Genomic DNA, 112,760 nt, shown 5'->3' with positions numbered 1-112,760 from the left:
CGTCAGGCGGGCCCGGGTGGCGGCGTCGGCGGGGTCGAGCAGGCAGGTCACCAGCACCCCGGCGACCGAGTGTGCCCCGACGGCGGCCTCGAGCGCGAGCATCCCGCCCATGCTCGCGCCGAGCAGCAGCAGTGGCCGTCCGTCGTCCTCCGCGGCGACGAGGTCCTGGAGCAGGTGCACCCAGTCGTCGTAGCGGACCGCGCCGCGGTCCGGGCTCCGGGTGTCCCCGTACAGCGGCAGGTCCACGGCGGTGAGGTCGAGGCCCGCCTCGAGGGACTGCGCGGCGACCGGCCAGAGCGCCTCGCTGTAGCCGCCCGCGCCGTGGACCAGCAGCACCCGCGCCGGGGCTGCGGCATCCCGGTGCCGCAGCAGGCGCACCCGGTGGTCCCGCCAGGTCCAGTGCTCCGAGGTGGCCGGTCCCCGGGCGAGCGCGCGTCGTTCCGGCGGCAGGAAGCGGACGTAGTCCTCGGCGGTGGGCCGGTCCGGCCGGGATCGGGTCATGGTTCGAGCATGACGGGCAGGTGCGGCGGGGTCCAGGGAGTGTCCACGGGGGCCGCGCGGGGGACGGGCGCGGAGTGCTCCCTCCTGGCTCTCGGGGCGCCGGGCCGATGTCGGCGACCCGGCGCGCCCCGGGGGCCAGGGGTTCAGGCCTTCGGTGCGGTCATCGAGAGCACGTCGAGGGCGGCGTCGAGCTGCTCCTCGGTGAGCTCCCCGCGCTCCACGAAGCCCAGCGCGATCGTCGCCTCGCGGACGGAGACCTGCTCGGCCACGGCGTGCTTGGCGATCTTCGCGGCGCTCTCGTAGCCGATCAGCTTGTTCAGCGGGGTGACGATCGAGGGGCTGGCCTCCGCGTAGAAGCGGGCCTTGTCCTCGTTCGCCACCAGGCCGTCCACGGTCTTGTCGGCCAGCACGGTGGAGGCGTTGGCCAGCAGCCGGATCGATTCCAGCAGGCTCGTGCCCATCAGCGGGATCTGCACGTTCAGCTCGAAGGCGCCCTGCGCGCCACCCCAGGCCACGGCCGCGTCGTTGCCGATCACCTTCGCGCACACCTGCAGCACGGCCTCCGGGATCACCGGGTTGACCTTGCCGGGCATGATCGAGGAGCCGGGCTGCAGGTCGGGGATCGCGATCTCGCCGAGGCCGGTGTTGGGGCCGGAGCCCATCCAGCGCAGGTCGTTGCAGATCTTGGTGAGGGACACGGCGATGGTGCGCAGCGCCCCGGACATCTCCACCAGGCCGTCGCGGGCGGACTGCGCCTCGAAGTGGTTGCGGGCCTCGGTGATGGGCAGGGAGGTCTGCTCGGCGAGGTTCGCGATGACCTTCTGCGGGAAGCCCAGCGGGGTGTTGATGCCGGTGCCGACGGCGGTGCCGCCCTGGGGGACCTCGGCGGTGCGCGGCAGGGCCGCCTCGACGCGCTCGATGCCGTAGCGGACCGCGGCCGCGTAGCCGCCGAACTCCTGGCCGAGGGTCACGGGGGTGGCGTCCATCAGGTGGGTGCGGCCCGACTTCACGACGGTCTTCCAGGCCTCGGCCTTGGCCTCGAGGGACTCGGCGAGGTGGGCGAGGGCCGGCAGCAGCTGCTCGACGACGCCCGCGGTGACGGCGACGTGCACCGAGGTGGGGAACACGTCGTTGGAGGACTGCGAGGCGTTGACGTGGTCGTTGGGGTGCACGTCCACGCCCTCGGCGGCGTGGCGGGTGGCCAGCGTCGCCAGCACCTCGTTCATGTTCATGTTCGAGGAGGTGCCGGAGCCGGTCTGGTAGGTGTCCACGGGGAACTGGCCGTCGTGGTCCCCGGCGATGACCTCGTCGGCCGCCGCGATGATGGCCTCCGCGATCTGCGCGTCCAGCACGCCGAGCTCGAGGTTCGCGCGGGCCGCGGCCTTCTTCACCTGCGCCAGGGCGTGCACGTGGGCCGGTTCGAGGCCCTGCCCGGAGATCGGGAAGTTCTCCACGGCGCGCTGGGTCTGCGCGCGGTACAGGGCCGAGGCCGGGACACGCACCTCACCCATGGTGTCGTGCTCGATGCGGTAACCGTCCTGCTCGGCGACGTCGGCGGGCGTGGACTGGGACATGGGGGAGCCTCCCTGGCTTCGGGTCTGCGGGTGGTGGTGCGGAGGATGAGCGGGCGGTGCCGGATCCCGGGCCGGGCGGGCCCGGGCTCGGATCAGCCCAGCTCAGAGGTCCAGGGCGGGTTCGCCCCGGCCCGGGAGACGGTGACGGCGGCCAGGCGCGAGGCGCGCTTGAGGATCGCCGCGAGGTCGTCGGAGGGGGTGTGGCGCAGCGCCTCGCGGTTGCCGGCGCCCAGCAGGTCGCGGAAGGCGAGGGCGTCGAGGATGCCGGCGGAGAAGGTGTCCCCGGCGCCGACGCTGTCCACGGCGTCCACCGAGACGGGGGCGACCTGCACCCGGCCGCCCTCGGAGAAGCCCACGGAGCCCTCGCCGCCGCGGGTCAGCACGGTGATCGCGGGGCCCAGCTCTCGCCAGGACGCGACCACGTCCTCCACGTCGTCGGTGCCGTACAGCCAGGCGACGTCCTCGTCGGAGGTCTTCACGATGTCGCTGAGCGCGATGTTCTCCTCGACCGCGCCGCGCACCGCCTCGGGCGTGCCCATCAGGGTGGGGCGGGCGTTGGGGTCGTAGCTGATCAGGGACTGATCGCGGTAGCGGCGCAGCACGTCCGCGACGGTGGCGGCACCCTTGTCCATCACCGCGGCGATGGAGGAGGTGTGCACGGCGTCCACCGCGTCGGGCAGGCCGGAGTCGTCCGGGTCCCACACCAGGTCGAAGGTGTAGGTGGCGGCGCCCTCCGCGTTCAGGGTGGCCTCCGCGGTGGAGGTGGCCACGTCCATCACGCTGCCGGGGGTCAGGACCACGTGCGAGTGCTCCACGTGCTCGCGGATGGCGTCGCCGCGGGCGTCGCTGCCGATCCGGGTCAGGAGGTGGGACTCGTGGTCCAGGCGGCCCAGGGCGACCGCCACGTTCAGGGGGGAACCGCCGGGGTGCTCGGACCTGCTGCCGTCCTGCTCGACGACGATGTCGATCAGGGCCTCTCCGACGATGAGAAATTTCGCGCTCACCCGTCGATCATCGCAGGTTTCCCGGGAGGGGCCAACACGCGGGACAATGTTGTCCATGCCCACCCAGCACGAGCAGGCCGAGCCGCAGGCCGCGCCAGAGTCCTCCATCCCGTCGCCCCAGCCCGCTGTGGAGACCGCTGCGGAGCAGGCCCCCCGCTCGTCCTACGAGCTGCCCAACCGTCGCAACACCTCGGTGCGGAACATGGTGTGGGCGCTCGTGGTGATCATGGTCGGCGTCGCCGCGGCGGCCGTCGCCTTCTTCGGGGTGGGCACCGACCTGGGGCGGGAGGTGCCGGAGACCTCGCAGCTGAACGTCGCCGAGAGCGCCGAGCGCGCCCGCGACGCCGTGGACTTCCCGGTGGCCGATCCGGCGCTGGGGGCGGAGTGGACAGCCCGCGAGGCGCGACTGTCCGCGGCCGATCCCGCCTCCTGGGAGATCGAGTACACGGCGCCCTCCGGATCGCTGATCGCCCTGGAGGAGCAGGCCGAGGTGGGCGCCCCGATGCTCTCGGCGGCGCTGCCCGGCACCGTGGTCGAGATGGAGACGACGATCGACGGCGCCGACTGCCAGGTGCTCAGCTCCGAGACCGAGGGGCAGACCCGTCGCGGTATGTCCTGCCAGGGCGAGGGCTGGGGGATCCTCGTGCACGGCGACGTGGAGGACGCCGAACTGCGCGAGCTGATGGAGGCCGCGATCGCCTCGCTGGACTGAGCGCGGGACGCGGTCTGCCGGCGAGAACCGCGGAGGTGCGGGTGGCTCAGCCCTCCCCGTCCTCCCGGCGCGCGGCGACGGCCGCGTCCAGCCGCTCGCGGGCACCGTCGAGCCACTGCTGGCAGCGGCGGGCGAGCATCTCCCCGCGCTCCCACTGGGCGATCGAGTCCTCGAGCCCGCCCTGGCCGGACTCGAGCCGGCGCACGACCTCGACGAGCTGGTCGCGGGCGGCCTCGTAGCTGAGGGAGGCGATGTCGGCGGGCAGTTCGGTGCCGCCCTCGGCGGGCGTCACCGCGGGGGTCGTGGCGTCCTCGGCCGTCTCGGGGGTGTCCTGGGCGGCGGAACGGGGGCTCATACGGTCTCCTCGGGGTCGGTCGGCGGGATGTAGGGGTCGTGCTCGGTGCGGGTGACGCCGAAGCGGCCCCCGGCGACCCGCACCGAGAGCGCCTCGCCGGACGTGGTGGCCCTGGGCTCGCGGATGATGCCGCCCTCGGGGGTCTGCACCACGGCGTAGCCGCGCTCCAGCGTGGCCAGGGGGCTGAGCGCCCGCACCTGCCGGGCCAGGTGGTCGACCTGGTCGTGGGCGCGGTCCAGCCGCGAGCCGATCAGGGTGCGGGCCAGCGCGATGCGGGCGCGGACCTCCTCGGCGGGCGCGGCGAGGATGCTCTCGGGCTGATCCATCACGGGCCGCGAACGGATCGCGTCGAGGGTCGCCTGCTCCCGCTCCAGCCGGGTGCGGATCGCACTCCGCAGCCGGGTGCGGCCGAGCGTGAGCTGCTCCAGCTCGGCCTGGATGTCGGGCACCACCCGTTTGGCGGCGTCGGTGGGGGTGGAGGCGCGCACGTCGGCGGCGAGGTCGATCAGCGGGGTGTCGACCTCGTGCCCGATCGCGGAGACGATCGGGGTGCGTGCGGCGGCGACCAGGCGGGTGAGCTGCTCGTCGGAGAACGGCAGCAGGTCCTCGAGGGAGCCGCCGCCGCGGGAGATGATGATGACGTCGACCTCCGGGTCGGCGTCCAGCTCCTTCAGGGCGGCGGAGACCTCGCGGACGGCCTTGGTGCCCTGCACGGCGACCTCGCGGATCTCGAAGCGCACGGCGGGCCAGCGGCGACGGGCGTTGACGACCACGTCCCGCTCCGCGGCGGACTCGCGGCCGCAGATCAGGCCGACGGTGCGGGGCAGGAAGGGCAGCGGCTGCTTGCGGGAGGCCTCGAACAGTCCCTCGGCGGCCAGCACCCGTTTGAGCTGCTCCAGCCGCGCCAGCAGCTCCCCGAGCCCGACGGGGCGGAGGTCGTCGGCCTCGAGCTGCAGGCTGCCGCGCTTGGTCCAGAAGGTCGGCTTGGCGTGCACCACCACCCGGGCCCCGGCGACGGGTTCGACGGGCAGGCGCCGCAGCACGTGCTCGCGCACCGGCACGGAGAAGGACATGTCCACGTCGACGTCACGCAGGGTCATGAAGGACAGCCCCGAGCCGGGGCGGCGGTTGAGCTGCACGATCTCGCCCTCGACCCAGATCGGGGACATGCGCGCGACGTACTCGCCGACCTTCACCGAGAGCTGCCGCAGCGGCCAGGGGTTCTCCGGGGTGGTCTCCGCGGCGGTCGCCGCGAGCGCGGGGCGCGCGCCGGGGGCGCCGTTCGCGTCGGGGCCGTCGCCGGGCTGCTCGCCGGGGTTCTCGGGCGGGGTCATGGCTCCACTCTGGCACGGTCGCGGATCGGATCGGGACGCGGGTCCTCACGGGGCTGCCCGGACTGCTCAGCCGGCATGGCGACCCTCCTGCTCGCCGCGCGCGGCGGCATCCCCGGCGGCGAGGTCGGCGATCTCCTGCTCGACGGGCTCGGTCAGGGCCTGCTCGACCTCGTCCGGCCCGACCTGGCGCGGGTCGGCCTCGTCCGGTTCAGTCGCCCGGAGGGTGCGGGCCCGTCGGGTGAGCTGCTCGGGCTCGGGGAGCGGCGTGCCGGTGAGCCCCAGGTCCTCGAAGCGGCGCGCGGAGACCATCACCCGCGACTGCAGGGACCCGACCGCCTCGTTGTAGGCGGCGACCGAGGAGTCCAGGGAGCGGCCCACCTTGCCCAGGTGCCCGCCGAAGGTGCCCAGCCGGTGGTGCAGCTCCCGGCCGGCCTCGAGCACGGCGCGGGCGTCGCGGTTCAGGGCGTCGGTGCGCCAGGTGTGGGCGACGGTGCGCAGCAGCGCCATCAGCGTGGCGGGGGAGGCGATCACGACCTCCTTCGCGAAGGCGTGCTCGAGCAGGCCGGGATCGGATTCCAGGGCCGCGGCGAGCACCCCGTCGCTGGGCACGAACAGCACCGTGAACTCGGGGGAGTCGCCGAGGCCCTTCCAGTAGGCCTTCCCGGCGATGGTGTCCACGTGGCCGCGCAGGGCCTTGGCGTGGGCACGGCGGCGAGCGGCGGCGCGCTCGGGGTCGGTCTCCTCGGTGGCGTCGAGGTAGGCGTCCATCGGGGCCTTCGCATCCAGCACCACCCGGCGGTCCCCGGACAGGTGCACCACCAGGTCCGGGCGCTGGCCCTTCTCCCCGTCGGCGCGCGAGCCGGCGAGCTGCTCGGTGAAGTCGACGTGCTCGAGCATCCCGGCGGCCTCCACGATGCGGCGCAGCTGCACCTCGCCCCAGCGGCCGCGGGCGGTGGGGGAGCGCAGGGCCGCGGTGAGGGCGTGGGTGCCCTGGTCGAGGCGGTCGGTGCGTTCGGCGAGGTCCCCGAGGTGCTGGCGCAGCATCCCCTCGGAGCGGGCGCGCAGCTGCTCGGTGCGCGCCAGGGCCTGCTCCACCTGGCCGAGGGAGGCGCTGATCGGTGCGAGGGTGCGCTGCAGCTGCGCGTCCCGCGCCTGGTCGGTGGCCTCACGTCGGGAGGTGTCCCGCTCGAAGCGCTCGCCGGCGAGGTCCATCAGGGCTCGCGAGGACTCGGCCTGGCCGCCCTGCCGGGAGAGCTGCGTGCGGTGGCGCTCCCGCATCACCAGCACCCCGCCGGTCGCACCGAGGGCGGCACCGAGCAGCAGCCCGGTGAGGAGGATGAGGATGACGGTGAGGGCGTCCATGCGGGAAGCACATCACGGGGGTCCGACGAACGAGCCGCAGCGCGCCGCCGGGCAGCGATGGGGGAGTGATCAGGAAGCGAGGGTGCCCCGTGCGGCCCGCACCTCGTCCATGTGCTCCGTGGCCCAGCGGGTCAGGGCGCCCAGCGGCTCCAGCAGGCTGCGGCCGAGCGGGGAGAGTTCGTACTGCACCCGCGGCGGGATCTCCGCGAACACGGTGCGGGTGACCAGTCCGTCGGTCTCCAGGGAGCGCAGCGTCTGGGTGAGCATCTTCTGGGAGATGCCCTCCACCCGGCGGCGGAGCTCCGAGAAGCGCAGCGGGCCCTCTTCGAGGGAGCCGATGATCAGCACGGTCCAGCGGTCGCCGATGCGGTCCAGCAGCTGCCGGGAGGGGCAGTCGGAGGCGTACGGGCTGTACACGAGCACGGGGTCCATCGGGGCCTCCTGGGTGGATACCGGAAAGGATGGTTACCGGAAAGTGCCTACTTCCCATCGGTGACAAGGTTACCTACAGTGACTGTCGAGGTCCACGGCAGATCGTGGACAGTCATCGTCGGACGGCCCCGCCGTCCCGGAAGGAGACCCCATGTCCCGCATCGTCGTCCTCGGAGGAACCGGCTACGCCGGAGGCCACATCGTCCAGGAGGCCGCCGCCCGCGGCCACCAGGTGCTCGCCGCCTCTCGCACCGCCCCCGCATCCCTGCCCGACGGCGCCGAGCACCGCGTGCTCGACCTCGGCGGCGAGGACTATGCCGATGCGCTCGCCGCGCTTGTCGAGGGCGCCGACGTCGTCATCGCCACCAGCAGCCCCCGCGGCGATCTCGCCGGCCAGGGCGTGCTGCGCGCCCGCTACGCCGCACTTGCCGACGCCGCCCGGCAGGCCGGGGCACGCCTCGGCGTGATCGGTGGCGCCGGGTCCCTGCATGTCGCCGAGGGCGGCCCGAAGCTGGTGGACACCCCTGAGTTCCCCGAGGCCTTCGCCGACGAGGCCCGCGAGCTCGACGCCGTGCTCGACGACCTCCGCGACCGCGGGGACGAGCTGGACTGGTTCTTCCTCAGCCCCGCCGCCGGCTTCGGCGCCTTCGCCCCGGGCGAGCGCACCGGCGACTACCGGGTCGGCGACGACGTGCTGCTCGCCGACGAGGACGGCCAGTCCTTCATCTCCGGCGCCGACCTCGCGATCGCCGTCGTCGACGAGATCGAGCGGCCCGCCCACCACCGGGCCCGCTTCACCGTCGCCTCCTGAGCGGCCCCGGGCCCGGGCTGTGAGGCGCCGCATGCGCGGATCCCGCCCCGCCCGGGCCCGTCCGTCGGTCCCGGCCCGTAGAATCGCCCACCGTGGCTCTCACTATCGGAATCGTCGGACTGCCCAACGTCGGCAAGTCCACCCTGTTCAACGCCCTGACCCGCGCGGAGGTGCTCGCCGCGAACTATCCGTTCGCGACGATCGACCCCAACGTCGGCGTGGTCCCGCTGCCCGACCCGCGGCTCGGCACCCTCGCCGAGATGTTCCACAGCGAGAAGACGGTGCCCGCCACCGTGTCGTTCGTGGACATCGCCGGAATCGTCAAGGGCGCCAGCGAGGGCGAGGGCCTGGGTAACAAGTTCCTCGCCAACATCCGCGAGGCCGACGCGATCTGCCAGGTCACCCGCGCCTTCTCCGACCCGGACGTGACCCGCGTGCCCGGCTCCGAGACCCCCGCCGGGGACATGGAGACCATCTCCACCGAGCTGATCCTCGCCGACCTGCAGACCCTCGAGAACGCCCTGCCGCGGCTCGAGAAGGACGCCAAGCGCGGCCTGGTCGACTCCGCCGTCATCGAGAACGCCCAGAAGGCGCTCGAGCTGCTCGGCGAGGGCGTCACCCTCTACCAGGGCGCCACCAAGGCCGGGATCGACGTGGCCGCCCTGCGCGAGCTGCAGCTGATGACCGCCAAGCCCTTCATCTACGTCTTCAACACCGACGAGGACGGCCTCGCCGACACCGCCATGCAACAGCAGCTGCGCGAGCTGGTCGCCCCCGCCGAGGCGATCTTCCTGGACGCGAAGTTCGAGGCCGAGCTGATCGAGCTCGACGCCGAGGAGGCCGCCGAGATGCTCGAGTCCACCGGCCAGGAGGAGTCGGGCCTCGACCAGCTGGCCCGCGTCGGCTTCGACACCCTGGGCCTGCAGACCTACCTCACCGCCGGCCCGAAGGAGTCCCGCGCCTGGACCATCCCGCAGGGCGCCACCGCCCCGCAGGCCGCAGGCGTCATCCACACCGACTTCGAGCGCGGCTTCATCAAGGCCGAGATCGTCTCCTACGACCACCTCGTCGACGCCGGCACCATGGCCGAGGCCAAGTCCCGCGGCCAGGTGCGCATGGAGGGCAAGGACTACGTCATGCGCGACGGGGACGTCGTTGAATTCAGGTTCAATGTTTAAAAACCGGCGTCTGACCAGGGGTTTTACCTTCGTAGCTTGAGATCTGGCTCGGTGGACGAGTTCCGATCTACCATCAGTTGCTAAGCGTTTGCCCTGCTGACCCGGGACTTTGATCGGCCCCTGCGTAGCTTCCGCACAGGCCGATTCCCGTTTCCGCGGTGCGGGAGCGTCGCTGGGACGCAGCCTCGGCCGGCCAGTGCTGCGGAGGGTTCGAGTCGTTCGACGCGCGATCTCTCGGCAGGTGCGCTGACTCAATAAGCCGCTTGACTCAAAAGTCGGTCGCGTCAACGACGCCGCAGTTCACTGGGGCAGGTCTCGTTCCGCCAGAGTGCGAGTGATCTCGTCCCACTGGGAGCTCGCCACCAGTTGGTTGTGCCGGCGCAACGCGGTCTGCCATGACCCGAACTCTGCTGGGAGCTCGCGCCACGGGATGCCAGTGCGGGTCTTGTAGAGAGCCGCGTCGACGATCGTGCGTACGTAAGTGCGTGGCCGCCCGCGGCGAGAGCCCTCTTCCGTGTGAACGATGTGCTTGATCCAGCTCCATTGCTCATCTGTGAGTCGTTGATAGTCCGACTGGAGGCCCTCGATGTCTCTGCCGTCGTCGCCATCCTCCGTTTGGTCATCGATTCGCACGGCTTTGACTACGCCGCGGATCACAGCGCATTCGTCGCATGGGACAGTTGATTCAACGTAGCGAGGGGAATGTCCAGCCAAGGTCTCGACGTGCTGGCAGGTCAGTTCCACTCGCCAGGTGGCGCTGCGGTGGATGTGCAATGAGGGCGGGTATAGGAGCTGCCGGAGCTCATCGCGCTGAGCTGGCGAAAGTGGCGGAGTTGAGTCCCGCATAGTGGTGTAGCGCGGTGGCCGCAGTGATCGTCTCGGACGTGGGCGCGGCCACCGTGTGATCCTTCGAGTCAACCTTCCACAGAATCCTCGAACGGAGTCATCACGATGACCGCTCCTCACATTGTCGACCCTTCCGGCCTGCTCGGTGAAGCCCTGGCCGAGGCGTCACCGGATCTGATGCGCAGCCTGCTACAAGAGGTGATCAACACCCTGCTCTCCGCGGACGCTGATGCCGTTGCCGGCGCGGAGTACGGCCGGCCCAGCGCTGGACGTTCTGCGCAGCGCAACGGCTACCGCCACCGCGACCTCGACACCCGCGTCGGCACGATCGACGTCGCCGTTCCCAAGCTCCGCACCGGCACCTACTTCCCCGACTGGCTGCTCGAGCGGCGCAAGCGCGCCGAGTCCGCCCTGATCACCGTCGTCGCAGACTGCTACCTCGCCGGTGTCTCCACCCGCCGCATGGATAAGCTCGTGAAGACTCTCGGCATCAACTCGCTCTCGAAGTCGCAGGTCAGCCGCATGGCAGCGGGCCTCGACGAGCACGTCGAGCAGTTCCGCCACCGCCCCCTGGACGAGGCCGGGCCGTTCACCTTCGTCTCCGCCGACGCCCTAACCATGAAGGTCCGTGAAGGTGGCCGCGTGATCAACGCCGTCGTCCTGCTCGCCACCGGCGTCAACGGGGACGGGCACCGCGAAGTGCTCGGCATGCGGGTCGCCACCTCCGAGACGGGAGCAGCGTGGAATGGCTTCTTCGCTGACCTCGTCGCCCGCGGCCTCGCCGGGGTCCGCCTGGTGACCTCCGATGCGCATGCGGGGCTGGTCGAGGCGATCGCTGCGCACCTGCCCGGGGCGGCCTGGCAACGGTGCCGCACCCACTACGCCGCGAACCTCATGGCCGTGACGCCCAAGAGCATGTGGCCAGCGGTGAAAGCGATGCTGCACAGCGTCTATGACCAGCCCGACGCGGCAGCCGTGAACGCTCAGTTCGAGCGGCTGCTGGACTACGTCAGCGAGAAGCTCCCGGACGTGGCCGAGCACCTCGACGCCGCCCGGGCAGATCTGCTCGCGTTCACCGCGTTCCCCAAGGATGTGTGGGTGCAGATCTGGTCGAACAATCCCACCGAGCGGCTGAACAAGGAGATCCGTTGATGGCGCTCATCGATTTTCCCCAGAGTTGCTCGGTGAACTTCCCCGGGTCGCGGGGTTAGGTTAGCCGAGGTTCGTGCCGGTCGTGGCGCGGCGGATTTCTTCGGCGGCGGCGTGGTGGTTGCGGAGTCGGTAGGACGCGCCGTCGAGGGTGACCACGACGGAGCGGTGGAGGAGCCGGTCGAGCATGGCGGCGGCGACGGTGGTGTCGCCGAGGATCTCGCCCCAGGCGCCGACGGGTCTGTTCGTGGTGATCACGATCGAGGTCTTCAGGTAGCGCTGGTTGATGACTTGGAACAGGGCTGATGCTGCTTCGGCGGGCAGCGGCAGGTAGCCGAGCTCGTCGATGATCAGCAGGGTGGGGCCGGCGAAGAACCGCATCATGGTGGACCACTTGCCCTCGATCGCGGCGCGGTGGCAGCGGGCGGCGAGGTCCGCAGCTGAGGTGAAGTAGACCCGGTAGCCGGCGTTGACTGCGGCGTGGCCGAGGCCGGTGGCGATGTGGGTCTTGCCCACTCCGGGAGGGCCGATGAGCAGCACGTTCGTCGCGTTCTCGAGGAACCGGCAGGTCCCCAACTCCGTGAGCAGGCTGGGGTCGATGCCGGAAGCGGCGTCATGGTCGAAGTTCTCCAAAGTGGCGCCGTTGGGTAGGTTCGCGAACCGGAACCGGCCCGCGAGGCGCCGTTTCTCGGTGGCGGAGACCTCGATGGCCAGCAGGCGCTCCAGGGCGCCTGTGAGGGTCCAGTCCTCTGCCTGTGCCTGGTCAAGGATGCCGGGGAGAGCCTCGGCGGCGTCGGCCAGCTTCAGCTCGGTCAGGTGGCCGCGAAGCTGCTGATAGGCGCTCGCGGTAGTGGGTGTGGTGGTCATGTGAGGGTGTTCCTGTTCTTCGCGGCCTGCTCATAGGCGGCCAGGTCGATCACGGTCGCAGTCGGTGCGGGCGACCCGGTCAGGGCCTGTGCCGCGGCCAGGGACGCAGCCCCGGGTGGGATGCGTTCCTTGCGGCGGTGAGGCCGGCCCGGTGGGGCGGAGGCCAGAGCGATCGACTCGAGCGCGGTGACGTGCTGGTCGGTGCGCTGGGTGATCCCGAGGCCGGCCTCGGCCAGCTGGTGGCGGGCGAGCATGGCGCCGGAGGTGGTGGCGATCTCGATGTGGTCCGCGCCGAGGGGCTGGTGAACATTCACGGTGGCCATCGCCAGCTCGGGCGGGACGGAGTAGCGGTTGCCGCGCCAGTGGATCAACGCTTGCCGCGAGACGGTCCGCTGCTCGGTCACCACCACCGGGAACGCGATCGACGGCAGCGGTCGGAGCCGCTCTGTGGCCCGCATCTGGAGGGCCGTCGTAGTTCCGGTCGGGCTCTCGCGGCGGCGCCCGTCCTGCCGGGCGGCGAAGGTCTCGAGCGAGGCCTGGGCCTGCTCGGCGGTGGTCTCGTCGGGCAGGGTCCGCCACCAGCGTTGGGCGGCGGTGTGGTTGTTCTTCTCCACCACGCCCTTACGGTTCCCGGAGCGGGGCCGACAGACCACGGCCCGGACTCCGTAATGCTTCGCGAACGCGGAGAACATCGCGGTCAGGTCTCCGGTGGCAGGGTCCAGCACGGTCCGCATCCGATCGAACCGCCAGGTGCGTGTCAGCCCGCCCAGCAGGGCAAGGACGGTCGTCATCGCGGCCAGCAGATGGGGCAGGTCCATCGAGGGAGCGATCGCGGCCCGCCAGACACCGGAGTGGGCGAGCGAGCCGACCAGCACGAACGCTCTTTTGGTCGGATAGCCCCAGTGGCCGGGCGCATCGGGCAGCTCGAGCCAGTCGAACTGGGTCTCCTCCCCGGGTGGGTGCTCGATCACCGCGTTCGGCCGGCGGGTCACGTGGGCGCAGGCCTGGCAGGCCGGCCGCAATGACCGGTCACGAATGTGCCTGGTGAGCGTCTGATACGAGCCCTCGAAGCCCAGCGGGCGCAGCTCGTCCAGCAGGGTCACCGCCCAGAGGTGAGGGTCCTCGATCAGCCGCGCGGTGACGTAGTCAGTGAACGGCTCGAACACGTCCGGGACGGCGCGCCGGCGCACGCCCGGTTCGCGGTCGCCGCGGAGGTAGGAACGGATGGTCTTGCGGTCGTGGCCGGTGCGTCGGGCGATCTCACTGATCGTGAATCCCTGCCGGCGTAGAGCGTGGATATCCACGCTGCTCCTCTCTGAGAGCATGAGCGTAGGGCCTCCCTGGAAGGCTGGTGAGTGGTCAGAGACCACCAGCATCCAGGGCGGCCCGCCTCATGCGACGGAGCGACCCAGACTGGGGAAATTCGATGAGCAGAAGTGGGGAAGTTCAGCGAGCGTCATCACCGTCGCCGCACCGACTCCGTGGGGATCTTCCCCACCCGCGAGGCGATCGTCCGCCTCGTCGGCGCGGTCCTGGCCGAACAGACCGACGAATGGGCCGAAGGACGCCGCTATCTCGGCCTCGACGTCCTCGCCCGCTGCCGCCTCAACCTCGTCCCCAACACAAACACCGAGGAGGTCACCACCAGCTCCCTGCCCGCCCTGACCGCCTGACCCCCAAGCGAAGGATCGCTACACCACTTCCAGGGACTTGACCAGTGGCGGAAACGGGCAGCACAGGTGGCAGTGCCACCCTGTTGTTCTCGAGACGCCAAACGCCCATGTTGCATGCCGCGTGCTCGGCTCGGAACTCGGCATTGTCGGCGTCGATCCGCGCAAGGCTCTCTTCGTCCGTGCCCAGGGTCGGCTCGCCGAGCAGGGCGCGCCCACATGCGCGACAGGGTTCGCCGGCTGCATAGGCTTCGTTCGTCAGCTGAAGGTCGTCGCCCGCCCGCTCCATCCGCTTTGCCTCCTCTGCTTGGGCCCACGATTCCGAGAGCAGTGCCCTGCTGTGCGGTGTGTGTAGGACGCGGGGGAGAGCTGTCGAGCTCCAGTCGGGGATCTGCTGCGAGTCGGGCATGGCCATGCTCTCCTTCGGGGTCAGATGCGGCTCAGTTCGAGTCGCGAGCGACCCGCCTCGACCGCGACTGGAAGCGATAACTTCCTGGAAGTCATGACTACCAGGTATGACGCTTGATGTGTGACAGAACCGCTCAAGAAGGTGCTCGGAGCGCAGGTGCGCGATCTGCGCCTTGCGCGCCATCTGTCGCAGGAGGGTCTCGCCGAGGAGCTCGGTGTCTCGACTCGGTACCTCGCCGGCATCGAGCGCGGGGAGCGCAACCTCACCCTGGATTCCGTCGATGCCTTGGCGGAGCAACTCGGCGTCGAGGCGCACGCACTATTCGTTCGCCGGTGATGTCCGCTGCGTGAGCTGGTCCTTCATGGCGAACGGGATGGGCATCGTGGATGCCCGACCGGGCAGGCAAGACTTCGCGCGAGCTGAGAGAATGTCGGTGGTGCCGTCTACCGTCAGTGTTGGTTGGGCGGCATCACTAATACCAGTCTCGTCGCCCCGCCGCTCGGCAGGTTGTCTAGTCACAAGTGAAGGATCCTCGTGCCGCACAACTCCATCAACCACTCGCGAATCGTGGCGCTCATCTGGAATATCGCTGACGATGTCCTCCGCGACCTCTATGTCCGAGGCAAGTACCGGGACGTGATCCTTCCCTTCACGGTCCTGCGTCGCCTCGACAGCGTCCTTGGCCCGACGCGTGATGCAGTGATGGCGATGAAGAAGATGCTGGACGAAGCGGGCGTCGCTGACCAAGATGCACCGCTGCGCGATGCGGCCAAGCAGGACTTCTACAACACCTCTGGTTTCTCGCTGCAGGATCTGCGGCACATCTCGAACTCCACCCGACTGCGGCAGAACTTCGAGGCGTACCTCGATGGCTTCTCGCCCAACGTGCAGGAGATCATCGACAACTTCGAGTTCCGTAACCAGCTGGCGCGCCTGACGAAGGCGGATGCGCTCGGGGCCCTGGTCGAGAAGTTCCTCGCTCCAGACCTCGATCTCTCCCCAGCGGGGATGGACAACCACGGGATGGGTACCGTCTTCGAAGAGCTGGTGCGCCGCTTCAACGAGGAGAACAACGAAGAGGCGGGCGAGCACTGGACACCTCGTGATGCTGTCCGACTCATGACCCGGCTGATGTTCGAACCCATCGCGGATGCGATCCCGTCGGGTACCTACCGGCTCTACGACGGTGCGATGGGCACCGGTGGCATGCTGACCGTCGCCGAGGAGACCCTGAAGCAACTCACGGAGTTGTCTGGCAAGAATGTCTCCACGCACCTCTACGGGCAGGAGATCAACGCCGAGACATACGCGATCGCGAAGGCCGACCTGATCCTCAAAGGCGACGGCAAGGCAGCAGACAACGTCGTCGGCGGTCCAGAGTACTCGACGCTGTCTAACGATGCGTTCGCGGGCCAGGAGTTCGACTTCATGCTCTCGAACCCGCCGTATGGCAAGAGTTGGAAGTCCGACCAGGACCGCCTCGGTGGCGCGAAGAAGATCATCGACCCACGGTTTGTCGTTAGCCACGACAATGACAGCGAGTATTCGCTGGTGACGCGGAGCAGCGACGGGCAGTTGATGTTCCTCGCGAATCTGATCTCGAAGATGAAGCAGGGCACCGAGCTCGGCTCCCGCGTCGCATCGGTACACAACGGTTCCTCTCTGTTCACCGGTGACGCCGGACAGGGCGAGAGCAACATCCGACGATGGATCATCGAGAACGACTGGCTCGAGGCGATTGTCGCCTTGCCGCTGAAAATGTTCTACAACACCGGCATCGCCACGTACGTTTGGGTGCTCTCCAACCGCAAGGAAGGTCGCCGCCAGGGCAAGGTCCAGCTCATCGACGCCACGAGCTGGTTCACGCCGCTGCGCAAGAACCTGGGCGAGAAGGGCGTCGAGGTCAGCTCGACGGACGCCGACAAGGTTCTCGAGGCGTTCAAGGCCTTCGACGAGTACGAAGACACCGACCACTCGAAGGTGTTCGACGGTGTGGACTTCGGGTACCACAAGATCACTGTCGAGCGGCCGTTGCGCATCGCCGGTGTCGACCCGCACCGTGTCTATACGGCGAAGGAGATCAAGCAGCTGAAGGAGGACGGCGTGCGCGACGAGAGCGCCCCGCCTCTCATCCGCAAGGCCCTGCCGTACGCGGCAACACCCGATCCGCTGCATGGGAGGTACGAAGCTGTCGTCGACGGCCGCACCCGCGTCGTCGAGTACGAGCCTGACACCGAGTTGCGCGACACCGAACAGGTACCGCTCACCGAGCCCGCGAGTGGCTATGCCGATGGCATCGAAGCCTTCTTCCGGCGCGAAGTCGAGCCATACGCCGCTGATGCCTGGATTGATGACTCGAAGACGAAGATCGGCTACGCGATCTCTTTCACCCGCCACTTCTACAAGCCTGCGCCAATGCGCACCCTGGCCGAGATTCAGGCCGACATCCGCGCGCTGGAGGCGGAGACTGAAGACCTGATCGCTGAAATCGCAGGCGAAGCCTGATGTTCAGAGACCTGCCCAAGTACGCAGAGACGACCTCAAACTCATTCTGGTCGACTCGAACGCCGACTCACTGGGCGGTGCGCCCCGGTCTAGCTGTGTTGAAGGAGAACCGTCGTAGAAACACCGGATTGATCGAGACGCAAGTCCTTTCGCTGAGTTACGGCCAGGTCGTCGTCAAACCCTTTGAGAAGCAGCACGGGTTAGTTCCTGATTCTTACGAGGGATATCAGGTCCTCGAGCCCGGTGACATTGTGATACGCCCTACCGATCTACAGAATGACCAGACAAGTGTTCGAGTCGGGCACGCCAAGGACCATGGCATCATCACGTCGGCCTACATCGGTTTGCGCGCTGCCGGAGACTGGGACGGCGCGTACGCCTACCAGTACTTAACAGCCATTGACTCAACAAAGCGTATCTATGGGATGGGCAGCGGGCTACGCCAGCAGCTGGGGTGGGCAGATCTGAAGCGGATGCCTTGCCTGGTGCCGCCGATAGAGGAGCAGGCAGCGATTGTGAAGTACCTCGCCCATGCGAACGCCCGAATCGACAAGGCCATCGTGACCAAGCGCCGCCTCATCTCCTTACTTGATGAGCTTGATAGGTCGGTCGAGAATAGTCTTGCCGGTTCCCTTAGCTCGATGGCCTCGGGGGGTCGCGAGATTTCCTGGTTGGGTGGGCTGCCGCGTACGTGGTTATCTGCACCAGCCAAGCGGCTTTTTAAGGAGGTGGATCGGAGAAGTAAGAGTGGGCGAGAGGGTCTCCTCTCACTGCGGATGCGTGAAGGCTTGGTCGACGCCAACGAATTCACAGAGACCCCGATCCCGCCAGACGATCTTCTCGGCTACAAGATTGTTCAACCTGGTGAACTTGTGATGAATCGGATGCGCGCTGCTATCGGTCTTTTTGGGGTAGCTAAGACGACTGGATTAGTGAGTCCTGATTACTCAACGATGACCGTAGTGGAAGGAATCGATCCACACTTCTATCTGCACCTCTTCAAGACAGATGCGGCAATGGCGGAGTTTCGTCGGCGATCAAACGGCCTAGGAACTGGGTCATCGGGATTTATGCGATTGTATTACGAAGATTTTGGATCAATCGCGTTGCCGTTACCACCGTTAAAGGAGCAGCGGCGGGTTGTTCGTGACATTAATAGGCAGTACGCCGAGACGTTGCCGGTACGGTCGCGCACATCTCGTGAGATCGCGCTGCTCCAAGAGTTCCGTATGCGACTCATCGCGGACGTCGTCACCGGCCAGGTTGACGTTCGTAAGATTGCTGCGACGTTGCCGGACACAAGTGCATCGTCTGCCAGCGCGAGCTTGACGACCGATGTAGAGCTTGTCGAAGTACTAGGCGAAGGGGAGTTGTGAGCATGTGGCGTCTCAATGAAGAGAGCTTGGAAGCACTCATCGTCGACCAGATGGTCGACGGTGGGTGGGCCGAGGGTGCGCCGGCCGACTACGTCGCGTCCTACGCGCTCGATCTCGGCCAGTTCAGCGAGTTCATCGAGGCGACCCAGCCCGACCTCGTGGAGCCGCTTGGCATTACTTCGGACACGCCTGCACGTCACAAGTTCCTTGCGCGGCTTCAGGGGGAGATCACGCGCCGTGGCGTTGTGCATATGCTGCGCAACGGCATCGATCACCTCGGTCTGCATGTTGATCTCTACTATCCGAAGCCCGACGCGGCGAACCCGAAGGCTACCGCTCTCTTCGGGGCGAACCGATTTGTGGTCACACGACAGGTGCATCACAGCGTGAGCAACACGGGTGACGCTGCCGATCTCGTCGCGTTCGTGAACGGACTGCCGGTGTTCACGTTCGAATTGAAGAACAACATCACGAACCAGACGGTCGAGGACGCGGTACAGCAGTATCAGCGCGACCGAGACCCCCGCGAGCCGCTGTTCGCATTCGGTCGGACGATCGCGCACTTCGCCCTCGACGACCAGCGAGTCCGATTCTGCACCCAGCTCAAGGGCGCTTCCTCCTGGTTCCTCCCCTTCGACCGGGGCTTCAACGACGGGGCCGGCAACCCGCCGAACCCCGACGGCGTGATGACCGACTACCTCTGGCGGCAGGTACTTGCTCCGCTTAGCCTCGCGGGGATCATCGAGAACTACGCACAGATCGTCGTTGAAAAGAACCAGAAGACCGGCAAGAAAGTCTCGAAGGCGATCTTCCCGCGCTACCACCAGCTCGACGTCGTCCGAAAATTGCTCGCAGATGTCGAGGCGAACGGAGCCGGTCGCCGGTACTTGATCCAGCACTCGGCAGGTAGCGGCAAGTCGAACTCGATTGCCTGGCTGACCCACCAGCTGACCGAGACTACCCACGACGGTCGCATCGCATTCGACTCGATCATCGTCGTCACCGACCGCATCATCCTCGACAACCAGCTCACACAAACCATCAAGTCGTTCCTCCAGGTGGGCTCGACTGTCGTACACGCGGATCGGTCGGGGGACCTGCGCCGCGCGATTTCAGCCGGCAAGAAGATCATCGTCACAACAGTGCAGAAGTTCCCATACATCCTGGATGACATCGGAGCGGACCATCGGGACCGCACGTTCGCCATCGTGATCGACGAGGCGCACTCGTCGCAGGGGTCAAAGACGTCTGCAGCGGTCTCCCGAGCTCTCGCCGGTGTCGATGACATCGAAGACGACACCGTTGAGGACCAGATCAACCGGATCATCGAGGGCAAGAAGCTGCTACCGAACGCGAGCTACTTCGCGTTCACGGCGACTCCGAAGAACAAGACGCTCGAGATGTTCGGCGAGCCCGTAACGAACGCCGAGGGCGGCACGGGATTCCGTCCCTTCCACTCGTACACGATGAAGCAGGCGATCCAGGAGGGCTTCATCGTCGATGTCCTCGCGAACTACACCCCCGTCGGCAGCTACTACAAGCTGATGAAGACCGTCGAGGACGACCCCGAGTTCGACGCGAAGCGCGCATCGAAGAAGCTCCGCGCGTACGTCGAGGGCAACGAGCACGCCATTGCGCAGAAGTCCGCCATCACGGTCGAGCACTTCCTCGCGCAGGTGGTGGCGAAGCGCAAGATCGCTGGGCAGGCCCGCGCCATGGTGGTGACATCGTCGATTGCACGATGCATCGAGTACTTCCACGCGATCCGTGAGGTACTCGCCGCTCGCAAGAGCCCGTATCGAGCAGTCGTCGCCTTCTCCGGCGAGCACGAGTACAAGGGCATGAAGGTGACCGAGGCCAGCCTTAACGGCTTCCCCTCCAACGCCATCGCTGAGCAGGTGAAGACCGATCCATACCGGATCTTGGTCGTCGCCAACAAGTTCCAGACGGGATACGACGAACCGCTGCTGCACACGATGTACGTCGACAAGGCACTTTCCGGAGTGCTGGCGGTGCAGACGCTGTCGCGCCTCAACCGTGCCCATCCTGCGAAGCACGACACGTTCGTGCTCGATTTCGCCAACGATGCCGACGAGATCCAGCGCGCGTTCGAGCCGTACTACCGCACGACCGTGCTGGCCGAGGAGACCGACGCCAACAAGCTTCATGACCTGGTCAACGATCTCGACACCTTCGCGGTCTATACGATCGAACAGATCGACGAGTTCGTGAGTCGCTACCTGGCTGGGGAGAGCCGTGACCAGCTCGACTCGCTGCTTGATGTGAGTGTCGCGGAGTACATCGAGATGCCCGACGAGGACGATCAGGTGGCGTTCAAGGGCGGCGCAAAGGCGTTCCTGCGCACCTACAACTTCCTCTCGACTGTGCTGCCGTACGGGAGCAGCGAGTGGGAGAAGCGCTCAATCTTCCTCGACCACCTGGTGCCTAAGCTGCCCGCGCCGAAGGAGGAGGATCTTTCGGCCGGCATCCTGGAGAATATCGATCTGGAGTCGTACCGGGCCGAGAAGCTCAGCGCCATGAAGATCGTCCTTGACGATGAGGATGGCACTCTCGATCCGGTGCCAACCGCCGGTGGTGGGCACCGCTCAGACCCAGAGCTCGAGAGGCTCTCAGCGATTGTGCGCAGCTTCAACGATCACTTCGGCAACATCGAGTGGAATGACGCTGATCGTGTCCAGCGGTTCATCACCGAAGAGATCCCGAGGTTGGTGTCCGAGGACGAGGCCTACAAGAACGCGCAGGCCAACGACGATCCGGTAAACGCCCGCGTCGAGAGTGACCGCGCACTTAGCCAGGTAATGCTGCGCCTCATCTCAGATGACACTCAGCTCTTCAAGGAGTTCCAGGACAACAGCAGCTTCAAGCAGTGGCTTGCGAGCGCGGTATTCAACGCGACCTACAGAAAGAGCGCATGAGACTTTCATCCTCAGAAGGAGATGATGGGGCAATGACCGCTGACAACACGGACCATTCGAATAAGGTCATCCGCTGCGAGCACTGGTCTGAAGAGCTCGGTCGTTTCGGCGGGTGGCACCACCACGAGGGCCCGCACGCGTGCGACTGGACTAACCACGACGGTGAGTGTCCGTACTGGTCGAGCATAGGTCGGCGATCCGACGCCTGACCTCCGCCAGAAGAAGTTCCACCGAATTCAACAAGGAGAGTCGTGGCGAATGACCCTTTGAACCTCGACACGTCTGCCGAGTGGTCTGGTCTCTGGTGGCTGCCGGACGAGCCTGAACACCAAGTCCCCGGCGTGCTCCGGTACGAGCCTAAAGACGGCTTGGTGCTCTCGCTGATCGGAACGTTCGAGGACCGCATCATGTCGATTCCTTCGCCTGGCATGACTGTGTTCCATGAAGGGAACCGGAGCTGGGACGTGATCCACGGTGCGGCCGAGCAGCGCGAAGTCACCCTGCTCGGCTGTGTCCCGAACGGCGGGAAGCGGACCATGTTCGCGCGGGTGAAGAGCCCCGACAAGCAGACCGTGGTGGCGACGACCGCGATCATTGGTGCGCACATCAGCGGTGAGGACGACGCAGCGTTCTCCGCGGCCGAGGTCTCGGTTGAGGACCTTGGGCTTTGGGCCGCTTCGTCGGTTTTCGAGGGATTCCTTGGCGCATCGGATGGCAAAATCGACGGGACCGGGAGTATCTCCGTCAAGCCGGTCGAGGCTCAGTCGGTCGTCGTCGATGGGACCGAGTTCCGCCTTGATCACCGGCACACGCTGCCGTTTTTTGACCAGCGCAAGGGCGGCACAGTGGGACGCATGCGGGATTCGGCGTTTGTGCGAGCCGTTTCGGCGGAGACGAGTTCCGTGAGCGGTGCGCTGGCGACGGCGAGCCTGGTGCAGGACCTCATCTCGCTCGCAATGCACCGCGCCGCCGGCGTGATCTGGCTGCGCTTGGAGGTGGCTGAAAGCGGCTCTGTGGTGGCTAACGACGATGTTGTTATGCCGCCGCGGTACGCGGACGTGCTCTATTCGCCCGTTGCTCTCGGCAAGCACGACGCCAAGACCGTCGAACACCGCCGTGTCTTCTTCACCTGCGATTCGCTCCCATTCGAGGAGGTCTTACCCCGCTGGTGTGAGGCGCACGGTCGTCTGGAGGCGGCCACCAACATGATTCTGGGCCTCCGGTATGCGCCGGCCCGCTACGTCGAGAACAATCTCTTAACTGCCGTCGGCGCAGCCGAAGTACTGCACAGAGGCCTGGGCATTGACGAAAAGCCATTCCCTGCGGATGAGTTCACGACGATGCGCAACGCGATGCTCGACCTGGTGCCGCAAGAGCACCGCAGTAGGTTCAAGGAAGCCCTCCGCAACGACCCCACGCTGCGGGACCGGCTCCACGCACTGGCCGCGCGCCCCGATCAGGAGGCGATCGCACTTTTGATGCCGGACGTGGGCAGATGGGCGGGCCAGACCACGCGCGCACGGAATGACTTGGCGCACGAGGGCAGGACCCCTAATCACTCGATCGAAGAATTGATCGCCATCGTCGAAGTGACGACCGCGGTCGTGATCCTCAACGTGCTGCACGAGCTTGGGTTACCCGCTGAGCATCAGCGTAAGATCGTGCGGGAGCATCCGCAGCTCAGGGCGACAGCCCGCGCGGCGCGTGAGCGGCTAGACGTCATGGACGCGGGTGATTGAGAGCTCGCTTTCGGTTCAAATTTCGCTGGGTTCAGTGACGATCTGAACAGCGTCAGTCCGCCGTTGGCATCGCGCGCGGGGCTCAATACGAAAGATTCGTCGCGGGGTAGCGTTACGGCCACGGTTGCTGCAGCGGGGGCTGATGCGCGATCAGGTGTCAGCTGGGGTTAGGCCGCCAGGCTGACGATCGGGTTCATGATGGTCTCGTATTCGATGGGGGGTCAATCGGCCCAGTCGGGCTTGTCCGCGGCGGTGGTGGTAGTAGGTCCGCTACCAGGATTCGACCGCAGAGCGATGGGGTGCGAGGCAGGCGGAGACGCACATCGGCGAGATCCGGTCCGCCATCGAGCGCATCGCCGCCGATCCACGACGCGCCCGATCGCGGGACGACGTCCGCCGTGCCGTCATGCTCGGACAGTCCGCGCACCCCCTAGTCTGACCCGATGGACGCCGCAGCCCTGTTCGACGACGCCCGGCGGCGGCTCGACGGCACACCCCGGGAAGCCCTGGGGCGACGCGAGCTGCCGGGGCGGGTGCGGAGCGCCCTCGGGGCGCGCCCCCGCATCGTGCCCGCGGGGGAGGCCTGGCGGCTCGGCATCCTGCTCCTCGCCGACGACGCGGTGCTGGCCGCCGGTGAGATCCTGCGTGCTGCTGCCGAGCGTCGTCGCGGGTTCACCTCCGAGGCCTCCCGGCGGCGGGCGGAGCTGCAGGCGATGTGCGCCCGCGGCGGCTTCGCCGAGGGTGCCACGGTGAACATCGACTCGACTCCCCTGGATCTCGACCTCCTCGCTGCGGGCGGGCGGACGGGACCCCTCGAGATGCGGGGCACGCAGGTCCTGGTGCACTGGACCCCCGGTGCGGATCCGATGTCGCTGGAGGCCTATCTCGACGAGCGGATCCGCCTGCTCCCCGACCTGTGAGCGCGCAGCAGCGCGGCCGGCAGGGCGCTCCCGTCTCGCACGAGTCCAACGTTTCCGGCACGCCTTCCGAGACGGTCGCGCGGTCCCTATCCTCGAAGTGCTTGACGAGTGAACGACCATCGTCGGGACCGCCGCTCACCGCGACCACCAGGGGGCCACCGCCATGTCCGACCCGAGCCGGGAGCTGGACAGCCCCGATGACCGGATCGGGGACGACCTCGACGAAGCCGAGCAGGTGACGGGGGAGCAGGAGGAAGAAGCCGTCGCCTTCGCCACCCAGTTCCTCACCCGGGTGATCCGGCTCCGCGGCGTCCGCATCGACCGCGAGCCCTACCTGCGCCAGACCCTGCGCACCATGAAGGTGTCCGACGCCCTCATCGAGCAGTCCATCCAGGGCACGCCGCTGCAGGCCGGGATCCCGCTGAGCGACCTCGATGCCCTCGCCCGCACCGTGATCGCCTTCGAGACCAACAAGTCCGCCGCCCTCTCCTTCGCCTCCGGGCTGCCCGGCGGGCTGTACATGGCGGCGACCGTGCCCGCCGACGTCACCCAGTATTACGTGCACGCCTTCCGGGTGATGCAGAAGCTCGCCTACCTCTACGGCTGGCAGGACTTCATCACCGACCTCGACGAGGTGGACGACGAGACCCTCGCGAGGTCCGCCGTGTTCCTCGGGGTGATGATGGGCGTCGGCGGCGCCTCCAAGTCCCTGGCCGGTTTCGCCGCCCTCTTCGCCGAGCTCCTGCACAGGGCGGACCTGGTGGAGGAGTCGACGCCGGGCGGGCGCATCGCCGCCGCTCATGAGGGGGCTGGGCAGGCGGTCGGCGCCGCGGGTGCCGGGATCGTCGGCGCCGTCGGCAGCGCGTGGGAAGCGACCGGCGGAGCCCGTGACGGCGCCCGCTCGCGAGGTCGGTCGCTCGTGGACTCGGTCCGACGTCGTCGGCGGGCCGACGCCTCCGACGATCAGCCGGTGGACGACACGGACGCGACGGAGCGCGACCCCCGACCGTGAGCCGGGAGTCGCGCTCCGTGGAGATCGGGGAGGGTCAGGCCTGCGTGCCGCCCCCGCCGAGCAGGCGCTGCAGCGGGATGCTGCCGTCCTGCCAGGGCAGCAGCAGCCAGGCGACGAGGTAGGCGACGACGCCGAGCACGGGCAGCAGGAAGGAGGCGAGCACGAGCAGGCGCGCCAGCCACACGTTGATGCCGGTGGCCTCGGCGATGCCGCCGCCGATGCCGCCCAGCAGTCGACGGGGGCCACGACGGAAGGGCAGGCCGCGGATGGTCTCGAAGATGCTGCTCATGGTGACCAGGCTAGTCCGAGCCGTGCACGCAGGACAGGGGGATGGCCCCCGCATCAGGCGGAGGAATGCCCCTTGTCGACCGCGATGACGACACCTGATGTAGGTACATACCCACGAGGGGGGTCGTCATGTCGACGATGTCGGCGCGAGAGTTCAACCAGGACGTCAGCGATGCCAAGCGGAGGGCGGATTCCGGGCCCCTGATCATCACCGATCGGGGAGAGCCCGCCTACGTTCTGCTCACGATGGCGGACTACCGACGACTGGGCGAGAGCGGAGAGGATCTGCTGGACCGTCTGAGCATGGACGACGACGTGGACGAAGGATTCGAGCCGCCGCGGGTCGATCCAGGACTTCGTCGGGTGCCGGAGCTGTGAGCCACCTGCTCGACACGAACGTCATCAGTGAACTGCGCAAGCCTGCCGGGCGTGCATCGGACCAGGTGCGTGACTGGGTCCGTGGGCAGCTCGCCTCCACGCTGTTCCTCTCCGCGATCATGATCCTGGAGATCGATCTCGGGATCCGTCGACGTCGCCGACGTGATCCGGAGCAGGCGGATCTCCTGCAGCGCTGGCTCGAGGGCGGTGTGCTCGCGACCTTCGACGGCCGCATCCTTCGCGTCGATGTCGCGGTCACGCGTCGGGCGGCGGCCCTGCACGTCCCCGATCCACGGCCCGAACGCGACGCCCTGATCGGCGCCACGGCCCTCGTGCCCGATCTCACCGTCGTCACGCGGAACGTCTCGGACTTCTGCACCATCGGGGTCGAGATCCGCGACCCGTGGTCCTCGTCCTGACGAGGGCCCGAGGGACGGCGGCGGACTGGGTCACGAATTCCGGTGCCGGGACAGGCGCAGGTGGCACCCTCACCTACGCTGGCGACATGCCCCCTTCTTCCCCGAGCACCAGCGCGCCCGCCACCGTCGAACCCCTCGCCGACCTGCGGGTGCCGCATCATCCGCTGGAGGACGTGCTGGGCGTGCTCACCGGCACCTTCCTCGCCTCGCTCGGGCTGTACCTGCTGGAGACCGCCGGGGCCGTCACCGGCGGCACCGCGGGCCTCGCCCTGCTGCTCACCCACGCCACGTCGCTGCCGTTCGCGGTGCTGTTCCTTCTGGTGAACGCCCCGTTCTTCGGGCTCGCGATCTGGAAGAAGGGCTGGTCGTTCACGCTGCGCACGGCGCTGTGCGTCGCCATCGTCTCCGGCTTCAGCGTGCTGCACGAGCGCTGGCTGCACATCGCGCAGATCCATCCGCTGGAGGCCGTGATCGGCGGCAACCTGCTGGTCGGGGTCGGGCTACTGATCGTGTTCCGCCACGGGGCGAGCCTCGGCGGCTTCAACATCCTGGCTCTGATCCTGCAGGAGCGCGCGGGGCTGCGCGCCGGCTACGTGCAGATGGCCCTCGACGTCACCGTGATCCTGCTGGGTCTCCTCGTGATCCCCTGGCCCTGGGTGCTGCTGTCCGCCCTCGGCGGCGTGGTGCTGAACCTGGTGCTGGCCCTGAACCACCGGCCCGGCCGCTACCGCGCCTGAGCTGCCGGTCATAGGCTCGGACCGTGCCCACCATCGAGCTGGAGACCTGGATCCCGGCACCGCCGGAGCGCTGCTTCGCGCTCAGCCTCTCCCTGGACGCGCACCTGGCCACCATGCGGGAATCGGGGGAGCGGGCCGTCGCCGGGGTCACCTCCGGGAAGATGGGCCCCCGGGACACCGTCACCTGGAAGGCCCGACACCTCGGCCTGCCGGTCACCATGACCACCCTGCTGCAGCGCCGCAACGCGTGGCTGCGAGCAGAGCTCACCGGAGCGGACCGTCCGGGGTCCTGATCAGGTCGGCCCCGTGGTCACACCTGGCCCGGCACCTGGCCTCGCGCCCAGGCCTTCCACTCCAGCCCGCACCAGCACCAGCACCAGGGCGAGCGTCCGCAGCAGCATCCACCCGATCGTCAGCGCCATGAAGAGGATGTAATGGGGAGCGGGGAAGAGCCGGCGTCCGTCATGAGCCCGAAGACCATCGCGAACATCATCAGCGACCCCGCGGTCGAGGCGGCGTCGAGGCACAGGGCGGCCGTGGCCAGCCCGGAGGTCCCGGGCGTGGAAGGGTCCGACGGCGCGGCGCGGTGACCCGCGGCCGGAGCCGGCGCCTGCTGCGAAGCGGGCGCCGGAGCGGGTGCGCCCGGAGCCCGGGCCGCGGGTTCCGGGACGGGGGAACCGGAGGCGCCCGGGGAGCGGGAGGTGTCGGGGGAATCGGTCGTGTCGGCGACCGTAACAATGTCGGCCCCTGTTCTTCCCCGGGGGTGCACCGGCGAAACGGGGCAGTGCTGACAGCACGGGGGCGTCGGGGTCGGTGGGGACGCTTCTGCCGCTCGGGAATCGTCGGCCGCGTTCCGGACGAAGACGGCGAACCCGGACAAGCGGTGAACACGATGTGGTCACAGGCTGAAGGAATGCTGGGAAAATGCTTGTGACGTGGCACACTGGCGCGGTCAACGTTGAGATCTTCGACCGCAGGGGGACCAGTGGAACGCCAGGACGGCGGCACGGACGGCACCGATCCGAACGGCCAGCAGGACCCGTACGGCCAGCCGTACGGACAACAGGGTGAGCAGGGCGGACAGCCTTTCGGGCAGTCGAGCGGGGCCTGGGGGCAGGGCTACGGCGCGCAGCAGGGCGTCGGCGACGGCTCCCAGCCCTCCTGGGGCGGTGACGCCTCGGCGTCCTCCGGCTACCCGGCGTCCGACGGCGGCTACCCCGGGTCCGGCAGCCCCTCCTCCTACCCGTCCTCGGGCGGCTCCGCACCGCAGGCGCCCCAGTACGGCGATCCGCAGTACGGCACCCCGCAGGGTGGCGATCCGCAGTACGGCGCACCCCAGTACGGCTCCCCCTCCCCGCAGGGCCCCGAGTTCGGCACCGGCGGCTCCCAGGCCCCGGACTACGGCAGCGGCGCCTATCCCGCGGCCGGCAGCCCCTCCTCCGGGCAGGCCCCGATCGCGGGCGGCCCCGGTGACGGCGGCCCGAAGAAGTCCAAGCTCGGCTGGATCCTCGGTGGCGTCGGCGGCTGCCTGGTGCTGCTGCTGATCGTGGTGCTGATCATCGTGTTCGCGGTCCGCTCCGGCGGGGGCGGTGGCGAGGAGTCCGGTGGCGGCGGCGGGGGCGGCGACACCAGCACTGCCGCGGACCTCCCCCCGGAGGAGGCCATCCCGGCCGCTGCGACCGCCTACCTGCAGGCGATCGCCGACGCGGACGCCGAGACGGCCTTCAGCTACCTCGACCCCGACTACGGCACCACCCAGAGCATCCTGATGACAGACGACGCCCTCGCCGCCTCCGCGGAGCAGGCGCCGATCACGGGGATCGAGGCCACGCTGTCCGGTGACTCCGTGGGCGACGCCGGCTACGGCGATGCGAGCGTCAGCTACGTGATCGGTGAGACCGAGGTCAGCGAGACCTGGAGCTTCTTCGAGGCCGACGACGGCAGCTGGAAGCTGTACGGCGGGACCGGCTCGCTGTACCTGGACAGCCTCGCCGGCCTCGGCGCCACCGTGAACGGCGTCGCCATCGAGGACGAGACCGACATCGAGGTGTTCCCCGGCTCCTACACCGTCGCCATCGACCAGCAGTACCTCGACCTCGACGGCGAGGCCACGGCGCTGATCAGCGCGCCCTCCCAGAGCGGCGACTTCTACGAGCTGGAGGCCGTGCTCAACGACGAGGGCACCGAGTACGCCCGCGGGCTGGTGCAGGATGCCGTGAACGCCTGCCTCGAGGAGACCACCCGCGACTCCGGCTGCGGGCTCTCGATCCCCGAGACACTCTCCGACGGCACCGAGATCGCCGAGGACACGGTGGAGCGCTCGCTGCCCGACACCACCCAGGCCACCCTCGACGAGCTCGAGTTCACCACCGAGTACGACGAGCCGACCACCGTGACCAGCGAGTCCATCGGCTCCGTCGACATCACCGCCGAGTGCACGCAGGGTGACCAGAGCGGTCGCTGCGAGATCCTGATGGGCCCCTCGCTGGGAACCGCGACCATCGACCTGGCCGCGGAGGAGCCCGAGGTGCTGTGGGACTGACCTCGCACGACGCCGAGATGCCGGGGATGACGGCCGCCGAGGTGGCGGCCGTCATCCGCTGTCTGGAGGCCCGCCAGGTGACCTATCAGGTCAACGGCGGCTGGGCCGTCGACGCCCTGGTGGGCCGCCAGACCCGGCCCCACGGGGACCTCGACGTCTTCTGCGACGAGACGGAGGTCCCGCACCTGCTGGACTGGCTCTCGCGTCGCGGCTACACGATCACCGAGGACTGGCGGCCGGTGCGGGTCGAGCTCACCGCGGGAGACTCCCGGGTCGACGTGCACCCGATGCGGATCCTGCCCTCGGGGGACGGGATCCAGCAGGGCCTGGGCGGGGAGACCTTCACCCATCCCGCCGCCTCCCGCACGGTGGGCAGGATCGGCGATGAGCAGGTCCTGGTCGCGGACGCCGCGCGGCTGCGTGAGCTGCGCCAGGGCTACAAGCCCCGCCCCGAGGACCTCCACGACCTGCGCCTGCTCGACGCGATGCAGGACGGTTGCGCCTGACGGCGGTGGGGGCGGGTCCGCCCCGTCCACGCCGGGGCAGGGGACGGCGCCGGACACCGCCCGGGATCAGCCCGGCACCCGCCCGGGGGATCCCGCCGCGGTCGGATCAGCGGCGCCGCAGGAGCAGGCGCCCCTCGCGGACGTCACGGCGGAGCTGGTCGGGGAGGACGGCGAGGGGCCACCGGCTTCGACGTCGCGGTCAGCTACACCCTCGGCGAGGAGACGGTCGCGCAGACCCGGGCGGTCCGCGGACCCGCGGACGACGGGGAGCACGGGATCGAGTCGGGGACCGGCACGCTCTCCATGGCGGGCCTCGAGGGCATCGACGGCGTCGAGCTCAACGGCCTGGACGTCGCCACCGAAGGGGACTGCCCGGGTGCGGCTCCCGAGTACGAGGCCTTCCCCGGGGCATACGTGGTCTCGCTGCCCGGCGAGTACCTGACGATCGAGGGGGAGACGACGGCCGTCCTGGACGGGCCCGACGCGACCGCCGACTTCCAGGGCGCCTCCCTGAAGATGACCGAGGGCAGCATCGAGCGGAGCCTGACCGATGACGCCCGGTCGACGCCGAGGCGACGCGGGACGGCCGGACCGGACGCGGCCGGACCACCGGGGACAGCACCTCCCTGGGGGCGCCCTCGATCGACCTCGCGGCGGAGGACCCCGAGGTCGTCCGGGACCGACGCCGGCCCGGGCCCCGGTTCCGGCCGCCGTGCTGCTCGATCCCGCCGCGCACCGGTCGTCGCGCTCGGCCGAGAGGTCAGGCCCGGCCGTCCTCCTCGCGCAGCCGCGGCTCCACCCGACGCCCCGGGTGGAAGCCGGACTTGTCGGCGTAGAACGCGCGGATGCGGTCCATGTCCGCCGTGAGGTCGCCGCTCGGCTGCCAGGTGGGGCCGAGCCCCGTGGTCATGGTGGTGCGGTCGACGTAGCCGAGCGTGAGGGGCATGCCCGCGGCGACGGCGATGCGATGGAAGCCCGACTTCCAATGGGTGTTCCCGGAGCGGGTGCCGTCGGGGGTGACCACGAGGCCGAACACCTCGCCGCGTCGGGCCAGCTCCACCACGTCGTCCACCACGCGGGCCGGGTCCGCGCGGTCCACCGGGATCCCGCCCAGCGCCCGCATGATCGGGCCCCGCCAGCCGTGGAACAGGGTGTGCTTGCCGAGCCAGCGCAGCCGGACCCCGAGGCGCCAGGCGATGGCCAGCATGAACACGAAGTCCCAGTTCGAGGTGTGGGGCGCACCGATGATCACGGAGGGGCGCGACGGGGCCGGCTCCGAGGAGAGCGACCACGGGGAGCAGGCCCAGAACGCGCGGGCGAGGAGGCGGCGCAGCATGGGTACACGGTAGAGCAGGGCGGTTGGGAGCACCGGCGGCGACCACGAACGGCGGCCCGGCCCGCGGCTCCCGGGCGGCATGCCCTCCGACGCGGTGCCGTTCCCACCCGGCGGTGCTCCCGGCCACGAGGGGTCCCGACCGTCCGGTCCCGGACCCCACCGGGCCGGGTCGTCCGTCGGTGCGCTTCCCTAGACTGGCCGGGCCCGCCGGACGGCGACGCGCCCGCTGCCCGGGGTGCGGATCGCCGCTCCCCGCACCCCGCTCCCGGGGTGCCGACCCCCGAGGAGGCCCCCGTGGACGCCGACATCATCGTGATCGGAGCGGGCCTCGCCGGCCTGCAGGCCGCCCGGCGCCTGCAGCGCTCCGGCCGTCGGGTGAGGGTTCTCGAGGCCGAGGGGTCCGTCGGCGGGCGGGTCCGCACCGACCGGATCGACGGGTTCCTGTGCGACCGCGGATTCCAGGTGCTGAACCCCGCCTACCCGGCCGTGCGCGCCTGGGTCGACACCGACGCCCTGGACCTGCAGCGCTTCGGCGTCGGCGCGGCGATCCGCGACCGCGACGGGATCTCGGTCCTCGCCCACCCGCTCCGCCACCCCCGGCAGCTCCCTGGCACCCTGCGCAGCCCCCGCCTGGATCCGCGGGACGTGCTGGCCCTCTCCCGCTGGCTCGGCCCGACGCTGCTGCGCGCCACCGTCTCCTCGCGGTCCGCCGCGGACGCGCCCCTCGGCGCGGCCCTCGACCACGCGGGACTCACCGGGCCGCTGCGACGCCACCTGCTCGACCCCTTCCTGGCCGGGGTGCTCGCCGAGGATGCGCAGAGCACCTCCGCGAACTTCGTGCGGCTGCTGCTGCGGTCCTTCGCCCTCGGGGCCGTGGGACTGCCCGCCGCCGGCATGCAGGCGCTGCCCGAGGGGATGGCGGCGGACCTGCGCGATCCCGTCCGGCTCTCCCGCCCGGTGCGGTCCGTGGCGACCCGCGCCGACGGCGTCACGGTGGGCACCGACCACGGCCCGCTGCACGCCCGGGCCGCCGTCGTCGCCGTGGACCCGGGCGCCGTCCCCGGTCTCACCGCGCTCCCCGCGCCGCCGATGCACGGCCTGGTCACCTGGTGGTTCTCCGCCCCCGAGCCGCCCCGCCGGGGACGGTTCCTGCTGCTGGACGCCTCCGGGGCCGGGGGGCGCCCCGCCGGACCCGTGCAGGACACCGCGGTGGTCTCCGAGGTGGCCCCGAGCTACGCGCCCGCCGACCGGGCCCTGGTGCAGGCGACGACGCTGCGACCCGCCGCCGGCGAGCCCGCCGACGAGCAGGCCGTGCGCCAGCACCTCGAGCACCTCTACGGGGTGCCCACCCGCCGCTGGGAGCTCGTCGTCCGCCACGATGTCCCCCATGCCCTGCCCGCCCAGCCGTCCCCGCTCGTGGACCGACGCCCGCAGCGGATCGGCCCGCGCCTCTGGGTGGCGGGGGACCACCGGGACACCGCCTCGATCCAGGGGGCCCTGGTCTCTGGCGACCGCGCCGCCCTGGACGTCCACGCCGTGCTGGACGGCGCGGCGCCGGCCGACCGGGACGGCCCCCGTTCATGACGGGCGCCCCGCTGCGGCTGGTGCTCCCGCACCAGCTGTTCGCCGAGCACCTCGCGGCCGATCCCGGGACCGTGATGGTGCTGCTCGAGCACGACCTGCTGCTGCGGCAGTACGCGTTCCACGCCCACAAGCTCGTCCTGCACCGCGCCTCGCTGCTGCGCTTCGCCCGGCGGCTGCGCGGCGCCGGCTTCGAGGTGGTGCATCTGCGCAGCGAGGCCGCGACCTCCAGCCGGGAGCAGCTGCGCTCCCTGCTGCGCGAGCGGGATCCGGAACGGCTCACCTGGTTCGACCCGGTCGACGACTGGATGGAGCAGGACCTCGACGCCGCCGTCCAGGGCGCCGGACTGCCCGGGGAGCGGATCACGGTGCTCGAGAGCCCCGGGTTCCTCACCGACCGGGCGGACCTCGACGAGTGGTTCTCCGCCCACCGCGCCCGCATGCAGGACTTCTACACCTGGCAGCGCCGCCGCCTGGACGTCCTGCTGGAGGAGGACGGCGAGCCCGTCGGCGGGAAGTGGTCCTTCGACCCCGAGAACCGCAAGAAGCTGCCCCGTGACAACACCCCGCCCTTGGTGGGGATCTTCGCCGGGCACCCCGCGCAGCGCCAGGAGGGCACCCTCGACCTGCCGGGCGTGACCGTCCCCGCCGACCAGGACGCGGACGCCGAGGCCCCGGACGACGGGGGAGCGGCCGACGTCCGCGCGGCGATCGCCTGGGTGTCCGAGGAGTTCCCGGACGCCCCGGGGGACCCTCACGCGTTCGCCTGGCCCACCACCGCGCAGGAGGCCCGCGCGCACCTGGACGAGTTCGTCCGCGATCGCCTCGTGGACTTCGGTCCCTACGAGGACGCGATCTCCGCCGCCCACCCCTTCGTGCACCACTCCCTGCTGACCGCATCCCTGAACATCGGGCTGCTGGACCCCCGCCAGGTGCTGCGCGCCGTCCTCGAGGACGCGCTCGAGCAGACCCCGCTCGCCTCCCGGGAGGGCTTCGTGCGCCAGCTCATCGGCTGGCGCGAGTACATGCGAGCCCTCTACCGCACCCAGGGCCGGTCCCTCCGCACCCGCAACCACCTGGGGCACACGAACACCCTCGGCCCCGGCTGGTGGGACGCGAGCACCGGCCTCGCCCCGGTGGACCTCGCGATCTCCCGGGCGCTCGGCACCGGGTACGCCCACCACATCGAGCGGCTCATGGTGCTCGGCAACGCCATGTGCCTGCTGCGGGTCCACCCCGACGAGGTGCACCGGTGGTTCATGGAGCTGTTCATCGACGCCTACGACTGGGTGATGGTGCCGAACGTCCACGCGATGAGCCAGTTCGCCGCGGGGGACGTCGCCACCACCAAGCCCTACGTCTCCGGCAGCAACTACCTGCGCACCATGTCCGACCTGCCGCGCGGGGACTGGGAGGCCGACTGGGACGCCCTGTACTGGACCTTCGTGGACGACCACCGCGAGGTGATCGGCGCGAACCCCCGCTCCCGGATGATGCTGCGCGCCCTCGACGGCCAGGAGGGGTCCACCCGCCGCGGGCACCGCGAGCGGGCGGAGGAGATCCTGCGCGGGGAGCGGTACGCGCGGCTGCTGGGCAGGGGCCCCGGATCCGGGGACGACGGGTGAAACAGCTCTGGGCCGCGGTGGACCTCGCGGCGCGGCTCGACTCCGTGCTCTGCGCGCTCGTGGCCCGGGAGGTGGATCGGGGGAGGGCCCGACGGCCGGAGCCGGAGCCACGGGAGATCACGACGCGGGAAAGTCGGGTGCACCCGCCCGAAGCTCCGGCGATGCCGCCGACCGCCTGAGCCGCCCCGCCTCCCGACGACTTTCAGGCCAGCGACAGGAACAGCTTCTCCATCGTCTCCCGCTCAGAGGGCTCGCCGCCCTCGGCGAAGCACTGCTCCATGCCGGAGGCGATGATCGCGAAGCCCGCCCGGTCCAGGGCCTTCGAGGCGGCGGAGAGCTGCTGGACGACGAGCTTGCAGTCCTCGCCTTCCTCGAGCATCCGGGTGACGGCGGCGAGCTGCCCCTGCGCGCGACGCAGGCGGTTGATCACGGGCTTCATGTCCGCGGGGTCGAGTTCCATGGGGCTCCGATCAGGCAGGGGCGCCGAAGGCGCACAGCGGGGACGACGCCGCTCAGCATATACCCCACCCGGTATGTTGCATACCCCCAGGAGTATGTGTCATGGTGGGTCCACCTCGCCTGGCGAGGACCGACCGACCGGCCTTGCCGGCGACCACCCCGAGAAGGAGACCCCTCATGTGCCGACCGGCCACCTGTTCCACTTGCGGCAAGACCACCTGGGCCGGCTGCGGGAACCATGTCGACGCCGTCCGCGCGACCGTGCCCGACGCGCAGTGGTGCCGCTGCGACCGCTCCGAGCAGGCCGCGGCCCCGCGGACCGGAGGGTTCCTCTCCCGCCTGCTCGGGCGCTGAGCGCACCGACCTCTTCCCACCGACTCCCGAAGGAGCCCCCTTGCTGCTCGAACGCATCTACGACGAAGACCTCTCCCAGGCCAGCTACCTGATCGCCTGCCAGGCGTCCGGTGAGGCACTTGTGGTGGACCCCCGCCGCGACATCGAGGTCTACACGGGCCTCGCCGCCCGTCACGGACTGCGCATCGTCGCCGTCACCGAGACCCACATCCACGCCGACTACCTCTCGGGGACCCGCGAGCTCGCCGCCGCCGGCGCGACCCCCTACGTCTCCGGCGAGGGCGGCGAGGACTGGAGCTACGGCTTCGAGGCCGAGCGCCTGCACGACGGGGACACGATCACCCTGGGCAACATCACCGTCCAGGCGCGCCACACCCCAGGCCACACCCCCGAGCACCTCACGTTCCTGGTGACCGACGGGGCCTTCGCCGACGAGCCGGGCTACGCCCTCACCGGGGACTTCGTCTTCGCCGGGGACCTCGGCCGCCCCGACCTGCTGGACGAGGCCGCCGGTGGCGTCGACACCCGCTTCCAGGGGGCCGCGGACCTCTACGCGAGCCTGCAGCGGGTCTTCCTCGAGCTGCCGGACCACGTGCAGGTGTTCCCCGCGCACGGCGCGGGCAGCGCCTGCGGCAAGGCGCTCGGAGCCCTGCCCTCCACCACGGTCGGCTACGAGCGGCGCCACGCCTGGTGGGCCCGCCACCTCGCCGCGGACGATCAGCAGGCCTTCACCGACGAGCTGCTGGACGGCCAGCCCGACGCCCACGCGTACTTCTCCCGCATGAAGCGCGAGAACCGCGACGGCCCCGCCGTGCTCGGTGCCCTCCCGGTGCTCACCGAGACCTCCGTCGAGCGGCTGCGGGCCGGGCTCGAGGCCGAGGAGCTGCTGCTCGTCGACACCCGCCCCCAGGCGGAGGTGCGCGCCGGGTCCGTGCCGGGCGCCCTCAGCGTCCCCGGCCCGGCGACCGCCGCCCGGTTCGGCGCCTGGGTCCTGGACCCGGAGCGCGAGAGCCGACCGGTCGTCGTGCTCGCCGACTCCGCGGCACAGGCCGCGGAGATCCGCGACCATCTGATCCGGGTCGGCATCGACGGGGTCGACGGGTACACGACCACGCTGGACGGTCTGGAGCGCCGGGAGGTCCCGACCATCTCCCCGGCCGACCTCGAGGCGAGGTCCGACGTGTTCCTGCTGGACGTGCGCACCCGCACCGAGTACCAGGCCGGACACGTGCCCGGCGCCACCCACCTCAGCGCCGGCCGGGTCCTATGGCACCTCGAGGACCTGCCCGAGGACACGACCGTCGTCAGCTACTGCCAGTCGGGCGCCCGCAACACGGTGGCCGCCGCGGCCCTTCGTCGTGAGGGCTACGACGTCCTGGAGCTCGAGGGCAGCTACCTGGGATGGTCCGCCGCCCAGGGCGAGGCTGTCTGAGCACGCGAGCTCCGACCCGCCCGTGACCCCTCGGGGCCGGCCCCTCCCGGGGCCGGCCCCGAGCACCGCCCGCACCACCACCCCGGCACCTCGTGCCGCCCACCGCACCTCGAAGGACACCCCGATGACCCATCCCGCCCTCGCCGCCGCCGATCTCGCCGTCCGCCTGCGCGAGCCCGACGCGCCCCTCGTGATCGACGTGCGCTCCGCGGCCGAGTTCGCCGCCGCGCACCTGCGCGGCTCCTACAACGTCCCGCTCCCGCTCCTGGCCGAGCACGCCCAGGAGTTCGCCCAGCGGATGGGCGCCGTGGACGGCGCCACCCGACCCGCGCACAGCGGGGTGGTGCTCGTGTGCCAGTCCGGCCGCCGCGCCGGCCAGGCGCACGGCGTGCTCGATGCGGTGGGTCTGCAGGACGCCGCCGTCCTCGACGGGGGCATCGCCGCGGCCCCCGGCAGCGGGCTCGACGTGGTCCGCGGCAGCGGCCCTTGGGCGATGGACCGCCAGGTGCGGATGGCCGCCGGGACCCTCGTGCTGACCGGGCTGGCCGTCGGCCGTCTGCTCTCGCCCCGCGGGCGGCTGCTCTCCGCCGCCATCGGCACCGGTCTGACCTGGTCGGCCCTCTCGAACACCTGCGGTCTCGCGGCGATCCTCTCCCGGATGCCGTGGAACCGCTCCGTGTCCGAGCCCACCCGGGACAGCGTCGTGCGGTCCCTGCCCGTTCCGCGGACGGGGCGCTGAGACCGCGATGACCCTGCTCGGGATCGTGGTGGTCGTCCTCGCTGTCCTGGTCGGGCTCTCCCTGGGCCTGCTCGGCGGCGGCGGGGCGATCCTCACCCTGCCCCTGCTCACGACCGTGGCCGGCCTCGGCCCGCGCGAGGCCGTGGGGGGATCGCTCCTGGTCGTCGGCAGCTCCGCCCTGCTCGGTGTCCTGCTGCGGCGTCGAGGAGGGGGAATCCGGTGGCGGGCCGCCCTCGTGCTCGGCGGTGGCGGGGTGATCGGCGCGCAGCTCGGCCAGGTGTTCGGTCGCCAGGTGCCGCCCGCGGTCCTCATGGTCGTATTCGGTCTGGTCATGCTGGTCTCCGCCGCGCACATGATCCGGGGTCGCCGGCCGCGCGGACCCGCGGACGAGGGAGCCGGGTCACCGCCGGGATCCCACGACGCGGCGCCGCGCGTGTCCTGGGTGCGCACCGCACTCCTCGGTCTCGGCGTCGGGGTGCTGACCGGCTTCGTCGGCGCCGGGGGAGGGTTCCTGCTGGTTCCCGCCCTGGTGCTCGGCCTCGGGCTGCCGATGCCGGTGGCCGTCGGCACCTCCCTGGTGGTGATCGCGGCCAACTCCGTCTCCGGGCTCGCGGGCTACCTCGCCGCAGGCGGCTCCGTCGGCCCCATGGTCCTGGGGGTGACGGCGGCCGCGCTGCTCGGCACGGTGCTCGGCACCCGGCTCGCCGGTCGCGTGCCGGCCGCCGCGCTGCGCCGGGGCTTCGGGGTCCTGGTGCTCGTGGTCGGTCTCGGGGTGCTCGGCGGGGAGCTGCTGGGCGCGGTGCCGCCGGTCGGCGCCGCCGGCTGACACGACGCCGGTCGGCGCCCGGCACCGGGTCAGCCCATCCTCCCGAGAGTCCGCCGGTAGTCGTCGAGCACCCCGGGGGCCATCAGCGAGCGGGGAGCGAGGACCGCGGTCGCGAGGCCGATCGGCTCGACGTCCTCCATGACGGGCCGGGCCATCGAGTGCGCGGCATCGAACCAGGAGACGGTCAGGTGGTCCCCGAGCACCTCCCGGTACACCTGCTCCGTCTCCGCGACGTCGACGTTGCGGTCCTCCCGGCCCGCCATCAGGTGCCAGGGGATCCCCCGGGCGGAGGCCGCCTCCAGGTCGGCCGACGCGTCGGACCCGTGGTTCCGCAGCACGAAGCCCCAGCGGTCCGCGGTCATCGGGTCGGCGTCCGTGGTGACCGCGAGGTACTCCGCGTGGGTCGCCCGGCGGTCCAGCAGGTCCTGCACCCGCTCCCGTTCCGCCAGAGCGGAGGCGCGCTCCTCGGCATCGGCGCCCTCGTGCTCGAGCGTGGCCTCCAGGTGGTACCCGCCCTGTCGCTGCCAGTCGATTGCGGTGCCCACCGCGATCACGCCGTCCACGTCCTCCCGATCGGCGACCACCCGCGGCACCACCCAGCCGGCCTGGCTCGCACCCCACAGGACCACGGTGCCGGTGGGGAGGTCGGACCTCCGCGTCGCCCAGTCCAGGACCTCGTCGACCTCCCGCGCGCGGTCCGCCATGCTCTGGTCCAGCCAGTCGCCGGCGGACCCGGCCACGCCGGGCTTGGACCACGACAGGGTCGCGTAGCCGGCCTCGGCAGCGGCCTCGAACCAGGGCAGGTAGAGATCGTCCTGGGTCGCGTCCACCGGGCCGTCGCCGTGCACCATCACGACCAGCCCCCGTGCCGCTGCGTCCTCGGGGAACGCCAGCACCCCCTCCAGGTCCCCCTGGGAGGTCGGGATCGTCACCGCCTGCAGGGACAGGCGGAAGCTGTGGCCGAGCACCACCGCGCCTGCGACGACCACCAGCACGGCGAGCAGCCCTGCGGCGGCTCTGCGCAGGGGACGCGCTCGGCGTCGCGCCGGCCCATGATCTCTCGTCATGGACACGATCGTACAGTGCGAGATAGGTTGTGGGCATGGACAGTGGAGCCACGGCGTCCCCGGCCGTCCGGATCGGCCGCGGGATCGCACCGCACGAGCGGGAGGCGGTCTCCGCGCTGTACGTGCAGGCCTTCTCCCGCAAGCTCGGCGCGGGGATCCCGGACGCCGCAGCCCTGCGGGCCGTGGTCGCGGACCCGCTGCGGAGCGGGTCGGTCCTGGTCGCCCGGGATGCCGACAGCCGAGCCGTGCTCGGGATCTGCGGCGTCGTACTGGACGGCCGGCCGGCGGTCGATGTCACCTGGGCGGGGCTGAGGGAGCACCTCGGCATCCGTCGTTCCCTGCGCGCGCTCCTGCTGCTCGCGCCCTTGGTCCGGAGCGCGCCGCCCCGGGTCCTCCTGCTGGACGGCCTCGTCGTGGACAGGGCGGTCCGCGGGCGCGGGGTCGGCACGGCACTGCTCGACGCCGCCCTCGAGCTGGCCCGGGAGCAGTCGCAGGACGCCGTCCGTCTGAGCGTCGTGGACACCAACCCGCTCGCGGCGCGGCTCTACGTCCGCCGCGGCTTCCAGGTCGTCGAGGAGGGCGGCCGGGGTCCGCTCGCCCCGATCGTGCGCGGCATCTACGGGTTCTCCGGCTACCGCGTCCTCGAGCGGAGTGTGCGATGAGCCGCCCGGCGATCTCCCCCCGCAGCGTCGTCGAGCTCGCGCTCCGGCCCACGGGCAGCGCCCCCGCCGCCGAGGTCTACGCGTCCGCGAACGCCGTCGGCCTCGCCGACCAGACGCTGCGCCTCGCGCTGCGTCGCCTGCAGGCCGCGGGGGAGGTGGTCCAGGACGGCCGCGGCCGCGCGGCCACGCTGCAGCTGACCCGCGAGGGACGCGATCGGATCCGCGCGGACGACGAGGCCCTCGAGCTCGCCGCCGGGCAGGACGCCGGGTCGATCCGCTGGGACGGCCGATGGCACCTGTTCGCCGTCAGCACCCCCGAGGCGGCCCGGGCCCGGCGCGACCGGCTGCGCCGGGACCTGGCGGCCGCGGCGGCCGTCCCCGTCGCGACGAGCCTGTCCGTGAGCCCGCACGATCTCCGCTCGCAGCTGCGCCCGGGAGCCGCGTCGGACCTCGTCCACGCCGTGGCCGCGGAGCTCGACGTGCACGGGGAGACGGATCCCGCGGCGCTCGCCGCCCGGCTCTGGCCGGCGGCACCGATCCTCGACGGGTACGCACCGCTGCGTCGGGCGCTCGCGGCGGACGACGCCGACCAGCCAGCTCCGGTCCGTCGCCTGCTGCTCGCCGATGCCCTCGACCGTTCGGTGCGCGAGGACCCGCTGATCCCGCCGGAGCTGCGTCCGGGGCCGTGGGAGCCCTCGGTGCTGCGCCGTACCTGGTGGGAGCGCTGGATCGACGCCGGAGGGGACGTGGACCGCTGAACGGCGGCGCCTCAGCGCACCTCCTGCAGCTCCCCGAGCAGCCCCATGATCCGCTCGCCCATCTCCACCTGGGTGAGCACGAGGCAGATCGTGCCGTCCGGGTCGACGAACACGTCGGTGCCCTGCCCGCCGGACCAGCCGTAGCGCCCGGCGTGCGGTCCGGCGGTCAGCACGGACACCCCGTAGCCCCAGCCGGTGCCGTCCCAGAACCCCGGGAAGAAGCTGTCCTCCGCCTTCGCTGCTGCGGGCACCTGATCGGTGCGCAGCGCCTCGAGGTGCTCGGGGGACAGCAGCTCCCCGTCGTGGAGGGCGCGGAAGAACCGGTGCAGGTCCGCGAGGGTGGAGACGAGCTCCCCGTGGCTCTCGTCGAACGGCGCGGAGCCGACGTGGAAGCCGGAGCCGGCGGCCTCGGTCACCTCGAGCCCATCCTCCCCGTGGCGGAGCGCCGGCGGCAGCCGGTGCTCCTGGCCCTCGCGTACGCGGAAGCCGGTGTCGGGCATGCCGAGCGGGGCGAACAGTCGCTCGTGCAGCAGCTCCCCGGTCGGCCGCCCCGCGACCCGACCCAGCAGGATCCCGAGCAGGCCGAAGGAGTGGTGGTAGCGCCAGCCCTCGCCGGGCGGGACGATCAGCGGCAGCGCGGCGAGCGCATCCAGCCAGTCCTGAGCGCCCAGGACGGGCGGCTCCGCCCCCGCCGCGGTGCGGTTCTCCTGCATGGCCCGGGCGACGGGGGAGTCGGAGGTTGCCATGCCGTAGCCGCTGGTGTTGGTGAGCAGGTGGCGCAGGGTGATCGGACGCGGGGCGGGCACCGTGTCCGTGAGCTCGGCGTCCGGGGTGCGGAGCACGCGGCGGTCGGCGAGCTCCGGCATCCAGCGTTCGACGGGGTCGTCCAGGCCGAGAGCACCGTCCTCGACCAGATGCAGGGCGACGACCGCGGTGATCACCTTGGTCATCGACTGGATGCGCACGATCGCGTCCGCGTCGAGCGGTGCGCCGCCCGGGCCGGTGGTCCCGAGGACGATCGGGTCGAGGTCGCGGCCGAGGCTCGCGATCACCCCCGGCATGGTCCCGGCGTCGACGTGACGGGTGAGCAGATCCTGCAGCGGTGCGGACATGGCGTCAGCGTAGGGCGCGGCCCCGACGGACGACAGGGCTCCGGCGGGGTCGGGCAGGGTGCGGACGTCCGCGCGCCGCGCGCCCCGGCGCCCGACCACGGTGGTCAGCCGGGGACCGCGAGAGTCAGGAATCGGCTGTGCGGGTCCTCGACGTAGGCGCCGAACGGAGGGCAGGGAGTGAAGCCGTGCCGCCGGTACAGGCGGTGCGCGGGGGCGAAGAACTCCGCGGTCCCGGTCTCGAGCGACACGCGCTCCGCGCCCTGCGTCCGAGCCTGACCCAGGGCGTGCACCAGCAGGGCCGCCCCGATGCCCTCCCCACGGCGCGCGGGGTCCGTCCGCATCGACTTCAGCTCGAGGTGCCTCCCGCCCTCGGCCCCGGCGACCGGCGCGAGCGCCACGGTCCCCACCAGCTCTCCGTCGCTCTCCGCGGCCCAGAGCTGCACACCCGGTGCCGCGAGACCGGTGAGGTCGAGCGCATGCCGGCTCTCGGGCGGCGCCGTGGGCGCCATGTCCGCGAGGTGGTCGCGCAGCAGCGCGTGCAGACGCGGGTCGGTGAGGTCGGCGGGCGCTATCACGAGGGGCACGCCCGATCCTGACCCGGCCGGCTCGGGATCCGCCCCGCTCGGCGCCTCCCGTTGCGCATCCGTGACCGGCCGGGGCCTGAGCCGCCGGGCCCGCGTCCGGTCGCCGGATACGCTCGACGTGCCGAGCCCTCGCGCCCTGAAGGAGCAGACCATGGCCACGACCTCCGCCTCCGCGCCGCCTCGCCGCGGCGACCGGATCCGTCCCGTCGCCGTCCTGGTCAGCTCCCTGCTGGCGATCGTCGCCGCCTTCCTCGGCTCGGGGGCCGTGGTCGGGACCCCGATCACCGAGGCCGCCGGGGGCTACCTCGACGCGGACTCCACGCTCATCGCCCCGGGCCGCGGCGCCTTCCGGATCTGGAGCCTGATCTACACGGGCATGCTCGCCCTCGCGATCTATCAGGTGCTGCCCGGTCGGCGCGACGACGAACGGCTGCGCCGCCTGGGATGGTGGGTCGTCGCCTCCCTCGCGCTGAACGCGCTGTGGATCGGCGTGGTCCAGGCGGACCTGCTGCTCCTCAGCCTGCCGGTGATCGTCGTGCTGGTCGCGGTGCTCGCCCGCATCCTGCTGATCCTCGAGGAGCTCCCGCCGCGCGGGACCCTGGACCGGCTGCTCGTGGACGGACCGCTCGGGCTCTACCTGGGATGGGTGGTGGTCGCGACGGCCGCGAACGCGACCGCCGTGCTCGTCGCCGTCGGGTTCGACGGTCTCGGCCTGCCGCCGGAGCTGTGGGCGGGTGTGGTGCTCGCGGTGGCCGCCGCGGTGGGCGTCGGCCTCGCGGTCCGCACCCGCGGTCGGATCGCCCCGATGCTGTCGCTGGTCTGGGGCCTCGCCTGGGTGGCGATCGCGCGCAGCACCGACCTCCCGCAGTCCACCGCGACCGCGGTGATGGCGGGGGTCGCCGCGGCCGTCGTGCTGGGAGCGACGATCGTGCTGCGCGTTCGGCGCGGGCGTGCCGCGTGACCTGCACCGACGGTCCTGATCCGGGAAAAGGGTCCCTCCCTCGCCGCCGCGATGTCACATCCGCCCTGCGGCCGGTGTCCTCCTCGTGACCGCGCATCCCGCCGGTCCCGACGAAGGAGAGCCATGAGCATCCGAGCCCTGACCGAGCTGCCCGCCGCCCCGCGCCGCGCCCGCGTGCCCCTGGGCCCCACCGGCCCGCTCGAGTCCACCCTCGGGGCCATCGCCCGTCGCCTGTACGGCGGGAAGGTCCCGGACCCGTTGCGCGCCGCCTTCCACCACCGCCGGGTCCTGGCCGGCTGGCTGGGCCTGGAGTCCGCGGCGATGACCTGGAAGCGCCTGCCGCCGCGCCTGCACGCCCTCGCGGTGCTCGCCGTCTCCCAGGAGATCGGCTGCTCCTGGTGCATCGACTTCGGCGAGTGGGAGTTCCGCCACCGGGGCATCGACCCGCGGGCGGTCCGCGAGATCGACCGCTGGACCACGAGCGACGCCTACTCGGACCTCGACCGCGCCGTCCTCCGCTACGCCGTGGCCGCGAGCGCCACCCCGTCCGCCGCGACCGATGCGATGGTCGAGGACCTGCGCCCCGCGCTCGACGACCGGCAGATCGTCGAGCTCGCCGCTCTGGTGGCGCTCGAGAACTACCGCTCCCGGTTCAACGCGGGGCTCGGGCTGCGCAGCCAGGGCTACCGGGACGACTGCGCGGTGCCGGAGGTGGTTTGAGGTGGCGGACGAGGGACGGAGGACCGGCCCGGCCGACGCGGCCGGCGCGGATCCCCACGCGGCACCGTTCCTCGACCATCGGCGGGACCTGCTCGGCGCGGCCTACCGCGTGCTCGGCACCGCGCAGGACGCGGAGGACGCGGTCCAGGAGACCTGGCTGCGGTGGCGGGCGGTGGACGTCGCGACGGTGCGCGACGCCCGGGCCTACCTGCTCGGTGCCGTCACCCACCAGGCACTGAACCAGATCCGGTCCCGCTCGCGCCGCCGCGAGGAGTATCCCGGGCCCTGGCTGCCCGAACCCGTCCTCACCGGCGCGGACCGCACCGATCAGGACCCCGCGCACGTCGCCGAGGTGGCCGCAGAGGTCTCCCTCGCGCTGCTGGTCGTGCTGCAGACCCTCTCGCCGCTCGAGCGCGCCGCCTTCGTGCTGCGGGAGGTGTTCGCGGTGCCGTACGCGGAGATCGCGCAGGCCCTCGGGCGGCGGGAACCGGCGGTGCGGCAGCTGGTCCGGCGGGCCCGGGTCCACGTCGCGGCGGGGGAGGACCGCCACGAGGTCGACGCGGACCTCTCGCGGGAGCTGACCGGGGCGTTCCTGGCCGCCGCCCGCGGGGAGGTGCCGCTCGCGGACCTGGTCGGCGTGCTCGCCCCCGACGTGGTGCTCACCAGCGACGGCGGCGGGATCGCGAGGGCCGCGCGCCGCCCGATCCTCGGCGCGGACCGCACGATGCGGTTCGTCCTCGGCCTGTTCGAGAAGGCCGACGTGCGCGCCCTCACCTGGACCGTGCGCGAGGTCAACGGGCACCCGGCCCTGGTCGCGACCGGACCCGGGGGCGTGGACAGCGTGACCTGGATCGAGAGCGACGGGCGCCGCGTCACCGGGATCGCCCTCCAGCGGAACCCCGAGAAGCTCGCCCGGCTGGAGCGCTGAAGGACGCCGGACGACGCCCGTCCGCTCCGCGGCGCTCAGTCGACCGTGAGCTCACCCATCGGGCCCCAGCCGTCGCCGTCCACCTGATGGGAGACGATCTGCGGGGTCTCGCGCAGGTACTGCGGGAACTCCGCCTGCATGGTGCGGAAGTGGTCGGAGTCCACGTGCGCCCCGGCGGCGTCGTCCTCGAAGGCCTCGAGCAGCACGTACACCGTCGGGTCCTCGACGTCCCGCGACCAGGTGAACCACTTGTTGCCCGGCTCGGCGCGGGTCGCCTCCGTGAAGGGGCGAGCGATCTCCGGCCAGCGGTCGGCGACCTCGGGGCGGACGGGGAAACGGACGTTGATGAGGATCATGGGGGCCTCCGGGGTGTCGAGTCGGTGAACGGTCCGCGGTGGACCGCGTCCCCACCAGCGCGGCCGACGGTGGAGCCGACCTAGGTCCTGTGGCAGGGCGCCCGGACGAGCCTACGCTGGCCGCATGATCGTGAACTCGAAGCTGACCGTTGTCGGAGCAGGCGCCGTCGGGGCGAGCGTCGCCTATGCCTCCCTGATCCGCGGATCCGCCCGCCACGTGGCCCTGTACGACATCGCGACCGAGCGCACCGAGGCGGAGGTGCTCGACCTCGCACACGGCTCGGCGTTCCTCGGCAGCAGCGACATCGTCGGCGGGTCCGACATCGGCGTCGCGGAGGGTTCGCACGTCGTCGTCATCACCGCCGGGGCCAAGCAGAAGCCGGGGCAGACCCGCCTGGAGCTGGCCGCGACGAACGCCGGGATCCTCCGCTCGCTCATGCCGCAGCTGCTGGAGGTCGCCCCCGACGCCGTCTACGTGATCGTCACCAATCCCTGCGACGTGCTCACGATGCTCGCCCAGGAGACCTCGGGGCTGCCCGAGAACCGCATCTTCGCCTCCGGCACCGTGCTGGACTCCTCGCGGCTGCGCTGGGAGATCGCCCGTCGCGCCGAGGTCGCCGAGGCCAGCGTCCACGCGCAGATCGTCGGCGAGCACGGGGACAGCGAGTTCCCGCTGTGGTCCGGCGCGCGGATCGGCACCGTCCCGATCGAGCAGTGGGAGCAGGACGGCGCGCCGCTGTTCTCCCGCGAGGACCTCGACCGGATCGCCGTGGACGTCCGCGACGCCGCCTACAAGGTCATCCAGGGCAAGGGCGCCACCAACCACGCCATCGGCCTCTCCAGCGCCCGCATCGTCGAGGCGATCCTCGGCGACGAGCAGGCCATCCTGCCAGTCGCCCCCGTCCTGCAGGGCGAGCACGGCATCTCCGACGCCGCCCTCTCGGTGCCCTGCATCGTCGGCGCCGAGGGCGCCCGCCCGATCCCCGAGACCCCGTTCAGCGAGGACGAGCTGTCCCGCCTGCAGGCCTCGGCCGATGCGCTGAAGAAGGTCGCCGCCGACCTGCGCGGCTGACCCCAGGCCTCGCAGAGACCACTCGTCAGGGACGACGGGGCGGAACCCGGCACACCCCGGGAGCCGCCCCGTTCTCTCTGCCCCCGAAAGACCAGATCCGACCGCGGTGCCCCTTCCGACGGCACTGCCCGCAGCGTCTCCCGATCCGGTGCCGCGACCCCGTCCCGGCACCCCGACGTGAGGTTCTCCCCGCCATGTGGATTCAGACCATCGACCCCCTCGGCAGCCTGCCGCTCTCGGCGCTCGTCGCCGCCCTGCCCATCCTCGTGTTCCTGCTGTGCATGGTGGTCCTCAAGCTCACCGGCATCGTCTCCGCCGTGATCGCCCTGGCCGTCGAGGTGGTCGTCGCGCTCGCCGTCTTCGGCATGCCGCTCGGCTCGATCGCCGGCTCCGCCGGGTACGGCCTGCTCACCGCGATCTGGCCGATCGCCTACATCATCGTGATGGCCGTGTGGCTGTACCGGATCAGCGTCGCCTCCGGCCGCTTCGACATCATCCGCGCCTCGATCTCCGCGGTCTCCCCGGACCAGCGGATCCAGGTGCTGCTGATCAGCTTCGCCTTCGGCGCCTTCCTGGAGGGGGCCGCCGGCTTCGGCGTGCCCATCGCGATCTGCGCCGCCCTGCTCGTCCAGCTCGGCTTCCAGCCCGTCCGCGCCGCCATGATCTCCCTGGTCGCCAACGCCGCCGCCGGGGCCTACGGCGCCATCGGCGTGCCCGTCATCGTCGGCGCCCAGGTCACCGGCATGGACGTGCTGGACCTCTCCCGCGCCCTGGTGATCGTGCTGCAGCCGCTGACCCTGCTGATCCCCTTCCTGCTGGTGATGATCCTCGACGGCGTGCGCGGCCTGCGCGAGACCTGGCCCGCCACCCTCGTGGTCACCCTCGTCTTCTCCGGCGTGCAGGCCGGCGTGCTGTGGTTCCTCGGCCCCGAGCTGGCCGACCTCGGCGCGGGCCTCGCCGCGCTCGTCGCGATCTTCCTGCTCAGCCGGGTGTGGAGGCCGAAGCGGATCTTCCGCGAGGGCGGCGCCGAGATCCCCGAGGTGGAGCGGCACAGCGCCCGCGAGGTCATCGTGGCCTGGAGCCCCTTCTACATCCTCACCGGCACCATCCTGCTGTGGTCGATCCCGGCCGTGAAGGCACTGTTCGCCGAGGGCGCGCTGGCCGCCACCACCATCTCGGTGCCGATCCAGGGGCTGACGAACGCGATCACCACCGCCTCCGGCGCCCTGGTCGAGACCACCTGGTCCCTCGCGATCCTCGGCGCCACCGGCACCGCGATCCTGCTGGCCGTGCTGATCACGGTGGCCACCACCCCGCAGATCAGCATCGGTGGGGCGCTCACGGAGCTGCGCGCCACCATCGGTGAGCTCGGCAAGGCCATCATCCTGATCGCCCTGATCCTCATGCTCGCCAACATCGCCAACTACTCGGGCGGCTCCACCGCGATGGGTTCGGCGCTGGCCGCGGCAGGCCCCGTGTTCCCGCTGATCGCCCCGATCATCGGCTGGATCGGTGTGTTCCTCACCGGCTCGGTGGTCAACAACAACACCCTGTTCGCCCCGCTGCAGGTGGCCACCGCCGAGGGCATCGGCGCGGCCCCCGCCCAGCTGGTGGGCGCGAACACCGCCGGCGGCACCACCGCCAAGGTGATCTCGCCGCAGTCCATCGCGATCGCGGCCGGCGCCGTGGGCCTCTCGGGCCGCGAGAGCGAGATCATGCGCGCCTCGATCCTCTACAGCCTCGGCATGCTCGCCGTGATCTGCGTGTGGACCCTGGTGCTCACCCTGCTGTGACGGCCGCGCCCGCCGCGGCGACGTCCTCGCACAGCACCTCCGGCCAGCGCGCCACCTGATCGGGCCGCGCGGCGATCTGCAGGCGGGCCCGGGGGAGCGTCGCCGCCAGGGCCTCGGCGCTGGAGACGGGGTGGCCGGGGTCGTCCACCCAGGCCAGGATCGTCACCGGCAGGTCCAGCGCCGCCAGGTCCTCCCGCGACGGCAGGTCGCTGAGTGCGGCGCCGCGGTAGGCCGAGGGCAGCAGCTCCCCGGAGATGTCCGGCACCGTGGTGGGGGTGCCGACCGTCGCCGGCGGGCGGTACATGTCCTGGCTGGCGCCGAGGAAGCGCTCCATGCCGTGGGCGTCGATGAACTCCGCCAGCCGGCGGTAGTCCTCGATCTGCGCGGCCCTGGTCTCCCAGGCCGTCGGCGGCAGCAGCAGCGTCAGCGAGCTGAAGCGCTCCGGCTCCCGCAGCGCCGCGTGCAGCAGGGTGCCGCAGCCCATCGAGGGCCCCACCCCGTGCACCGTCTCGCCGGGGAAGGTCGCCTCCAGCAGCGCCAGCAGGTCGTCCGCGAGGCTCGTCCAGCGGTAGTCCTCCGGCTCCGCCCGCCCCGTGGAGGCCCCGTGGGCGCGGGCGTCGTAGCGCAGCAGCCGGGTGCCCGACAGCCCCCGCCCGAGGTCGAGGTCCAGCACCCGGTCCCGTGCCCGGCTGGAGGTGAGGCCGTGCAGCTGCACCACCGGATGTCCGCCCTCGTCGCTGAGCTCCCAGGCCAGCTCGGCCCCGGGGACACGGAAGGATGACATCGGGACCTCCGGGGCGGGAGCAGGGACGTTGGCGGCTACTGTACCCAGCATGCGGCTCACCCACGTCGCCCACCTGCGGCTCCCCTTCGGTCCCCTCCGCAGCTACGCGGTCACCGTCTCCCCGGCCGGGGAGGCGCTCCCGGTCTCCTTCGACCAGCGGCGCCACGTCGGCGCCGGCGACCGGCCCGGCTCCTGGATGGCGATCTCCATCCGGTTGCGCGAGCGCGTGGACGAGGAGGCGCTCGCCGCCGCCTGGCTCGCGGTGATCGCCCGGCACGGCACCCTGCGCACCGTGTTCTCCGAGCAGGACGGGCTGGTGGTGCTCCGCCCCGTCGACGTCGGCCCCGGCGCCTGGGTCGAGCACGAGGTCGCCCCCGGGCAGGCGATGAACGGGGCCCTGCAGGAGGTGCTGGATGCCCACTGCTCCTCCCATTCGCGGCCCGCGCACCGGCTGTGCGTGGTCGAGACCGCCGAGGGCCCCACCGTGGTGATCGGCGCCGACCACGCCCACGTGGACATGTGGTCGATGCTGGTGATCGCCCGGGACCTGCTGGCGGCACTCACCGACCTCGAGGCCGGCCGCGAACCCGCCCAGGGCTGGGTGCCCGCCTTCGCCGAGCACACCGCGCTGCTGCGCGACCGGGGCAGCGCCCCCGAGGAGATCCACCGCCGCTGGCACGAGATCCTCGCCGCCGGCGGCGACGTGATGCCCCGCTTCCCACTGCCGCTCGGCGACCCCTCCCCGCAGCCCGAACGGGTGGAGATCCGCGACGTGCTCGACGTGGACGACACCGGCGCCCTGTCCGCCCAGGCCCGCGCCGACGGCGTCTCCACCCTGGCGCTGACCACCTCCCTGATGGCCGAGGTGACGCGGGAGCTCTCCGGTGCCCCGCTGCGCGCCGTGTTCCCCGTGCACAGCCGTTACGACACCACCTGGCACGACTCCGTCGGCTGGTTCATCACCAATGCGGTCCTGGAGGTGGAGCGGCCCGGCCCGACGGCGGCCGCCGCGGCCGTCAAGGAGGCGATCCGCCTGGGCTCCTGGCCGCTGGCGGACATCCTCGCCCCCTACGGCGGGATGCCGGAGGCCCCCGGCATGTTCGCGATCTCCTGGCTGGACCTGCGTCGCCTGCCGGTGCGCATCGACGACATCGGGCTGGAGGCGCAGTACGTGAGCGCTTCGATCCGCACCGACGGGGTGATGCTCTGGTTCATCCTCGACCAGGCCGGGGTGCACCTGCGCTGCCGCTACCCCGACACCTCCGAGGCCCGCGCGAACGTCGGCGCCTGGCTGGATGCGCTGGTGGCCCGGATGCGGGAGGCGGCCGGTGCCGGGGCGGGTCGTCTGCTCACGCCGGGGGAACGCTCCTACCGGGTGCGGCGCGCCCGCCGCGCCGACGTGCCCGCGATCGCGACGCTGCTGGCCGACGACGAGATCGCCCGCTCCCGGGAGGTCGCCGAGCTCGCCGAGTACGAGGCCGCCCACGAGGTGCTCTCCCGCGACGGCGCCCACTACCTCGCCGTCGTCACCGACGAGGCCGAGCAGGTGGTGGGCACCATGCAGCTCACGATCATCCCCGGCCTCTCCCGGGCCGGTTCCACCCGGCTGCAGATCGAGGGCGTGCGCATCGCCGCCTCCGCGCGCGGCCAGGGGCTCGGCACCGCGATGCTGGAGTGGGCGCATGCGCACGGCCGCGCCCGCGGGGCCCGGCTCGCGCAGCTCACCACCGACGGCACCCGCCAGCAGGCCCGCGCCTTCTACGCCCGGCTCGGCTACGAGGAGAGCCACGTCGGGCTCAAGCGTCCGCTCTGACGTTTCGGGTCCCTGGCCAGCAGGTCTGCTGACGCACGACCGCCCGGGCCGCGCGGCGGTCGGAGGACCACCGGGCGATCCCGGGCGGTGGGGGAGGGCGATGCCCGCGCGCGGGGCGGGGAGCGCGGCTCAGTACAGGTTCAGGAAGGCCTGCAGCACCTGGGTGCTCTGGCCGTCGAGCTCGTCGCCGCCGTCCTGGTGGGCGCCGACCTCGTGCTGGATGCCGGCCACGGTCTCCGGGCCCATCACGCCGTCCTGCTCGGCACCGGTCCAGGCCTGGATGGCCTTCACGGTCTCCTCGTCCAGCTCACCGGTCTGCTCGATGTCGAGCCAGTCCTGGAGGGCGGAGATGGTGTTCGGGCCGAGCTTGCCGTCGACCTCCAGGGTGCCGGCCACGGCCATGCCGTCGGCGGACCCGGTGGAGCCCGAGCCGCTGCCCTGCTCCGTGGACTCGGTGCTCTGCTCGGTGGACTCCTGGCTGGACTCGTCCGACTCGTCGGAGGAGGTGGTCTCCTTGGTGAAGCCGTTCTCGTCGCAGTTGTCGGCGATGCCGTCGCCGTCGCAGCTCCAGTCGCCCTGGGGTTCGGAGGTGCGCTCCTCGGAGCGGCTGGACTCGCCGGAGTCCTCGCGGGCCTCGCTGCTCTCGGAGGACCCGCTGGACTCCGAGGACTCGCTGGACTCGGAGCTCGAGCTGCCGGAGGACTCGCTGGAGCTGTCGGAGCTCTCCTCGGAGGAGGAGTCGTCGGAGGACTCGGTGCCGCCGGAGGTGTCGGCGTCGCCGGAGAGGGCGGTGCCGCAGGTGGGCCAGGCGCCCGCGCCCTGGCCGGCCAGGACCTTCTCGGCGATCGCGATCTGCTCGCTCTTGGAGGCGAGGTCGGCACGCTCGGCGTACTGGGTGCCGCCGTAGCCCTCCCAGGTGGACTGCGAGAACTGCAGGCCGCCGTAGTAGCCGTTGCCGGTGTTGATGGACCAGTCGCCGCCGGACTCGCAGGCGGCCACCTCGTCCCAGCCGGTCGCGGCCTGGGCCTGGGTGGGGGCGGCGGCCATCATGCCGGTGGCGACGACGGCGCCGCCGGCGAGGGTGAGGGCGGTGCGGCCGATGATGGATCGGGTGGTGCTGCGGAAGGTCGTGGTCACGGGTAGCTCCTTCGGGGCTGACGGGTCGTGATGCGTCGGCAACCGTAGGAGGCGGAATGGGGGAGCGGGCAAGCCCTGACGGCATTTATGGCGGCGGGTTGACGCAATTTTGACCCGGCATGATCCGTGGGTCACTCCGGGGCGTCGAGTCTGCGACGAGCCTGGGGATCCCGGGTGAAGGTGCTGATCAGCGCCCCAAGAGAGGGTAGGGGTGCAGGTCGCGAGCTGTGCGGCCGCACAGGCTGGCACCGCGCTGAATATCCGCTGGAATGTGGCCGTGATCGTTCTGTGATAGCGCTGGACGGGCGCGGCCACGGTATTCCCCCGCGTATTCCGCCCGGTGCTCGCCGCGATGCCGGGGCGTACCCTGCGGGCATGTGTGCCACCGCTGCTGCGCCGGGCCGCCTCGAGGTGATCGCCGGGCCGATGTTCGCCGGGAAGTCCGAGGAGCTGCTGCGCCGGGTGCGCCGGGCCGCGCTCGCCGGGATCGACACGCTCGTGCTCACCCACGCCTTCGACGACCGCTACGCCGAGGGCATCGCCACCCACACCGGCGACGTGATGGCCGCCCCGGCCGCCTCCGACGTGGAGGGGCTGCGGGCCCTGCTGGCCGAGCACCCCGACGCGCGGGTGATCGCCCTCGACGAGGCGCAGTTCTTCGGCGCCGGCCTGCTGCCGGTGGTGGCCGAACTGCTCGACCGCGGCGCGACCGTGATCGTCGCCGGGCTCGCGGTCACCTTCGACGCCGAACCCTTCCCGCCGCTGCCGGAGCTGATGGCGCTGGCGGACGAGGTGCTGCGGCTGAGCGCGGTCTGCGCCGTCTGCGGGCGGGACGCCCCGCTGCACCAGCGGCTTGGCGCGGGCGAGGCGGCCTCGGGTGCGGGGGAGGGGCTCGCCCTCACCGTCGACGCAGTCGGCGGGACCGAGAGCTACCAGGCCCGCTGTCGCCTGCACCACGGCCGCTGAGCCGCGCGGGCGGCTCCCGGGGCGCGACGGCCGTTGTGCCGGGGGTCAGTCCGATCCGGCCGCGGCCTCCAGCCGGGCCACGTCGAGCTTGACCTGGGTGAGCATCTCCGCCGTCACCGCTGCCGCGTGCGGGCCCTCCAGCAGCTCGTAGAGCCGGGCGGGGACGATCTGCCAGGACAGCCCCCAGCGGTCGCGGCACCAGCCGCACTGCGAGGGCTCGCCGCCGTTCTCCAGGATGGCCGACCACAGCCGGTCCACCTCGGCCTGGGAGTCCACCACCACCTCGATCGAGACGGCCTCCGAGAGCGTGAAGTAGGGGCCGCCGTTCAGCAGGGTGTAGCGCGTGCCGGCCAGCTCGATGTCCACGGTGAGGGACTCGCCCGCGGGCGGCCCGTCCCCGGGCGCGTTGTCGGTGGGGACGTAGGGCAGGCGGCCGAGGATCCGTGACCCCGGCAGCAGGGAGACGTAGAAGGCAGCGGCCTCGTCCACGCCGCCGTCGAACCAGAGGGAGGTCTGCACGCGCGTCATGCCGCCATCCTGCGCCCGCGGGCTGTCGACGTCCACCCTCATCGACGGCCAGGCTTCAATGGGGGCCGAATCGTCGCCTGATCTCCGCGATCCGGTGCGCCCGGTGATCGGGGCGCATCCTCCCTGCGCGTTCGAGGAGGCCTAATCCGTGCAGAGTGCTCCAGAGGACCTCGGTCTCGGTGCCGTCCCCGGTGTCCCCGAGTGCCTGGGCGAGGACGTCGAAGGCATCCCGCAGGGGGGTTTCGACGTCGTCCTGGGCGAAGCGCGCGTCGATGGGCTGGTGGAACATCGCCTCGTAGACCGCGGGGTGCCGGCCGCCGAAGTCGAGGTAGGCCTCGGCCACCGCCTCCAGGGGCCGGTCAGGGGAGGACGCCATGGCGGCTCGGCAGTCTCGCGCGAGGTCGGTGAAGCCCTCCAGGGCGACCGCGTGGATGATCTCGGCCTTGCCGCGGGGGAAGTGCCCGTAGAGGACGGGTTGTGTGAAGCCGATGGCGCCGGCGAGGTGCCGGGTGGTCACAGCGTCCCAGCCCTCGGCGTCCGCCCGCGCTCGTGCCGCGTCGAGGATCCGTCGTCGTCGGTCCGCGGGGTCTGTGGTCCGTGCCATCCGCCCGTGTCCGTCCTTTCTTGTTGTGCTTCCCGGGATCACTCCATAGTCTAGCGGCGCTAACTGACCTAGCAGTGCTAGATAGGAGACGTCATGGTTGCCCTTCTTCTCTCCCTTGCCCTCACGGTGACCGGCATCCTGGTGGGCGTCGAGCTCGCCGTCGCGGTCGTCGTCAACCCGATCCTCCGGGCGTTGCCCTTCGAGGCGTCGATCGCCGGCCGTGCGCACGGTGCCCGCATACTCGGCCGCGCGATGCCGTTCTGGTACATCGCCTCCCTGATACTGGTCCTGGTCGCCACGGTGATCGTCGACGGGGCCAGCGCGACCGGGGCCTCCCTGGTGGCGGCGGTGTTTCTCGTCCTGAGCTGCGTGCTATCCGTCCTCCTGCTGGTCCCGATCAACCGAAGGGCACGCACCTGGACCGCGGAGGAACACCCCGCGGACTGGGCGGATCAGCAGCGGCGCTGGGACCGGCTGCATCTCGCGCGCGTGGGCCTGCTGGTCCTGGCGATGCCTCTCTTGACGATGAGCGCCGTGATCGGCTGAGGCACTGCTCGGTGGGGGGCGTCGTCGGCCGCGGCATGCTGTGGCAAGAGCGCTGACCTGGGTACACGGAGATGGTGGAAACACGCTGGTGGCCGTGGTCGATCTGCCAGGATGACAGCACAGGCCCCCGACCAGGAGGAACCCATGCGAAGCCGCAGCCTTGCCGTGGTGAACGAGTGCGACGTAGTCCGGCGGGGCTGAGGCCATGACCGTGCTCCGTCATCGGCTCGCCGTCCCGATCGCGATCAGCGGGACCCTGGCGGCCGTGCACCTGGGGGCGCAGGCCGTCGGCGCGGAGCGGGTGGCGGACCTCAGTCAGATGACGCTGATGCCGGCCCTGGCCGGGGTGCTGCTGCGGGCGACCGAGCGGCCGCGGACCCCGGTGGTGCGCTGGACGCTCGCGGCGCTGGGCTGCTCCTGGCTCGGGGACACCGTCCCCCGTTACCTCCCGCAGGACAGCGCGGCCCAGCTCGGCGCGATGCTCGGCAGCTTCGCCCTCGCCCAGATCGCCTACCTCGCCGCCTTCCGTCCCTGGCGGCTCCGCTCGGTGCTCGCCCGGCCCTGGGGAGCCGCCCCCTACGTGCTGCTGGCCGTCGCGGTGGTGGCGCTGTGCGCCCCCGGTGCCGGGCCGCTGCTGCCCGCGGTCGTTCTCTACGCGGGGCTGCTGGCCGCGATGGCCGCGCTCGCCACCGGGCTCGGGCCTCTCGGCACCATCGGCGGGGCGAGCTTCCTGGTCTCCGATGCGCTGATCGCGCTGCGCGTGTTCGGGGTGCTCGACCGGCCCGGGCAGGACGTGGCGTTCATGGCCACCTACCTGGCCGCGCAGGCACTGCTGGTCGCGGCGGTGATCCGGGCGGAGGATCCTCCCGACTGAGCCCGCCTCCACGGGCCCGGATGCACGGACGCCCCCCGAGCAGGCTCGAGGGGGGTCCGGGACGCGGGGGTCAGCGGCCGGGCTTGGCCACCCGCGACTCCTGGGTGGTGATGCCGCCCTCGGCCTGGTCCTCCTGGCCGATCAGCACCAGCTTGTTGCTGCCGTCCACGGAGACGGTGCCGTCCTCGCGCACCACGCGCAGACCCTCGGGCTGCTCGTCCGAGCGCTCGCCGCGCTCGTTGTGGGCCAGGCGCACCTCATGGATGGCGTGGGCGTCGGCCAGCAGCTCGCGCAGGCCGCGCTCGTCGTCCACGTGATTCTGGAACGTCGAGGGGAGGTTCTCGATGATCTGCTCGTGCTCGATCATGCGCTGGTAGATGGCGTCGCGCCGGGCCTCGAAGGCCTGGTAGCTCATCTCGATGTAGTGCTCGGCCTCCCAGCGGGCGTCGGAGACGGCCGCCTGCGCCTTGCCGCGCTTGGAGAACAGGGAGGCGATCACGGTGATGGTGAGGACGCCGACGATGACGGCCAGCGACACCGGGGTCGAGACCTCGGGGACCGGCACCGGCTGGCCGCCGTTGATGATGCCCAGCTCGTTCTCGTGCAGGGCGTGCAGCACCAGCTTCACGCCGATGAAGGCCAGGATGATCGACAGGCCCCAGGAGAGGTAGACCAGGCGGTCCAGCAGGCCGTCGATGAGGAAGTAGAGCTGACGCAGACCCAGCAGCGAGAACACGGTGGCCGTGAACACGATGTAGGTCGACTGGGTGAGGCCGAAGATGGCGGGCACCGAGTCGAGCGCGAACAGCACGTCGGTGCCGCCGATCGCGATCATCACCAGCAGCATCGGGGTGAGCATCCGCCGCCCGTCGACGACCGTGAAGAACCTGTCGCCGTCGTACTCGCCGCTGGTCGGGAAGATCCGCTTGACGATGCGGACGACGATGTTGTCCTTCTCCTCCTCCTCCCCGGACTCGTCCTTGAGCTCGCCGCGCAGCATGTTGACCGCGGTGAACAGGAGGATCGCGCCGAAGAAGTAGAAGGCCCAGGCGAAGTGCTCGATCGCGGCGGCACCCACCAGGATCAGGGCGGTGCGGGAGATGATCGCGAAGGTGATACCGAACAGCAGCACCTTCTGCTGGTCCTCGCGCGGCACCTTGAAGGACGCCATGATCACGAGGAACACGAAGAGGTTGTCGACCGAGAGGGCCTTCTCGGTGATCCAGCCGGAGTAGTACTCCACGCCGGCGTGGCCGCCGCCGAGCAGGATGACGACGATGCCGAACAGCAGCGCGATGCCCACGTAGATCGAGGACCAGACGGCGGCCTCGCGCAGGGTGGGGATGTGCGCCTTGCGCACATGGAAGACGTAGTCGAAGACCAGCAGGCCGACGATGGCGATGATCGTGATGATCCAGACCAGGGGGGAGACTGTCACGGGAGCTCTTTCCGGGGTCGAGGAGTGGACCCGGGTCTCTCCACCTCGCCCACCGGTCCCGATGGTGCTGAGGCCTCTGCGCCCGGGGGACCATCGGCGGTCCCCGTGATGACGTGCGCAGAGCGACGGATACTCCCCCGCTGCCGCCGAGCAGTCTAGCGTGCGGCCCCGCGGGCCCGAAGAGTCCGGGAAGGGGGCGCGAGCAGGCTCACGCCGCCGGGGTCGGGATCCCGGCCTCCGCGGCGACCTCCCGCCAATCCTCCGCGAGGGTGGCGACGGTGGCGTGGGCGTTCAGGCCGCTGGGCTGCGGCACCACCCACAGGGCGGTCCCCGTCGGCCACCCCGGCACGGTCTCCGGGTCCTGGCGTCCGAGGCGCGCCGCGGGCAGCGTGAAGGCGCTGCGGAAGGCGGTGATCCCGGCGATCGCGACCACCCGGGGAGCGAGCGCGGGCACCCGCTCGACCAGGCCGCGACCGCCCGCCTGCAGCTCGGCCCGGCTCAGCTCGTCCGCGCGGGCGGTGGCACGGCCCACCAGGTTCGTCACCCCGATGCCGCGCTCGACGAGGTCGCTGGCGTCGGAGTCCTCGAGTCCCCGGGCGGCATCCACGGCCCGCCCGGTGAGCCCGGCACGGTGCAGCGAGGGCCAGAAGCGGTTGCCGGGCCGGGCGAAGGGCGCGTTGACGGCGGCGGTCCACAGCCCCGGGTTGATGCCGACGATGAGCAGGCGCAGCGGCAGGCCCTCGCGGGGGAGGACATCGTCGATGGCGTCGGGATCGTCGCTCGCGAAGCGCGCCAGGTCGTCGCGGCGGGGCTTGGCGCCGGCCAGCGGGGAGGGACGGCGGGGGCGGAAGGCGGCAGAGGACATCGGGGCTCCCGGGGACGGCTCCGGGGCCGCGCCGTCCGAACGGACGTCACGGCCCCGGAGGGATGCGGGCGGATCAGGCGGCGGCCAGGGACCGCCGGTGCTGGGCCTTCAGCAGGGTGACCAGCGTGGCCGAGATCAGCGTGCCGACCACGATCGCGAGGATGAAGCCCCAGACCGGGCTGATCGCGAAGAACACGAAGATACCGCCGTGCGGCGCCTGCGAGCCCACCGAGAAGGCCATCGTCAGCGCGCCGGTGACGGCACCGCCGGCCATCATCGAGGGGATCACGCGCAGCGGGTCGCCGGCGGCGAAGGGGATCGCGCCCTCGGAGATGAAGGCCGCGCCCAGCAGCCAGGCGGTCGCGCCGTTCTCGCGCTCCACCGGGGAGTAGAGCCTGCGGGCCACCGCGGTCGACAGGGCCATCGCCAGCGGCGGCACCATGCCGGCCGCCATCACGGTCGCCATGATCTGGAAGGACGCCTCGGTGCCCTGGGAGAGCCCGGCGGTCGCGAAGAGGTAGGCCGCCTTGTTCACGGGGCCGCCGAGGTCGAAGCACATCATCAGACCCAGGATCACGCCCAGCAGGATCGCGGAGCTGCCGCTCATGCCGGTCAGGCCGTCCTGCAGGGTGGTCATCAGCCAGGCCAGGGGGCGGCCCAGGAACAGCAGCATCGCGCCGCCCACCACGGTGGAGGTGACCAGCGGGATGATCACCACCGGCATCAGGCCGGCCAGCCAGCGCGGCGGGTTGAAGGTGGTCAGCCACAGGGCGATCAGGCCCGCCAGCAGACCGGTGACCAGGCCGCCGAGGAAGCCGGCGCCCACCAGCACGGAGACGGCGCCGCCGATGAAACCGGGGGCGATGCCGGGGCGTCCGGCCAGGCCGTAGGCGATGTAGCCGGACAGGGCGGCCACCAGGAAGCCCATGCCCAGGTTGCCGACGGTGAACATGACCGAGCCGAGGTACAGCAGCAGCCCGGAGCGCTCCGTGAGCATGGTGCCCGCGGCGCCCTCGTACTCGAGCTGGCCGGGCAGGTTGCCCAGCGAGTAGGTGGTGGCGACGTCCTGCGCCACGAAGGCCACGTCGAAGCCCGCCAGCAGGAAGCCGATGGCCAGCATGAGGCCGCCCGCGGCGACGAAGGGGATCATGTAGGAGACGCCGGTCATCACGGCGGCCTGGATCCGCTTGGGCCAGGACTGCTTCGCCTCCGAGGAGGAATCGCCCTCCTGCTTCGCCGCGCCGCCCGAGGGCACGCGCCGCGCCGAGGGATCGGAGGAGGCCGCCACGGCCTCGTCGATCATCTGCGGGCCGTGGGAGATGGCCCGCTTCACCGGGTGCTCCACGATCGGTTTGCCGGCGAAGCGCTCACGGCCGGAGATGTTCACGTCCGCCGCGACGATCAGGGCGGTGGCGCGTGCGATCTGCTCCTCGGTGAAGGGGGTGATGCCGCCGGAGCCCTGGGTCTCCACGTGCAGCTCCACGCCCTTGTCCTTCGCCGCGTTCTCGAGCGACTCGGCGGCCATGTAGGTGTGGGCGATCCCGGTGGGGCAGGAGGTGATGGCCAGCAGCACCGGCTCCCCCTCCTCGGCGGCCACGGGGGCGACGGCCGCGGAATCGACGGTGGAGTCGGCGCCGTCCTCGGAGCCTGCATCCGGGGCGAGCCCGATCTCGACCGGGTCCAGCACCTCCATCACCAGGCGCGCCGCCTCCTCCTGGGTCTCCGCGGCGCGCAGGGCCGCCAGGAACTCGGGGCGGATCAGGGCACGGGAGAGCTGGGCCAGCAGCTTCAGGTGCTGGTCGTCGGTGCCCGCGGGGGCGGAGATCCCGATGACCAGGTCCGCCGGGCCGTCGGCGGAGCCGAAGTCCACCGGCTCGCTGAGGCGCAGCAGACCGAGCCCGGCCTCGTGCACGGCCTCGGTGCGGCAATGGGGGATCGCGAAGCCGCCGGGCATGCCGGTGGCGAAGGACTCCTCGCGGGCCACCAGGCCCGCCTCGAGGCCGTCGCGCTCGGCGCGCCCGGTGGAGGCGATGAGGTCGGCCATCTGGCCGATCACGGCGAACTTGTCGCCGGCCGGCGCGACGTCCAGGCGGACGAGGTCGGCGGTGATGAGTGCGGACATGCCAGCTCCTTCACTGGGGTGCCCGGGGGGACCGGGCGGGGTGGGACGACACCGGGGACGGTGCCGGGGATCGGGGGATTCGGCGTCGGGGGATTCAGAGCGGACGGACGGACTCGGGATGCACCCGGGCCTGCTCGGGTCGGGGGATGGTGGTGCCGGGCAGGCCCACCGCGGCGGTGCCGTAGGCGACGGCGCGGGCGAGCTGCCCGGCCTCGTCCTGGCCGCTCTCGCGGGCGATCAGGAAGCCCGCGGTCGCGGAGTCCCCGGCGCCGACCGTGGAGACCACCGGGCCGCGGACGGTGGGGGAGTACCAGCAGCCGTCGGCGGTGGCGAGCACCGCGCCCGCCCCGCCGAGCGTGACCAGCACGGCGCCGACGCCCTGGGCCTGCAGAGTCAGGGCGGCCTCGCGGACCGGCCCGAGCTCGCCCTGCTCGGCGGACGACTCCAGGGCGAGGCCGTCCTGGCCGGTGAGCTGGCCGAGCTCCTCGGCGTTGGGCTTCAGCAGGTCCGGGGCGCAGGCCGGGTCCTCCGCCCAGGCGGCGGCGAGCGCGGTCAGCGGGGCGTCGGAGGTGTCCACGCCCGCCCAGAGGCCGCGCTCGTGCAGCAGGCGCACCATCCGCGCGTACCAGTCGACGGGGAAGCCCGGCGCCAGCGAGCCGGAGAGCATCACGGCGTCGCCCTCTCCCGCGGCGTCCAGCAGGGCCGCCTCCACGGCGGCGACCTCCTGGGCGGTCACCGGGGAGCCGGGCTCGTTGATCTTGGTGGTGACGTTCGGGGCCGAGAGCACCGTGAGGTTCGTGCGCACGGCCCCGGCGACCTCGCTGGCGCGGTGGGGGAGCCCCGCCTCGTCCAGCAGCTGCAGGTACGGGTCGTGGGCGCCGACCGGGACCAGGGCCAGGGTGTCCACCCCGGCGCGGGCGAGCCCGAGGGCGACATTGACGCCCTTGCCACCCACCTGGGTGCGGTCGGCGCCGATGCGGTGGACCCCGCCCACCTGCAGGGGGGCCTGCAGGTCGATCGTCCGGTCCAGGGAGGGATTGGCGGTGAGGGTGAGGATCATGCGAGCACCACGTCGATTCCCGCGTCCGCGAGGGCGGAACGCATTGAGGGCGGCAGCCCGTCGTCCGTGACGAGCGTGTCGATGTCGGACATCGCCGCGACCGCGACGAGATGAGTGGTCGAGGCCTTCGACGAGTCTGCCACGAGGACCCGACGCGCGGCCCGCTGCACGATGGCGCTCTTGACGGCACCTTCGGAGGGGTCGGGGGTGTACAGCGCCTCGGCGTCGAAGCCGTTGCAGGCCAGCACGGCCAGCTCGGGGCGCAGGCGGTGGATCGCCTCCACGGTCGCCGCGCCCACCGCGGCGCCGGTGCCGGGGCGCAGCCGCCCGGGCAGGAGGTGGACGGCCGGGCCGTCCAGGGCGAGGGCCGCCTGCGCCACGTCGAGGGCGTGGGTGACGACCGATCCCGTGCGTCCCCGCAGATGGGGGACCAGGGCGAGGGTGGTGGTGCCGGCGTCCAGCTGCACGGCGGCGGCCGGATCGGTGGGCAGCAGCTCCGCGGCGGCCGCGGCGATGCGGTCCTTGATCGCGGTGTTGGTGCTGCGGCGGGCGTCGAGGTCCGGCTCCAGCACGGTGGTGCGGCGGGCGACGGCCCCGCCGTGCACGCGCAGCAGCAGACCGCGCCGGTCCAGCTCGTCGAGGTCGCGGCGGATGGTCTCGGTGGCGACGCCGAACTGCTCGGCGAGGTCGGAGACGGCCACGCGGCCGTCGTGCTCGAGGGCATCGAGGATCTGTCGGTGCCGCTGGGGGGCGTACATGTCGTCACCTTCCTCGCCATCGGGGGGCCGGAGGCGGGACGTGCGTCCCCCGTCGCCTCCGATAGCCACACACTACCCCGCGAAGCCACACGAAACAACACCCCGGGATGTGAATGCATGTGGGGAAGGGGCTCAGGGGGGTCACGGATCCTCGGCCAGGTGGTCGAAGCGGCAGGTCCGGGCGCCGGGCTCGCTACGGTGGGCCCACCCCGATCAGTCCCCGACCCGATCCGAGGCCCCGCATGAACTCCTCCTCCGAGCCGCCCCAGCATCCCGAGGGCGAGGAGCGCCGCCGCAGCAGCATCCGCCGCCGGCGCCGCACCGCCCCCGCCACCACCACCGGGACCGACCTCGATCCCGGCGCCGTCGAGCAGCTGCGGGTGATGTCCCAGCGCGGACAGCGCGCCCGTGCCTTCCTGCGGGAGGTGAACTACCCCCACGCGATCCATCCCGCACTGGTGCCCGGCGTCTCCGTCGAGGACCAGAAGATCCGCTACGGCGTGGACAAGGGCATCGTCACCGTCGTCGGCGCCGCGATCATCGCCTTCGTCGCCTGGGGCCTGATCAATCCGGAGTCCGTCTTCGAGGTCTCCGGCGTGGCGCTCGGATGGGTGATGGCGAACCTCGGCTGGGTGTTCAACCTGCTCGCCATCTGCCTGGTGATCCTGCTGGTCATCATCGCCTTCACCCGCTACGGCCGGATCCCGCTGGGCCTGGACGGGGAGAAGCCCGAGTACTCCACCGGCTCCTGGGCCGCGATGCTCTTCGCCGCCGGCATCGGCATCGGCATCATCTTCTTCGGCCCCTACGAGCCGCTGACCTACTACCTCTCCCCGCGGCCCGGCGCCCCCTACGACGCAGGCTCCGTCGCCGCGATCAAGGGTGCGATGGCGCAGTCCGCCCTGCACTGGGGCGTGAACGCCTGGGCGATCTACGCGATCGTCGGCCTCTCCGTCGCCTACATCTCCTACCGCCGCGGCCAGGTGCCGCTGATGAGCGCCGTGGTCGCCTCCCTGTGGAGCGGCCGCACCGACTCGATCGGCGCCCGCATCATCGACGGCCTCGCCATCACCGCCACCCTCTTCGGCACCGCCGCCTCCCTCGGCATCGGCGCCCTGCAGATCGGCAGCGGCGTCGAGATCGTCGCCGGACTCGGCGACACCGGCAACGCGATGGCGCTCGGCATCATCTGCGTGCTGAGCATCGGCACCGTCATCTCTGCCGTGTCCGGCATCGCCCGTGGCATCCGCTGGCTCTCGAACATCAACATGGTGCTCTCGGTGGGACTGGCGCTGTTCTTCTTCGTGGTCGGCCCCACCGTGTTCCTGATGAACATGATCCCCGGCGCCGTGCTCGAGTACTTCGGCACCATGACCGACATGCTCAGCGCCAACATGGCCGAGGGCGCGGACATGCAGGCCTTCCTCTCCAGCTGGACCACCTTCTACTGGGCCTGGTGGGTGAGCTGGGCGCCCTTCGTCGGCGTCTTCGTCGCCAAGATCTCCCGCGGACGCACCATCCGCCAGTTCGTGCTCGGCGTGCTGCTGATCCCCTCCTCGATCATCGTGATGGCCTTCGCCGTGCTCGGCGGCACCAGCATCTGGCTGCAGCGCCGCGCCAGCGAGCTCGACGCCGCCGGGAACACCGTCGGCGTATCCGACCCGGACGCGGCGATCGCCGCCGACGGCACCACGGCCACCCTGCCGCTGCCCGAGCAGATCTTCTTCGCCGCCGTGGACCAGCTGCCCGGCGGCTGGATCGTCGCGGCACTGGTGATCGTGGTGCTGGCGATCTTCTTCATCACCACCGCGGACTCCGCCTCCGTGGTGAACTCGCAGCTCTCCCAGAAGGGCAACCCGGAGCCCCGCCGCGGCGTCACCGTGTTCTGGGCGCTGTGCATGGCCGGCATCGCCGTGGTGATCCTGCTGTTCGGCGGGCAGAACGCCCTGCAGGGCCTGCAGAACCTCATCGTGGTCACCGCCCTGCCCTTCGCGGTGATCCTGGTGCTGATGGCGATCGCCCTGGTCAAGCTGCTGCGCAGCGACCCGTACACGATCCGATCCCGCTACGAGGAGGTGGCCGTCGAGCAGGCGGTGCGCTACGGCGTCAGCGAGTACGGCGACCACTTCGCGCTGTCCGTCGAACCGACCGACACCGACGACGACCGCGCCACCGGCAGCGACTTCGACTCCACCGCCCCCGAGGTCACCGAGTGGTACGCCCGGACCGACGAGGACGGCAACCCCGTGGAGTACGACTACTCGACCGGCACCTACACCGGCGAGATCCAGACCGTCGCCGACTCCGACGCCGATGTCGCCCCCGACGCCGAGCGCGAGACCGGCACGGACGTCCCCGAGGAGCACCGATGAGCCCCGCCTACCACGCCGACTCGGCCGAGCTGGTCACCAAGGAGGTCCTGACCTGGGACCTCTTCGGCACCGCCAGCCGGGAGCTGGCCCAGCAGATCGCCGACTCCGACTTCGAGCCGGAGATCATCATCGCCGTGGCCCGCGGCGGTCTGCTGCCGGCCGGGGCGCTCTCCTACGCCTGCGGGGTGAAGCTCTCCGACGCGATCAACGTCGAGTTCTACACCGACGTGCACGAGACCCTCCCGGACCCGGTGCTGCTGGCCCCGCTGCTGGACACCGAGTCGATCCACGGGCGGCGCCTGCTGGTGGTGGACGACGTGGCCGACTCCGGCCGCACCCTGGCCCTCGTGCTGGACCTGCTGCGGGAGCAGGGCGCGGACGTGCGCAGCGCCGTGGTCTACGCGAAGCCCGTCTCCGTGGTGGACCCGGACTTCGTGTGGAAGCGCACCGATGAGTGGATCGTCTTCCCCTGGTCGGCCGAGCCGCCCGTGGAGCCCTCCGCCTGAGCCTGCCGGCGGATACCGGGGCCGCCGGGCGGGCCGGGCGCATTCCCGGTTCCGCCGGCGGCCGAATCCGGCCCCCGGCCTCGACACCGCGGCGGGGCGGTGACAGGGTGAGGCGCATGAAGATCACACTCATCGGAGGACATGGCAAGGTCGCGCTGCTCGCGGAGCCGCTGCTGGTGCAGGCGGGCCACGAGGTGCGCGCGGTGATCCGCAACCCGGAGCACGTCGCCGAGGTCGAGGCCACCGGCGCGAGCGCCGAGGTCGCCGACATCCAGACCCTGGACCAGGCCGGCTGGGAGGAGCTGCTGCGCGGCTCCGACGCCGTGGTCTGGTCCGCCGGGGCCGGCGGCGGCAGCCCCGAGCGCACCTACGCGGTGGACCGGGACGGCGCGATCGCCTCGATGCGCGCTGCCGAGCAGGTGGGCGCCACCCGCTACGTGATGGTCAGCTACTTCGGTGCGGGCCCGGACCACGGCATCGATCCCAGCGAGGGATTCTTCGCCTACGCCGAGTCCAAGGCGCAGGCCGACGCCTTCCTGCAGGAGTCGGGCCTGGACTGGACCATCCTCGGACCCAGCGGGCTCACCCTGGAGCCCGGCACCGGCACCATCGACGCCGCCGCGAGTGAGGCCGGGCAGGTCTCCCGCGCCGACGTCGCCGCCGTGATCGCCGAGGTGGTGGGCCGCGAGGACACCCGCGGCCGCTTCATCGCCTTCAACGACGGCGACACCCCCATCGCCGAGGCGGTCACCCCCGCCTGATCCGCCGCGGATGCACGACGGCCGCCGCCCCTCGGGGCGGCGGCCGTTCTCGTGTGTCGGACGTCAGGCGTGGGCGCCGGGTGCGGGCTTCGCGTCGCCCGCCTCGGCTGCCTCGTCGGCGTGACCGTCCTCGTCGTGATCGTCCTTGCCGAAGGGCAGCAGGTGCATCACCACCACGATGATCGCGCCCCAGATCAGGCCCAGCAGGAAGCTGAAGAAGGTGTTGACCAGCCAGGCCAGCGCCCCGCCGATGCCGGGCACCACGGCCACGACCTCCTCGAGGTGGTGGATCCAGCCGTAGGGCTGCTCGGCGCCGAACTCGTGGATGCCCACCAGGATGATGTGGCCGCCCACCCAGAGCATCGCCACCATGCCCACGTAGCTGATCACCGTCATCACCACGGGCATCGCCTTGACCAGGCCGGTACCGATGCGGCGGGAGGTCTCCGACTCGCGCTGGGCCATCTGCAGGCCGATGTCGTCCATCTTCACCAGCAGCGCCACCGCGCCGTAGACCACCACGGTCATCGCGATGCCGACCACCACGAGGATCGCGGCCTGCATCCAGATCGACTGGTCCGTGACGGTGTTCAGGGAGATCACCATGATCTCCGCGGAGAGGATGAGGTCGGTGCGCACGGCGCCGCCCACGATCGACTTCTCGGCGTCGGTGCCCTTGGCGGCGGCCGGCTTCTTCTCGTGCTTCTGCCCGGAGACCAGCTCCCAGACCTTCTCCGCCCCCTCGTAGCAGAGGTAGGTGCCGCCCAGCATGAGGATCGGTGTCAGCAGCCACGGGGCGAAGTAGGACAGCAGCAGCGCCACCGGCAGGATGAAGACCAGCTTGTTGATGATGGAGCCGCGCGCGATGCGCCACACGATGGGCAGCTCGCGCTTCGGCTCGATGCCCCGCACGTACTGCGGGGTGACGGCGGCGTCGTCGATGACCACGCCCGTGGCCTTCGCGCCCGCCTTCGCACTGGCGGCGGCCACGTCATCGGCACTCGCAGCGGCCAGGCGAGCGATCGCGGCGACATCGTCGAGCAGGGCGGCAAGGCCTCCGGCCATGAGGGTCTCCTGGGGTGAGGGCGGTGCGGGCGGGACGGGACGACGGGGACACAGTAGCGGGAAGCGGACGCCCGGCACCCCTCCGCGCCGCCCGGAACGCGTAGGGTCACCCGGGGCGCCCGCCATCCCGGCGGGCCGCGACGGACCACCGGGAGGCGCTGTGCAGACGGGCGGTATCCGGGGCTGGGCGGCCGTGACCGCGCTCGCCGTGGGCATCTTCGTGCTGATCACCATCGAGGAGCTGCCCATCGGGGTGCTCAGCGTGATGGCGCCGGACCTCGGGGTCAGCGAGGGTGTGGGAGGCCTCGCCGTGACCGTGCCCGGCGTGCTTGCGGCGCTGGTGGCGATGGCGACCCCCGTGATCGTGCGCGGCCTGGACCGGCGCCTGGTGCTCGTCATCGCCCTGGTCTGTGTGGCCCTGTCCTGCCTGCTCAGCGTGCTCGCCCCGAGCTTCGCGGTGCTGCTGCTGGCGCGGCTGTTCGCGGGCGTCGCGATCGGTCTGTACTGGGCGGTGCTGCCGCTGGTGGCGCTCGGCCAGGTCGACGCCCGGCACAGCGCCCGGGCCCTGACCCTCGCCTTCTCCGGCACCGGCGGCGCGCTCGTGCTCGGGGTGCCGCTGGCGACCTGGATCGGCACCCACCTGGGCTGGCGAGAGGCCTTCGCCGTCGTCGGCGGCGCCGCCCTGCTGCTCGCCGTGGTGATCGCCGTGCTGGTGCGGCCCGTGCGCACCGAGGTGCCCGTGACGGCGTCGATGATGCTCGGCGCCGCCCGCTCCCGCGGCGTCCGCTTCGCCATCGGGCTGACGGCGCTGCTGGTCACCGCGCAGTTCATCACCTACAGCTTTGTCAGCCCGATCCTGCAGCAGCGGGCCGGGGTGCCGCTGGAGCGGATCAGCATGATGCTGCTCGTGTTCGGCATCGCCGGCCTGGCCGGGAACTTCGCCATCGCCGCCGTGATCCGCCACTCCGCCCCCGCCGCCGTCACCCTGATCGCGGCCGGTCTGCTGCTGTCCCTGCTGGCCGTGCTGCTGGTGGTGCAGGGCCCCGTCAGCGCGCTGGCCGTGATGCCCGTCTGGGGCGCCTTCGCCGGGGCCGCCTCGGTCTCCATCCAGTCCTTCGTGAACTCCGAGGCACACGGCGCGGTGCAGGAGGGCACGGCCCTGAACAGTGCCGCCTTCAACGTCTCCATCGCCCTCGGCGCGGCCCTCGGCGGGCTGCTGCTGGACGGGGTCGGGATGACCGCGATGATGCTCGTCTCGGTGCTGCTCGCCGCGAGCGGCCTCGCCCTGGTGCTGCGATACCGGGCCACGGTGCCCGAGCCGGAGCCGGCCCCCGCCCTCTGAGGCCTCCGCAGAGGCGGGGTCGACCCACCGGCCGTGGGGTCAGTCGGCGATGCGGAAGGTCTTCTCGCCCCGGGGGGTCTCCTCGCGCTCGGTGATGCCGTCCACCCGGGCGGTGCGCGGACCCTCGCGCAGCCAGTCGAGCATCGCCTCCACGGCCTCGGGGCTGCCCTCGATCACGGCCTCCACGCTGCCGTCCAGCAGATTCCGCACCGTGCCCCGCACACCGAGGCGCTCGGCCTGGCCGGCGGTGGCCCAGCGGAAGCCCACGCCCTGCACGCGACCGCGCACCCGCACCAGGCGGCGGACCGGATCGGGGGAGGGGCTCGGGGTCATCGATGGTCTCCTTCGCAGGCGGTGCCGGGGGTGGCGCCCCCATGACGGGGCGGGCGGGGCCAGTATGCCCCGCCCGCCCTCGCCGGTCACGCGCTCAGCGGCGCATCCGGATCACTCGTTGTCGCCGCCCGTGTCGGCGAGCGCCCCGGCGCCCTCGGCCGAGTCGTCCCAGGCCCAGTCCACGATCTCGGGCAGGTCTTCGCCGTGCTGGTAGGCGAAGGCGCGGGCACGGATGCGGGTGTCCTCCATCCGCTGGCGCAGCCCCGCGTAGCGGCTGCCCAGGCCCTCGACCCGGTCGATCACGTCCATCACCAGGTGGAAGCGGTCGGTGTCGTTGCGCATCAGCATGTCGAAGGGCGTGGTGGTGGTGCCCTCCTCCTTGTAGCCGCGCACGTGGATGCGGCCGCTGCGGTCGTGGCGGTAGGCGATGCGATGGATCAGCCACGGGTAGCCGTGGTAGGCGAACACCACGGGCGTCTCGGCGCCGAAGATGCCGTCGAAGTCCTTGCGGGACAGACCGTGCGGGTGCTCGGTGTCGTCCTGCAGGCGCATCAGGTCCACCACGTTGACCACCCGGACCTTCAGCCCGGGCACCTCCTCGCGCAGGATCTTCGCGGCGGCCAGGGTCTCGACGGTGGGGATGTCCCCGGCGCAGGCGAGCACCACGTCGGGGTCCTCGCCGTCGACCTCGGTGCCGGCCCACTCCCAGATGCCCAGGCCCCGGGTGCAGTGCACGATCGCCTCGTCCATCGTCAGCCAGGAGGGCCCGGGCTGCTTCCCGGCCACGACCACGTTCACGTACTGACGAGAGCGCAGGCAGTGGTCGTAGGTCGACAGCAGGGTGTTCGCGTCCGGCGGCAGGTACACCCGCACGATCTCGGCCTTCTTGTTGACCATGTGGTCGATGAAGCCGGGGTCCTGGTGGGAGAAGCCGTTGTGGTCCTGCCGCCACACGTGGGAGCTCAGCAGGTAGTTCAGGGAGGCCAGCGGCCGCCGCCACTCGATCTCATTGGTGACCTTCAGCCACTTGGCGTGCTGGTTCACCATCGAGTCGACGATGTGGATGAACGCCTCGTAGGAGGAAAACATGCCGTGGCGCCCGGTGAGCAGGTAGCCCTCCAGCCAGCCCTGGCACTGGTGCTCGCTGAGCATCTCCATCACCTGGCCGCTGCGGGCCAGGTGCTCATCGAGGTCCGAGGGCACGTAGTCCGCGTTCCACTGCTTGTCGGTGACCTCGTAGACGGCCTGCAGCCGGTTCGAGGCGGTCTCGTCGGGGCCGAAGATGCGGAAGGAGCCGGGGTTGTTCGCCGCGACGTCCCGCAGCCAGGTGCCCAGCACCTTCGTGGCCTCCGCGGTGGAGCCGCCGGGCCGGGGCACGGGCACCGCGTACTCGCGGAAGTCGGGCAGGCGCAGCGCCTGCAGCACCGCGCCACCGTTGGTGATGGGGTTGGCGGACATGCGCTTCGCGCCCGTCGGGGCCGCGGCGGCGATGTCCTCGCGCAGGTGGCCGTCCTCGTCGAACAGCTCGCCCGGGCGGTAGGAGCGCAGCCAGGAGTCGAGGTCCCCGAGGTGCTCATCGGTGTCGCGGGCGTTGGCCAGCGGCACCTGGTGGGAGCGCCACGAGCCCTCGGTCTGCTTGCCGTCGATCTCCTTCGGGCCGGTCCAGCCCTTGGGGGTGCGCAGCACGATCATCGGCCAGGTCGGGCGCTCGACCTCCTCGCCGCGGGCGGCGGCGGAGCGGGCGGCGTCCTTGATCTCGGCGATGCGGTCCAGCACCTCGTCCAGCAGGGCGGCGAAGCGGCGGTGGATCTCGATCGGGTCCTCGTCGTCGCCCCCGCCCTCGAAGACGAAGGGCTCGTGGCCGTAGCCGCGCATCAGGGAGGCCAGCTCCTCGTCGCCGATGCGGGCCAGCACGGTGGGGTTGGCGATCTTGTAGCCGTTCAGGTGGAGGATCGGCAGCACCACCCCGTCGGTGGCGGGGTTGACGAACTTGTTGGAGTGCCAGGAGGTCGCCAGGGGGCCGGTCTCGGCCTCGCCGTCGCCGACCACCGTGAAGGCGATCTGGTCGGGGTTGTCGAACATGGCGCCGTAGGCGTGGGAGAGGGCGTAGCCCAGCTCGCCGCCCTCGTGGATCGAGCCGGGGGTCTCCGGGGCCACGTGCGAGGGGATCCCGCCGGGGAAGGAGAACTGGGTGAACAGGCGCTTGAGCCCGGCGTCGTCCCCGGTCACCTCCGGGTAGGTCTCGGTGTAGGTGCCCTCCAGGTAGGAGGCGGCCACCAGGCCGGGGCCGCCGTGCCCGGGGCCGGTCACGAAGATGGCGTTGAGGTCGCGCTGGGCGATGGCCCGGTTGGCGTGGGCGTACAGGAAGGTCAGACCCGGGGTGGTGCCCCAGTGGCCGAGCAGGCGGGGTTTGACGTGCTCCCGCGCCAGCGGCGTGCGCAGCAGCGGGTTGTCCATCAGGTAGATCTGCCCGACGGAAAGGTAGTTCGCGGCGCGCCACCAGGCGTGCAGGAGATCGAGCTCCTCGTCGGTGGGCTCGTGGGCGGGGCTGTTCGGCCAGGCGGGGACGGTGGTCATGGTGCCTTCCTGAAGCGGGGAGAGACGTGCTGTCCGCCGGGACCGGATGCCCGCGGAGGACACCTCCACCGTAGGGCGGGGGCCGCGGTACGGGAAGGGACCTCCGGCGGGCGGTGAGACGCCGGTGAGACCCCGATGAGAGGGTTCTCAGGAATGTCCGCCTCCCGCGGTGTCCTGCTCAGGCTGAGGGCGGCGAGACCGCCCCCGTCCGAGAAGGACCCCATGACCCGCACCGCCCGGCCCCGTCCCGCCCGGCTGCGCGCCGCCGCCCGCTCCGCCGTCCTCGGCGGCGCCGTGCTCGCGCTCGCCGTGGGCTGCGGCGGCGGCTCCGGCGACGACGCCGCGACCGCCGAGGAGTCCACCGCCGCGAGCGCCGAGGCGAGCGGGGAGGACACCTCCGGCGCCGACGACGCCCAGGCGCCCGCCGCCGACGCCGACCTCGCCGGCACCGCCCTGCCGGTGCCCGCCGAGGCGGCCCTGGCCGAGCGGAACGGCCGGGTCAGCGGCTGGGAGCTGGACTCCGAGGACGGCACCGTGCGCTACACCGTCGAGATCGAGACCGGGGATGACGACGTCGAGGTCGCCGTGGACGTCGAGACCGGCGCCGCCACCGTCGGGGACTGATCGGCCCGCGGGCGGGCGCCGCCGCGTCTAGGGTGGCGCCATGAGCGACGACGCCCGCCCCGAGACCCCCGCCGTGCCCTCCGCGGACGCGCCCCGCGGCTACCTGATCCCGCCGGGATGGACCGGCTCGGTGGCGACGATCGACCCCCGCGCCACCCCCGGCTTCGAGGGCGGCAAGAAAGAGGGCAAGAAGCGCCTCGCGACGACGGACGAGCCGCTGGACGAGCTGCAGGAGCGCCTGTTCGCCGCCAGCCGCCCCACCGGCGAGGGCGCGAGCGTGCTGCTGGTCGTGCAGGGCATGGACACCTCCGGCAAGGGCGGGATCATGCGCCACGTGGTCGGGGCCGTGGATCCGCAGGGCGTGGAGATCACCGCCTTCAAGGCCCCCACCGAGGAGGAGAGGGCCCACGACTTCCTCTGGCGCATCCGCCCCCACGCCCCCGCCCCCGGCATGATCGGCGTCTTCGATCGCTCGCACTACGAGGACGTGCTGATCCACCGGGTGCACGGCTGGGCCGACGCCGCCGAGATCGAGCGCCGCTACGCCGCCATCCGGGACTTCGAGGCGGAGCTGACCGCGGCCGGCACCACGGTGATCAAGGTGATGCTGCACATCTCCCGCGCCGAGCAGGGGGAGCGGCTGTTGGAGCGCCTGGAGCGGCCCGACAAGCACTGGAAGTTCGACCCCGGTGACGTCGACGAGCGCCAGCACTGGGACGCCTACCGCGAGGCCTACGACGCCGCGCTCGCCGCCACCTCCACCGAGCAGGCGCCCTGGCACGTGGTCCCCGCGGACCGCAAGTGGTACTCCCGCATCGCCGTGCAGCAGCTGCTCACCGACGCCCTGCACGGCATCGACCCGCAGTGGCCCCGCGCCGACTTCGACGTGGCTGAGCAGACCGCGCGGCTGCTCGCCACCATGGACTGACCCGCGCCCGCGCGCCCGGGCGAACGCGGTGCCGGGGCATCGGAGGGGAGTCCGCTTGTCCTGCGCCCGGTGCCGCGCGAGGATGGGGCCATGGCTTCCATCACCTTCAAGAACGCGCCCGTCACCACCGTCGGCGAGCTGCCCGCGGTCGGCTCCACCCTCCCGGCCTTCGACCTGGTCGGGCAGGACCTCGGCCCCGTCTCCTCCGCCGACCTGGCCGGCAAGCGCATCGTGCTGAACATCTTCCCCTCGCTGGACACCGACACCTGTGCCCTCTCCGTGCGCCAGTTCAACCAGATCGCCGCCGGCCTCGAGGACACCGTCGTGGTCTGCGCCTCCCAGGACCTCCCCTTCGCGCAGGCCCGATTCTGCGGCGCCGAGGGCATCGAGAATGTCGTCACCGGCTCCGCCTTCCGCTCCACCTTCGGCGAGGACCTCGGCGTGACCATGCAGGACGGCCCGCTGGCCGGGCTGCTCTCCCGCGCCGTGGTGATCGCCGACGCCGACGGCACCGTCACCTACACCGAGCAGGTCCCCGAGGTCTCCGAGGAACCCGACTACGAGGCCGCCCGCGCCGCCCTGGCCTGACCGCCCCCGTGAACGAGCACCGGCCGGTCCTCGCGGTGGCTAGGGTTCGGGAGCTGCTGGACGACGGCGGCCCCGCCCCCGGCACCCTCCGGGTGCTCGTGGACCGGCTCTGGCCCCGCGGCATCGCCAGGACCCGCCTGGTCCTGGACGAGTGGGCGAAGGACCTCGCCCCGAGCACCGAGCTGCGCCGCGACTTCCACCACGGCGAGCTCGGCTTCGAGGCCTTCGCCGAGCGCTACCGGGCGGAGCTGGCCGCCTCCCCGGCGCCCGCGGCCTTCCTGGAGCGAGCTGCCGAGGCGGGAGCCGACCGGATCGAGCTGGTCTACGCCGCCCGTGACGCCGAGCACAACCACGCCCTCGTGCTCCGTGATCACCTGCTCACGCTGACGAGCTGAGCTCCCGCGGGGACATGCGCCCTTCCCGGCCCCCGAGGACGATCGTCCCCGGGGGCCGGTCCGCGCCTGCGTAGCGTGCCGGGCGTACCCGGCGAACCACCCGCCGGGCCCCGTCGATGAAGGAGCACGCCGCCGTGACCAGCGACCCCACCGCCACCCTCGAGATCCACGAGCGCCTGGACCCGGCGCACGAGGAGACCGTCCGCGCCACCCTGCCGCTGGTCGGTGCGCACATCGAGCAGATCGCCCCCACCTTCTACGACCGCATGTTCGCCGCCCACCCGGAGCTGCTCCGCGACACCTTCAACCGCGGCAACCAGGCCCAGGGCGCCCAGCAGAAGGCCCTCGCCGCGAGCGTCGCCACCTACGCCACCCTGCTGGTGGACCCGGACGGGCCGAGCCCGCGGGAGATGCTGGGCCGCATCGGCCACAAGCACGCCTCCCTCGGCATCACCGAGGACCAGTACGGCATCGTCCACGAGCACCTGATGGCCGCGATCGTGGAGGTGCTCGGCGCGGACGTCGTCACCACGGACGTCGCCGCCGCCTGGGACGCCGTCTACTGGCACATGGCCCGCACTCTCATCGAGTTCGAGCACGAGCTGTACCGCGGCGCCGAGGTGGCCCCCGGGGACGTGTTCCGCACCGTCCGCGTCGCCGAGCGCGTCGACGAGTCCCGCACCGTCGCCAGCTTCGTGCTGGAGGCCCGGGAGGGCGATCCCGAGCTGGGCGGCTTCGTGCCCGGCCAGTACGTCTCCGTCGGCGTGCACCTGCCCGACGGGGCCCGCCAGCTGCGCCAGTACTCCCTCTCCGACGCGCCCGGCGACGGCCGCTGGCGGATCTCCGTCAAGCGCATCGACGGGGTGGACGGCACCCCCGACGGGGAGGTCAGCTCCTTCCTCCACGAGACCCTGGAGGCCGGGGACGAGCTGCAGGTGACCCTGCCCTTCGGCGACCTCACCCTGGACACCGCCTCGAAGGCCCCCGTGGTGCTGGTCTCCGCCGGCATCGGTGCCACCCCGATCCTCGGCATGGCGAGGCACCTCGCCGCCCACCAGCCCGGCCGCACCGCCGTGGTGGCTCACGCCGACGTCTCCGCCGAGCAGGCCGCCCTGGTCGAGGAGCTCGCGGGCGCCGTGGAGGTGCTGGCCCGCGAGACCCCCTCCGCCCTGCACCTGTGGTTCGAGCGCGGCACCGAGCACACCGAGGCCGTGCCCGGGAGCCCGCAGGTGCGGGCCGGCCGGATGGACCTGACCGGCCTGGAGCTGCCCGCGGACGCCGAGATCTACCTCTGCGGCGGCAGCGGGTTCCTGCAGGCGGTGCGCGGGCAGCTCCGCGAGGCCGGCGCCGACGAGGCCCGCGTGCACTACGAGCTGTTCTCCCCGAACGACTGGCTGCTGCCCGGCGCCTGATCCGACGGGCGCCCTCCCGGGCCGCCGGGGACCTCCGCGTCCCCGCGGCCGGGCCCGGGAGGGCTAGGGTCGATCCCCGTGGATCCCCTCTCCCTGTTCCTGCTCCTGGTCATGGGCACCCTGGCCGGGGCGATCAACGCCGCCGTCGGCTCCGGCTCCCTGCTGACCCTGCCGGTGCTGCTCGCCCTCGGCATCCCGCCGGGGACCGCCGTGCGCACCAACACCCTCGGCATCCTGTTCTCCACCATCGGCTCCGTCGCCGGGTACCGGCGGGAGATCGCCGCCGAGGCTCGCGCCCTGCGGCCCCTGGTGATCACGACCGCGGTGATGGCCTCGGCCGGTTCGATCCTGCTGCTGCTGTCCCCGCCCTCGGCGCTGTCGGTCCTGGTGCCGGTGCTGATCGTGGTGGCACTGGCGATGGTGGTGTTCCAGAAGCCGCTGACCGCGGCCGTGCAGCGCGGCGCGGTCCGACGCCGCGAGCGTCGCGGCGGGACGGACGGCGCCGCGGCTTCCGACCCCACCTCGTACCCCGCCTCTTTGCCTGCCGCTGGGCGCAGCCCCTACCGCTCCCCGGCGCTGATCGGGGCGATGGGTGCCGCCAGCGTCTACGGCGGCTACTTCACCGCGGCCCAGGGCATCCTCTACCTGGGCGTGCTGGGCTCCCTCACCGGCAAGCCGATGGGGCAGGTGAACCACGTGAAGAACCTGGCCAGCCTGGTGGTGAACCTCGCCGCCGCGATCGTGTACCTCCTCGCCCACGTGATCCGGGGGGTCGAGATCGTGTGGATCGCGGCCGCCGCCATCGCCGCCGGCGCGCTGCTGGGCGGCTACTTCGGCGCGCACCTGGCCAAGCGCCTGCCCGAGAACGCGCTGCGCGGCGTCATCGTGGTGGTCGCGCTGGTGGCGCTGGTGCGTCAGCTGACCTGAGGCTCCGGTCGACGGGCCGCATCCGAGGGGCAGGCCTCAGATGCGGCGCAGGGTGAAGGTCCCGCCGTCCGTTCAAGCGATGTCGAGCGTCTGCTCCATGCCGAGGGATCCCTCGTCGGTGACGGCGAGCAGGTTCTCGTGGACGGGGTCCGTGCCCTGCATCGTCTGCGCGGCCTCCTCCCGTGAGGCCTCGTCGAGGCCCGCCGGGACCAGGTGGGCCTCGGCCCCGGCATCCCCCGCCGAGACCCGCAGCCCGAGCCCGTGGGCGTCGATCTCCGCGGGGGATCCGCAGGTCGAGCCGAAGCCGCCGTCGGCCGCTCGCTATGAGAGGGCGCCACGGTGTGACGCATTCGGGCGCACCGCTGAGAACAGGACTCACGGCCTTGCCAGCGGGAATATCGATCGTCAACTATTGCATCACACTGAGGGTTGACGACGTGATCCACATCATGTTTCGGGTGGATTGCCCGACGCGGTCAGTATGTGTCGGGGAGGGTTTCAACGGAGGTCAATCATGACGGCAACTCGACGAGATCTTCTGCTGCGCATTGCACCGGCCGTCGCGATCGGAGGAGTCGTGGCCGCGGGCACCGGCGTCGCCGCGGCGGCACCGCCGGCGGGGGCTGGCGATGAGGATTGTGTGACGTGCGAGGGCGGAGGTGAAGAGATCCAGAGCGTCGAAGACCTCGAGGCGGCCTTCGCCGAACTCGGCGCCCTGTCGGACGACGAGGTTGTCGCCGCGACGATACAGGTTCAGGAATCCCGTGGTGAATCCGTCCCCGAGGGGTGGTCGGCGAAACCTGCCGTCATTCCAATTGCCGCGATCGGGGTGAAGACGCTCATCTCCTGTGCACTTTCCGCGGCCTGGGTTTTTCGGGACGGAGATCTGAATTCGGGGAATGCCGCGATGCGCGTCGCGGAAGTCATCGTCGGTTGCGTCGGTATTCCCGGTGCCACCTGGGCCGTCACAAAGCTGGCTGTGCTCGTGTGGAAGTACCGCAAGAAGATCGCCGCTGCCCTGTCGGCCGCGGGGCTGACCGCGGCTCAGCTCGCGCCCCTTCGGAACGCGCGGCATCCGTGAGCTGAGCGCTATCTGACGTCGCACCTACCCCAGGAGACACCATGTAGGACCGGCTGAAGTACCTCGCTCTGGTGCTGTCCCTGTATGCCCTGGCGATCGTGCTGCTGCTCGCCGCGATCGCGTGGGTCTTCGATCGACAGTTCATGGCCGTGGCCTACGACCTCTGGCCTGCAGTGGTCGTGTGTCTCGTGGCCACGATCGCGCATGGATGTCGTCACGACCTCAGCTCCTCTGACGATTAGGCGCGAGTCCAACGGTGGCCGAAGGGGCCGCGCCGTGGCGGCAGCCGCCGGAGTCCTTCGTCACGGACTCCGGCGGCCGTCCCGTGTGAGGGGCCCTCGGGTCGTCCATACGGGCGGTACCGCTCACGCGCCGGCCGAGCGTCCCTCCACCTCCCGCAGGAAGCCCGTCACCTGCTCCAGCACCGGCTCGGCAGGCCAGAGGGTGCCGCCGTGGTCGCGGCCGGGCAGCTCCGCGAAGCGGGCCCGCGGCATGGTCGCGGCGGCGGCGCGGGAGTCCTCGAGACGGGGACGGTCCTCGCTGCCGGCCATCCACAGCGCCGGCACCGCACAGGCCGCCAGCTCCGCCTCCGGCACGGCGGGGGTGGCGTCGGTGGCGGTGAACAGGGCGGCCATCGCGGCGGCATCGGCGGCGAGGAACGCCTCCCGGGTGGAGCGGCCGCGCCGGTCGCTGCGGTCCGCGGTGAGGCCCTGCCCGTCGGCGAAGGCGGCCATGCCCTCCTCCCGCACGGTGTCGATCACGCCGGGGAAGAACACCGAGTCCAGGGCGCCGTGCTGCGCGGCCGCGGAGCCGCCGAGGCTGATCAGCGCCGTGACCCCTTCCGGGTGGGCGAGGGCGGTGGACAGCGCCACCCGCGCCCCCAGCGAGTAGCCCATCAACGCGGCCCGCTCGATGCCCTCGGCGTCCAGCACCCCCAGCAGGTCGGCGACGAAGCGGTCCTGGGTGTAGGCGGAGGGCTCGTGCGGGGTGCCGGAGCGGCCGTGGCCGCGCAGGTCCAGGCGGATCACCCGGTGCTCGGCGGACAGCGGACCGAGGTAGCCCAGGCCCCGCCAGATCGCGCGGGAGAGCACGGAGCCGTGCAGCAGCACCAGCGCGGGCGCCGCGGGGTCGCCGTCGGCGGTTCCGGTCAGGTCGTAGCGCAGCGGCACCCCGTCGGCGGGGGAGGCGATCACGGGCACGGGCGGCTCCGGGGGAATGAGACAGACGAGGCGGGCGGGTCTGCTGGGAACGGGTCGGGCCGGAAAGAGAGCGCCGGCCCCTCCACGGGGGGAGGGGCCGGCGCCGCAGGGGATCAGGCGGTCACAGGGCCGCGGAGATCTCCTCCAGGATGCGGTTGAAGGTGGCCGAGGGGCGCATCACGGCGGCGACCTTGGCCGGATCGGGACGGTAGTAGCCGCCGATGTCGGCCGGGGAGCCCTGCACGCCGATCAGCTCGGTGGCGATGGTCTCCTCGCCCTCGGTCAGCTCCCGCGCGATCGGCCCGAAGGCCTCCGCCAGCTCGGCGTCCTCGGTCTGCGCGGCCAGCTCCTGCGCCCAGTACATCGCGAGGTAGAAGTGGCTGCCGCGGTTGTCGATGGTGCCGAGCTTGCGCTGCGGGGACTTGCCGTTCTCCAGCAGGGTGGCGGTGGCGCGGTCCAGGGCGTCCGCCAGCACGGCGGCGCGCGGGTTGTCGGCGCTGCGGGAGAGGTGACGCAGCGACTCCGCGAGGGCCAGGAACTCGCCCAGGGAGTCCCAGCGCAGGTAGTTCTCCTCGATGAGCTGCTGGACGTGCTTGGGGGCGGAGCCGCCCGCACCGGTCTCGAACAGGCCGCCGCCGGCCATCAGCGGCACCACCGACAGCATCTTGGCGCTGGTGCCCAGCTCCATGATGGGGAACAGGTCGGTGAGGTAGTCGCGCAGCACGTTGCCGGTCACCGAGATGGTGTCCTCGCCGCGGCGCACCCGCTCCAGGGTGTGGGTGGTGGCCTCGGCGGGGGCAAGGATCCGCAGGTCCAGGCCCTCGGTGCTCTCCCCGTCGACGCCCTCGGCGAGGTACTGCTCCACCTTGGCGATGAGGTTGCGGTCGTGCGCGCGGGTCTCGTCCAGCCAGAACACGGCGGGCATGCCGGACAGGCGGGAGCGGCGCACCGCGAGCTGCACCCAGTCGCGGATCGGGGCGTCCTTGGCCTGGCAGGCGCGGACGATGTCGCCGGGGGCGACCTCGTGGCTCATCAGCACGGCGCCGTCGGCGTCGCGGACCTCCACGCGACCGGCGGCCTCGACCTCGAAGGTCTTGTCGTGGGAGCCGTACTCCTCGGCCTTCTGCGCCATCAGGCCGACGTTGGGGACGGTGCCCATCGTGGTCGGGTCGAAGGCGCCGTGCTCCTGGCAGTCCTCGATCGTGGCCTGGTAGACCCCGGCGTAGGAGGAGTCGGGGATGACGGCGAGGGTGTCCTGCTCGGCGTCGTCGGCGTTCCACATGTGCCCGGAGGTGCGGATCATCGCGGGCATGGAGGCGTCGATGATGACGTCAGAGGGCACGTGCAGGTTGGTGATGCCCTTGTGGGAGTTCACCATCGCCAGCGCAGGGCCGTCCTCGAGGTCCTGCGCGATGGCCGTCTCGATGCCCTCGCGCACGGAGTCCTCGAGCTCGGCGACGCCGGCGAGGATGCCGCCCAGGCCGTTGTTGGGGGACAGGCCCGCGGCGGCGAGCACATCCCCGTACTGCCCGAAGACGGTGGGGAAGAAGGCGCGCACGGCGTGGCCGAAGAGGATCGGGTCGGAGACCTTCATCATCGTGGCCTTGAGGTGCACGGAGAACAGCACGCCCTCGGCCTTGGCGGCGGCGACCTGCTCGCGCAGGAAGGCGTCCAGCGCGGCGGCGCGCATCACGGTGGAGTCGACGACCTCACCGTCCAGCACCGGGATCGAGGCCTTCAGCACGGTCTCGGTGCCGTCCTCGGCCACGTGCACCATCGACAGGGTGTTCTCGCCGTCGATGATCACCGACTGCTCGTTGGAGCGGAAGTCGTCCTGGCCCATGGTGGCCACGCGGGTGCGGGAGTCCGCGGACCACTCGCCCATGCGGTGCGGGTGCGAGCGGGCGAAGCTCTTCACGGACTCGGGGGCGCGGCGGTCGGAGTTGCCCTCGCGGAGCACCGGGTTCACGGCAGAGCCCTTGACCGCGTCGTAGCGGGCGCGGATGTCCTTCTCCTCGGCGGTCTCGGGGGCCTCCGGGTAGTCGGGCAGCTCGACGCCCTGCGCCTGCAGCTCGGTGATGGCGGCCTTGAGCTGCGGCACCGAGGCGGAGATGTTGGGCAGCTTGATGATGTTGGCCTCGGGCGTGGTGGCCAGGGCCCCCAGCTCGGCGAGGGCGTCGTCCACCTGCTGCTCGGCGGGCAGGCGGTCCGCGAAGGCGGCGATGATGCGTCCGGCCAGCGAGATGTCCCGCGTGGTCACGTCGATCCCGGCGGTGTCGGAGAAGGCGTCGAGGATCGGCAGGAACGAGGCGGTGGCCAGCGCCGGTGCCTCGTCGGTGTGGGTGTAGATGATGCGCGCCATGTTTCGCGGGACTCCCTGGGGTCGGTGCGGCAGATGTCTTGAGGTCAAGATTATCCGAGGTGGTGCGTCACCCGCGACGGGGGCACCACCGCTCCCGGACGCCCCCACGGTACGGGACGGCCCTGACAGGGGTGTCGAGGATGATGTGGATCAGGGAGTTCCGGTGCATCGGGCGAGTGCCCGGAGTTCAGAGCACCAGCAGGGTCGCGGCCATCAGCGCCATGCCGCCGATCAGGGAGTAGATCACCGTGTGGTGCTCTCCGGTCTCCTCGGCGGCGGGCAGCAGCTCGTCCAGGCTCACGAAGACCATCACCCCGGCCACGCCCGCCAGCACCGCGCCCATGCCGGGGCCGTCCAGCAGGGGGCCCAGCAGCAGGAAGCCGATCACGGCCCCGACCGGCTCGGCGAGGCCCGAGAGGGTGGCCCACCAGAAGGCCTGCCGCCGCGAGCCGGTGGCGCGGCGCACCGGGATCGCCACGGCCAGGCCCTCGGGGATGTTGTGCAGGGTGATCGCGGCGACCACGGGGATCGCGATGGCGGGGTCCTGCAGGGCGACCACGAAGGTCGCGAAGCCCTCGGGCACGTTGTGCAGGGCCAGGGCCGCGGCGGTGACGGCACCGGTGCGCAGCAGGCGTGCCCGCAGCGCGGCGTCGGCGGCGTCCTGGGCGCTCTGCTCGATCCCGGCGGCCAGCGCCCCGCCGTGACGGTGCACGCCGCGGCCGGGCCGGGAGCCCATGCGGCCGGAGAACTCGTGGGGGTTCACCGGCTGCGGCACCAGGCGGTCCAGGATCGCGATCAGGGCGATGCCGCCGAAGAACGCCCCGACCGCGGCGGCGGTGCCCGCGGCGGTGGCCTCCTCGCCCCCGGAGAGGATGCGGATGCCCTCGGGCAGCAGCTCCACGAAGGAGACGTAGAGCATCACCCCGGCCGAGAGGCCCAGCCCGCCCGCGAGGAAGCGGCCGCCGGTGCCGCGGCCGAGCAGGCCGAGGGCCGCCCCCACGGAGGTGGCGGCGCCGGCGATCAGGGTGAGGCAGAAGGCGAGGAGCACCCCGACACCCTAGGGGCGCCGAGGCCCCGCAGCAGGGACCCCCGGCGACCGCCCAGCGGGCCCGGCGCGTCGCGTCGCGCGCGCCCTCCTAGACTGGTGCCATGGCCCTCTCCGTTTCGCCCCTTTCCATCATCGACCTGCGCGGACGCACCCTCGGCGCCGCCGCCCTGCAGGCCGTGCTGCCGCGTCCCGAGATCGACGTGGAGGCCGCCGCGCGGGCCGTCGCCCCGGTGGTCGAGGACGTCGCCGCCCGCGGCGCCGCGGCGGTGCTGGACGCCTCCGAGCGCTTCGACGGGATCCGCCCGGAGCACCTGCGGGTGCCGCCCGCGGAGCTGGAGCGGGCGCTGGCGGAGCTGGACCCCGCCATCCGTGCCGCCCTGGAGGCCTCCATCGATCGGGTGCGGGCCGTGGACACCGCGCAGCGCCGCCCCGCCGAGGCGGTGCAGGTGATGCCCGGCGGCACGGTCACCCAGCGCTGGGTGCCGGTGCGCCGGGTGGGCCTGTACGTGCCGGGCGGGCGGGCCGTGCTGCCCAGCTCCGTGGTGATGAACGTGGTCCCGGCCCAGGTGGCCGGCGTCGAGCAGATCGTGCTGGCCTCCCCGCCGCAGCCGGAGTTCGGCGGGCTGCCGCACCCCACCATCCTCGCGGCCTGCGCGCTGCTGGGCGTGGACGAAGTCCTGGCCGTCGGCGGCGCCCAGGCCGTGGCGCTGCTCGCCCACGGCGCGGAGGACCTCGGCGACGGGGTGGCGCTGGAACCGGTGGACATGATCACCGGCCCCGGCAACGTGTACGTCGCCGCCGCCAAGCGCCTGGTGCGCGGCCGGGTGGGGATCGACGCCGAGGCCGGCCCCACCGAGATCGCGATCCTCGCCGACGCGGAGGCACACCCCGCCTACCTCGCCGCGGACCTCATCTCCCAGGCCGAGCACGACCCGATGGCCGCCGCCGTGCTGGTCACCGACGCCCCGGCGCTGGTCGAGGCCGTGCAGGCCGAGCTCGACGCGCAGGTGCCCGAGGCCCAGCACGCCGAGCGCATCGCCACCGCGCTCGCCGGGCCGCAGAGCGGGGTGGTGCTGGTGGACGACCTCGAGCAGGGCCTGGCCGTGGTGGACGCCTACGGCGCCGAGCACCTGGAGATCCAGACCGCGGACGCCGCCGAGGTCGCCGCCCGGGTCACCAACGCCGGGGCCGTCTTCGTGGGCGCCCACGCCCCCGTGAGCCTCGGCGACTACGCGGCCGGCTCCAACCACGTGCTGCCCACCGGCGGTACCGCCCGCTTCTCCGGCGGTCTCGGCGTGCACACCTTCCTGCGCGGCATCCACGTCGTCGACTACGACAAGGCCGCCCTGGAGCAGGCCCGCGAGGCCGCCACCGTGCTGGCCGCGGCCGAGGGCCTGCCGGGCCACGGGCGCGCCATCGACATCCGCTTCGAGCGCTGAGAGCGGACGGCGCGGGGAGCATCTGCCCCGGCGACTCCCTCGCCTCTCCACCGGGCGCCTGTCCGGCCGACCGTGTGTCCGACCTTCCGGACGAACGGGTCACATCGCCGCGTCGATGACGGCCGCTCGGCGACACTCGGAATGTGAGCGCTTGCACGCCCCCTCCGGCCGGGCTAGGCTCTCCGTGTTGATGTAAGCGCTTCCATCGCCGGAGGCGCCCGCGAGGTTCCCGGACAGAGGAGTCACCATGAACCGCATCACCCGCCGCTCGTTCACCGCCCTCGGCACCGCCGGGGCCACCGCCGCGCTCGCCGCCTGCGGCCGCTCCGAGAGCGATGGCGCCGGCACCACCGCCGAGGAGGTCGCCGAGGGACCCGCCACCGGCACCGTCACCGTCTGGGCGATGGGCGCCGAGGGGGAGGCCCTGCCCGAGCTGATCACCGGCTTCGAGGAGGAGAACCCCGACGTCACCGTCGAGGTGACCCCCGTGCCCTGGGACAGCGCTCACGACAAGTTCACCTCCGCGATCGCCGCTGGCACCGCCCCCGACCTCGCCCAGGTCGGCTCCACCTGGATGGCCGAGTTCGTCGGCCTGGACGCCCTGGAGCCCACCCCCGAGTCCTTCGCGATGGACGACTACTTCGAGGGAGCCGCCCAGGCGGTCACCGTCGACGGCACCGCCTACGGCCTGCCCTGGTACGTCGAGACCCGCCTGCTCTACTACCGCACCGACCTCGCCGAGCAGGCCGGCTACTCCGAGCCCCCCACCGACTGGGACGGGCTGATGGCGATGGGCCAGGCCCTGCAGGAGAAGGCCGACGCCGAATGGGGCATCGCCCTCCAGCCCGGCGGCCAGGGCTCCTGGCAGACCGTGCTGCCGCTGATGTGGTCCGCCGGCGGCGCCGTGGTCGACGAGGCCGACGGCTCCTTCACCTTCGAGTCCGCCCCCAACGAGGAGGCCCTGGCCTACTACCAGTCCTTCTTCACCGAGGGCGTCTCTGACCCCGCCCCCGCCGAGGGCACCACCGAGCAGGACTTCGTCTCCGGCCGGGTGCCGATGTTCATCTCCGGCCCCTGGATGATGGCCGCCGTCGAGGCGCTCGGCGAGGAGGGCTTCGCCGACCAGTACTCCGTCGCCGTGATGCCCGCGAAGGAGACCAGCTCCAGCTTCCTCGGCGGCGCCAACATCGGTGTCTTCCAGGGCAGCGAGAACCGCGACGCCGCCTGGAAGCTCGCCGAGTACCTCTCCCGCCCCGAGGTGCAGGTGCAGTGGTTCGAGCTGGTCACCGCCCTGCCCAGCCTGCAGACCGCCTGGGAGGACGAGACCGTCGCCTCCAACGCCAAGTTCGAGGCCTTCCACACCCAGCTGGAGACGGCCTACGCGCCGCCGCTCATCGCCACCTGGGAGCAGGTCGCCTCCCGCTTCGACGCCCAGATCGAGGAGGTCTGCAAGAACGACCTCGCCCCCGCCGACGCGCTGGCCACCACCCAGTCCGAAGCCGAGGGCATCGGCACCGGGGCCTGAGATGACGGCCTCCCCCGACACCCGCGCGGAGCCCCAGATCCCGCGCGGCGCCGGCTCCCCGCCGCGCGGCCGCTCCCGCCGCGCCGCGGGGGAGGCCCGCGCCGGGCTCCTGCTCTCCCTGCCCTTCCTGGTGCTGTTCCTCGTCTTCATCGCCTGGCCGGTGCTGCAGTCGATGATCATGTCCTTCACCGACATGCGCATCAGCGACATCCGCACCCCCTTCGCGGTGGAGTTCGTGGGCCTGGAGAACTACCGCACGGCGTTCTCCGACCCCGTCTTCCGTCGCGCCGCCGCCAACACCGCGATCTTCGTGCTGCTGGGCGTGCCGCTGACCATCACCGCGGGCCTCGCCGCGGCGCTGGCCCTGGACCGGGGCGTGAGCCGCCTGCGCAGCGTCTTCCGGATCGGCTTCTACACCCCCGTGATCACCTCGATCGTGGCGGTCGCCGTGGTCTGGCGCTTCCTGCTGCAGCCCGAGAACGGCCTGGTGAACACCGTGCTGGGCTGGGTCGGCATCGACGGCCCGAACTGGCTGGGCGACGAGCGCACCGCGCTGCTGTCCCTGGTCGCGATGGCCGTGTGGCGCAACTTCGGCACCTCGATGGTGATCTTCCTGGCGGGCCTGCAGGCCGTGGACCGCCAGCTGCACGAGGCCGCCGCCCTCGACGGCGCCGGCCGCTGGCAGCGGTTCCGGCACATCACCCTGCCCTCGATCCGGCCGACGATGCTGTTCGTGCTGGTCACCACCTCCATCGGCTACCTGCAGTTCTTCGAGGAGCCCTTCGTGATGACCTCGGGCGGACCACTGAACGCCACCATCTCCGCCTCCATGTACACCTACAACCAGTTCGGCTTCGGCAACTACGGGGTGGCAGGCGCGATGGCCTACCTGACCTTCCTGGTGATCGCGCTGGTTACCCTGCTGCAGTTCCGACTGATGAGGGAGAAGTGATGATCGAGCGTCGCCGCCCCGTGATCACCTACCTCGTCCTCACCGCCTTCCTGCTGCTGGTGATCACCCCCTTCATCTGGATGGTGCTGGGCAGCCTGAAATCCCAGGGCGAGCTGCTGCAGGTGCCGCCCACCTGGCTGCCCGAGCAGCCCACACTGGACAACTTCCAGCGGCTCTTCGAGCGGCCCTTCGGACGCTACTTCTGGAACTCCACCGTCGTGGCCGTCGCCGTGACCGTCGGGAACCTCGTGTTCAGCTCGATGTTCGGCTACGCCCTGGCGCACCTGAGCTTCCCCGGCAAGAAGATCCTCTTCGCCCTGGTGCTGGCCTGCCTGATGATCCCCGGCCTGGTCACCTTCATCCCCCAGTACGTGCTGGTGGTGAACATGGGCATCGCCGGGACCCTGCCCGCGCTGATCCTGCCCTTCCTGGTGCAGCCCTTCAGCGTGTTCCTCATGCGCCAGTTCTTCCTGGGCCTGCCCCGGGAGCTGCTCGAGGCCGGGCGCATCGACGGCGTCGGCGAGATCGCGATCTTCTTCCGCATCTACCTGCCGCTGGCCGGCCCCGCCTTCGCCACGCTCGGCATCCTCACCTTCCTCGGCTCCTGGAACAACTTCCTGTGGCCCCTGGTGGTGGCGTCCTCCGAGCGCACCTACACCCTGCCGGTGGCCCTCGCGCTGATCTCCACCGGCCAGAACCAGACCGACTACGGCCTGCTGCTGGCCGGGGCCACCCTGATCGTGCTGCCCATCCTGGTGGTGTTCCTGTTCTTCCAGCGCCACTTCATCCAGGGCATCGCCACCACCGGCATCAAGTGACCCCCGCAGGGGAGGATCCGCCACCCCCGCACCCTCCCCATGACCGATGACCGTTCGCAAGGAGACCCCCATGGCTGATCCGACCTCGCACGCGCGCACCCAGCGCCCCAGCGACCGCTGCGCCACCCGCCCGCGCCCCACCGACCTGCGCCGCCGCACCCTCTTCGGTGCCCTGCCGCTCACCGCGGGCCTCGCCGCCAGCGGCACCGCCACCGCCGCGCCCGCCCCCACCAAGGGCGGCGAGGGCAAGGGCAGGGGAAAGGGCTCCGGCGACGAGGAGCTGCTCCGTCGCTGGGCCCGGGACACCTGGCGCTCCCTGGACGCGATGACCGACGAGCCCACCGGCCTCATCGCCGACAACATCGACGCGGACCTCACCACCCGCTCCGGCTACACCTCGCCCACCAACATCGGCGGCCTGCTGTGGTCCACCCTCGTCGCCCGCGAGCTCGGCATCCTCACCCCCGGCCACGCCCGGCAGCGGATCGCCCGCACCCTCGGCACCCTCGAGTCGATGGAGCGCCACGAGCACTCCGGCATGTACGTGAACTGGTACGACGAGGCCGACGGCTCGATCCTGCGCTCCTGGCCCGGCTCCGGCGACGTCGTCGTCCCCTTCGTCTCCAGCGTCGACATGGGCTGGCTCGGCGCCGCCCTGCACCTGGTCGCCCAGGCCGACCCCAGCAACCGCAAGCGCGCCCGCGCCCTGTTCGAGTCGATGCGCTGGGACGTGTTCTGGGACGACGCCGTGGATCCGCAGCCAGGGCAGATCGTCGGCGGCTTCTGGCTCGAGGACCCCTCCCGTGAGGGCGTCACCGCCGGCCCCGTCTGGCACGACCTCGGCGGCGAGGACGTCTGGTACCACGCCACCCACCACTACGACACCGCCGTCTCCGAGGCCCGCATGGTCACCTACCTCGGCATCGTCACCGGGCAGATCCCCGCGGGCGTCTACTACACGACCTACCGCACCTTCCCGCCCGAGTGGACCTGGGCCGAGATGCCGCCGGTGGGGGAGTGGCACACCTACGAGGGCGTGGACGTCTACGAGGGCGCCCACACCTACCGCGACATGCACGTCGTGCCCGGCTGGGGCGGCTCCATGTTCGAGGAGCTGATGCCCGACCTGTTCGTGCCCGAGGCCGACTGGGCCCCCGACGCCTGGGGCCGCAACCACCCCCTGCACGTGCGCGCCCAGCGCGAGCACGGCCTGCAGGAGGCCGGCTACGGCTACTGGGGCTTCTCCCCGAGCTCCGACCCGCACGCCGGTTACCGCGAGTACGGCGTGGACGCGCTCGGCCTGAACCCCACCGGCTACTTCTCCGACGCCGAGGAGACCGACTGGGTGCACGACCAGCCGACCCCCGAGTACGGCGACGGCGTGGTCACCCCGCACGCCGCCTTCCTCGCCATGCAGTACGAGCGCGAGGAGGCCGTCGCCAACCTCGTGAAGATCGAGGAGGAGCTCGGCGCCTACGGCGAGGGCGGCTTCCACGACGCCGTGGCCGTCGGCTCCGGCGTCGTCGCCCGACGCCACCTCTCCCTGGATCAGGCCATGATCATGGGTGCGCTCGGCAACGTCCTGCTGGACGGGCAGCTGCACGACTGGTTCGCCACCGAGCAGGCCGAGCAGACCCTCCGCCCCGTCATCTCCCAGGAGGTCTTCGGTGCCGACGAGTGACGGCTCCCTGCCCGTCCTCGCCACCGCCGAGGACGGCACCCGCTATCGGGACCTGAACGGCAACGGCCGCATGGACCCCTACGAGGACCCGCGGCTCGGTCCCGAGGAGCGCACCGAGGACCTGCTGGGGCGGCTCTCCCTCGCCGAGGCCGCCGGGCTCCTGTTCCACACCGTGATAGAGACCGGCCCCGGCGGCGCCCTGCTGGAGGGGCCCGGGCAGATCGCGAAGTCCGGCACCGAGCAGGTGGTGCTCGGCAAGCATCTCAGCCATTTCAACGTGCACGGACTGGAGAGCGCCGAGGCCGCCGCCACCTGGAGCAACCGGCTCCAGCAGCTCGCCGAGCGGACCCCGCACGGGGTGCCCGTCACCATCTCCACCGATCCCCGCCACGGCGCCACCCAGAACGCCGGCGCCTCCTGGGAGACGGGCTTCTTCTCCCTGTGGCCCGAGCCGCTGGGCCTCGGCGCCATCGGCGACGAGGAGCTGGTGGAGCGCTGGGCGGACACGGTGCGCCGCGAGTACGCCGCCGTCGGTATCCGCGCCGGACTGCACCCGGTGGCGGACCTCGCCACCGAGCCGCGCTGGGCCCGGCAGCGCGAGTGCCTCGGCCAGGACGCCGCCTGGGTCTCCCGCGCCGTGCGCCGCGCCCTGCGCGGCCTCGCCGGGGACGGTTCCGGCCCGGCCGTGGCCAGCACCATCAAGCACTTCCCCGGGGCCGGCCCGCAGAAGGACGGGGAGGACGCCCACTTCCCCTACGGCCGCGACCAGGTCTACCCCGGCGGCCGCTTCGCCGAGCACCTGGCGCCCTTCGAGGCCGCCGTCGCCGAGGGCACCGACGCGATCATGCCGTACTACGGGCGTCCCCTCGGCCTGAGCATCGACGGCGAGGACATCGAGGAGGTCGGCTTCGGCTTCAACCGCCAGGTGCTCACCGGCCTGCTGCGCGAGCGCCTCGGCTACGACGGGGTGATCGTCAGCGACTGGGAGCTGGTCAATGACAACCACGTCGGCGAGCAGGTGCTGCCCGCCCGTGCCTGGGGCGTCGAGCACCTGAGCCCGGCCGAGCGGATGGCCCGGATCCTCGAGGCCGGCGCCGACCAGTTCGGCGGCGAGGAGTGCACCGAGCTGCTGCTGGACCTGGTCGCCGAGGGCACGGTCAGCGAGGAGCGGGTGCGGGAGTCCGCGCGCCGCCTGCTGCGGGTCAAGTTCCGCCTCGGCCTGTTCGACGATCCCTACGTGGACGAGCAGGCCGCCCCCGCCGCCGTGGGCCGCGAGGCCGACCGCCGCGCGGGGCACGCCGCCCAGGCCACCAGCGTGGTCGTGCTCCACGACGACGGCGGCCGGCTCGCCGCCCTCGCCGCCGGCGCGGGGGAGCGGCGGATCTACGTGGAGGGCCTGCACGCCGAGGCCGCCGCCCGCCTCGGCACCGTGGTCGAGCGGCCCGAGGACGCCGACCTCGCGCTGCTCCGGATCGGGGCGCCCTTCCAGCCGCGCGACGACCTCTTCCTGGAGGCCTGGTTCCACCAGGGCGACCTGGCCTTCACCCCGGGCCTCGCCCACCGCCTGGCCCGGATCCGGGCGCATTGCCCGCTGGTGCTGGACGTGGACCTCGACCGGGCGGCCGTGCTCACGGACATCGCCCCCGTCACCGACACCCTCACCGGCACCTTCGGGGTCAGCGACCTGGCCTGGGTGGACGCCCTGACCGGCACGATCCCGCCGCGCGGGCGCCTGCCCATCGAGATGCCCCGATCGATGCAGGCCGTGCGCGACGCACCGGAGGACGTGCCCGGCGGCACCGCCGACCCGCTCTACCCCCGCGGCCACGGCCTCACGGCCGACTGACCCCGGGGTCTGCTCACCGGCACGACGGTCAGGGGCGGCTCCCGCGCCGGGCCAGCAGCTGCTCGCGCAGGATGTCGGCGTGGCCGCAATGCTGGGCGAGCTCCCGCAGCACGTGGAGGAGCACCCACCGCAACGGCAGAGGGCCACGGCGGTTGCCCGGCAGCACCGTGTCCGGGCCCATGTCCCGCACGGCTCGTCGCGATGCCTCCACGGCCTCCGCATAGCGGCGCGTGGCCGATCGGATCGTCTCCTCGTCGCGGAGGTGGAAGGACTCCTCCGGGCCGACGACGATGCCCAGGTCCGCGCGCGACCGTGCGGTGACGGCCTCGCCGAACCACACCTGCTCGACGAAGGTCGCATGGGTGATGAGTCCCAGGATCGTGGTGGAGGAGGGCACGAGGGAGGTGCGCGCCTCCTCCTCGGTGAGCCCGTCAGCGCAGTGCAGCAGCATGTCGCGGTGCTGGTCGACGAAGGCGTGGAGCTGCGCCAGCAGCGGGGCCGCATGGAGCTCGGGGGAGTCCGGCGCCGGTGCCTCCGCGGGGTCGTGCCGATCAGTCACGGGCGGCCGGATCGGAGACGCTCTTGGACTCCTTCTCCGAGTCCTTCTCCTGGGTCTTCTTCTCCGGGGACTGCCGGGATGTGGTGACCGCGCGGCGCTCGCCGCGGGTGGCCAGCAGGGCCAGCGACCGCCAGCCCAGCATCAGCACGGCCAGGGTGATCGCGGTGACGATCACGAAGGACACCTCGGTGCCCGCCTGGAACAGGGTGCGAATCGCCATTGCCGTGACCAGGGTGATCGCCCACACGAACACCCCGTGCGGCCAGATCCGGAAGGGGAAGCGCCAGGCGCGGATCGCCAGGTGCCCCAGCAGCAGGCCGGTCGCGAACGGCCAGGCCACGATGACGATGTTCGTCGTGCTCAGGGCGTCCCCGTGCTGGTACAGGCCGATCGCGACGAAGATCAGCACGGCCAGGACGTCGGCCACCAGGGCCCCCAGGGATCGGAACATGGCCCCAGGGTAGCCAGCGCGCCTGCACGGTCGAGGCGGAGACCTGCCCCGCGCCGTCAGGTCACGGCGTGATCCTCACCGCGGCCCCTCCGCCTCGGCCCGTAGCATGGACCCATGCCCGCCGACAGCTCCCTGCAGACCGCCGCGCCCACGCGGCTGCCCGCCCGCCGCGACGACCTCCTCGGGGTCGAGCCCTACGGAGCCCCGCAGATCGACGTGCCCCATCCGCTGAACGTCAACGAGAACCCCTTCGGGCCCTCCGCGGCGCTCGCCGCGGACCTCGCCCGGGCCGTGCAGCAGGCCGCCGCGGGCCTGAACCGCTACCCCGACCGGGAGTTCACCGCCCTGCGCGCGGACCTCGCGAGCTACCTCGCCGAGGAGTCCGGCATCCCCGCCCCGCCCGTGGAGGCCGTGTGGGCCGCCAACGGCTCCAACGAGGTCATGCACCAGCTGCTGCTGGCCTACGGCGGCCCCGGTCGCACCGCGCTCGGCTTCACCCCGCACTACTCGATGTACCCCGAGTACGCCCGCGACACCTTCACCCGCTGGGTCACCGTCCCCCGCGGCGCCGCGCCCGAGTTCGCCCTCACCCCGGAGCAGGTGACCGCCGCGATCGCGGAGCATGAGCCCGACATCGTCGTGCTCACCAGCCCCAACAACCCCACCGGCACCGCGCTGGACCCCGCCGTCATCCGCGCCGCCGCCGAGGCCCTGGCCCCCCGCGCCGGGATGCTCGTGGTCGACGAGGCCTACGGCGAGTTCCGCCGCGAGGGCGTGCCCAGCGCCCTGGAGCTTCTGTCCGAGACCCCGCACCTGGTCGTCACCCGCACCATGTCCAAGGCCTTCGCCCTGGCCGGCGGCCGCATCGGCTACCTGGTGGCCGACCCCGGGATCGTCGACGGGCTGCGCGTGGTGCGCCTGCCCTACCACCTCTCCGCCGTCACCCAGGCCGTGGCCCGCACCGCCCTCGCCCACCGCGGCGAGCTGCTCGCGCAGGTCGCCGTGCTCCGCGCCGAGCGCGACGCCCTGGTCGCCTGGCTCGCCGCGCGGGGCCACGTGGTCGCGCCCTCCGATGCGAACTTCGTCTACTTCCAGCCGCTGGACGGCGCCGACCGCCACCGCACCTGGCAGGGTCTGCTCGACCGGGGCGTGCTGATCCGCGAGGTCGGCGAGGCGCCCTGGATGCGCGTCTCCGTCGGCACCCCCGACGACAACGCCGCCTTCCGCTCCGCCCTCGAGGAGGTCGACCCCCGATGACCGACACCGCCCGCCCCCGCACCGCGAGCATCTCCCGCACCACCCGGGAGTCCAGCGTCGAGGTCACCCTCGACGTGGACGGCACCGGCCAGGTCGACATCTCCACCACGGTGCCCTTCTACGACCACATGCTCACGGCGCTGGGCACCCACGCCCGCTTCGACCTGACCGTTCGCGCCACCGGTGATACCGACATCGACGCCCACCACACCGTCGAGGACACCGCGATCGTGCTCGGCCAGGCCCTGCGCGAGGCCCTCGGCGACAAGCGCGGCATCACCCGCTTCGGCGACGCCCTGGTGCCGCTGGACGAGGCCCTCGCCCAGGCCGTCGTGGACCTCTCCGGCCGCCCCTACTGCGTGCACACCGGGGAGAGCGAGGCCCAGGCCCTGCACCTGATCGGCGGGCACTTCACCGGCTCGCTGACCCGCCACGTCTTCGAGTCGATCGCCCACCACGCCGCGATCTGCCTGCACATCCGCGTGCTCGAGGGCCGCGACCCCCACCACATCGTCGAGGCCCAGTTCAAGGCCCTCGCCCGTGCGCTGCGGCTCGCCTGCGAGCCCGACCCGCGTGTGCTCGACGTCCCCTCCACGAAGGGAGCCCTGTGACCACCCCCGAGCAGCCCGAGGGCGGGGCCGAGCAGCCCCGCGACGACATCGACGCCGAATTCGCCCGCCTCACCGCGGACCTCGGCCTCGGCGACGCCCCGCTGACCGTCGACGACGTCCTCGCCGACGCCTCCGCCGAGGACGGCGAGGAAGAGGTGCCCGTCATCGCCGTCGTCGCCACCACTGTCGCGACCGCGCAGGCGCTCGCCGGCGCGGTCCGCCTGGGCCGCGAGGCCCGCACCGACGGCATCGACATCCCCGGCGGCACCCGCACCGTGGACACCGCCACCGGCGCGATCGCCGTCGGCGCCCTCAGCGAGACCCTCGCCCACGACCTCGCGGCGATCGCCTCCACCGCCCTGCAGCGCACCGGCATCGTCCTGTTCTGGCGCCGCGGCGACCGCATGACCGCCACCCGCTACGCCGGCGGGGAGCGCGGCGAGGACGTCTCGCCCGCCATCGTGCTGGGCGCCGTGGACGACGTCGTCGAGCAGCTCCTGCTCGGCACGACCTCGCTCGACGAGCTGGGGGAGGGCATCGACCCCTCCGCCGTCTCCCGCAGCGAGGCCCTGCGCTGGATCACCGGCAAGGACGGCAAGGGCCGTCGCGGCCGCCGCGGCGGGGACGCATGAGCGCCGACCCCGCGGCGGGCACCGGACCCTCCGTCGTCGTCCTCGACCACGGCTCCGGCAACGTCCGCTCCGTGGTCCGCGCCCTCGAGGCCGCCGGCGCCGCCGTCCAGCTGACCGCCGACCGGGAGGCGGCCCTCACCGCCGACGGCCTCGTCGTGCCCGGCGTCGGCGCCTACGAGACCACCATCCGCCAGGTCCTCGCCGTCGGCGGCGACCGCATCATCGAGCGCCGCCTCGCCGGGGGCCGCCCCGTGCTGGGCATCTGCGTGGGCCTGCAGATCATGTTCGAGGGCGGCACCGAGCACGGCGTCCACAGCACGGGACTGGCCCAGTGGCCCGGGGAGGTCTCCCGCCTGCAGGCAGAGATCGTCCCCCACATGGGCTGGAACACCCTCGAGGCCGCGGAGGGCACCCGCCTGTTCGCCGGCATCGAGGAGGAGCGCTTCTACTTCGTGCACTCCTACGGCGCCCGCAACTTCGACATGGACCACATCGGCCCGATGGCCCCGCCGCAGGTCACCTGGGCCGAGCACGGCGGCGACCGCTTCGTGGCGGCCGTCGAGAACGGGGCACTGTCCGCGACCCAGTTCCACCCCGAGAAGTCCGGGGAGGCCGGGGCGCGGCTGCTGCGCAACTGGCTGGACACCCTGCCGCGCGAGCGGGGCGAGCGCTGATGCTGCTGGCCTTCCTGATGCTCTTCGCCGGCGGCATGCTCGTCGGCGGCGCCTGGTCCTTCGCCCGCTCGAAGAAGCCCTGGTGGTCCGTGGTGGTGCTGGCCGTGCTCGGTCTGGTGTGCCTGGGCGTCTCCCTGTGGCGCATCCAGACCGGCTGAGCGCCCCGCTCCCTCGTCCCGGCCCTCCTCCCGCCCCTGCTCTCGCTGCGGCGCCCCGCGTGCGCCGCGCCCTCCACACCCCGTCATCCGTCCGTCCGCATCGGAGAACCCCATGACCAGCCCCATCCTCGAGCTGCTGCCCGCCGTCGACGTCCAGGACGGCCAGGCCGTGCGCCTGGTCCAGGGCGAGGCCGGCTCCGAGACCGCCTACGGCGCACCCCTGGAGGCCGCGCTGACCTTCCAGTCCGGCGGCGCCCGCTGGCTGCACCTGGTGGACCTCGACGCCGCCTTCGGCCGCGGCTCCAACGCCTCCCTGCTGGCCGAGGTCGTCGCCGCCGTGGACATGAACGTCGAGCTCTCCGGCGGCATCCGCGACGACGAGTCCCTCACCGCGGCGCTGGCCACCGGCTGCCGCCGCGTGAACCTCGGCACCGCCGCCCTCGAGAACCCCGACTGGACCGCCGACGTCATCGCCGAGCACGGCGACCGCATCGCCGTGGGTCTGGACGTGCGCGGCACCACCCTGGCCGCCCGCGGCTGGACCCGCGAGGGCGGCGACCTCTGGGAGACCCTCGAGCGCCTGGACGCCGCCGGCTGCCAGCGCTTCGTGGTCACCGACGTCACCAAGGACGGCACCCTGCGCGGCCCCAACGTCGATCTGCTCTCCCAGGTCTGCGCCCGCACCGACGCCGCCGTGGTCGCCTCCGGCGGCATCTCCTCCTTGCAGGACCTGCGGGACCTGCGGGAGCTCGTGCCCGAGGGCGTCGAGGGCACCATCGTCGGCAAGGCGCTGTACGCGGGCGCCTTCACCCTGCCGGAGGCCCTGGACGTCGCGGGGCGCCCGTGACCTCGCCGTCCCCGGACGGCACGGGCGCGGAGCCCGCGGGCGGCCGCGCGCTGCCGGCGCACTTCCGCGAGAAGTCCCCGCTGACCGACACCGCGGGCGTCTCCTGGTCCGGGCGCGACTACGCCCCGAGCCCCTTCCCGGGGGACGACGGCTCCACCCCGCCGCCGGTCGCGGCCGCGCAGGCCGCCGTCGGCGCGGGGGAGGACCCGCACCGGCAGGCGCTGGTGGCGGCGCTCGCCCCCTCCCGCCTGCTGGTGCCGATCATGGCGGTGGCCACCGAGGAGGGCACCACCGCCCACGGCCTCACCGGGGACAACGGGGCCGACATGGCGATGGTCTCGATCACCGCCCCCGACGGCACCCGGGTGCTGCCCGTGTTCACCTCCGCCGCGGCGCTGACGGCCTGGCGGGCCGATGCCCGCCCGGTGCCGGTGCTCACCCCGCAGGCCGCCCAGGCCGCCGTGCAGGAGGGCTGCACCGCCCTGCTGCTGGACGCCGCCTCGGACCCCGCGGCGGGCGGCGCCGTGCTGCTGCCGCGCTCCGTGCTGTGGGCGCTCGCCCAGGGGCGCGACTGGGTGCCGCCCCACGAGGACGGCGAGCTGGCCGCCGAGCTGTCGCGGATCGCCGCGACGGTCCCGCCGGTGGTGGGCCTGAAGGCCCTGACGGGGGAGCGCAGCGAGGTTGACCTGCTGGTGGGCCTGCCCGCCGGGCTGGACGCCGCCGCCGTGCAGGACGTCACCGCGCGGCTCGGTGCGGCGCTGGGGGAGTCGATGCTGGTCGCCGACCGCATCAGCTCGCTGCGGCTGCGCCTCGCCCAGGCCTGACGCGGCCCCGGCGCGGGCGGTCAGCGGGGTCGAAGCGCCGGCAGGCTCAGAGAAGAGGCAGGGTCATCAGAGAAGAGGCAGGGTCAGGAGACCCGGCCGGTGAACTGCTCCCCGGGGGCCTTGCCCGGCTCGTCGGGGAAGGGCAGCGCCTCCGCGAAGGCCAGCTGCAGGGAGCGCAGCCCGTCGCGCAGGGAGCGGGCGTGCTCGTTGCCGATCTGCGGGGCCGCGGCCGTGACCAGTCCGGCCAGCGCCGTGATCAGGGAGCGGGCCTCGTCGAGGTCCTGGTACTGCCCCAGCTCCTCGTCCTCGGCCAGGCCCACCTTCACCGCGGCGGCGCTCATCAGGTGCACGCAGGCGGAGGTGATGATCTCGACGGAGGAGACCTCGGCGATGTCGCGCAGCGCCTGGGTGTCGACCGCGTGCTCGTGCTCGGCGGGCTCGGGGTTGGTGGGCTGCTCGGTCATGGTGCTCCCTCGGGGCGCGGGCGTGATGGAGGCGGACACTCAGGCTGGAAGGTCCGTCGGAGTCGGGTCCGACCGTCTCCCGGGGTCCGCCGCAGGGGCGATGCACATCACTGGGAGACGGGGCGGTCGGGTGGTAGGATAATCGATCGGAACATGTCGAGTTCCCGTGCCGTGCCCGGTGGATCCCATCGGACGGGGTGGGGGAGCACCGGCATCCAGCACTCAAGTGGAGTCCCTCCCACCTCGTGGCAGCACCGGCGGAACACTCATCCCGCCTCCGCCCGCCGCCGGGTCAGTATCGCAGCCGGGCGCGCGCGTCCGATGGCGCTGACGCGCCGCCTGCCTCGGGGCCTCCGCATGAGCGGAGGCCTTTCGCATGTCATTCGCGACACCGAGGTGAGGAGACACCATCAGCGAACAGCGCATCAACGGTCAGATCAGGGTCCCGAAGGTCCTCCTGGTCGGTCCCGCCGGTGAGCAGGTCGGGATCGTCCGTGTCGAGGACGCTCTGCGGCTCGCCGCCGAGGCGGATCTCGACCTGGTCGAGGTCGCTCCGGGCGCGAACCCGCCCGTGGCCCGCCTCATGGATTACGGCAAGTACAAGTACGAAGCCAACATGAAGGCCCGTGAGGCGCGGAAGAACCAGGCCAACACCGTCCAGAAGGAAATCCGGATGGGCCTGAAGATCGACACCCATGACTACGAGACCAAGCGTCGCAACGTCGAGAAGTTCCTCGCCGGCGGCGACAAGGTCAAGGTCATCATTCGCTTCCGCGGACGTGAGCAGTCCCGCCCCGAGATGGGCATCAAGCTGCTCGGCCGCATGGCGGAGGACGTCGCCGAGTACGGCTTCGTCGAGTCGCACCCGCGACAGGACGGCCGCAACATGGTGATGGTCATGAACCCGCACAAGAAGAAGGCCCAGGCGATGGCCGAGGCGCGCAAGCGCAAGTCGGACGCCGAGAAGGCCGCCCAGCGTCAGGGCGACGAGCCCGCGGCGTCTGCCGAGGACGCCGCCACTCCCGGCGACGAGTCCTGAGACGGAACGAAGGAGAACAGGCACCATGCCGAAGAACAAGACCCACTCGGGCACCAAGAAGCGCGTCCGCGTGACCGGCTCCGGCAAGCTCATGCGGGAGAAGGCGAACGCCCGCCACCTGCTCGAGCACAAGGACTCGACCCGCAAGCGCCGTCTGGGCAGCGACACCAACGTGTCCAAGGCCGACACCAAGCGCATGAAGAAGCTCCTGGGCCGCTGAGCCCCTCCGCGGGAGATGAGTTCCCGCAGCACTGAACTCGAACACCAGCGAAGGAGAATCACGTGGCACGCGTGAAGCGGGCGGTCAACGCCCAGAAGAAGCGTCGGGAGATCCTGGAGCAGGCCTCCGGTTACCGCGGTCAGCGGTCCCGCCTGTACCGCAAGGCGAAGGAGCAGGTGCTCCACTCGCAGACCTACAACTACCGCGACCGCAAGGTCCGCAAGAGCGACTTCCGGCGTCTCTGGATCCAGCGCATCAACGCCGGCGCCCGCGCCAACGGCATGACCTACAACCGCTTCATCCAGGGCCTCGGCCTCGCGGGTGTCGAGGTCGACCGTCGCATGCTGGCCGAGCTCGCCGTGAACGACGCGCCGGCCTTCGCGGCCCTCGTGGAGACCGCCAAGGGCGCCCTGCCCAAGGACGTCAACGCGCCCGCGGCCTGAGTCCGCGCCGCCCATGACCGAGCGCCCGGACCAGTCCCCGATCACCTCGCCCCGCTCCGAGCGGGTGCGGCGGATCGCGGCACTGGCCGGGCGCTCGGCGCGTCGGAAGCAGGGTCGCTTCCGCGCCGAGGGACCGCAGGCCGTGCGCTCCCTGCTCGCCCACCGTCCCGAGGCGGTCACCGAGCTCTTCCTCACCGCCGCAGCCGCGGCCGCGCACCCCGAGCTGGCGCAGCTCGCCGAGGCCGCCGGTGTCGCCGCGCGCGAGGTCGAGGAACCGATCATCCGCGCCATGACCCGCGAGGACGGCGCCCCCGCCGACGGGGGATCCGCGGGCGCCGTGAGCCCCCAGGGCGTGCTCGCCGTCGCCGCCCTCCCGCCCGAGGACCCGGCCGCCGCGACCGCCGCCCTCGCCGCCCTGCCCGCCGGCGGCCCGCTCACCCTCGCCGTGCTGCACGAGGTGCGCGACCCCGGCAACGTCGGCACCCTGATCCGCACCGCCGACGCCGCCGGCGCCGACGCCGTGCTGCTCACCCGCACCAGCGCCGACCCCTACTCCCCGAAGGCCGTGCGCGCCGCCGTCGGCAGCACCGTGCACCTGCCCGTGCTGACCGGCGCCGAGGCCCCCGCCCTGCTCGCCGCGCTGGGCGAGGCCGGCATCGCCTCGGCCGCCACCAGCGGGCACGCCCCCGCCGACGTCTTCGACACCGCCCTGCCCGCGCGCCTGGCCTGGTGGCTCGGCAACGAGGCCCACGGCCTGGACGCGGGCACCCTCGACGCCGCCGAGCTGGCGGTGCGGATACCCCTGGCCGGGCACGCCGAGTCCCTGAACGTCCACACCGCCGCCACCGTGGTGCTCTTCGAGACCCTGCGCCGCCGCCGCGCCGAGGCCGCCCGGTGACCGAGGTCCACCCCGGCGCCCCCAGCGAGCTGCGGCCGAGCACCCGCGCCGCCGCGCTGCTGGTGCCCGGGCTGCTCGCCCTCACCGTCGCGGTGGCCCTGGTGGGGATCCTCGCCACCGGCGCCGCCTCCCCGAATGCCCTGGTCCCCGCCTCCCCACTGGTCACCTGGGGCATCCCCGTGGTGCGCGCCCTGCACCACCTGGGCCTGCTGCTCGCCGTCGGCGCCGGGGGAGTGGCCGTGCTGCTGCTGCCCGGGCCGGGCCGCGGGAGGGAGCGGGACCTCTCCGGCACCCGCCGCGGGGCCGTGCGCCTCGCCGCGGCCGGCGCCGCCCTCTGGTCCCTCGCCGCGCTGGCCCAGATCCCGCTGGGCGGTCTCGAGGCCACCGGTGCCACCGGCGGCGACCTCTGGGGGATCGCCCTGTCCGGGGACCTCGGCCGGCTGCAGCTCGCCGTCGCGATCCTCGCCGCGCTCTCCGCCCTGATCGGAGCCCTGGCCCGCTCCACCACCGCCGCCTGCTGGGCCCTCGCCCTCGCCGGGGTGGGCGTCGGCGCGCTGGGCCTGGCCGGCCACGCGGGCGCCAGCCTGGACCACACCAATGCCGTCAACGCGATGGCCCTGCACCTGGTGGCCGTCTCCGTCTGGGCCGGCGGCCTGCTCGCCATCGCCCTGCTCGCCCCGCGGCTGCCCCGCGCGCAGCTGACCACCGTGATCCGCCGCTTCTCGCCCTGGGCGCTGGCCTCCGTGATCGCCCTCGCCGCGAGCGGCGTCATCAGCGCCGCGATCCGCCTGGCCGGTCCCGCGGATCTGCTGGGCACCGCCTACGGCCGGGTGGTGCTGATCAAGGGCCTCGCCCTGGTGGCCCTGGCGGTGCTCGGCGCCGCCCAGCGCGCCCGCCTCGGCGACACCGTCCGTTTCCGCCACCTCGCCCTCGCCGAGGGTCTGATCATGGCCGGCGTCATCGGCGCCTCCATCGCCCTCGGACGCACCGCGCCCCCGGTGCCGCAGGAGATCCCCGCCGTCGGTGACCTCACCGTGCTCTCCCTGGTCGGCTACCTGCCGCCACAACAGTCCTTGAGCCCCGCCACCCTGTTCACGGTGGTCGAGCCGGACTGGGTGGCGCTGCTGCTGGCCGCCGCGATGGCCGCCGTGTACGGGGTGGGCGTGGTGCGGCTGCGCCGGCGCGGCGACGCCTGGCCGTGGCTGCGCACCGTGCTGTGGCTGCTGGGCTGCCTGGCCTTCGCCTGGGTGATGAGCGGCGGGGCCGCCGCCTGGGGCCGCTTCCGCTTCGACGCCCACATGGTCCAGCACATGGCGATGATGATGATCGTGCCGCCGCTGTGGGTGCTCGGCGCCCCGGTCACGCTGCTCTCCCGCGCCGTCGCCCCCCGGTCCGACGGCTCCCGCGGCGTGCGCGAATGGGTGCTCGCGGCCCTGCACTCCGGCTACGCCCGCGTCGTGTCCTCCCCGCCGCTGGCCGGGGCGCTGTTCGCCGGCTCCCTGGTCATCTTCTACTTCACCCCGCTGTTCGAGCTGGCGATGGAGAACCACCTCGGACACGTGCTGATGACCGTGCACTTCCTGGCCACCGGCTACCTCTTCGCCTGGGTGCTGATCGGCATCGACCCGGCCACCAGGCCCATCAACCCGGTGCTGAAGCTGATCACCCTGCTGGTCACCCTCGCCTTCCACGCCTTCTTCGGGGTGGCGCTGGTCTCGGCGAGCTGGCTGATCGCGGAGGACTGGTACCGGGAGCTCGGCATGTACGGCGCCGACCAGCTGCTGCTGATCCAGCAGCGCGGCGGCTCGATCATGTGGGCGGTCTCCGAGATCCCCACCGTGCTCTACGCGATCCTCATGGTCGTGATGTGGATGCGCTCCGAGGACCGTCGCGCCCGCCAGTACGACCGCAAGGCCGACCGCGACGGCGACGCCGAGCTGCAGGCCTACAACGCCTACCTCGCCGGCCTCCGCCCCGGCGCCGCGACCAGCGCGGACGCTGAGCCCCCCTCGGATGCCGCCCCGCCACACGACGCCGACTGAGCCCGCCCACCCACCGCCCGACTCGGGGTGCGTCACGTTCGTGTCGGATAACGGGTCGTTGTCCGACACGAACGTGACGGGCCTCAGCGGACACCGGCACGAACGTGACGCGAGGAGGGGCGCCGCGACCGTGTCGCGACGCCCCTCCCGAAACGGCAGCCCAGCCTGGGCGGCTCAGAGCCAGTCGCCGCGGGCGCGCTCCTGCTCGGCGCCGATGGTGGTGTCGGGGCCGTGGCCGGTGTGCACCACGGTCTCCGGGGGCAGGGCGAACAGCCGCTCCCGGATGGACTCCTCGATCGTCTCCCGGGAGGAGAAGGAGCGCCCGGTCGCACCGGGACCGCCCTCGAAAAGGGTGTCGCCCACGAACACCGCACCCAGCGCCTCGCTGTAGTAGCAGGTGGAGCCGGGGGAGTGGCCCGGGGTGTGCAGCGCCTCGAGGTCGATCCCGCCGAGCGCGAAGGTGTCCCCGTCGGCGACGTCCCCGTCCCAGGGCAGCTCCCCGTGGGTCAGCGCCCACACCTCGCCGTCGGCGGGGTTCAGCAGCAGCGGCGCCTCCAGGCGCTCGGCCAGCTCGGGCGCCATCCGCACGTGGTCGTCGTGGGCGTGGGTGAGCAGGATGCCGACGCACTCGCGGTCCCCGACCAGGCGCTCGACGGTGGCCACGTCGTGCGGGGCGTCGAACACGACGCACTGGTCCTCGTCGCCGAGCACCCACACGTTGTTCTCCACCTCGTGGGTCTCCCCGTCGAGGCTGAAGGTGCCGGCGGTGACGGCATGGTCCAGGCGGGCGGCCATCAGGCGATCACCGCCACGGTGCGCAGGGTCTCCCCGTCGTGCAGCGAGTCCAGCGCCGTGTTCACGCCGGCCAGGTCGGTGCGGCCGGTCACGAAGCGCTCCAGCGGCAGCCGGCCCTGCAGATAGAGGTCGGTGAGGTAGGGGAAGTCCCGCTCGGGCAGGCAGTCGCCGTACCAGGAGGACTTCAGGGAGCCGCCGCGGCCGAACACGTCCAGCAGCGGCAGGGTCAGCTCCACCCCCGGGCGGGGCACGCCCACCAGCACCACGCGGCCTGCGAGGTCGCGGGCGTAGAAGGCGGTCTCGTAGGTCTGCGGGATGCCGACGGCGTCGATCACCACGTCGGCGCCGAAGCCGCCGGTGAGCTCCTGGACCGCCGCGGCGACCTCCTCGGGGCCCATCCCGGTGGTGGCCAGGGTGTGGGTGGCGCCGAGCTCCGCGGCGGCCGCGAGCTTCTTCTCGTCCACGTCCAGGCCGATGATGGTGGTGGCACCCGCGAGGGCGGCCCCGGCGATCGCGGCGCAGCCCACGCCGCCCAGGCCGATCACGGCCACGGACTCGCCGCGCTGCACCTGGCCGGTGTTCACGGCGGCGCCGATCCCGGCCATCACGCCGCAGCCCAGCAGCCCGGCCACCTCGGCGGGGGCCTCCTCGGAGACCTGCGTGCACTGGCCCTCGTGGACCAGGGTCTTCTCGGCGAAGGCGCCGATGCCGAGGGCCGGGGTGAGCTCGGTGCCGTCGGTGAGGGTCATCGCCCGCGAGGCGTTGTGGGTGGCGAAGCAGTACTGCGGCACGCCCTTGCGGCAGGCGCGGCACTCGCCGCAGACGGCCCGCCAGTTCAGCACCACGTAGTCGCCGACGGCGACGTGGGTGACGGCCTCGCCGATCTCGGCGACCCGTCCGGCGGCCTCGTGGCCCAGCAGGAAGGGGAACTCGTCGTTGATGCCGCCGTCGCGGTAGGCGAGGTCGGTGTGGCAGACGCCGCAGGCCTCGATGTCCACGATCACGTCGTGGGGGCCGGGGTCGGGGATCACGATGTCGACCAGCTCGGCGGGCTGCTGTTCGGCGCGGGCGATGACGCCCTTCACGGTGGTGGGCATGGGGTTCCTGGCTCCTTCGGGGTTCCGGACCGGGGGACGCCCCCAGGCTAGGGCCTCCTCCTGCGAGGGGACAGCGCCGCGGCGGGCGTCCGGCGCGGGGAATGCGGGCGCGCGGGCCGCGCCGCGGCTCCTAGAATGGTCCGCGGTGTCCGAGCAGCGGGCACGCCCCTGCCCGCCGGACGAGAGCGAACCCGTGTCCTCTGAGCACCCTGAGACGCCTGCGGCCCCCGAGCCGCCGGTGATCGACGAGCCCACCATCTCCGCCGCCGTCGAGGCCGCCCTCGCCGCGATCGCCGCCGCGCCCGACACCGCCGCGCTGAAGCAGGTGCGGATCGAGCATGTCGGCGACGCGAGCGTGCTCTCCCGCGCCAACCGCGCCATCCGCGACCTGCCCGGTCCTCAGAAGGCCGCCGCCGGGAAGCTGGTGGGCCAGGGCAAGGGACGCGTCCAGCAGGCTCTCGCCTCCCGCCAGGAGGAGCTGGCCGCCGCCGAGCAGGAGGCCGCGCTCGCCGCCGAGACCGTCGACGTCACCCTGCCCACGGACCGCCGCCCCCGCGGCGCCGTGCACCCCCTGACCACCCTTCAGGAGCGCATCGAGGACTTCTTCGTCGGCATCGGCTGGGAGATCGCCGAGGGCCCCGAGGTGGAGTCCTCCTGGTTCAACTTCGATGCCCTGAACGCGGACCCCGAGCACCCCTCCCGCTCCCGCCAGGACACCCTCTACGTCGCCTCCGCCGAGGGGGGCGAGGACCAGGACGCCGGTCTGCTGCTGCGCACCCAGACCTCCCCGGTGCAGATCCGCGCGATGCTCGAGCGCGGCGCCCCGCTGTACGTGGCCTGCCCCGGCACCGTGTACCGCGCCGACGAGATGGACGCCACCCACTCCCCGATGTTCCACCAGGTGGAGGGCCTCGCCATCGACGAGGGCCTGACCATGGCGAACCTCGTGGGCACTCTCGACGCCTTCGCAGCGGCCCTGTTCGGCGGCGCCCCCATCACCCGCCTGCGCCCCAACCACTTCCCCTTCACCGAGCCCAGCGCCGAGATGGACTTCCGCTGTTTCGCCTGCGACGCGCGCCTGGGCCTGGACCACGAGCCCGACCCCGGCTGCCGCGTCTGCGGCGGCACCGGCTGGATCGAGATGGGCGGCTGCGGCATGGTCCACCCGAACGTCCTGCGCGCCGCCGGCATCGACCCCGGGCGCCACCAGGGCTTCGCCTTCGGCCTCGGCATCGAGCGCATCCTCATGCTGCGCAACGGCGTGGCCGACATGCGCGACATGGTCGAGGGCGACGTCCGCTTCACCCAGCACTACGGCACGGAGATCTGAGATGCCCCGCATTCCGCTCACCTGGCTCGCCGAGCACGTCGAGCTGCCCGCCGACGCCACCGCCGCGCAGGTCGCCACCGACCTCTCCCGCGTGGGGCTCGAGGAGGAGGCCATCCACGGCGCCCAGATCACCGGCCCGCTCGTCGTCGGCCGCGTCCTGGAGCTCGTCAAGGAGCCGCAGAAGAACGGCAAGACCATCAACTGGGTGCGGGTCGACGTCGGCCCCGCGCACAACGAGGACGCCGACGACCCCAAGGACCCGCAGCCCGGCGCCGAGCGCCCCAGCCGCGGCATCATCTGTGGCGCCCACAACTTCGTCGAGGGCGACCTGGTGGTCGTCGCCCTGCCCGGCACCGTGCTGCCCGGCGACTTCGCCATCGCCGCGCGGAAGACCTACGGCCACACCTCCGACGGCATGATCTGCTCCGGCGAAGAGTTGGGCCTCGGCCCGGACCCCGCGGGGGAGGACGGCATCATCGTGCTCGGTCGCGGCCACGCGGAGGGCCTGAGTGCCGAACCCGGCGACGACGCCATCGCCCTGCTGGGCCTCGGCGACGAGGTCGTCGAGATCAACGTGACCCCCGACCGCGGCTACGCCTTCGCGATGCGTGGCGTGGCCCGCGAGTACGGCCACGCGACCGGCTCCGCCTTCACCGATCCGGTGCTCGCCATCGAGGAGCCGGAGGCCGGCCGCGGCGGAGTGCCCGTGCAGCTGCGAGACGAGTCCCCGATCCGGGACCGCGCCGGCGCCACCCGCTTCGTGGCGATGGAGGTGCGGGGCGTGGACGCCACCGCGGCCACCCCGCGCTGGATGGCCCGTCGCCTCACCCAGGCCGGGATGCGGCCCATCTCCCTGATCGTGGACGTCACCAACTACGTGATGCTCGACCTCGGACAGCCGCTGCACGCCTACGACGCCCACAGCCTGGTCGCCCCCATCGTGGTGCGCCGCGCCCGCGCCGGGGAGACCCTGCGCACCCTGGACGACGTCGAGCGCCGCCTGGATCCCGAGGACCTGCTGATCACGGACTGCGGCGGCGAGCAGGGAGATCGTGTGCTGGGCCTGGCCGGAGTGATGGGCGGTGCCGAGACCGAGGTCCACGATGGCACCCGCAACGTCGTCATCGAGGCCGCGACCTTCGATCCCGTCACGGTCGCCCGCACCGCCCGCCGCCACCGCCTGCCCAGCGAGGCCTCCAAGCGCTTCGAGCGCGGCGTGGACCCCGAGCTGCCGCTGCGCGCCGCCCGCCGCGCCGCAGAACTGATCGTCGAGCACGGCGGCGGCGAGATCGACCCCCGCGTCACCGACGAGGGCTCCGTGACCGCCCCCGCCCCGATCCGCCTGCGGACCGACGCCGCCGAGCGACTGATCGGCGTGCCCTACACGGCGGAGGAGGTCGTCGGTGCCCTGCGCGAGCTGGGCGCCGAGGTGGAGGACGCCGAGGACGGCACGCTGCGCGTGACCCCGCCGAGCTGGCGGCCCGACCTCACGATCCCCGAGGACCTCATCGAGGAGATCGCCCGCCTGCGCGGCTACGACCGCATCCCCTCGGTGCTGCCCGCCGCCCCCGCCGGCCGCGGACTCACCCCCGCCCAGCGCTGCCGCCGCGCCGTCACCCGCGCGCTCGCCGAGGCGGGCCTCACCGAGGTCACCTCCTACCCCTTCGTGGGCGCCGAGGTCTTCGAGGCCCTGCGCTACGAGGAGGGCGACGAGCGCCGCGACGCGGTGCGGCTGCTGAACCCGCTGGCCGAGGACGAGCCGCTGCTGCGCACCTCCCTGCTGCAGACCCTGCTGCCGGTGGCTCGTCGGAACCTCTCCCGCGGCGAGGAGTCGCTGGCGATCTTCCAGCGCGGCGCCACCGTGCGCCCCGGCGCCGGGGACGCCCCCGTCCCCGCGCCCGCCGCCCGCCCGAGCGCCGAGGAGCTCGCCGCGATCGACGCGGCCGTGCCCGTCCAGACCGGGGCGCTGGCCGCTCTGGTCGGCGGCGCCTCCGGCCCGGATTCCTGGTGGGGCAGCGCCGAGCCCTGGGGCTGGTCCGAGGCGATCGAGCTGGCCCGTCGTGCCGCCGCCGCGGCCGGAGTCGAACTCGAGGTGCGCCAGGCCCAGCAGGCCCCCTTCCACCCGGGCCGCACCGCCGAGCTCCGGGTCACCGCCGCCGACGGCAACGCCCAGGTGGTCGGCCACGCCGGGGAGCTGCACCCCGCCGTGATCGGCGCCTACGCCCTGCCGCCCCGCACCAGCGCCCTCGAGCTGGACCTGGAGGCCGTCATCGCGGCCGCCCCGGCCGTGGTGCGCGCCGTGCCGGTGCCCACCTTCCCGCTGGCCAAGGAGGACTTCGCCTTCGTCGTCGAGGAGTCGGTGCCCGCCGCCGCAGTGCACGCCGCGATCCTGCTGGGCGCCGGGGACCTCGCCGAGCAGGTGCACCTGTTCGACGACTTCACCGGCGAGCAGATCGGGGAGGGCAAGCGCTCCCTGGCCTTCGCGGTGCGCCTGCGCTCCGCCGAGGGCACCCTGGACGCCGAAGCGATCCGGGCCACCCGCGCCCGCATCGTCGACACGGTGGCCCGGGCCGTGGGCGGGGAACTGCGCGCGTGAGCACGCCCCAGCCCGGGGCCGGCGACCAGGCCTCGGGCCCCGGACCGTCGTCGCTCCCCGGCCCGCCCGCCCGTGCCGGCACGGCGGCCTGGGCGCTCGGCTTCCTGGCCTACCTGCCGATCCCCTTCGGCAACCTGGTGATCGCCGGGCTGGTCCAGCTCGTCGTCGGCCTCGCCCAGCGCAAGCACGGGGGAGTGGCCGCGGTGAACGGCGTGCGCGCCGCGAACTGGGGCCTGACGCTGCTGTGCTGGCCGGTGCTGATGGCGGTGGCGCTGCCGCTGGGCTACCTCACGGGCACCCCGACGCCGAGCGGCGCGACGGAGATCGCCCCCGTCATGGAGGCCGTCATCTTCGGCCTGATCGGGGTTTACGTCCTGCTGTGCATCGCGCAGATGATCTACTCCATCGCCGGCACCCTGCAGTCCAGCCGCGGCACGGCCGTACAGCTCCCGGTGATCCCCTTCCTGAGCGCCCCGCGCGACTGAGCCCGCCCGCCGCGCACGGGGCGCAGGACGCCCGTCCCGCCCGATCCGCCGGACGTGAGGCGGCGCACGCCCCCGCGATGTGCGTAGAAATGCAAACTCCCGTATAGTTCTGCGCATGATCTCGGAGCCCCTCTCCCCGTCCTCCGGACCAGACCCCCACCAGGGCGGACATCGCCCTCGCGTGGCCGTCGCCGGTGCCTCCGGCTACGCCGGCGGGGAGACCCTGCGCCTGCTCGCCGGTCACCCCGGGCTCGAGGTCGCCACCGTCACCGGGCATTCCTCCGCCGGGCGCCCGCTGTCCGAGGCGGTCCCGCACGTCGACCTGCCCGGCGAGCTCGTCCTCGCTGAGACCTCGGTCGGGACGCTGCGCGGCCACGACGTGGTGGTCCTCGCCCTCCCGCACGGCGAGTCCGGCCGGATCGCCGCCGCCCTGCGCGCCGAGGACCCGGACGTGCTGGTCGTGGACCTCGGCGCCGACCACCGCCTCGAGGACCCCGCCGACTGGGCCGACTACTACGTCGGGGAGCACTCCGGCACCTGGACCTACGGCATGCCCGAGCTGCCCCTGCACCTCGCGGCGGGGGAGACCGGCCCGACCCGGCAGCGGGAGCTGCTGTCCGCGGCCCGCGAGGTCGCCGTGCCCGGCTGCAACGCAACTGCCGTCACCCTGGCCCTCGCCCCGCTGGTGCGGGCCGGGCTGGTGGACCACACCGCCCTGTCCGCCGTGCTGCCCGTCGGATACTCCGGCGCCGGCCGCACCGCGAAGCCCCACCTGCTGTACTCCGAGGCGGCCGGGGGTGCCGCGCCCTACGGCGTCGGCGGCAGCCACCGCCACATCCCCGAGATCCTGCAGAACCTGCGCCGCAGCGCCGGGATCACCGACGCCCGCCTCACCTTCACCCCCGTGCTGGTGCCGATGAGCCGCGGCATCCTCGCCGTGGTCACCGCCCCCGCCGGCAACGGCGTCCGCGAGGCGGACCTGCTGGACGCCCTCGGCGCGGACTACGAGGGGGAGCCGGCCATCACCGTGCTGCCCGCCGGCTCCGTGCCCTCCACCCAGCAGGTCACCGGCGCGAACCTCGCCCGCATCGGCGCGACCGTCGACCGCCGCAGCGGCCAGGTGACCGTGCTCTGCGCGATCGACAACCTGGTCAAGGGCACCGCCGGCGCCGCCCTGCAGTCGATGAACCTCGCCCTCGGCCTGCCCGAGCACGCGGGCCTGAGCCGCACCGCGCTCGCCCCCTGACCCCGGCGCCCCCGCCGCCGTCCTTCCGCCCCCGCGCCCGTCCTCCGCGTCCGTCCTGTCAGGAGTCCACATGTCGATCACCCAGCCCCGCGGCTTCCGGGCCGCCGGCGTCCCCGCGGGCCTGAAGTCCACCGGCGCCCGCGACGTCGCCCTCGTGATCAACGACGGCCCCCGCGACGTCGCCGCCGCCGTCTTCACCGCCAACCGGGTCCAGGCCGCCCCCGTGCTGTGGAGCCGCCAGGCCGTGGCCGACGGCCGCGCCCGCGCCGTGGTGCTGAACTCCGGCGGCGCCAACGCATGCACCGGCCCCGAGGGCTTCGCCGACACCCACCGCACCGCCGAGCACACCGCCGACGTCCTCGACGTATCCGCCCAGGACGTGCTGGTCTGCTCCACCGGCCTGATCGGCGTGCGTCTCGACCTGGACGCCCTGCTGCCCGGCGTCGACGCCGCCGCCGCGGAGCTCGCCCCCGGTGATCAGGCCGACGAGGCCGCCGCCCGCGCCATCATGACCACCGACACGGTGCCCAAGACCGCCGCGACCGAGACCGCCTCCGGGGCGCGCGTGGCCGGCATCGCCAAGGGCGCCGGGATGCTCGCCCCGCAGCTCGCGACCATGCTGGTCGTGCTCACCACCGACGCCGACGTGGACGCCGAGACCGCCGACGCCGCCCTGCGCGAGGCCACCCGCACCAGCTTCGACCGGGTCGACTCCGACGCCTGCATGTCCACCAACGACACCGTGATCCTGCTGGCCTCTGGCGCCAGCGGCGTCGTGCCCGAGGTCGAGGAGCTCACCGAGGCCCTCCGCACCGTCAGCGCCGACCTCGCCCGCCAGCTCGTCGCCGACGCCGAGGGCGCGAGCCACGACATCCACGTCGTCGTCACCTCCGCCACCACCGAGCACGCGGCCTTGGCCGTCGCCCGCGAGATCGCCCGCTCCAACCTGGTCAAGGCCGCCGTCTTCGGCAACGACCCCAACTGGGGCCGCATCGTCGCCGCCGCCGGCTGCGTGCCCGAGACCCTCGCCCCCTTCGAGGTCACCGACCTCTCCGTCACCGTCAACGGTGTCGAGGTGTGCCGCGCAGGCGGCGCCCACCGCGACCGGGACGAGGTCGACATGACCCCGCGCGAGACCCTCATCGAGGTCGACCTCGGCGCCGGGGAGGCCACCGCCGACATCTGGACCAACGACCTCACCCACGACTACGTCGAAGAGAACAGCGCCTACTCCTCATGAGCTCCTCGAAGAATCCCCTGGCCGAGCTCACCCCCGCCCAGGCCGACGCCCGCGCCAAGTCCGGCATCCTCATCGAGGCGCTGCCCTGGATGCAGCGCTTCCAGGGCAAGATCGTCGTGGTCAAGTACGGCGGCAACGCCATGATCGACGAGGAGCTGCGCCGCGCCTTCGCCGCCGATGTGGTCTTCATGCGCCAGGCCGGGATCCACGTGGTCGTCGTCCACGGCGGCGGCCCCCAGATCAATGCGATGCTGCAGCGCGTCGGCATCGACTCCGAGTTCCGCGCCGGGCTGCGCGTCACCGACGCCGACACCATGGACGTGGTGCGGATGGTGCTGGTGGGCCAGGTGGGCCGCGAGCTGGTCGGCCTGATCAACGCCCACGGCCCGATGGCGATCGGCATGTCCGGGGAGGATGCGCGCCTGTTCGCCGCCCGCCGCCGCGGCGCGGAGGTGGACGGCGAGGCCGTGGACCTCGGCCACGTCGGCGCCGTCACCCAGGTGCGGCCCGAGTCGATCCGGGACCTGCTGGAGGCCGGGCGGATCCCCGTCGTCTCCTCCATCGCCCCCGAGATCGACGAGGAGGGCCGCCCCACCGGCGCCGTGCTGAACATCAACGCGGACCTCGCCGCCGCGGCCCTCGCCGCCGGGCTGGACGCCGAGAAACTGGTGGTCCTCACCGACGTGGAGGGCCTGTACCGGGACTGGCCGGACCGGGACTCGCTGATCCCGGAGATCTCCGCGAGCGAGCTGCGGGCCATGCTGCCCGAGCTCACCAGCGGCATGATCCCCAAGGCCGAGTCGCTGCTGGACGCGGTGGACGCCGGGGTGCGCACCGCCGCGATGATCGACGGCCGCATCGAGCATGCGGTGCTGCTGGAGGTGTTCACCGCCAAGGGCGTGGGCACCATGGTGAGGAGGGACGACTATGTCTGAGCCGACACGGACCCAGGGCGTGCAGACCGGGACCGACGAGCAGGACTACGCCGGCCGCTACGGCCGCGCCCTGACCGGCGTGTTCGGCACCCCGCAGCGGGTGCTGGTGCGCGGCGAGGGCATGCACGTCTGGGACGCCGAGGGGCGCGAGTACCTCGATCTGCTGGGCGGGATCGCCGTGAACGTGCTGGGCCACGCCCATCCGGACGTGGTCGCCGCGCTCGCGAAGCAGGCCGGCACCCTCGGCCACGTCTCCAACTTCTTCGCCACGCCTCCGCAGATCGAGCTGGCCGAGACCCTGCTGCGCCTGGCGGACGCCCCCGAGGGCTCCGGCGTGTTCTTCACGAACTCCGGCACCGAGGCCAACGAGGCGGCCTTCAAGATCGCCCGCCGCACCGGCCGTGGCCGCATCCTCGCGCTCGAGCAGTCCTTCCACGGCCGCACCATGGGCGCCCTCGCGCTCACCCACAAGGAGGCCTACCGGGCCCCCTTCGCGCCGCTGCCCGGCGGCGTCGAGTTCCTGCCGCGGGACGACGAGCAGGCCCTCGAGGCGGCGCTGGTCGGCGGGGACGTCGCCGCCGTGGTGATGGAGCCGATCCAGGGCGAGGCCGGCGTGATCCCGCTGAGCGAGAGCTACCTGCGCGCCGCCCGGAGGCTCACCCGCGAGCACGGAGCCCTGCTGATCCTCGACGAGGTCCAGACCGGCATCGGCCGGACGGGGGAGTGGTTCGCCCACCAGCAACTCGGCGACGTCACGCCCGACGTGATGACCCTGGCCAAGAGCCTCGGGGGAGGCTTCCCCATCGGCGCCGTGATCTCCTACGGCTCCGCCGTGAGGGACCTGCTGCAGCCCGGCCAGCACGGCACGACCTTCGGCGGGAACCCGCTGGGCGCCTCCGTGGCCCGCGCCGTGCTCGGCACCCTGGAGGAGGAGGGTCTGGTGCCCCGGGCCCGGCAGCTCGGCGCCGGCTTCGCCTCCCGCCTCGCCGAGCTCGCCGCCGCCGACCCCCGGGTGCTCGGCTCCCGCGGCGTCGGCCTGCTGCAGGGTGTGGCCCTGGCCGACCCGATCGCCGCCCAGGTGGTCACGGCCGGTCTCGAGCAGGGCTTCATCGTCAATGCCGCCAACCCCTCCACGGTGCGGCTGGCCCCGCCGCTCATCGTCACCGAGGCGCAGCTGGCGAGCTTCATCGAGACCCTGCCCGCCCTGCTGGACCGCGCCGAGGAGCTCGCCGGGCCCCCATCGCCCACGTCGACCGCCTCGCCCGCCCCCGAATCCGCTGTGCCCGCCCCGACGACCGGAACGAGGTCCTGAGATGCCCCGCCACTTCCTGCGTGACGACGACCTGAGCCCGGCCGAGCAGAAGGAGGTGCTCGCGCTCGCCCTGGAGATGACCGGTGACCGCCTCGCCCACCGCCCCTTCGCCGGGCCGCGCACCGTCGCGATCCTGTTCGACAAGTCCTCCACCCGCACCCGGGTCTCCTTCGCCACCGGCGTCGCCGAGCTCGGCGGCTCCCCGCTGGTGCTCGAGGCCGGCTCCAGCCAGCTCGGCCGGGGCGAGTCCGTCGCCGACACCACCCGGGTGCTCACCCGGATGGTCTCCACCATCGTGTGGCGCACCTTCGGTCAGGAGCGGATCGAGGAGATGGCCGCTTACTCCACGGTGCCGGTCATCAACGCCCTCACCGACGAGTTCCACCCCTGCCAGATCCTCGCCGACCTGGTCACCATCGCCCAGCACCGCGGCGGCCTCGCCGCCGACGGGGAGCCGGCCCTGGCCGGACGCTCGCTCGCCTACCTCGGCGACGGCGCCAACAACATGGCCCACTCCTACCTGCTGGGCGGGGTCACCGCCGGCATGGACGTGCGCATCGCCTCCCCGGGCAGCCACCGCCCCGACCCCGCGGTCCTCGCCGACGCCGAGCGCATCGCCGCGGCCACCGGCGGCTCCGTGACCGTCACCGACGACCCCGTCGCGGCCGTGCTCGGCGTGGACGCCGTCATCACCGACACCTGGGTCTCCATGGGCCAGGAGGGCGAGGACGGCCGCGACGTCGACCTCTTCGGGAAATACGCGGTCACCGAGGAGCTGATGTCCCGCTCCGGCTCCCCGGACAGCTCGGACGGCCCGGGCGCCCCCGGCGTGTTCCTGCACTGCCTGCCCGCCTACCGCGGCAAGGAGGTCGAGGCCGCCGTCATCGACGGTCCCGATTCGGTGGTCTGGGACGAGGCGGAGAACCGCCTGCACGCGCAGAAGGCCCTGATGACCTGGCTGTTCGAGCATCCCGACCAGGACTCGGCCGCGCACGCGGCACCGGGGGAGGAGCGACGATGACCGAGATCCGTCGCGGCCTCGCCCAGACCAAGACCTCCCGTCAGCAGCGGATCGTCGCGATCCTCGTGCAGCAGGAGGTGGGCTCCCAGTCCCACCTGGCTCGGCTGCTCGCCGAGGAGGGCATCGAGGTCACCCAGGCCACGCTCTCCCGCGACCTCGTCGAGCTGCAGGCCGAAAAGGTCCGCGGCTCCTCCGGCTCCCTGGTCTACCGCACCCCGCCCGAGGGCGGCGTGCCCCGCACCGCCACCCCCTCCATCGAGAGCGAGCTGCTCGAGGCCCGGCTGCCGCGCCTGGCCGAGGGGCTGCTGGTCTCCGCCGAGGCCAGCGCCAACATGGTGGTGGTGCGCACCCCGCCCGGGGCCGCCCAGTACCTGGCCAGCG

Annotated in this window: 110 protein-coding genes and 3 pseudogenes (2 of these 113 cut by a window edge); 75 read left to right on the top strand and 38 right to left on the bottom strand. The window is 72.2% G+C overall.

The features are described from left to right. From OM98_RS14150 to OM98_RS14140, 3 genes are all read right to left on the bottom strand, one after another. Positions 1–501, bottom strand: the 5' portion of a protein-coding gene (locus tag OM98_RS14150; RefSeq protein WP_010535292.1) for an alpha/beta hydrolase. 438 nt of this gene lie to the left of the window's left edge; the window shows 501 of its 939 coding nt (coding positions 1–501); its start codon is at positions 499–501; its stop codon lies beyond the left edge, outside the window. Positions 502–644: 143 nt separating this feature from the next. Next, entirely contained in the window at positions 645–2,075 is a 1,431-nt protein-coding gene (locus OM98_RS14145; RefSeq protein WP_010535291.1) for a class II fumarate hydratase, read from the bottom strand. Between the two features lie 92 nt (positions 2,076–2,167). Beyond that, positions 2,168–3,079 (bottom strand): carbohydrate kinase family protein, encoded by a 912-nt coding sequence (locus tag OM98_RS14140; RefSeq protein ID WP_010535290.1) that lies wholly within the window; start codon positions 3,077–3,079, stop codon positions 2,168–2,170. Between the two features lie 55 nt (positions 3,080–3,134). Between OM98_RS14140 and OM98_RS14135 the strand changes: the two genes are divergently transcribed. Beyond that, positions 3,135–3,791: a DUF4245 family protein gene (locus tag OM98_RS14135; protein WP_010535289.1), complete on the top strand. Its 657-nt coding sequence runs from the start codon at positions 3,135–3,137 to the stop codon at positions 3,789–3,791. Between the two features lie 46 nt (positions 3,792–3,837). Here OM98_RS14135 and OM98_RS14130 read toward each other — a convergent pair whose 3' ends face one another. The 4 genes from OM98_RS14130 to OM98_RS14115 form a co-directional block, all read right to left on the bottom strand. Further along, on the bottom strand, positions 3,838–4,146 hold the full coding sequence (locus OM98_RS14130; RefSeq protein ID WP_010535288.1) for an exodeoxyribonuclease VII small subunit: 309 nt from the start codon (positions 4,144–4,146) through the stop codon (positions 3,838–3,840). Then, complete coding sequence (xseA, locus tag OM98_RS14125; protein WP_010535287.1) at positions 4,143–5,480, bottom strand: exodeoxyribonuclease VII large subunit; 1,338 nt, start codon at positions 5,478–5,480, stop codon at positions 4,143–4,145. Before xseA ends, OM98_RS14130 begins: the two co-directional genes overlap by 4 nt. A 66-nt stretch (positions 5,481–5,546) precedes the next feature. Next, the gene (locus OM98_RS14120) at positions 5,547–6,842 is read right to left on the bottom strand and encodes a DNA recombination protein RmuC (RefSeq protein WP_010535286.1); all 1,296 of its coding nucleotides are present in this window, start codon (positions 6,840–6,842) and stop codon (positions 5,547–5,549) included. A 69-nt stretch (positions 6,843–6,911) separates the two neighbouring features. After that, the gene (locus OM98_RS14115; RefSeq protein WP_010535285.1) at positions 6,912–7,274 is read right to left on the bottom strand and encodes a winged helix-turn-helix transcriptional regulator; all 363 of its coding nucleotides are present in this window, start codon (positions 7,272–7,274) and stop codon (positions 6,912–6,914) included. A 151-nt stretch (positions 7,275–7,425) separates the two neighbouring features. Between OM98_RS14115 and OM98_RS14110 the strand changes: the two genes are divergently transcribed. Both OM98_RS14110 and ychF read left to right on the top strand, forming a co-directional pair. Beyond that, positions 7,426–8,085 carry an NAD(P)-dependent oxidoreductase gene (locus OM98_RS14110; RefSeq protein ID WP_010535284.1) on the top strand — a complete coding sequence of 220 codons (660 nt, stop codon included), beginning with the start codon at positions 7,426–7,428 and terminating at the stop codon, positions 8,083–8,085. 92 nt (positions 8,086–8,177) lie between these two features. Further along, positions 8,178–9,263, top strand: coding sequence for a redox-regulated ATPase YchF (gene ychF / locus OM98_RS14105; protein WP_010535283.1), 1,086 nt, complete (start codon positions 8,178–8,180; stop codon positions 9,261–9,263). A 300-nt stretch (positions 9,264–9,563) separates the two neighbouring features. Here ychF and OM98_RS14100 read toward each other — a convergent pair whose 3' ends face one another. Then, the gene (locus OM98_RS14100) at positions 9,564–10,109 is read right to left on the bottom strand and encodes a transposase (protein WP_280990806.1); all 546 of its coding nucleotides are present in this window, start codon (positions 10,107–10,109) and stop codon (positions 9,564–9,566) included. A gap of 105 nt (positions 10,110–10,214) precedes the next feature. On the opposite strand from OM98_RS14100, the pseudogene OM98_RS14095 reads away from it, so the two are divergent. After that, positions 10,215–11,258 (top strand): annotated as a pseudogene (locus tag OM98_RS14095) (IS256 family transposase); the annotation flags it as partial. Positions 11,259–11,321: 63 nt separating this feature from the next. On the opposite strand, the gene istB reads toward OM98_RS14095, so the two are convergent. Both istB and istA read right to left on the bottom strand, forming a co-directional pair. After that, the gene (istB, locus tag OM98_RS14090; protein ID WP_010534185.1) at positions 11,322–12,125 is read right to left on the bottom strand and encodes an IS21-like element helper ATPase IstB; all 804 of its coding nucleotides are present in this window, start codon (positions 12,123–12,125) and stop codon (positions 11,322–11,324) included. Then, positions 12,122–13,429, bottom strand: a complete 1,308-nt coding sequence (gene istA / locus OM98_RS14085) for an IS21 family transposase (protein WP_245528754.1) — start codon at positions 13,427–13,429, stop codon at positions 12,122–12,124. The genes istB and istA overlap by 4 nt, the downstream gene beginning before the upstream one ends. Before the next feature lie 150 nt (positions 13,430–13,579). Here istA and OM98_RS14080 point away from each other — a divergent pair. The 9 genes and pseudogenes from OM98_RS14080 to OM98_RS14905 form a co-directional block, all read left to right on the top strand. Further along, positions 13,580–13,798, top strand: a pseudogene (locus tag OM98_RS14080) (transposase); the annotation flags it as partial. Between the two features lie 526 nt (positions 13,799–14,324). After that, entirely contained in the window at positions 14,325–14,540 is a 216-nt protein-coding gene (locus tag OM98_RS14075) for a helix-turn-helix domain-containing protein (RefSeq protein WP_010535279.1), read from the top strand. Between the two features lie 198 nt (positions 14,541–14,738). Then, positions 14,739–16,709: a type I restriction-modification system subunit M gene (locus OM98_RS14070; protein ID WP_010535278.1), complete on the top strand. Its 1,971-nt coding sequence runs from the start codon at positions 14,739–14,741 to the stop codon at positions 16,707–16,709. Positions 16,710–16,837: 128 nt separating this feature from the next. Further along, the gene (locus OM98_RS15710; protein WP_217491424.1) at positions 16,838–18,085 is read left to right on the top strand and encodes a restriction endonuclease subunit S; all 1,248 of its coding nucleotides are present in this window, start codon (positions 16,838–16,840) and stop codon (positions 18,083–18,085) included. Between the two features lie 26 nt (positions 18,086–18,111). Beyond that, complete coding sequence (locus tag OM98_RS14065; RefSeq protein WP_245528797.1) at positions 18,112–21,021, top strand: type I restriction endonuclease subunit R; 2,910 nt, start codon at positions 18,112–18,114, stop codon at positions 21,019–21,021. Between the two features lie 251 nt (positions 21,022–21,272). Further along, positions 21,273–22,760 (top strand): ApeA N-terminal domain 1-containing protein, encoded by a 1,488-nt coding sequence (locus tag OM98_RS14060; RefSeq protein ID WP_010535275.1) that lies wholly within the window; start codon positions 21,273–21,275, stop codon positions 22,758–22,760. 283 nt (positions 22,761–23,043) lie between these two features. Beyond that, positions 23,044–23,199: pseudogene (locus OM98_RS15705) on the top strand (hypothetical protein); the annotation flags it as partial. A 4-nt stretch (positions 23,200–23,203) separates the two neighbouring features. Beyond that, positions 23,204–23,680 carry a hypothetical protein gene (locus OM98_RS14055; protein WP_010535274.1) on the top strand — a complete coding sequence of 159 codons (477 nt, stop codon included), beginning with the start codon at positions 23,204–23,206 and terminating at the stop codon, positions 23,678–23,680. Positions 23,681–23,843: 163 nt separating this feature from the next. Beyond that, the gene (locus OM98_RS14905; RefSeq protein WP_010535273.1) at positions 23,844–24,692 is read left to right on the top strand and encodes a hypothetical protein; all 849 of its coding nucleotides are present in this window, start codon (positions 23,844–23,846) and stop codon (positions 24,690–24,692) included. A 34-nt stretch (positions 24,693–24,726) separates the two neighbouring features. Here OM98_RS14905 and OM98_RS14045 read toward each other — a convergent pair whose 3' ends face one another. After that, positions 24,727–24,981 (bottom strand): PspC domain-containing protein, encoded by a 255-nt coding sequence (locus OM98_RS14045; RefSeq protein ID WP_010535272.1) that lies wholly within the window; start codon positions 24,979–24,981, stop codon positions 24,727–24,729. 128 nt (positions 24,982–25,109) lie between these two features. Between OM98_RS14045 and OM98_RS14040 the strand changes: the two genes are divergently transcribed. The 4 genes from OM98_RS14040 (at position 25,110) to OM98_RS14025 (ending at position 26,807) form a co-directional block, all read left to right on the top strand. After that, positions 25,110–25,358: a type II toxin-antitoxin system Phd/YefM family antitoxin gene (locus OM98_RS14040; RefSeq protein WP_010535271.1), complete on the top strand. Its 249-nt coding sequence runs from the start codon at positions 25,110–25,112 to the stop codon at positions 25,356–25,358. Continuing rightward, positions 25,355–25,777 carry a type II toxin-antitoxin system VapC family toxin gene (locus OM98_RS14035; protein WP_010535270.1) on the top strand — a complete coding sequence of 141 codons (423 nt, stop codon included), beginning with the start codon at positions 25,355–25,357 and terminating at the stop codon, positions 25,775–25,777. The genes OM98_RS14040 and OM98_RS14035 overlap by 4 nt, the downstream gene beginning before the upstream one ends. 86 nt (positions 25,778–25,863) lie before the next feature. After that, positions 25,864–26,514, top strand: a complete 651-nt coding sequence (locus tag OM98_RS14030; RefSeq protein WP_010535269.1) for a YitT family protein — start codon at positions 25,864–25,866, stop codon at positions 26,512–26,514. A gap of 23 nt (positions 26,515–26,537) precedes the next feature. Then, positions 26,538–26,807: an SRPBCC family protein gene (locus OM98_RS14025; RefSeq protein WP_010535268.1), complete on the top strand. Its 270-nt coding sequence runs from the start codon at positions 26,538–26,540 to the stop codon at positions 26,805–26,807. On the opposite strand, the gene OM98_RS16400 is transcribed toward OM98_RS14025, so the two are convergent. Continuing rightward, a complete protein-coding gene (locus tag OM98_RS16400) occupies positions 26,808–26,936 on the bottom strand; it encodes a hypothetical protein (RefSeq protein ID WP_280990805.1) in 129 nt (42 codons plus the stop codon). It lies immediately after the preceding gene. A 563-nt stretch (positions 26,937–27,499) separates the two neighbouring features. Between OM98_RS16400 and OM98_RS15700 the strand changes: the two genes are divergently transcribed. Both OM98_RS15700 and OM98_RS14010 read left to right on the top strand, forming a co-directional pair. Further along, entirely contained in the window at positions 27,500–29,056 is a 1,557-nt protein-coding gene (locus OM98_RS15700) for a nuclear transport factor 2 family protein (protein WP_010535267.1), read from the top strand. Continuing rightward, positions 29,047–29,562, top strand: a complete 516-nt coding sequence (locus OM98_RS14010) for a nucleotidyltransferase domain-containing protein (RefSeq protein WP_010535266.1) — start codon at positions 29,047–29,049, stop codon at positions 29,560–29,562. The genes OM98_RS15700 and OM98_RS14010 overlap by 10 nt, the downstream gene beginning before the upstream one ends. Positions 29,563–30,322: 760 nt before the next feature. Here OM98_RS14010 and OM98_RS14000 read toward each other — a convergent pair. Beyond that, complete coding sequence (locus OM98_RS14000) at positions 30,323–30,898, bottom strand: 1-acyl-sn-glycerol-3-phosphate acyltransferase (RefSeq protein ID WP_010535264.1); 576 nt, start codon at positions 30,896–30,898, stop codon at positions 30,323–30,325. Between the two features lie 294 nt (positions 30,899–31,192). Between OM98_RS14000 and OM98_RS13995 the strand changes: the two genes are divergently transcribed. After that, positions 31,193–32,482 carry an NAD(P)/FAD-dependent oxidoreductase gene (locus tag OM98_RS13995; protein ID WP_010535263.1) on the top strand — a complete coding sequence of 430 codons (1,290 nt, stop codon included), beginning with the start codon at positions 31,193–31,195 and terminating at the stop codon, positions 32,480–32,482. Then, a complete protein-coding gene (locus OM98_RS13990; protein ID WP_010535262.1) occupies positions 32,479–34,104 on the top strand; it encodes a cryptochrome/photolyase family protein in 1,626 nt (541 codons plus the stop codon). The genes OM98_RS13995 and OM98_RS13990 overlap by 4 nt, the downstream gene beginning before the upstream one ends. 202 nt (positions 34,105–34,306) lie before the next feature. Here OM98_RS13990 and OM98_RS13980 read toward each other — a convergent pair whose 3' ends face one another. Continuing rightward, a complete protein-coding gene (locus OM98_RS13980) occupies positions 34,307–34,564 on the bottom strand; it encodes a metal-sensitive transcriptional regulator (RefSeq protein ID WP_010535260.1) in 258 nt (85 codons plus the stop codon). Between the two features lie 176 nt (positions 34,565–34,740). Between OM98_RS13980 and OM98_RS15960 the strand changes: the two genes are divergently transcribed. The 4 genes from OM98_RS15960 to OM98_RS13965 all read left to right on the top strand — a co-directional run bounded on the left by OM98_RS15960 (position 34,741) and on the right by OM98_RS13965 (position 37,914). Next, the gene (locus OM98_RS15960) at positions 34,741–34,917 is read left to right on the top strand and encodes a hypothetical protein (protein WP_010535259.1); all 177 of its coding nucleotides are present in this window, start codon (positions 34,741–34,743) and stop codon (positions 34,915–34,917) included. Positions 34,918–34,957: 40 nt separating this feature from the next. Further along, complete coding sequence (locus tag OM98_RS13975; RefSeq protein WP_010535258.1) at positions 34,958–36,349, top strand: MBL fold metallo-hydrolase; 1,392 nt, start codon at positions 34,958–34,960, stop codon at positions 36,347–36,349. Positions 36,350–36,473: 124 nt separating this feature from the next. Then, complete coding sequence (locus tag OM98_RS13970; RefSeq protein ID WP_010535257.1) at positions 36,474–37,088, top strand: rhodanese-like domain-containing protein; 615 nt, start codon at positions 36,474–36,476, stop codon at positions 37,086–37,088. 7 nt (positions 37,089–37,095) lie between these two features. Further along, a complete protein-coding gene (locus OM98_RS13965) occupies positions 37,096–37,914 on the top strand; it encodes a sulfite exporter TauE/SafE family protein (RefSeq protein ID WP_010535256.1) in 819 nt (272 codons plus the stop codon). A gap of 29 nt (positions 37,915–37,943) precedes the next feature. Here the strand turns inward: OM98_RS13965 and OM98_RS13960 are convergent, their stop codons facing one another. Continuing rightward, positions 37,944–38,981, bottom strand: coding sequence for an alpha/beta hydrolase family protein (locus tag OM98_RS13960; RefSeq protein ID WP_083837797.1), 1,038 nt, complete (start codon positions 38,979–38,981; stop codon positions 37,944–37,946). A 35-nt stretch (positions 38,982–39,016) separates the two neighbouring features. On the opposite strand from OM98_RS13960, the gene OM98_RS13955 reads away from it, so the two are divergent. Together OM98_RS13955 and OM98_RS13950 are read left to right on the top strand one after the other, a co-directional pair. After that, complete coding sequence (locus OM98_RS13955) at positions 39,017–39,643, top strand: GNAT family N-acetyltransferase (RefSeq protein ID WP_010535254.1); 627 nt, start codon at positions 39,017–39,019, stop codon at positions 39,641–39,643. Next, positions 39,640–40,401: a PaaX family transcriptional regulator gene (locus OM98_RS13950; RefSeq protein WP_010535253.1), complete on the top strand. Its 762-nt coding sequence runs from the start codon at positions 39,640–39,642 to the stop codon at positions 40,399–40,401. The genes OM98_RS13955 and OM98_RS13950 overlap by 4 nt, the downstream gene beginning before the upstream one ends. Before the next feature lie 11 nt (positions 40,402–40,412). Here the strand turns inward: OM98_RS13950 and OM98_RS13945 are convergent, their stop codons facing one another. Beyond that, a complete protein-coding gene (locus tag OM98_RS13945; RefSeq protein ID WP_033195290.1) occupies positions 40,413–41,513 on the bottom strand; it encodes a serine hydrolase domain-containing protein in 1,101 nt (366 codons plus the stop codon). A 104-nt stretch (positions 41,514–41,617) separates the two neighbouring features. Continuing rightward, positions 41,618–42,097 carry a GNAT family N-acetyltransferase gene (locus OM98_RS13940; RefSeq protein ID WP_010535251.1) on the bottom strand — a complete coding sequence of 160 codons (480 nt, stop codon included), beginning with the start codon at positions 42,095–42,097 and terminating at the stop codon, positions 41,618–41,620. Between the two features lie 151 nt (positions 42,098–42,248). Here OM98_RS13940 and OM98_RS13935 point away from each other — a divergent pair, with 151 nt between their 5' ends. From OM98_RS13935 to sigJ, 3 genes are all read left to right on the top strand, one after another. Beyond that, a complete protein-coding gene (locus tag OM98_RS13935; RefSeq protein ID WP_010535250.1) occupies positions 42,249–43,058 on the top strand; it encodes a tryptophan-rich sensory protein in 810 nt (269 codons plus the stop codon). Positions 43,059–43,181: 123 nt separating this feature from the next. Then, positions 43,182–43,778 carry a carboxymuconolactone decarboxylase family protein gene (locus OM98_RS16300; protein ID WP_010535249.1) on the top strand — a complete coding sequence of 199 codons (597 nt, stop codon included), beginning with the start codon at positions 43,182–43,184 and terminating at the stop codon, positions 43,776–43,778. A 1-nt stretch (position 43,779) separates the two neighbouring features. Further along, positions 43,780–44,706 (top strand): RNA polymerase sigma factor SigJ, encoded by a 927-nt coding sequence (gene sigJ / locus OM98_RS13925; protein WP_010535248.1) that lies wholly within the window; start codon positions 43,780–43,782, stop codon positions 44,704–44,706. A 35-nt stretch (positions 44,707–44,741) separates the two neighbouring features. On the opposite strand, the gene OM98_RS13920 is transcribed toward sigJ, so the two are convergent. Further along, positions 44,742–45,062 carry a putative quinol monooxygenase gene (locus OM98_RS13920; RefSeq protein WP_010535247.1) on the bottom strand — a complete coding sequence of 107 codons (321 nt, stop codon included), beginning with the start codon at positions 45,060–45,062 and terminating at the stop codon, positions 44,742–44,744. Between the two features lie 124 nt (positions 45,063–45,186). On the opposite strand from OM98_RS13920, the gene OM98_RS13915 reads away from it, so the two are divergent. After that, positions 45,187–46,134: an L-lactate dehydrogenase gene (locus OM98_RS13915; RefSeq protein ID WP_010535246.1), complete on the top strand. Its 948-nt coding sequence runs from the start codon at positions 45,187–45,189 to the stop codon at positions 46,132–46,134. Positions 46,135–46,328: 194 nt separating this feature from the next. Beyond that, positions 46,329–47,927, top strand: coding sequence for an L-lactate permease (locus OM98_RS13910; protein ID WP_010535245.1), 1,599 nt, complete (start codon positions 46,329–46,331; stop codon positions 47,925–47,927). Here OM98_RS13910 and OM98_RS13905 read toward each other — a convergent pair. Continuing rightward, positions 47,914–48,711, bottom strand: coding sequence for an alpha/beta fold hydrolase (locus tag OM98_RS13905; protein ID WP_010535244.1), 798 nt, complete (start codon positions 48,709–48,711; stop codon positions 47,914–47,916). The genes OM98_RS13910 and OM98_RS13905 overlap by 14 nt on opposite strands. Positions 48,712–48,760: 49 nt before the next feature. Here OM98_RS13905 and OM98_RS13900 point away from each other — a divergent pair, with 49 nt between their 5' ends. Then, positions 48,761–50,524, top strand: a complete 1,764-nt coding sequence (locus OM98_RS13900) for a GNAT family N-acetyltransferase (protein WP_010535243.1) — start codon at positions 48,761–48,763, stop codon at positions 50,522–50,524. Positions 50,525–50,653: 129 nt separating this feature from the next. Here the strand turns inward: OM98_RS13900 and OM98_RS16395 are convergent, their stop codons facing one another. Then, positions 50,654–51,661: a transglycosylase family protein gene (locus OM98_RS16395; RefSeq protein WP_010535242.1), complete on the bottom strand. Its 1,008-nt coding sequence runs from the start codon at positions 51,659–51,661 to the stop codon at positions 50,654–50,656. A 375-nt stretch (positions 51,662–52,036) separates the two neighbouring features. Between OM98_RS16395 and OM98_RS13890 the strand changes: the two genes are divergently transcribed. Next, complete coding sequence (locus OM98_RS13890; RefSeq protein WP_033195279.1) at positions 52,037–52,627, top strand: thymidine kinase; 591 nt, start codon at positions 52,037–52,039, stop codon at positions 52,625–52,627. 45 nt (positions 52,628–52,672) lie between these two features. Here OM98_RS13890 and OM98_RS13885 read toward each other — a convergent pair whose 3' ends face one another. Together OM98_RS13885 and OM98_RS13880 are read right to left on the bottom strand one after the other, a co-directional pair. Next, complete coding sequence (locus OM98_RS13885; RefSeq protein WP_010535240.1) at positions 52,673–53,155, bottom strand: VOC family protein; 483 nt, start codon at positions 53,153–53,155, stop codon at positions 52,673–52,675. Positions 53,156–53,210: 55 nt separating this feature from the next. Continuing rightward, a complete protein-coding gene (locus OM98_RS13880) occupies positions 53,211–53,759 on the bottom strand; it encodes a TetR/AcrR family transcriptional regulator (RefSeq protein WP_010535239.1) in 549 nt (182 codons plus the stop codon). Positions 53,760–53,885: 126 nt separating this feature from the next. Between OM98_RS13880 and OM98_RS13875 the strand changes: the two genes are divergently transcribed. Both OM98_RS13875 and OM98_RS13870 read left to right on the top strand, forming a co-directional pair. Beyond that, on the top strand, positions 53,886–54,305 hold the full coding sequence (locus OM98_RS13875) for an anthrone oxygenase family protein (protein WP_217491423.1): 420 nt from the start codon (positions 53,886–53,888) through the stop codon (positions 54,303–54,305). Positions 54,306–54,510: 205 nt separating this feature from the next. Continuing rightward, positions 54,511–55,179, top strand: coding sequence for a lysoplasmalogenase family protein (locus OM98_RS13870; RefSeq protein WP_010535237.1), 669 nt, complete (start codon positions 54,511–54,513; stop codon positions 55,177–55,179). Positions 55,180–55,249: 70 nt separating this feature from the next. Here OM98_RS13870 and OM98_RS13865 read toward each other — a convergent pair whose 3' ends face one another. From OM98_RS13865 to OM98_RS13845, 5 genes are all read right to left on the bottom strand, one after another. After that, entirely contained in the window at positions 55,250–56,617 is a 1,368-nt protein-coding gene (locus OM98_RS13865; RefSeq protein ID WP_010535236.1) for a TerC family protein, read from the bottom strand. A 208-nt stretch (positions 56,618–56,825) separates the two neighbouring features. Next, positions 56,826–57,482: a mismatch-specific DNA-glycosylase gene (locus tag OM98_RS13860; protein ID WP_010535235.1), complete on the bottom strand. Its 657-nt coding sequence runs from the start codon at positions 57,480–57,482 to the stop codon at positions 56,826–56,828. Between the two features lie 73 nt (positions 57,483–57,555). After that, the gene (locus tag OM98_RS13855) at positions 57,556–59,604 is read right to left on the bottom strand and encodes a PTS fructose transporter subunit IIABC (RefSeq protein WP_010535234.1); all 2,049 of its coding nucleotides are present in this window, start codon (positions 59,602–59,604) and stop codon (positions 57,556–57,558) included. Between the two features lie 94 nt (positions 59,605–59,698). Next, positions 59,699–60,664, bottom strand: a complete 966-nt coding sequence (locus OM98_RS13850) for a 1-phosphofructokinase family hexose kinase (protein ID WP_010535233.1) — start codon at positions 60,662–60,664, stop codon at positions 59,699–59,701. Continuing rightward, positions 60,661–61,422 carry a DeoR/GlpR family DNA-binding transcription regulator gene (locus OM98_RS13845; protein WP_010535232.1) on the bottom strand — a complete coding sequence of 254 codons (762 nt, stop codon included), beginning with the start codon at positions 61,420–61,422 and terminating at the stop codon, positions 60,661–60,663. Before OM98_RS13845 ends, OM98_RS13850 begins: the two co-directional genes overlap by 4 nt. A gap of 242 nt (positions 61,423–61,664) precedes the next feature. Here OM98_RS13845 and OM98_RS13840 point away from each other — a divergent pair, with 242 nt between their 5' ends. The 3 genes from OM98_RS13840 (at position 61,665) to OM98_RS13830 (ending at position 65,061) form a co-directional block, all read left to right on the top strand. Next, entirely contained in the window at positions 61,665–63,794 is a 2,130-nt protein-coding gene (locus OM98_RS13840; RefSeq protein ID WP_010535231.1) for a BCCT family transporter, read from the top strand. Then, positions 63,791–64,300, top strand: a complete 510-nt coding sequence (locus tag OM98_RS13835; protein WP_010535230.1) for a phosphoribosyltransferase — start codon at positions 63,791–63,793, stop codon at positions 64,298–64,300. Before OM98_RS13840 ends, OM98_RS13835 begins: the two co-directional genes overlap by 4 nt. Before the next feature lie 116 nt (positions 64,301–64,416). Next, complete coding sequence (locus OM98_RS13830) at positions 64,417–65,061, top strand: SDR family oxidoreductase (RefSeq protein ID WP_010535229.1); 645 nt, start codon at positions 64,417–64,419, stop codon at positions 65,059–65,061. Between the two features lie 63 nt (positions 65,062–65,124). Here OM98_RS13830 and OM98_RS13825 read toward each other — a convergent pair whose 3' ends face one another. Continuing rightward, positions 65,125–66,126: a DUF808 domain-containing protein gene (locus OM98_RS13825; RefSeq protein ID WP_010535228.1), complete on the bottom strand. Its 1,002-nt coding sequence runs from the start codon at positions 66,124–66,126 to the stop codon at positions 65,125–65,127. Positions 66,127–66,319: 193 nt separating this feature from the next. Here OM98_RS13825 and OM98_RS13820 point away from each other — a divergent pair, with 193 nt between their 5' ends. Further along, positions 66,320–67,468, top strand: coding sequence for an MFS transporter (locus OM98_RS13820; RefSeq protein WP_245528793.1), 1,149 nt, complete (start codon positions 66,320–66,322; stop codon positions 67,466–67,468). A 39-nt stretch (positions 67,469–67,507) separates the two neighbouring features. Here the strand turns inward: OM98_RS13820 and OM98_RS13815 are convergent, their stop codons facing one another. Continuing rightward, the gene (locus OM98_RS13815; RefSeq protein WP_010535226.1) at positions 67,508–67,801 is read right to left on the bottom strand and encodes an acylphosphatase; all 294 of its coding nucleotides are present in this window, start codon (positions 67,799–67,801) and stop codon (positions 67,508–67,510) included. Positions 67,802–67,912: 111 nt separating this feature from the next. Next, a complete protein-coding gene (locus tag OM98_RS13810; RefSeq protein ID WP_010535225.1) occupies positions 67,913–70,378 on the bottom strand; it encodes a phosphoketolase family protein in 2,466 nt (821 codons plus the stop codon). Positions 70,379–70,600: 222 nt separating this feature from the next. Between OM98_RS13810 and OM98_RS13805 the strand changes: the two genes are divergently transcribed. From OM98_RS13805 to OM98_RS15695, 8 genes are all read left to right on the top strand, one after another. Beyond that, a complete protein-coding gene (locus tag OM98_RS13805; protein WP_010535224.1) occupies positions 70,601–71,002 on the top strand; it encodes a PepSY domain-containing protein in 402 nt (133 codons plus the stop codon). 40 nt (positions 71,003–71,042) lie between these two features. Further along, positions 71,043–71,930 carry a polyphosphate kinase 2 family protein gene (locus OM98_RS13800; RefSeq protein ID WP_010535223.1) on the top strand — a complete coding sequence of 296 codons (888 nt, stop codon included), beginning with the start codon at positions 71,043–71,045 and terminating at the stop codon, positions 71,928–71,930. 90 nt (positions 71,931–72,020) lie between these two features. Beyond that, positions 72,021–72,518 (top strand): thiol peroxidase, encoded by a 498-nt coding sequence (tpx, locus tag OM98_RS13795; protein WP_010535222.1) that lies wholly within the window; start codon positions 72,021–72,023, stop codon positions 72,516–72,518. 8 nt (positions 72,519–72,526) lie between these two features. After that, entirely contained in the window at positions 72,527–72,913 is a 387-nt protein-coding gene (locus OM98_RS13790) for a DUF488 domain-containing protein (protein ID WP_010535221.1), read from the top strand. Positions 72,914–73,047: 134 nt separating this feature from the next. Further along, entirely contained in the window at positions 73,048–74,325 is a 1,278-nt protein-coding gene (locus OM98_RS13785) for a globin domain-containing protein (RefSeq protein WP_010535220.1), read from the top strand. Between the two features lie 78 nt (positions 74,326–74,403). Beyond that, positions 74,404–75,252, top strand: coding sequence for a sulfite exporter TauE/SafE family protein (locus OM98_RS13780; protein ID WP_010535219.1), 849 nt, complete (start codon positions 74,404–74,406; stop codon positions 75,250–75,252). Between the two features lie 514 nt (positions 75,253–75,766). Continuing rightward, entirely contained in the window at positions 75,767–76,333 is a 567-nt protein-coding gene (locus OM98_RS13775; RefSeq protein ID WP_139017755.1) for a hypothetical protein, read from the top strand. A 98-nt stretch (positions 76,334–76,431) separates the two neighbouring features. Beyond that, a complete protein-coding gene (locus OM98_RS15695; RefSeq protein WP_175286000.1) occupies positions 76,432–76,575 on the top strand; it encodes a hypothetical protein in 144 nt (47 codons plus the stop codon). Between the two features lie 123 nt (positions 76,576–76,698). Here the strand turns inward: OM98_RS15695 and OM98_RS13770 are convergent, their stop codons facing one another. The 3 genes from OM98_RS13770 to zupT form a co-directional block, all read right to left on the bottom strand. Then, the gene (locus OM98_RS13770) at positions 76,699–77,532 is read right to left on the bottom strand and encodes an alpha/beta fold hydrolase (protein WP_010535216.1); all 834 of its coding nucleotides are present in this window, start codon (positions 77,530–77,532) and stop codon (positions 76,699–76,701) included. Positions 77,533–77,653: 121 nt separating this feature from the next. Then, complete coding sequence (locus tag OM98_RS13765) at positions 77,654–79,894, bottom strand: NADP-dependent isocitrate dehydrogenase (RefSeq protein ID WP_010535215.1); 2,241 nt, start codon at positions 79,892–79,894, stop codon at positions 77,654–77,656. Positions 79,895–80,081: 187 nt separating this feature from the next. Next, complete coding sequence (gene zupT, locus OM98_RS13760; protein WP_010535214.1) at positions 80,082–80,942, bottom strand: zinc transporter ZupT; 861 nt, start codon at positions 80,940–80,942, stop codon at positions 80,082–80,084. A 101-nt stretch (positions 80,943–81,043) separates the two neighbouring features. Here zupT and hisD point away from each other — a divergent pair, with 101 nt between their 5' ends. The 6 genes from hisD to OM98_RS13730 all read left to right on the top strand — a co-directional run bounded on the left by hisD (position 81,044) and on the right by OM98_RS13730 (position 89,203). Further along, the gene (gene hisD / locus OM98_RS13755; RefSeq protein ID WP_010535213.1) at positions 81,044–82,381 is read left to right on the top strand and encodes a histidinol dehydrogenase; all 1,338 of its coding nucleotides are present in this window, start codon (positions 81,044–81,046) and stop codon (positions 82,379–82,381) included. A 247-nt stretch (positions 82,382–82,628) separates the two neighbouring features. Next, complete coding sequence (locus OM98_RS13750) at positions 82,629–83,906, top strand: sugar ABC transporter substrate-binding protein (RefSeq protein WP_010535212.1); 1,278 nt, start codon at positions 82,629–82,631, stop codon at positions 83,904–83,906. 1 nt (position 83,907) lies between these two features. Beyond that, entirely contained in the window at positions 83,908–84,858 is a 951-nt protein-coding gene (locus OM98_RS13745) for a carbohydrate ABC transporter permease (RefSeq protein WP_010535211.1), read from the top strand. After that, the gene (locus tag OM98_RS13740; RefSeq protein WP_033195278.1) at positions 84,858–85,676 is read left to right on the top strand and encodes a carbohydrate ABC transporter permease; all 819 of its coding nucleotides are present in this window, start codon (positions 84,858–84,860) and stop codon (positions 85,674–85,676) included. Before OM98_RS13745 ends, OM98_RS13740 begins: the two co-directional genes overlap by 1 nt. Before the next feature lie 70 nt (positions 85,677–85,746). Next, positions 85,747–87,357 (top strand): glucoamylase family protein, encoded by a 1,611-nt coding sequence (locus OM98_RS13735; RefSeq protein ID WP_010535209.1) that lies wholly within the window; start codon positions 85,747–85,749, stop codon positions 87,355–87,357. Further along, positions 87,344–89,203, top strand: coding sequence for a glycoside hydrolase family 3 protein (locus tag OM98_RS13730; RefSeq protein WP_010535208.1), 1,860 nt, complete (start codon positions 87,344–87,346; stop codon positions 89,201–89,203). The genes OM98_RS13735 and OM98_RS13730 overlap by 14 nt, the downstream gene beginning before the upstream one ends. A gap of 28 nt (positions 89,204–89,231) precedes the next feature. On the opposite strand, the gene OM98_RS13725 is transcribed toward OM98_RS13730, so the two are convergent. Together OM98_RS13725 and OM98_RS13720 are read right to left on the bottom strand one after the other, a co-directional pair. Continuing rightward, a complete protein-coding gene (locus OM98_RS13725; RefSeq protein ID WP_010535207.1) occupies positions 89,232–89,762 on the bottom strand; it encodes a DinB family protein in 531 nt (176 codons plus the stop codon). Then, a complete protein-coding gene (locus tag OM98_RS13720) occupies positions 89,755–90,213 on the bottom strand; it encodes a DUF3054 domain-containing protein (protein ID WP_010535206.1) in 459 nt (152 codons plus the stop codon). Before OM98_RS13720 ends, OM98_RS13725 begins: the two co-directional genes overlap by 8 nt. 114 nt (positions 90,214–90,327) lie before the next feature. On the opposite strand from OM98_RS13720, the gene OM98_RS13715 reads away from it, so the two are divergent. The 7 genes from OM98_RS13715 to OM98_RS13690 all read left to right on the top strand — a co-directional run bounded on the left by OM98_RS13715 (position 90,328) and on the right by OM98_RS13690 (position 95,216). After that, a complete protein-coding gene (locus OM98_RS13715; RefSeq protein ID WP_010535205.1) occupies positions 90,328–91,470 on the top strand; it encodes a histidinol-phosphate transaminase in 1,143 nt (380 codons plus the stop codon). Further along, positions 91,467–92,081 carry an imidazoleglycerol-phosphate dehydratase HisB gene (gene hisB / locus OM98_RS13710; RefSeq protein WP_010535204.1) on the top strand — a complete coding sequence of 205 codons (615 nt, stop codon included), beginning with the start codon at positions 91,467–91,469 and terminating at the stop codon, positions 92,079–92,081. The genes OM98_RS13715 and hisB overlap by 4 nt, the downstream gene beginning before the upstream one ends. After that, positions 92,078–92,713: a hypothetical protein gene (locus OM98_RS13705; protein ID WP_010535203.1), complete on the top strand. Its 636-nt coding sequence runs from the start codon at positions 92,078–92,080 to the stop codon at positions 92,711–92,713. Before hisB ends, OM98_RS13705 begins: the two co-directional genes overlap by 4 nt. Then, the gene (gene hisH / locus OM98_RS13700; RefSeq protein WP_010535202.1) at positions 92,710–93,387 is read left to right on the top strand and encodes an imidazole glycerol phosphate synthase subunit HisH; all 678 of its coding nucleotides are present in this window, start codon (positions 92,710–92,712) and stop codon (positions 93,385–93,387) included. The genes OM98_RS13705 and hisH overlap by 4 nt, the downstream gene beginning before the upstream one ends. Continuing rightward, positions 93,387–93,545, top strand: a complete 159-nt coding sequence (locus OM98_RS15955; RefSeq protein WP_010535201.1) for a hypothetical protein — start codon at positions 93,387–93,389, stop codon at positions 93,543–93,545. Before hisH ends, OM98_RS15955 begins: the two co-directional genes overlap by 1 nt. A gap of 112 nt (positions 93,546–93,657) precedes the next feature. After that, entirely contained in the window at positions 93,658–94,392 is a 735-nt protein-coding gene (gene priA / locus OM98_RS13695; protein WP_010535200.1) for a bifunctional 1-(5-phosphoribosyl)-5-((5-phosphoribosylamino)methylideneamino)imidazole-4-carboxamide isomerase/phosphoribosylanthranilate isomerase PriA, read from the top strand. After that, positions 94,389–95,216: an SseB family protein gene (locus tag OM98_RS13690; RefSeq protein ID WP_010535199.1), complete on the top strand. Its 828-nt coding sequence runs from the start codon at positions 94,389–94,391 to the stop codon at positions 95,214–95,216. Before priA ends, OM98_RS13690 begins: the two co-directional genes overlap by 4 nt. Before the next feature lie 83 nt (positions 95,217–95,299). Here OM98_RS13690 and OM98_RS13685 read toward each other — a convergent pair whose 3' ends face one another. Then, complete coding sequence (locus OM98_RS13685; protein WP_010535198.1) at positions 95,300–95,680, bottom strand: DUF1844 domain-containing protein; 381 nt, start codon at positions 95,678–95,680, stop codon at positions 95,300–95,302. Between the two features lie 409 nt (positions 95,681–96,089). Here OM98_RS13685 and infC point away from each other — a divergent pair, with 409 nt between their 5' ends. The 5 genes from infC to OM98_RS13660 all read left to right on the top strand — a co-directional run bounded on the left by infC (position 96,090) and on the right by OM98_RS13660 (position 100,322). Next, positions 96,090–96,719: a translation initiation factor IF-3 gene (gene infC, locus OM98_RS13680; RefSeq protein ID WP_083837794.1), complete on the top strand. Its 630-nt coding sequence runs from the start codon at positions 96,090–96,092 to the stop codon at positions 96,717–96,719. A 25-nt stretch (positions 96,720–96,744) separates the two neighbouring features. Next, positions 96,745–96,939, top strand: a complete 195-nt coding sequence (gene rpmI / locus OM98_RS13675) for a 50S ribosomal protein L35 (protein ID WP_010535195.1) — start codon at positions 96,745–96,747, stop codon at positions 96,937–96,939. A 62-nt stretch (positions 96,940–97,001) separates the two neighbouring features. After that, positions 97,002–97,382 (top strand): 50S ribosomal protein L20, encoded by a 381-nt coding sequence (gene rplT / locus OM98_RS13670; protein WP_010535194.1) that lies wholly within the window; start codon positions 97,002–97,004, stop codon positions 97,380–97,382. Positions 97,383–97,395: 13 nt separating this feature from the next. Next, entirely contained in the window at positions 97,396–98,280 is an 885-nt protein-coding gene (locus tag OM98_RS13665) for a TrmH family RNA methyltransferase (RefSeq protein WP_010535193.1), read from the top strand. Further along, positions 98,277–100,322 carry a bifunctional copper resistance protein CopD/cytochrome c oxidase assembly protein gene (locus OM98_RS13660; protein ID WP_010535192.1) on the top strand — a complete coding sequence of 682 codons (2,046 nt, stop codon included), beginning with the start codon at positions 98,277–98,279 and terminating at the stop codon, positions 100,320–100,322. Before OM98_RS13665 ends, OM98_RS13660 begins: the two co-directional genes overlap by 4 nt. Positions 100,323–100,496: 174 nt before the next feature. Here OM98_RS13660 and OM98_RS13655 read toward each other — a convergent pair whose 3' ends face one another. Further along, positions 100,497–101,117 carry an MBL fold metallo-hydrolase gene (locus OM98_RS13655; protein WP_010535191.1) on the bottom strand — a complete coding sequence of 207 codons (621 nt, stop codon included), beginning with the start codon at positions 101,115–101,117 and terminating at the stop codon, positions 100,497–100,499. Beyond that, complete coding sequence (locus OM98_RS13650; protein WP_010535190.1) at positions 101,117–102,214, bottom strand: S-(hydroxymethyl)mycothiol dehydrogenase; 1,098 nt, start codon at positions 102,212–102,214, stop codon at positions 101,117–101,119. The genes OM98_RS13655 and OM98_RS13650 overlap by 1 nt, the downstream gene beginning before the upstream one ends. A gap of 193 nt (positions 102,215–102,407) precedes the next feature. Between OM98_RS13650 and pheS the strand changes: the two genes are divergently transcribed. The 9 genes from pheS to OM98_RS13605 all read left to right on the top strand — a co-directional run. After that, positions 102,408–103,544, top strand: a complete 1,137-nt coding sequence (pheS, locus tag OM98_RS13645) for a phenylalanine--tRNA ligase subunit alpha (RefSeq protein ID WP_139017754.1) — start codon at positions 102,408–102,410, stop codon at positions 103,542–103,544. A 1-nt stretch (position 103,545) separates the two neighbouring features. Continuing rightward, entirely contained in the window at positions 103,546–106,140 is a 2,595-nt protein-coding gene (pheT, locus tag OM98_RS13640) for a phenylalanine--tRNA ligase subunit beta (protein ID WP_010535188.1), read from the top strand. Continuing rightward, positions 106,137–106,625: a magnetosome magnetite crystal formation protein family gene (locus OM98_RS13635; RefSeq protein ID WP_010535187.1), complete on the top strand. Its 489-nt coding sequence runs from the start codon at positions 106,137–106,139 to the stop codon at positions 106,623–106,625. Before pheT ends, OM98_RS13635 begins: the two co-directional genes overlap by 4 nt. A 115-nt stretch (positions 106,626–106,740) precedes the next feature. Continuing rightward, positions 106,741–107,871 carry an N-acetyl-gamma-glutamyl-phosphate reductase gene (gene argC, locus OM98_RS13630; RefSeq protein WP_083837793.1) on the top strand — a complete coding sequence of 377 codons (1,131 nt, stop codon included), beginning with the start codon at positions 106,741–106,743 and terminating at the stop codon, positions 107,869–107,871. Positions 107,872–107,941: 70 nt separating this feature from the next. Continuing rightward, positions 107,942–109,111, top strand: a complete 1,170-nt coding sequence (argJ, locus tag OM98_RS13625; RefSeq protein ID WP_010535185.1) for a bifunctional glutamate N-acetyltransferase/amino-acid acetyltransferase ArgJ — start codon at positions 107,942–107,944, stop codon at positions 109,109–109,111. Beyond that, the gene (argB, locus tag OM98_RS13620; RefSeq protein ID WP_010535184.1) at positions 109,108–110,046 is read left to right on the top strand and encodes an acetylglutamate kinase; all 939 of its coding nucleotides are present in this window, start codon (positions 109,108–109,110) and stop codon (positions 110,044–110,046) included. Before argJ ends, argB begins: the two co-directional genes overlap by 4 nt. After that, a complete protein-coding gene (locus tag OM98_RS13615) occupies positions 110,039–111,358 on the top strand; it encodes an acetylornithine transaminase (RefSeq protein ID WP_010535183.1) in 1,320 nt (439 codons plus the stop codon). Before argB ends, OM98_RS13615 begins: the two co-directional genes overlap by 8 nt. Before the next feature lies 1 nt (position 111,359). Beyond that, positions 111,360–112,379 carry an ornithine carbamoyltransferase gene (gene argF, locus OM98_RS13610; RefSeq protein ID WP_010535182.1) on the top strand — a complete coding sequence of 340 codons (1,020 nt, stop codon included), beginning with the start codon at positions 111,360–111,362 and terminating at the stop codon, positions 112,377–112,379. After that, a protein-coding gene (locus OM98_RS13605; RefSeq protein ID WP_010535181.1) for an arginine repressor crosses the window boundary here: on the top strand, positions 112,376–112,760 show its 5' portion. 173 nt of this gene lie beyond the right edge of the window; 385 of the gene's 558 nt are visible here — the first part of the coding sequence; its start codon is at positions 112,376–112,378; its stop codon lies beyond the right edge, outside the window. Before argF ends, OM98_RS13605 begins: the two co-directional genes overlap by 4 nt.

Origin of the sequence: Brachybacterium squillarum M-6-3 (assembly GCF_000225825.1) — a bacterium.
GTDB lineage: Bacteria > Actinomycetota > Actinomycetes > Actinomycetales > Dermabacteraceae > Brachybacterium > Brachybacterium squillarum.
Note: the sequence above shows the minus strand (reverse complement) of the source record. Positions and strands in the feature narration are given on the sequence as shown.

Bases quoted from the DNA above. Each gene is read 5' to 3' on its own strand.
- OM98_RS14145 (WP_010535291.1), bottom strand. From the start codon at position 2,075: ATGTCCCAGTCCACGCCCGCCGACGTCGCCGAGCAGGACGGTTACCGC.
- OM98_RS14135 (WP_010535289.1), top strand. From the start codon at position 3,135: ATGCCCACCCAGCACGAGCAGGCCGAGCCGCAGGCCGCGCCAGAGTCC.
- OM98_RS14130 (WP_010535288.1), bottom strand. From the start codon at position 4,146: ATGAGCCCCCGTTCCGCCGCCCAGGACACCCCCGAGACGGCCGAGGAC.
- xseA (WP_010535287.1), bottom strand. From the start codon at position 5,480: ATGACCCCGCCCGAGAACCCCGGCGAGCAGCCCGGCGACGGCCCCGAC.
- OM98_RS14120 (WP_010535286.1), bottom strand. From the start codon at position 6,842: ATGGACGCCCTCACCGTCATCCTCATCCTCCTCACCGGGCTGCTGCTC.
- OM98_RS14115 (WP_010535285.1), bottom strand. From the start codon at position 7,274: ATGGACCCCGTGCTCGTGTACAGCCCGTACGCCTCCGACTGCCCCTCC.
- OM98_RS14110 (WP_010535284.1), top strand. From the start codon at position 7,426: ATGTCCCGCATCGTCGTCCTCGGAGGAACCGGCTACGCCGGAGGCCAC.
- OM98_RS14100 (WP_280990806.1), bottom strand. From the start codon at position 10,109: ATGCGGGACTCAACTCCGCCACTTTCGCCAGCTCAGCGCGATGAGCTC.
- istB (WP_010534185.1), bottom strand. From the start codon at position 12,125: ATGACCACCACACCCACTACCGCGAGCGCCTATCAGCAGCTTCGCGGC.
- OM98_RS14055 (WP_010535274.1), top strand. From the start codon at position 23,204: ATGGACGCCGCAGCCCTGTTCGACGACGCCCGGCGGCGGCTCGACGGC.
- OM98_RS14905 (WP_010535273.1), top strand. From the start codon at position 23,844: ATGTCCGACCCGAGCCGGGAGCTGGACAGCCCCGATGACCGGATCGGG.
- OM98_RS14045 (WP_010535272.1), bottom strand. From the start codon at position 24,981: ATGAGCAGCATCTTCGAGACCATCCGCGGCCTGCCCTTCCGTCGTGGC.
- OM98_RS14040 (WP_010535271.1), top strand. From the start codon at position 25,110: ATGTCGACGATGTCGGCGCGAGAGTTCAACCAGGACGTCAGCGATGCC.
- OM98_RS14030 (WP_010535269.1), top strand. From the start codon at position 25,864: ATGCCCCCTTCTTCCCCGAGCACCAGCGCGCCCGCCACCGTCGAACCC.
- OM98_RS16400 (WP_280990805.1), bottom strand. From the start codon at position 26,936: ATGGCGCTGACGATCGGGTGGATGCTGCTGCGGACGCTCGCCCTGGTG.
- OM98_RS14000 (WP_010535264.1), bottom strand. From the start codon at position 30,898: ATGCTGCGCCGCCTCCTCGCCCGCGCGTTCTGGGCCTGCTCCCCGTGG.
- OM98_RS13990 (WP_010535262.1), top strand. From the start codon at position 32,479: ATGACGGGCGCCCCGCTGCGGCTGGTGCTCCCGCACCAGCTGTTCGCC.
- OM98_RS13980 (WP_010535260.1), bottom strand. From the start codon at position 34,564: ATGGAACTCGACCCCGCGGACATGAAGCCCGTGATCAACCGCCTGCGT.
- OM98_RS15960 (WP_010535259.1), top strand. From the start codon at position 34,741: ATGTGCCGACCGGCCACCTGTTCCACTTGCGGCAAGACCACCTGGGCC.
- OM98_RS13970 (WP_010535257.1), top strand. From the start codon at position 36,474: ATGACCCATCCCGCCCTCGCCGCCGCCGATCTCGCCGTCCGCCTGCGC.
- OM98_RS13965 (WP_010535256.1), top strand. From the start codon at position 37,096: ATGACCCTGCTCGGGATCGTGGTGGTCGTCCTCGCTGTCCTGGTCGGG.
- OM98_RS13960 (WP_083837797.1), bottom strand. From the start codon at position 38,981: ATGACGAGAGATCATGGGCCGGCGCGACGCCGAGCGCGTCCCCTGCGC.
- OM98_RS13955 (WP_010535254.1), top strand. From the start codon at position 39,017: ATGGACAGTGGAGCCACGGCGTCCCCGGCCGTCCGGATCGGCCGCGGG.
- OM98_RS13950 (WP_010535253.1), top strand. From the start codon at position 39,640: ATGAGCCGCCCGGCGATCTCCCCCCGCAGCGTCGTCGAGCTCGCGCTC.
- OM98_RS13945 (WP_033195290.1), bottom strand. From the start codon at position 41,513: ATGTCCGCACCGCTGCAGGATCTGCTCACCCGTCACGTCGACGCCGGG.
- OM98_RS13935 (WP_010535250.1), top strand. From the start codon at position 42,249: ATGGCCACGACCTCCGCCTCCGCGCCGCCTCGCCGCGGCGACCGGATC.
- OM98_RS16300 (WP_010535249.1), top strand. From the start codon at position 43,182: ATGAGCATCCGAGCCCTGACCGAGCTGCCCGCCGCCCCGCGCCGCGCC.
- OM98_RS13920 (WP_010535247.1), bottom strand. From the start codon at position 45,062: ATGATCCTCATCAACGTCCGTTTCCCCGTCCGCCCCGAGGTCGCCGAC.
- OM98_RS13915 (WP_010535246.1), top strand. From the start codon at position 45,187: ATGATCGTGAACTCGAAGCTGACCGTTGTCGGAGCAGGCGCCGTCGGG.
- OM98_RS13910 (WP_010535245.1), top strand. From the start codon at position 46,329: ATGTGGATTCAGACCATCGACCCCCTCGGCAGCCTGCCGCTCTCGGCG.
- OM98_RS13905 (WP_010535244.1), bottom strand. From the start codon at position 48,711: ATGTCATCCTTCCGTGTCCCCGGGGCCGAGCTGGCCTGGGAGCTCAGC.
- OM98_RS13900 (WP_010535243.1), top strand. From the start codon at position 48,761: ATGCGGCTCACCCACGTCGCCCACCTGCGGCTCCCCTTCGGTCCCCTC.
- OM98_RS13890 (WP_033195279.1), top strand. From the start codon at position 52,037: ATGTGTGCCACCGCTGCTGCGCCGGGCCGCCTCGAGGTGATCGCCGGG.
- OM98_RS13885 (WP_010535240.1), bottom strand. From the start codon at position 53,155: ATGACGCGCGTGCAGACCTCCCTCTGGTTCGACGGCGGCGTGGACGAG.
- OM98_RS13880 (WP_010535239.1), bottom strand. From the start codon at position 53,759: ATGGCACGGACCACAGACCCCGCGGACCGACGACGACGGATCCTCGAC.
- OM98_RS13870 (WP_010535237.1), top strand. From the start codon at position 54,511: ATGACCGTGCTCCGTCATCGGCTCGCCGTCCCGATCGCGATCAGCGGG.
- OM98_RS13860 (WP_010535235.1), bottom strand. From the start codon at position 57,482: ATGTCCTCTGCCGCCTTCCGCCCCCGCCGTCCCTCCCCGCTGGCCGGC.
- OM98_RS13855 (WP_010535234.1), bottom strand. From the start codon at position 59,604: ATGTCCGCACTCATCACCGCCGACCTCGTCCGCCTGGACGTCGCGCCG.
- OM98_RS13850 (WP_010535233.1), bottom strand. From the start codon at position 60,664: ATGATCCTCACCCTCACCGCCAATCCCTCCCTGGACCGGACGATCGAC.
- OM98_RS13845 (WP_010535232.1), bottom strand. From the start codon at position 61,422: ATGTACGCCCCCCAGCGGCACCGACAGATCCTCGATGCCCTCGAGCAC.
- OM98_RS13840 (WP_010535231.1), top strand. From the start codon at position 61,665: ATGAACTCCTCCTCCGAGCCGCCCCAGCATCCCGAGGGCGAGGAGCGC.
- OM98_RS13835 (WP_010535230.1), top strand. From the start codon at position 63,791: ATGAGCCCCGCCTACCACGCCGACTCGGCCGAGCTGGTCACCAAGGAG.
- OM98_RS13830 (WP_010535229.1), top strand. From the start codon at position 64,417: ATGAAGATCACACTCATCGGAGGACATGGCAAGGTCGCGCTGCTCGCG.
- OM98_RS13825 (WP_010535228.1), bottom strand. From the start codon at position 66,126: ATGGCCGGAGGCCTTGCCGCCCTGCTCGACGATGTCGCCGCGATCGCT.
- OM98_RS13815 (WP_010535226.1), bottom strand. From the start codon at position 67,801: ATGACCCCGAGCCCCTCCCCCGATCCGGTCCGCCGCCTGGTGCGGGTG.
- OM98_RS13810 (WP_010535225.1), bottom strand. From the start codon at position 70,378: ATGACCACCGTCCCCGCCTGGCCGAACAGCCCCGCCCACGAGCCCACC.
- OM98_RS13805 (WP_010535224.1), top strand. From the start codon at position 70,601: ATGACCCGCACCGCCCGGCCCCGTCCCGCCCGGCTGCGCGCCGCCGCC.
- OM98_RS13800 (WP_010535223.1), top strand. From the start codon at position 71,043: ATGAGCGACGACGCCCGCCCCGAGACCCCCGCCGTGCCCTCCGCGGAC.
- tpx (WP_010535222.1), top strand. From the start codon at position 72,021: ATGGCTTCCATCACCTTCAAGAACGCGCCCGTCACCACCGTCGGCGAG.
- OM98_RS13775 (WP_139017755.1), top strand. From the start codon at position 75,767: ATGACGGCAACTCGACGAGATCTTCTGCTGCGCATTGCACCGGCCGTC.
- OM98_RS13765 (WP_010535215.1), bottom strand. From the start codon at position 79,894: ATGGCGCGCATCATCTACACCCACACCGACGAGGCACCGGCGCTGGCC.
- hisD (WP_010535213.1), top strand. From the start codon at position 81,044: ATGGCCCTCTCCGTTTCGCCCCTTTCCATCATCGACCTGCGCGGACGC.
- OM98_RS13750 (WP_010535212.1), top strand. From the start codon at position 82,629: ATGAACCGCATCACCCGCCGCTCGTTCACCGCCCTCGGCACCGCCGGG.
- OM98_RS13745 (WP_010535211.1), top strand. From the start codon at position 83,908: ATGACGGCCTCCCCCGACACCCGCGCGGAGCCCCAGATCCCGCGCGGC.
- OM98_RS13740 (WP_033195278.1), top strand. From the start codon at position 84,858: ATGATCGAGCGTCGCCGCCCCGTGATCACCTACCTCGTCCTCACCGCC.
- OM98_RS13735 (WP_010535209.1), top strand. From the start codon at position 85,747: ATGGCTGATCCGACCTCGCACGCGCGCACCCAGCGCCCCAGCGACCGC.
- OM98_RS13720 (WP_010535206.1), bottom strand. From the start codon at position 90,213: ATGTTCCGATCCCTGGGGGCCCTGGTGGCCGACGTCCTGGCCGTGCTG.
- OM98_RS13715 (WP_010535205.1), top strand. From the start codon at position 90,328: ATGCCCGCCGACAGCTCCCTGCAGACCGCCGCGCCCACGCGGCTGCCC.
- hisB (WP_010535204.1), top strand. From the start codon at position 91,467: ATGACCGACACCGCCCGCCCCCGCACCGCGAGCATCTCCCGCACCACC.
- hisH (WP_010535202.1), top strand. From the start codon at position 92,710: ATGAGCGCCGACCCCGCGGCGGGCACCGGACCCTCCGTCGTCGTCCTC.
- OM98_RS15955 (WP_010535201.1), top strand. From the start codon at position 93,387: ATGCTGCTGGCCTTCCTGATGCTCTTCGCCGGCGGCATGCTCGTCGGC.
- priA (WP_010535200.1), top strand. From the start codon at position 93,658: ATGACCAGCCCCATCCTCGAGCTGCTGCCCGCCGTCGACGTCCAGGAC.
- OM98_RS13685 (WP_010535198.1), bottom strand. From the start codon at position 95,680: ATGACCGAGCAGCCCACCAACCCCGAGCCCGCCGAGCACGAGCACGCG.
- rpmI (WP_010535195.1), top strand. From the start codon at position 96,745: ATGCCGAAGAACAAGACCCACTCGGGCACCAAGAAGCGCGTCCGCGTG.
- OM98_RS13665 (WP_010535193.1), top strand. From the start codon at position 97,396: ATGACCGAGCGCCCGGACCAGTCCCCGATCACCTCGCCCCGCTCCGAG.
- OM98_RS13655 (WP_010535191.1), bottom strand. From the start codon at position 101,117: ATGGCCGCCCGCCTGGACCATGCCGTCACCGCCGGCACCTTCAGCCTC.
- OM98_RS13650 (WP_010535190.1), bottom strand. From the start codon at position 102,214: ATGCCCACCACCGTGAAGGGCGTCATCGCCCGCGCCGAACAGCAGCCC.
- pheT (WP_010535188.1), top strand. From the start codon at position 103,546: ATGCCCCGCATTCCGCTCACCTGGCTCGCCGAGCACGTCGAGCTGCCC.
- argC (WP_083837793.1), top strand. From the start codon at position 106,741: ATGATCTCGGAGCCCCTCTCCCCGTCCTCCGGACCAGACCCCCACCAG.
- argJ (WP_010535185.1), top strand. From the start codon at position 107,942: ATGTCGATCACCCAGCCCCGCGGCTTCCGGGCCGCCGGCGTCCCCGCG.
- argB (WP_010535184.1), top strand. From the start codon at position 109,108: ATGAGCTCCTCGAAGAATCCCCTGGCCGAGCTCACCCCCGCCCAGGCC.
- OM98_RS13615 (WP_010535183.1), top strand. From the start codon at position 110,039: ATGTCTGAGCCGACACGGACCCAGGGCGTGCAGACCGGGACCGACGAG.
- argF (WP_010535182.1), top strand. From the start codon at position 111,360: ATGCCCCGCCACTTCCTGCGTGACGACGACCTGAGCCCGGCCGAGCAG.